The sequence below is a fragment of the Shouchella lonarensis genome (assembly GCF_900096965.1).
GTDB lineage: Bacteria > Bacillota > Bacilli > Bacillales > Bacillaceae_D > Shouchella > Shouchella lonarensis.
This window is the reverse complement of sequence record NZ_FMYM01000010.1, coordinates 1-115,343: the sequence shown is the minus strand read 5'-3', so window position 1 is coordinate 115,343 and position 115,343 is coordinate 1. Positions and strand designations below refer to the sequence as shown.

The following is a 115,343-nucleotide window of genomic DNA, read 5'->3' as shown; positions in this document are numbered from 1 at the left end:
GCTACCCAATTAAAATGGATGTTACGATGAGCAAGCCGAAAGAAGGGGACGAAGAAGGTTACACGGAGTACACGGAAGAACAAACGATTAATAGCATGGTGCCAATTTGGCGTAAAAATAAAAGTGAGTTAACGGATGATGATTATACACAATTTTATCAAGATCAGCGATATGGTTTTGATCAACCATTGACACATGTGCATGTCAGTGTGGATGGGGCGGTTCGTTATAATGCCATTTTATTCATTCCGGAAAACACGCCGTTTGATTTTTACACGAAAGAATATGAAAAAGGACTTCAGCTGTATGCAAATGGTGTCTTAATTATGGAGAAGTGCGGTGATCTCCTCCCAGACTACTTCAGCTTTGTGAAAGGCATGGTTGATTCCGAAGACTTGTCGTTAAACATTTCCCGTGAGATGTTGCAACATGATCGTCAGTTAAAGCTGATTGCGAAAAACATTAAGGCAAAAATTAAGAGCCAGTTGAAGACGATGTTGAAAAAAGATCGTGAAAAATACGAGACGTTCTATAAATCTTTTGGGCGCCAGCTAAAGTTCGGTGTGTATAGCGATTTCGGTGCGAATAAAGAGGACTTGCAAGACTTGCTCTTGTTCTACTCTTCAACGGAGAAGAAGCTCGTTTCACTTGCGGACTATGTGTCGCGTATGAAAGAAGACCAGAAGCAAATTTATTATGCGACAGGTGAATCGTACGAGCGAATTGAGAAGTTGCCACAAACAGAAATGGTCGCAGACAAAGGCTATGAAATTCTTTACTTCACCGAAGATGTAGACGAATTTGCGATTAAGACGCTACGCTCATACGAAGAAAAAGAGTTTGCCTCTGTTTCTAGTGCGGACTTAAAGATTGATGAGGATGAGAAGGAAGCGCAAACAGATAACGACGATCACAGCGAACTATTTGCGAAGATGAAAGAATTCCTTGCAGGTAAAGTGAAGGACGTACGTGCATCGAAGCGGTTAAAAACACACCCGGTTTTCTTAGCAGCAGAAGGTGAGATCACGATTGAGATGGAAAAAGTGTTGCAAGCGCAAGCGATGCCAGAAAACCAGCAAGTGAAGGCCGAAAAAGTGTTGGAATTAAACCCGAACCATGAAGTATTCGCGGCGTTACAAAAAGCGTTTGAAGAAGGTGAAGATAAGTTAGCCCTCTATACAAACTTACTGTACAGCCAAGCATTGTTGATGGAAGGTTTACCGTTAGAGGATCCAGTTGAGTTTACACGCGATATGTGTAAAGTGATGGCATAAAATACGTGACAGCGGCGTCTGCTTTCAAGCAGGCGGCGCTGCTTTTTTTTGTTAAATGGGATTAAATAAGTGAGAGGCTAAACGAGGTTGGTGGCTTGTTTACGTAAGATGAAGATCTGCTCGTCATGATCAATAATTTTTTCTCTAGCGAATTCGGCGTGTTTCTTTGTTTCCCACGCGTCAGCTTTTAAATGTTGGATATCTTGTTCAGTATGATCACAGCGGGTATTGACATGAATTTTAAATGTTTGCAGATCATTTTTGAGCGCTTTTATATCGTTCTCGACACGATCAAAGCGTTCATCTGTCCGTTTTTCCATGTGTTCGAATCGCTTGTCCGTGTGCGCTTGCATTTCTTGAAAGGCGACCATGACTTGTTTGGAATGGACATCCATTTCTTTCTTTATTTCTTGTTTGAATGAAACCATGATTTTTTTAGATTGCGTATCCATTGCCTGTTTCAATTCCTGACTCAATTCCTGTTTCAATTCTTGCTGCAATTCCTGCTTCAGCTCTTGTTTGAATTCCTGTTTAAATTCGCGTAACAGTGCGCGAAATTCATCGTGTGTCATTTAGACTCACCCCCTCTTTCAATAGCTTACGATAAACCTTGCCCCGTGTAAAGAGTATATCGTAAACAAATGCGGAACAAAAAAGGATCTCTCCTCATTTTCTCGAATATGGATGATAAGCGTTTGATAGATAATATGAAGTTGAAAAGAGGGATTTCGTGGCCAATAAGACGATGATTGAATTGTTTTCAGATCGTTTTCATCAATGTCCGTATGCCCGCTATAAAGAGGTAAGAGCAGAAACAAGTTTTGCGAAGACAAAGTTGCCTTATGGTGACGAAGTATGGATGGCGTATACGTATGAGGCAGTGGAGAAAGTATTGAAAGAAGAGCGTTTTAGCAAAAATGCGCATGCTGTTTTTGATAATGCCGATGAATACGGGACCGTATTAATGGGAAATAGTATGCTATTTGTCGATCCTCCAGATCATCGGCGCTTACGGATGCTCGTGCAAAAAGCATTCACCCCACGTGCGATTGCGAACTTACGCCCATGGATTGAAGTGATTGCCAGGGAGTTGGCTGATCAGATGGAAGGTAAGCAGGAAGTTGATTTAATTGAGGCGTATGCTTTTCCATTACCTATCATTGTGATTTGTGAATTGCTCGGTGTGCCTGCTGCTGACCGTGATCGCTTTCAAGTGTGGTCACATGCACTTGTTGATCTTGCAGAAGATACATCAGGTGAGCAAAAGATGATGGCGTTGTTGGAGGAGTTTCGTGAATATTTAGTTGCGCTTATTACACATAGACGTGACAATCCGCGCGAGGATATGGTTTCTGAACTCATTCGTGCAGAAGAAGAAGGTGATCGCTTGTCAACAGAGGAACTTATTGGTGTCATCATGTTACTCATTGTTGCTGGACATGAAACGACGGTCAATTTAATCGGTAATAGTGTACATGCATTATTAACGCACCGGAAAGAATGGGAAAGGTTACAACAAGACCCGGCGCGTGTGCCAGCCGCCTTAGAAGAGCTGTTACGCTATAATGGTCCGGTTGAATTTAGCACTGAGAGGTGGGCAAAAGAATCGTTTACATTTATCGGGCAGCAAATTGAAAAAGGGGATATGGTCATTGCCTCGCTCGCTTCGGCAGCTCATGATGAGAAGAGGATAACGACACCAGATACACTTGATTTGACGCGGGAGAAAAGTCCACACTTAGCATTTGGATCGGGTATTCATTACTGTCTTGGTGCGCCCCTTGCTCGACTCGAAGGCGAGATCGCTCTGACAATGTTATTAGAGCGGTTCCCAAATATGCAACTGGCGGTTGACCAAGAGGCATTATCATGGCGGAAAAGTTTGGTCATCCGTGGGTTACACAAGCTGCCGGTTGTACTAGCAAAATGAAACCATGCGCGTTCCCTTGTTTAGGTGACGCGCATGGTTTTTATTTTTGGTTAGCCTGCTTGCCCTTGTTGCAGTTCATACATATGGGCATACGTCCCGCCCGCACGTAGCAACGATTCATGCGTGCCGTGTTCAATGATTTGTCCTTTATCGAGGACAATAATTTGATTGGCATCTTGAATAGTAGATAGGCGATGGGCGATCACAAACGTCGTCCGGTTGTGCTTTAATGATGTAATCCCGGTTTGAATCAAACGTTCTGTTTCCGTGTCAATGCTTGATGTTGCTTCATCTAGCACTAGAATTGCTGGATCGGCAAGTAAGGCACGGGCAAAGCTAATAATTTGCCGTTGGCCGCTGGAGAGTGTACTCCCTTTTTCGGTGACAACACTATCTAGTTCGTCTTTCATATTAGGAAAAACATTCTCTCCACCAACGAGACGAAGCGCTGTTTCAATTTCTTCCCGCGTTGCGTCTGGTTTTCCATAAGCAATGTTGGAAGCAATCGTGCCAGAAAATAAATACGGCTCTTGTAAAACGATGCCCATATGGGCCCGCAGCGCTTGCGGTGAAATCGTTTTTGTATTGACGCTGTCAATGTTAATCGTTCCTGACTGGGGATCATAGAAACGGAATAATAGGTTCATAATGGAACTTTTGCCGCTACCAGTATGTCCGACAAGAGCGACTGTCTCACCAGGTTGGACAGTGAAAGTTAAGTTTTTTAACACATACTCTTCTTCGTCATAAGAGAAAGAGACATCGTCGAAAGTCACAAGTCCTTTTGGACGTGAAATGGTCTCATCATCAACGTCGGTACCTGTCTCATCCATTAATTCAAATACGCGTGTGCCTGAGGCGCGCGCTTCTTCTAATGTTGTCAGTTGCATGACCATTTGTGAGACCGGCGCAAATAAACGATTAATGTAGTCAACAAAAGCGTATAACACTCCGAGGGTAAGCAGCCCCCCGGTGCCGCCGCTTATATACCAGATCAGTGCAACGAAAACGATGTTTTTTAACAAATCCGAGAGACTGAAGGCAGTCAACGTGTTTAATGTCAGTAATTTCTTTTGCAGATGATAGTGTGCGAGATTGTCTTTTTCAAACACCGACATGCGTGCCTGCTCTTGATTAAACGCTTGAATAATATTCATGTTATGAATGGATTCATTCATATTTGCATTAATGTCGGCGTTTTTGGCCCGAATGGCGCGATTGAATTTACTCGCATATTTGCGGTACAGTTTGAACCAGATGAATAAGATTGGCAACAGCGCAAGCGTGATGAGTGCTAGACGGACATCAAGGAGAAACAGGGCGATGTAAATGCCGAAAATATAAATGGTACTGGAGAAAAAGGTTGCCAGCACGGTCGTGTACAGTTGTCTAATTGCCTCGGTATCGTTTGTAATTCGGGCAACAATCTTTCCAGCCGGTTGATGATCAAAAAACCGGACCGGTACACGTGAGAGGTGCGCAAAAACATCATTTCGCATCCGTAAAATAATTAAGTTCGCTGCCTTACGTAAATAGTAGTTTTGCCCGTATTTGAAAAAAGAAGCGACAACGATGATGCCAAGGAACCATAGAATTAAGGTCATAATTGGACCGATTTCTGGCTCATAAAAGGCGACGACATCAGTGGTTGATAATTGGATAGCAGGTGATTCATGTAGACCATCTACATTTTCAATCCGTAGCGTGCCATTTTCAAACGAGCGTTCACCTTCTGTTGGTAACGGCTGGTCTGTAAAGAAAAACCGCGTCCCAATTTGCATAATTTGGACAGGACTATTTGTATGATCTGCTGGATCGAGGTAGGCTGCCCGTGTATAGTAGGTTCCGTTGTAAGCGACAGCATGTTCCCCTTTATCTGTTTCGTACCATGGTTGTTCAATGCCGGATATATGGTCATCAATAATTTTCTTCGCTATGAATGGTCCTGTGAGCTCGGCGGCAACGGCAATGGAAAGCATCACTAGCGCAAAAATAATGGTGCCTTTACATTTTAAAGCGTAGGATAATAATCGTTTTTCTGTACTCATTTTTGGTTTCCTCCTTTCGCGGTCGATTACTCGACTGCTTGGTGGCGCGCTTGTTCAGCATACCAGCCATTTTCAGCCATAAGTGCTTCGTGTGTGCCGTGAGCGATCATTTGTCCGTTATCAAGCACAATAATGTGATCGGCATGGGTAATGGCAGAAATTCGGTGTGTCGTAATGATGGTTGTTTTTCCGGCCCGTTCTTGTTGGATACTGCGTGTAATGGCCGCTTCCGTTTTGGCGTCGACAGCGGACAACGAGTCATCGAGAATGAGAATGTCGGGGTCATTAATGAGTGCCCGAGCAATGGAAATGCGTTGCTTTTGTCCACCGGAGAGGGACACACCATTTTCACCAACCTTCGTGTCCAATCCTTTCGGTAAAAATGCCAGGTCTTGTTTGAAAGATGACGTTTCGATGGCCCGTTGTAGATCAGACTCATTGGCCTCTTTAGCCGCAAATAAGATATTTTCCCGAACTGTTTGCGAAAATAGCACGTGATCTTGTGGGACATAGCCAATAAGGGCGCGAATATCTTGCTGATGGACATCGGATAAAGGCGTACCAGCAATGGTCATTGTTCCTTCTCCATACGGATAAAATTTTAGCAATTGTTTAATGAGTGTAGATTTCCCACTCCCTGTTTTACCAACAATCCCAATCGTTTCGCCTTGGTGAATGGTGAAAGAAAGGTGTTTTAGTTGGTATTCTTTTGTTTCAGGGTAGGAGAAAGAAACATTGTCAAAAACAATCGGTGCGTGTCCGCCAAGTGATAAGGCATTTTCTGGCGTGTGAACGGCTTTTTTTGCGGCCAGCGTTTCCCGAACCCGATTGTAAGAAGCGCCACCTTGTTGCATGACGTTAATGAGCTCTCCAAGTGCGAACATTGGCCAAATTAACATCCCCAAATATAAATTAAACGTGACAATTTGACCGAGCGTGAGTTGCTGATGAAAAACGAGGTAAGCACCATATCCAAGAGAAATAACGTAACTTAAACCAACAGCAAAACTGACAACCGGTGCGAAAAAAGATTCAATGCGAGCTACTTGTAAGTAATAATTGTACACGTCGGTGCTGTCAGCTTTAAACTGGGTTTCGTCTCGTCGTTCACCCCGGAAAGCGCGAATCACTCTCATGCCAGAAACAGACTCTAGTACGCGGTTATTTAAGTCGCCAAAAGCACCTTGTGCTTTTGTGAATCGGACGTGAATGAGTTTTCCGAGGTAGGCTACCGAGATGGCCACAATTGGGAGTGGCAAAACAGCTGCTAACGTCAGTTTCCAATCAATGAGCCATGCCATCGCAATTAAAAGAGTTAGCATCCAAACAGTTGAATCGACAAGGGTAAAAATCCCAAACCCTGCTGTCATCGAGATCGCTTTCATATCATTTGTGCCACGCGCAAGCAAATCACCCGTTTTTTGTTGTTCAAAAAAGGGGATGTCTAGCCGAAATAAGTGACGCATCAGGCGGGAACGCAGTGTTCGTCCGAGTAAAAGGCTGCCCCCAAACATACGATGCGCCCAGGCGAAGTCAAGTCCATAAATAGTGAGTGAAAGTATGAGTAGGGAAACGGCAAGTAATGTTGCTCGTGTACCTGTTAATGCCCCTTGTTGGAACTGATCAATCGCATAGCCAGTCAGTTGGGGCGGGATAAGCACTATAAAGCCAGCAAAAATCAAAATCGATATCGCCAGTATATAGCGTTTCTTATGTTCTTTGAAAAACCAAGATAGTTGTTTTAATACTCTTAACAATTGTTTTCACTTCTCTCTGTAAGGGTTTTTGTTCATTTTTCTCTTTGTTTTCTTACATACAAACACAAAAAAGACGTTGCGACGGAGCCACAACGTCTGAATAAACGGTTATGTATGTGCGGCGCAAGTAACATGCGGCCTGTTGTGCAAAGTTGTTATAGAACACAAATAATTTGCAGTGAGACCGCTCGTCTATGTGATTGTGAAGTAGTTGTTTGAATGTTGTTTTTTTGCATCGGTCTCACCTCCTGTTTATAAAATGTCAAGCTTTTTTACATTGTACACGATGCTTTCAGATATAAGCAACCCTTTTTATTAAAAAAACCAAAATCTTTTTTTCCCTTGGAATTTTGTTGCGTAATTAGCTGATTCAGTAAGTAACGCTTGTTCCTCACTCCGAATGCGAATGTAAAGGATCACCCCATTTGCAAGAGAAAAGGTGATTGCGGTCATGTAAGCTTGAAATAACAACGGAATACAAGCAATTTCTAATATGACAACGACATAGTTTGGATGACGAATGAAACGATAAGGTCCTTTTGTGACCGCCTTTGCCCCGGGAAGGACAATAATTTTTGTGTTCCAAAATTTCCCGAGAGACGAAAGCGCCCAAATACGAATCACTTGTGCACCGACGAGAATGACGAGGGGGATGAACGTCCATGCCTGCCAAGATACGTCCGTAAAGCGTACTTCAGCTATTAAGCTTACAAAAAAGAGGGCGTGCAAACCAACGATGAATGGGTAGTGGCGCGCACCAATTTCAATACCGCCATGTGCTTTTAGCCATCGTTCATTTCGTTTGGCAACGAGCACTTCTACGAGGCGTTGTGCGATGAGAAGTCCAATAATCATGTAGGCAATGGTCATCATTAATCCCCCATCCATTCCAGTAATAATAATTCCGAACAAAACCCTGGCCCGAGTGCGGCGACAAGCCCTGACTCGCCAACTTGGTGCGGCATCTCTAAGCAACGTTTTAAGACGTATAACACGGTTGGTGACGACATGTTTCCATAATGCTGCAAAACGTGGCGGGCAGTGGCGGTCATCTCACTTGAAAAACCAAGTGCTTTTTCGTACGCAGTAATGACTTTCTTGCCACCAGGATGAGCGATGAAATGATCCACATCATCGACCGTCTTTTCAGAGGCAGCTAAAAAGTTTTCCACATTATCTTTGAGCCAACTCTCTACAATATGAGGAATGCTTCTAGCAAAGACAACGTGTAGTCCACTGTCTTTCACATCCCAGCCCATTACCTCTTCAGAGTCAGGCATGAGTGTTGACTGGGTTGCCTGGATGGTTGGTAAAGTGGTTTCCGTGGCCGCGTTTTTTAAGGGCGATTCCTTGCCGCAAATAAGGGCACAGGCAACGCCATCGGCAAATAAAGATGTGCCAATTAAGTTGCTTTTGGACGGGTCTTGTTTTTGAAAGGTTAATCCGCATAATTCTATACAAACAAGCAACACAGCTGACTTTGGAAACGCCGTTGTATATTCGTAGGCCCGACTTAGTCCGCTCGCCCCACCGGCACAGCCGAGTCCCCACAAAGGGATCCGTTTTGTATGTGGTGAGAAGGGTAATTGATTCATGATGCGGGCGTCGAGTGACGGCGTAGACATGCCCGTACTAGAAACACAAATCATCGCATCAATTTCACGTGGTTCAATCGTTCGGTTTAAGTGGGCAGGATGAGAAAGGCAGCGGGTCACGACTTCACGCCCATACGCCGTTGCTTGTTTAATATATAAATCGTTGCGCTCTTGCAGGGAATGATCCTCTTTAAACCATGTGAAGGGAACAGAAAAATGTCGTTGTTTAATTTCACCATTCGCAAACACATTTAAAAGGCGATCAATATCGGGAAAGTGATCAGCAAATAATTGTTTTGCTAATGCCGCTGTATCGGATTGCTCGAAAACATAAGGCGGATCGTATGTACTGACGGATAAGACATGAGACATGTGCATCACCTCGGGTTCTTTCTGTAGTCGGAAATAGCTTGTCCGTTCATCACCGGTCGTATGCGTCATCATAGAAAAGGTCAACATCTTAAAAAATAAATTTAAAAAAGTATTGACCTTGACGTTACGTCAAAGTATAGGATAACAGTAGTGGGAGGTGAAAAATGGCTTATTCAATTAAACAGCTGGCGCAATTAGCAGGGGTGAGTACGCGGACGTTGCGATATTACGATGAAATTGGGTTACTACCACCAGCTTATATCAATGACGCTGGCTATCGCTTTTATGAGCAAAAACAAGTTGATTTGCTGCAACACATTTTGTTTTATCGTGAGCTTGATGTGAGCTTAGAGACGATTCGTGCCATTTTAACCGATCCACAGTTTGATGAAGTCGCCGCACTTTGTGCGCATGAGAAAAACTTGCGGCAAGAGCGCGATCGCTTGAATCGCTTAATTGAAACGGTTGAGCAAACGATAAAAAGTAAGGAAGGAGGAGAAACAATGCAAGATGAGCAAAAATTTACAGCGTTTAAAGAAAAGCTTGTGGCTGTCAATGAAGAAACGTATGCTAAGGAAGTGCGTGATAAGTATGGTGATGACGTCGTAGATGCTGCCAATGAGAAAATGTTGCAGATGTCACGGGCGGACTATGAAGGAATGCAAGCCGAAGCGGTGCGGGTGCAGGAGTTGTTGAAAAAAGTAAGTGAGACTTCAGATGACGAGCGTGCGAAGTTGGCACTTGCCGAAGCACATCGCGCGTGGCTCATGTATACGTGGAAAGACTACACGAAAGAGGCGCATGCCGGGTTAGCTGAGATGTATGTCGCTGATGAACGGTTTGCTGCGTATTATAATGACATGGTACCAAATGGTGCGGTATTGTTACGTGATGCAATTATCGCTTATACGAAGCAATAATACTTGCGCCACTTGCCCGCTCACAATGATGTGAGCGGGTGTGTTTGTTATGACCGTAGTTGAGCGGGATTGAAGGCGGGCACAAGCCCGGCCGCAGCAGCACGTCCGAGCAATGTTTCAATTGCTTCGTATCCATCTTCGCCAAGCTGCTCGGTAAAGTGATTGACATACAACTCGATGTGCGCACTTGCCACATCACTCGTCAGTGTTTCGGCGTGTTTGAGGACATATGGCATTGTCTCTTGCGGTTGGGCCCATGCATAACGAACAGATTCAGTGATTGTACGAATGATAAGATCGCGGTCAAGGTGACGTTTCGCAATAATGGCGCCAAGCGGGATCGGTTGCCCGGTTTCTTCTTCCCACCACAAGCCAAGGTCTTGTAATAAATGTAGGCCGTACGTGTGATAAATAAAGCGCGCTTCGTGGATGACGAGCCCAGCATCCACAATGCCAGCCTCGATGGCGGGCATAATGTCTGTAAACGGCATGACGACAATACGTCCTAACTCATGGCCGAGATGTTTTTTTGCCCAAAGCCGAAACAATAAGTAGGCAGTAGAACGTTCACTTGGCACGGCAATGGTTTGCTGCTTGAGCGACGCGGCTGATTGCTTCGACTTTGTTAAGATGAGGGGGCCGCAGCCGCGTCCTAGTGCACCACCGCAAGGAATGAGTTGATAATGTTCTAACACCGATGGCAATGTGGCATAGGAAATTTTTAAGATGTCGGGACCCATTTGATTGACGGCCCAATCATTCGTCTGTTCAATGTCGGCATATGTCACTTCGGGTGGGCAAACACCAGTGATTTTTCCATGTACCCATGCATAAAAAATGAAGGTATCGTTTGGACAAGGGGAAAAAGCGATGTTCATCGTTCATACAACTCCTTTAAGGCGGTTGCTGCTTTTGTCAGTGCAGCAAATGCTTCTTTAAAACGCCATGTCGAGAGGTCACGGATGCCAACAACATTAGAGATGGCGCGTATTTCAAAGACAGGACAATGAAATAACGCTGCGGCGGTGGCCACACCGTATCCTTCCATTGCTTCTGCAACAACATGAGGAATGGCTTGTAATCGTGCTTGTGCTGTTTCTTGTGTCCCTGTTGCCGTCATGACACTAATAATTGCGCCCGTTGTCACGCTGTTCGTCTTGGAGAGCGTGGCGCTAATTCGCGTCATTTCTTCTTTAGGTGAAGAAAATATATGCGTACCAAAGCCAAGTTCGTCGATTGTGAGGAAATGATCAGGTGCTTCTGCGCCTATTTCCGGGGAAATGATCTTTGTTGCGACAACGATCGATCCAACTGGTGCTTTATTTTCAAATCCACCGGCAATGCCCATATTGATGACGCGGTCATATGTCTTTTCGCGCAGTTTCTTTGCCGTATGTGCAGCAGCTTGGGCAATACCGACACCGCCAATGATGACATCGAATGTGTCGTCTCTGCCAAGCCCGGCTAATATCGCTTCTTTTTCCGCGGCAACGGAGACGACAATTAATGTTTGAGGGTTACTTTGCATGGATATCTAACCTTTCTGTTTCGGTGGGGTGCTTGATCGCTCATTTTTTATTAGTATATCATTGGAGCAGTAAGAAATCATTCAGGAATGATATTGATTTAAGCAATCTCATCTTCACATGAATTTTACACGAAAACCCTTGACAGAAGATAATGTAAGCGCTTACTATAGAAATAGTTTGATACTTAGGAGGCTGATGATTTGAAAGGTTTAAAATTGGTGCTTCTTTTTTGTTGTGTTTGGTTGCTCTTGGTGCCTTCTGCACGTGTGGAGGCAATGCCTAGTATCCAAGGGAAGTTTTTCCCAGATCCAAGCGTGCCAGTAGGAACTTGGTTTGTTGGTGCAACGCCTTCAGGAGAGACAAAAGCGCCTGTGTTGTTTGTGCATGGTTTAGGTGGATCATCATCAACTTGGTTTCAACAAAATGACATGTATGACCAAGCCTATGCAGCTGGGCACCCTACAGCATTTATTAATTTACATCCTGATCGTTCTATGTGGACGAATGGGGAATTATTAAGCCGCAAGTTAGCAGAAATGCATCGCTATTTTGGTGAGAAAATCGTTGTTGTTGGCTATAGTAAAGGCGGCGTTGATATGCAATCAGCTTTGTTACACTATGGTGCAACACCTTATGTAGAGAAGATCATTACGCTAGGTAGCCCACATTATGGTAGTCCGTTAGCAGATCTCGCTTTCAGCAGTTGGGCAGGTTGGTTAGCGGCGATCATTGGGCAGCGCAATGAAGCAACCGCATCGCTTCGAACGGGAGATATGGCGCATTTCCGAGCCCAAACCGATCCACTTGCCCGCAATAGTGACATTCCAGTGTATACGTTGTCAGGGACATCGTGGGGTTCGTTTGGTTCAGAGTTGTTTTTTGGTGGTTTATATTTATCTTCTTTTGGTCCGAATGATGGTGCTGTAACGGTTCAAAGTTCACGTTTGCCATACTCTCAAGAAATTGCTTCTCGTGCATGGGATCATTATGGTATGAAAACAGGTTACCTCATTTTCCCATACATCCGTGAACAGTTACGTGGGCATGTTCAGTCAGGATCATTTGTTGAGGAAGAATATGAAAGCGCTAACATTATGCGTGGCGGGGAGTTTCTAGCAGAAGGGACAGCACAATTTTTTGTTGAAGATGAAGTATCAAAAATGACACTGTCTCTTTTAGCGAGTGAAGAGTTAAAGGAAGCAACGTTAATTTCTCCGTCAGGTGTCAATGTGTCGGTAAGCGATGTGTATGAAGAAACAGAAGGTAGTGTCTTTGAAGGTGCTTATACGCATGTATTTGCAGTGGATGAACCGGTAGAAGGCGAATGGTCTATTGCGATGCATAGCGAAGACGAACAAACGGATACAGGCTTTCTTGCCATCACAACAATTGAAGGAGGGATCTCTCCTAATATTGAGATTGCTGGAACAAATGGCATGGTGAGCATGTCTCAATCTAAAGATGTGGTCAACGAAGACGAAACGAGTTATACGTTATATGTGAATGATGAGCTGGTTGCAACCAATATGAAAATGGGGGGAGCGGCAGGTGATGTAGCACCATTAAAACGCAACACCTCTCAAACGTTGACGATGAATGTGAAAGGAAAGACGAAAAGTGGTAAGACGTTTGAGCGGACGGTGATTGAACATCGCTATATTGATGAACGAGGTCGCGTGTTTCATAAGTAATTGGATGAGATGAAATACGTATAGTGAAAAGGGACAGCGATGAGAGGCTGTCCCTTTTTGTGTGAACGAGTCAGTTAATTAGTAGAGGCGTGAAGTTAAAGTTTGAATGAACCAGTACGTGTATGGTGCACGGTTGTACAATGTTTGCCGTGATTGGGGGCTACGATAATAGTAAGCGAAAGTTTCCGCAAAATATTCTTCTGGGTAAGCATAGTAAGAGCTATTCGAGAATGAGAATCGTTCATAAGCATGAATTTGGCGGAAAAGTGTAGAGTAACTAATATAACCGAATACATAGATGTCAATGGCATGCGCGACTTCGTGTAATTCCAGGTTAATTGAAGTGTGCATATTGCCGTAGTCACTATAACCAATCCGCGCAACTGCTGGATTACCGCCAATGCCTGGGACATGATCCCACGTGTATCCAGTTCCCTCCCAGCCTCGTGGGACTATGCCACGTAAATGAGCGTATTCTGGTAAATGCGTAATGGGGAAATTAATGAGTTTAATACGGATATTGCGAATATAGAGTGCGTAGAGAAGTTGCTCATCAATTTGTTGAAGTCTATTGACCATATTGTTGGCTTCTTGTTGATCGTAAGCACCACTTGTTTCGATAAGGATCAATTGGTTGAGAAACTGTGGCACGTATTCATCAGCTGGCACATCTTTCTCAGTGTGATTTAGGCCATCGAGGTTACCTTCAAGATGTCCGGGATTTACATGAGGTACAGCACTTTCATGGTCATCTGTAAGGTGTTCACCAGGACCGTGAGCATAGGAAGCGGATCCAACGGTTGAAATGAGTAATAAGAGACTACAGAAGATTTTTTTCATCATCACTATTCACCTCCTATTTCTATCAATAAAATAGGATATGTGTAAACGAGTGGACAAGTGTTAGACGAATGAAGCATTTATGAAAAAATGTGTCGTTTATCCAGTAGGGCGTATCAGGAACTGAACGTGCATATATGCTAAACTAAATATAGGAGAGGGTGTGGATAATGAAATCGAGAAAGCAAACGTTTGAAGTAGAAGAACATGAAACAGTTAGTGACTGTCTTGAAAGGATGAGGCAAGCGGGCTATAAGCCAGTACGCCGGAAGGAAGAGCCTGTTTTTGTGAAAAAGAAAGGTGAGAAGGATCCAGTGTGGTTGCGGCAACGAGTTGTGTTTGAGGGGGTGAGGGAGGAAGAATAAAGGGTTGAAAACAGCCCTCGCGCAGTTTGCTTGAGGGCATGAGTGAATGGACTTTTATAAATATTTAGGACGTTTTTCTACGCTTGAAAATATCGAGTGCAATGGAGCTTTTTCCCTCTAGCACTTTCTCGAACCATGTTCTAAACAAGTAGAATAAGATTGAGGAGAAGCAAATAAAGATTAGTATCCCAATATGGACAAAGTCTGCTCCAAATGAAGAGAATAGTGTAATGAGCCCAGCGATGATCGCCACCAATGAGAGTGGTAATGGGTTTTTTCCCTGTGATTTAATTAAATTGAAGAGCGCCGTGCCAATGAACATAGAGAAACAGATACTAATTACCCATGAATCCCATAGTTGAAAGCGGGTTTTTATCAGTACAATAGCAACGGGAAGAATAAATAGGAACATGATAGGTAGTGATTTCTGAAAAGGAATTTTCGTCAAGATAAGCGCGATGATACATCCTCCTGCGACCCATATTGCAATGCCAAGCCAGCCATCTGATGTGAAAGTTAGAAGTGTCCAGAGGTTATCCATTATAGTGCTTATTTGTAATGGGAATAATATACCTATGAATAAAAAGATCATGGCGTTTCCTATAGATAATGTTTTATCTGGTAGCCACCGGAAGACCATTTCACCAATAAGTGTACCGATTACGCTTAGAAAAGGCAGGAATGCGGCCATTGTACTTAAAATGACCGAAACGAAAAAGTAATATTGAAGATTGGAGGGATCTGATAGGCTCGGTCGCATACTCCCGGAAAAGAGATCAATCATTGTAGTAATAACTGTTAATGTTAATAATGTACTAATGTAGCTTAGAAACCATTTTAGTGTATTCATTTTATCGCTCCTAACGTTGGTTATGGTGCTTTTTGTGCAGATGAAAAAGATCCCCCAACTTAGTTGGCGCTGGAAGATCTCGTTCTTTATGTGCGGTTTGTCCATTCCTCTTTCAACAATCCATACTCCACACAATCTTGAAACACATCTCCCACTCGCAGCGCCCGCCGAGTGACACCCTCTTTTGTAAAGCCAAGTCGCGCGGCAACCGCTTGGCTCGCTTTGTTTTCAACGGCAGCGCATAAGTTTATCCGCGTTAAATCGTATGTGTCAAAAGCATGATTGATGAGTGCTTTCGAGGCAAGGGTCACTAGTCCTTTGCCGGTAAACGATTCCCCGAGCCAGTAACCAATAGATGTTTTTCTGTTATGCCAATCAACGTAATGGAAGCCGATGACGCCGGCGATCTCACCGCGATACCAAATTCCAGCTTCAAAGCCGTTATGGTTTGCAAATTTTGTCATTGTTGCTTGAATAAATTTTTCAGAATCAGAGACTTCTTTTGTCGCATCGCACCATGGCATCCATGGTCGTAAATGTTCCCGGGAGTTGTCTACTAGTGAAAATAGCGCAGGTGCATCTTGTAGCGTAAGTAATTTTAGTGATGTGTCATCATTAAGTTGGTGTGTAAACATAGCGATTTCTCCTCTCATATAAATGTACCTAGTATAGCAAATGGTTCAACGAATGGGAAGACTCTTTAACTAGTACGAAATGCTGGATTGATGATGCCATAATAAATCAGGCTTTCATAGCGGTCGTCTTTTTTTACATGATCAACGAGATGCCCTTCTTGCTTCATTCCTAACTTTTGCATGACTTTTCCTGAGGTCGGATTGGAGGCAAAGTGACGCGCAAATACTTTATGGTACGCTTTTTCGTTGAAGGCAAATAGGATTATTGCTTGCGCAGCTTCTGTCGCGTAGCCATTACTCCAGTATGGCTCTCCAATCCAATAGGACAGTTCACCATGTTGGTGCTTTTTTTGGTGAGAGAGCGCGATGGCGCCATATAGTTGTCCACTTTTCTTGTCTGTGATCGCAAATTCATAGGATTTTTCTGCCTCGAAGTTGTCATGATGACGTCCAATCCATATGAGTGCATCATCAATCGTGTACGGATAAGGAAGTGTCATTGTGTTCTGATAAATATTTTCATTGTTGCAAAGTTCAGCAACCGTCTCTGCGTCAGATCGTTGAAATAACCTTAAAAAGAGTCTCTCGGTCGTGAGTGTTTGCTCGTGTGGATCATAGACCATATCGTATCCCCTCCATTGTTTTCACAATGATAGTCTCGGAATAGCTTGATGTCAAGCTATTTCATCTACTTGTTGTGTAAAAGCATCACAATCCCATTTAAAATGAGTAGGAGTGAAAACATAATGAATGTCATGGTCGTTGAAGTAATGGCTACGAACATAATGAGAAAGAGCCCTGTTTGTAAGATGGTTGTCATAACGATGGAGCGACTCACGATGGTGACAAAGGAAAGTGGTGCTGCTGTAAGCATCAAGTAGCAAGCAATGATGAGCAATGTTTCGTTACTAACTGAAAAGAAGATGAGCCAAATTGGGATGTGCCAGCAACTGCTCGCAAATCCAACAAGGAAAGAGGTACGCCAAAAATGATGAGGAGGTGCGGCACAATGTAAGAAGCCACGCCACCCTATCTCATGGCAAAGGACGATGAGGAGAACGCCAGTTAAGAAGAAAGGATTCCATACGATTGAAGGAATGGTTAATTCATATGAGGCATAAAGCACAGCAAAAAAAGAGATGGGTAGTAAAAGTATTCCGAGCCACCAATAAGTATGGGGGAAGGTGAAATGAATTCGTGCAAGAAAAGAGGAAGGATTTTGGCTCATGTAGGTAATAAGCGCCGCACATAAGGGGCTCATCCCGCAAATGAGTGCAAGGTACGGATCAATGACATTCTCAGTCGCAATAGAGACGGCGGCACTCCCCCATCCGAAAATAAAGACGATAAACAAGTAAAGTCGCTTTGTCCAATGTTGTAAAGTCATCGTTCTTCCTCCCTATGTAGGCAGATGTCTTTTTAGTATATGCATAGAAAGTCGGGAATGTGTAGAGGAGGATTGAGGCACTAAAAACGAACATTATATTGATACATGAATAAAATGTTCGTTTATGTATTGACAACTTGGATGTCGTCGCGTACACTGAAGTTGTAAAGAAAAGTATATCGTACCTCATATAATCTCGAGAATAAGGCTCGAACGTTTCTACCCGGTCACCGTAAATGATCGGACTATGAGGAGAAGAATCATCGACTACGCGGGGCGTGTCGGTGCATGAAGCGCGGCATTGCGCCTTTCTCCCCCTGTAAAGTAGAAGCGGAGAAAAGGCACATATGGCGCTTTTTGTAGTGGAAAAAAATAAAGTGGGGGATCAGCATGCAACCAGTGGTCGGGGTTATTATGGGCAGTACCTCTGATTGGAAGACAATGCAGTATACGTGCGAAGTATTAGAGGCGCTTTGTATTCCTTATGAAAAGAAGGTTGTTTCTGCACACCGTACACCAGATCAAATGTTTATGTACGCCGAGCAGGCACAGGATCGAGGCTTAAAAGTAATCATCGCGGGCGCAGGTGGCGCCGCGCATTTGCCAGGGATGGTGGCAGCGAAAACGCTTGTGCCTGTCATTGGTGTCCCGGTTGAATCGCAATCATTAAAAGGGATCGACTCCTTGCTATCCATTGTGCAAATGCCTGGCGGTGTTCCGGTGGCAACCGTTGCCATCGGTAAGGCTGGCGCGACAAATGCAGCTTTGCTGGCGGCGCAAATATTGGCTGTCCAAGATCACGACATTCGCGCGAGACTGCAAAAACGACGCGATGAGATTGCCGCAAATGTCGTATGCATGAGCGGTGATTTAGAATGAAGATAATCGATGCTGGTGCGACGATCGGTATCATCGGTGGCGGACAACTTGGTCAGATGATGGCGTTTTCGGCAAAAGAAATAGGGTATCGCATTGCATTGCTAGATCCAGATGGTGACAGCCCATGCGCACAAGTGGCAGATGAAGTAATTGTCGCACCCTACCATGACGAGCAAGCGATGCGGGCGCTTGCTGAAATAAGTGATGTCGTAACGTATGAGTTTGAAAACGTCGATGCAGCTACGTTACGCGACGTGCGTGCGCACGGATATTTTCCGCAAGGAGTGGACGTATTAGAAACAACACAACACCGATTGCAGGAGAAAGCGGCAATTACACGTCTCGGTGTGCCTGTTGCCCGTTACATGACGATTTTGTCGGTCGATGATGTGGCACTTGCTGCAACAAATATGCGATTTCCTGCGATTTTAAAAGTGTGTCTCGGTGGGTATGACGGGAAAGGACAAGTCGTAGTGCATGATGCAAGTGCGTTGCGTGAAGCCGCCGTCTCGTTGTTGCAGCATGGACCGCTTGTGTTAGAGGAGAAAGTGGACTTTTCTAAAGAAATCTCTGTCATTGTGACGCGCTCCGTTCATGGGGAAATAACCATGTTCCCGGTCGCCGAAAATGAACACCGCGACAATATTTTACATCGGACAATTGTGCCTGCTAGGATTTCGACGGCGACAGCAGCATCAGCACAAGCGCTTGCGCGTCGTTTAGCAGAAGGGCTAAATGTTGTTGGGACGCTCGCAGTAGAAATGTTTGTTAAAAAAGATGGGACACTCTACGTGAATGAGCTTGCGCCTAGACCTCATAATTCCGGGCATTATACAATAGAAGCATGTAAAACCTCACAATTTGAGCAGCACATCCGGGCAATTTGTGGGTTGCCGCTTGGTGATACGACGCTACAAACACCGGCAGTGATGGAAAACATTCTCGGCGATCGTATATATGAAGTACCAGAGCAACCTGCTCGTGCTGTCTCGACTTATTTACATTTATATGGTAAGAAACACGTCAAGTACCAACGAAAAATGGGACATGTCACCGTGCTCGGTAATGATACGGATGGGTGCTTAGAAATATTGAACGCGTTTTGGCGCAAAAAAGCGTTACATTAGAGTGGATGTAGAGATGGAGGCAGTGTGATGATTGAACGGTATACAAGAGAAGAGATGGGTGCAATTTGGAAAGATGAGAACCGCTACCAAGCGTGGCTGGAAGTCGAGATTGCGGCGTGTGAAGCGTGGGCGGAAATGGGCATTATTCCCGCGGAAGATGTAAAGAAAATTCGAGCGGACGCGCGTTTTGATGTGAACCGGATTTTAGAAATTGAAGCGGAAACACATCATGATGTCGTTGCTTTTACACGGGCGGTTTCAGAAACACTTGGCGAGGAGTGTAAGTGGGTACATTACGGATTAACATCAACAGATGTCGTTGATACCGCACTTTCTTTTCTATTGAAACAAGCAAATGAACGTCTTGCGACTGGATTAGAGCGGTTTTTGCACGTATTAGCGTCTAAAGCCCGTGAACATCAATATACCGTTATGATTGGACGAACACACGGGGTGCATGCCGAGCCAACGACGTTTGGTTTAAAGCTCGCGCTTTGGTATGAAGAGATGAAACGTAATATCGCCCGTTTTACGGCTGCCGCTGAAGGGGTACGCGTTGGTAAATTGTCAGGGGCAGTCGGAACGTACGCGAACATTGATCCACGTATTGAAGAGATTGTGTGCGAAAAGCTCGGTTTGCGGGCCGCGCCGATTTCAACACAAACGCTGCAAAGAGACCGACATGCTGATTATATGGCGACGCTTGCGTTAATTGCAACGTCAATCGAGAAAATGGCCGTTGAAATTCGCGGGCTACAAAAAAGTGAGCTACGTGAGGTCGAGGAATTTTTCGCGAAAGGACAAAAAGGTTCGTCGGCGATGCCGCATAAACGGAACCCGATTGGCTCTGAGAATATGACCGGTCTTGCTCGTCTCATGCGTGGGTATATGAATACCGCGTACGATAACGTCGTCTTATGGCATGAGCGCGACATTTCTCACTCTTCGGCAGAACGCGTCATTTTACCTGATGCAACAATTGTACTTGATTACATGCTCCATCGCTTCAGTAACATTGTGGAAAATTTGACAGTGTTCCCGGAAAATATGAAACGCAATATGGATCGGACATATGGCTTAATTTATTCTCAACGCGTGTTGTTACGCTTAATTGACGAAGGGATGGTACGTGAAGAAGCGTATGATCTTGTACAACCAAAAGCAATGGAAGCGTGGGCGCACGGGTTGTCATTCCGCGACTTGCTCGTTGCAGATGAGCGAATTACAGCTGTGTTACCAGTAGCTGAGTTAGAGAAGTGCTTTAATCCAACGCATCATATGAAGCATGTCGATACAATTTTTGAACGTCTCGGCTTATAGGGGGAGTTGTTGATGCAAAAGGGCGCACTTTGTTATGAAGGGAAAGCAAAGAAACTATATACGACCGATGATCCACAGTTGTTATGGGTTGCATACAAGGACGAGGCAACAGCTTTTAATGGCGAGAAGCATGCAATTTTGCAGGGGAAAGCGCGGTTAAATAACGAGATCTCAAGCATGATTTTTACAACATTAGCGGAAAAAGGATGCCCGTCTCATTTTGTGCGAAAGTTGTCGGCAACAGAGCAACTTGTAAAACGCGTCACGATTATTCCACTTGAAGTGATCGTTCGTAACAAAGTGGCTGGTAGTCTGGCCCATCGTCTTGGTTTGAAGGAAGGAATGCAACTCGCAGAGCCCCTCGTAGAATTTTGCTATAAAGATGATTCGCTTGGGGATCCGCTCGTAACTGAAGATCATATCGCCATTCTTGCGGCGGCTTCACAAGCGGAAGTGGCGCGGATGAAAGAACAAGCTTTGCGTGTAAACGAATTACTTTCGTCGTTATTTGCTCGCCTCGGCGTCATACTCGTTGATTTTAAGCTAGAATTCGGCAAGACAGAGACAGGTGCATTATTACTCGCAGATGAGATTTCTCCTGATACGTGCCGCTTATGGGATGAGAAAACAGGTGCCCGACTAGATAAGGATTTGTTTCGTCATGAACTAGGAAACTTGCAAGAGGGGTATGAGGAGATTTTAGCGCGGTTAAGTACTTCCAGCAGTTAGAGAAAGCAAGGGTAAAGTAGAGAAGCACTGAAATCTAGCAGTTTCATTTCGTATGATTCCAGAAATGAGAACCGAGAATCAGAGAGGAATCAGCGTCAACGGACAACAATTCCGGCTTGTGATGACTGATTTCCGAACGCTGAAACAGGAGGCCAATCAATGTATAAAGTAAAAGTGTATGTGACGTTAAGAGAAAGCGTACTTGATCCACAAGGTGGTGCAGTGAAACAAGCATTACACACGATGGCTTACAATGAGGTCGAGACGGTGCGGGTTGGAAAATATATTGAACTATCGTTAACGGATGTCGACAATGTCACCGCGCGCGTTCAAGAGATGTGTGAGAAACTACTTGCGAACACGGTCATTGAAGATTACCGCTATGAAGTGGAGGAGGTCGTGTCCACATGAAATTTGCGGTCATTGTCTTTCCAGGTTCTAACTGTGATGCGGATATGTACTATGCAATTCGTGACGGTTTAAAGGAAGAAGTAGCGTACGTTCATTATACAGAGCGCTCGCTGGCACCGTTTGATGCCGTTTTACTTCCTGGTGGTTTTTCTTACGGCGATTATTTGCGGGCCGGGGCAATTGCCGGGTTTGCACCGATTATGGCGGCCGTGAAGCAAGCAGCAGCAGAAGGAAAACCTGTCTTAGGGGTGTGTAACGGGTTTCAAATTTTACTAGAATCAGGGTTGTTACCAGGGGCGATGAAGCGAAACCGTCAGTTAAAATTTGTTTGCCGGACGACGGAACTGATTGTAGAAAATGATGCAATCGCCTTTACAGCCGGCTATACACGGGGCCAAAAACTCATGATCCCAGTTGCGCATGGTGAAGGAAACTATGAGTGTGATGACGAAACGTTTGCGCGATTAGAAGCGAACAACCAAATTGTGTTCCGCTATGCGTCTGATGTAAATGGTTCAAAGGGACGGATTGCCGGTATTACGAATGAGACCGGTAATGTCCTTGGGATGATGCCGCATCCGGAACGAGCGGTGGCATCTTTACTTGGAAGTGACGACGGCTTGTTGTTATTTCAGTCGATGCTTCGTAATTGGAGGGAGACGCATGTCACAACGGCTTGAAGTGAGTCCAGCACATATACAAGAAGAAAAGCTTTATTTGGAAATGGGCCTAACAGAAGAAGAGTATGCGCGTGCGGTTCAAAAGGTCGGACGGCCACTTAATTTTACCGAAACGGGATTGTTTGCCGTGATGTGGTCGGAGCATTGTAGTTATAAGCATTCTAAACCACTACTGAAAAAGTTCCCGACAACAGGTACGCATGTATTGCAAGGACCGGGTGAAGGTGCAGGGATTATTGACATTGGTGATGAACAAGCGGTTGTATTTAAAATCGAGAGTCATAATCATCCATCAGCAATTGAGCCATACGAAGGCGCAGCGACGGGTGTTGGTGGTATTTTACGCGATGTATTTTCGATGGGCGCGCGTCCAATTGCGCTCTTGAACTCACTTCGTTTTGGGGAATTGACATCACCGAAGACGCGCTATTTATTTGAACAAGTCGTTGCCGGAATTGCAGGATACGGAAATTGTGTTGGCGTCCCTACAGTCGGCGGAGAAGTACATTTTGACGCGTGCTATGCGGAAAACCCGCTTGTCAATGCGATGTGCGTTGGTTTAATTAATCACGCTGATATTCAGCGCGGACGCGCGACAGGGGTTGGCAACACGGTCATGTATATCGGTGCTGCCACCGGACGTGACGGGATTCACGGGGCGACATTTGCTTCAGAAGAACTAAGCGAAGCCTCTGAGCAACAACGTCCGGCAGTGCAAGTCGGTGACCCGTTTATGGAGAAGTTATTGCTTGAAGCTTGTTTAGAAATAAGTCAATGCGATGCGTTAGTCGGTATGCAAGATATGGGGGCAGCTGGATTGACATCATCGTCGGCAGAGATGGCAAGTAAAGCCGGTTCGGGAATTGAAATGAATTTAGATGCGGTACCGCAGCGGGAAGCTGGGATGTCAGCTTACGAAATGATGTTATCGGAGTCGCAAGAACGGATGTTACTCGTTGTCAAAAAAGGACGCGAGCATGAAATTGAGGAGATTTTAGCAAAGTGGCAGTTACATGCAGTTGCCGTCGGTCGTGTGACGGATGACAAGCGCTTACGATTGCTTCATCACGGAGAAGTTGTTGCTGATGTGCCGGTCGATGCTCTTGTGGAAGATGCGCCAGTATATCACTCAGAATCACGTGTTCCTTCCTATTATAAAGAGTTCCAAGCAATGGCGCAGTATGTACCGGAAGTGACGGATCATCAAGAAACGCTGCGATCATTATTGAAACAGCCGACAATTGCGAGCAAAGAATGGGTGTATGAACAATATGATCATATGGTGCAAACGAATACCGTCGTTGCCCCAGGGTCTGACGCGGCGGTGTTGCGCATTCGTGGTACGAATAAGGCACTAGCGATGACAACCGATTGTAACGCACGTTATTTATACCTCGATCCGAAAATTGGCGGACAAATTGCAGTTGCTGAGGCAGCGCGGAACATCGTTTGCTCTGGTGCGCGTCCGCTTGGTGTGACCGATTGCTTAAATTACGGGAATCCTGAACGCCCCGAAATCTTTTGGCAACTGGAACAATCAACCGATGGGTTGAGCGAAGCATGTCGCGTGCTTGAGACACCGGTGATCGGTGGCAATGTGTCGCTATACAATGAGCGGAGTGGCATGGCCGTTTATCCAACGCCGGTTGTGGGGATGGTCGGTCTCATTTCTGACCTGGCCCATATCACGACACAGCACGTGCAAACAGCGGGCGATATTGTCTATGTTATTGGCGAAACAAAGCTGGAATTCGGTGGCAGTGAGTTGCAAAAAATGCTTGAAGGGAAATCATTTGGTGCGCCGCCATCACTTGATTTAACAGTAGAAAAAGAGCGCCAAGACGCGCTCCTCGCGGCAATTGAAGCGGGTTTGGTCGCTTCCGCACACGACGTTGCTGAAGGTGGACTCGCGGTTGCTTTAGCGGAAAAAATGATCGGTCGCTCGCTTGGTTTGGCTGTCGCACTAACAGGTGACGCCACAACTGTCTTGTTTTCAGAAAGCCAGTCTCGTTTCCTTGTTACAGTACATCCAGATAAACAGCACCAATTTGAAGATATAGTGCCGGCGGCGGTCCGTATTGGTGTGGTGACAGAGGCGCCGACGCTCTCGCTCGAAATCAATGGGACATCATTTGTTGAAATGACGGAACAGGAACTTGCCACAGCATGGAAGGGGTCGGTCCCGTGTTTGCTGAAATCAAAGGACTGAACGAGGAATGCGGTGTATTTGCAATTTGGGATCATCCTGAAGCCGCGCAAATGACATATTATGGGCTCCATAGCTTACAACATCGTGGGCAAGAAGGGGCGGGTATTGTTGTTTCTAATCAAGAAACGTTACGTGCTCATAAAGGTGTCGGATTAGTCAATGACGTCTTTACGCCTGCTAGCTTAAAGACATTATCGGGGCGTGCGGCGATTGGTCATGTTCGCTATGCGACCGCTGGTGGTGGTGGTTATGCCAATGTCCAGCCACTGTTGTTTAACGCCGAAGCAGGTGGACTTTCCCTTGCGCATAATGGTAATTTAACAAACGCGAAAGAGTGGCGTCAGAAACTTGAGGCAGAAGGCGCGATCTTTCAATCAAGCTCAGACACAGAAGTGATTGCGCATTTGATGAAGCGCAGTGGAAAAGAAAATGTGGCCGACCAGCTTAAGTCGGCACTCGCGCGTCTAACAGGCGCATTTGCAGTTGTTGTCATGACCGAATCAGCGCTCATCATTGCCAGAGATGGACATGGATTGCGCCCATTAGCGCTGGGACGTCTCGGCGACGCGTACGTTGTCGCTTCAGAAACATGTGCATTAGACATTGTTGGGGCGACGTTTGTGCGCGATGTTGCACCAGGTGAGCTCATTGTTGTTCGTGATGAAGGCATGCAAAGTGAGTCGGTGTTAGTAGATGAAGATCCAGCCATGTGCAGTATGGAATATGTTTACTTCGCCCGTCCCGACAGTAATATTGACACAATTAATGTGCATACAGCGCGAAAAAACCTCGGGAAGCAATTGGCGCTGGAGGCGCCTGTTGAGGCAGATATCGTGACTGGTGTGCCCGATTCTAGCATTTCAGCAGCGATTGGTTATGCTGAGCAAACAGGAATTCCGTATGAGCTCGGGTTAATTAAAAACCGTTACGTTGGTCGGACGTTCATTCAACCGTCGCAAGCGTTACGCGAACAAGGGGTGAAAATGAAGTTATCTCCTGTCCGTGGTGTGGTGGAAGGGAAGCGTGTTGTCATGATTGATGATTCGATCGTACGTGGCACAACAAGTTGTCGCATTGTCCGGATGCTTCGCGAAGCAGGTGCGAAAGAAGTGCATGTTCGGATTGCGGCGCCCCCGATTAAACATCCATGTTTTTATGGAATTGACATTTCAACATCGACCGAGTTAATTGCCGCCCAGTATACGATTCCGGAAATGTGCGCGTGGATGGAAGCAGATTCACTTGCTTTCTTGTCGGTGGAAGGATTAAAGTCAGGCATTGGTCGTTCGCAAGAAATGCCAGATTGCGGACAATGTCTTGCGTGTTTCACTGGAGAATATCCGACGAATATTAACAAGCGTCAAGTATCACAAATGAGTGTGTAAACATCTATCGGAGGGGAAGCGCTTTGGTAAACGCATACAAGCAAGCCGGTGTGAACATTGAAGCTGGCTATGAAGCGGTGGAACGAATGAAAAGTCATGTTGCTCGAACGAAGCGCCGGGGCATGCTTGGTGGTCTTGGTGGGTTCGGCGGCATGTTTGACTTATCGGCGCTCGACTTAAAACAACCCGTACTCGTTTCAGCAACGGACGGTGTCGGGACAAAACTGATGCTTGCGTTCATGCTTGATCAACATGATACGATCGGGCAAGATGTTGTGGCGATGTGCGTCAATGACATTATTGTACAAGGCGCAGCCCCGTTATATTTTTTAGACTACATTGCGTGCGGAAAGTTAGCACCGACTAAAATAGAGGCGATTGTTAAAGGGGTTGCAGATGGTTGTGTTCAAGCTCAGTGCGCACTGATTGGTGGGGAAACGGCTGAGATGCCGGGTATGTATGCGGCAGAAGAATATGATATCGCTGGCTTTGCGGTGGGCGCAGCTGAAAAAAGTGATATTTTAACAGGTGAGGAGATGGAAGCCGGCGATGTTCTCATTGGTTTGACATCTAGTGGCTTGCATAGCAACGGTTTCTCGCTCGTTCGGAAAGTATTTTTAGAAGATGGTGGCTGGCCGTTAGCTAAAACGATTGACTCGCTTGGACAGACGCTTGGAGAAGTGCTGCTCACACCGACAAAAATTTATGTAAAGCCAATGCTTGCATGCATACAAAAAAAATTGATTGTCCGAGCGGCACATATTACTGGTGGGGGATTTTATGAAAATATCCCGCGCGCATTGACGAATGGACTAGGTGTTGAGATTGACTACGGCTCTTGGCCGGTGCCGCCTATTTTCTCCCTCCTGCAACAAGTGGGGCACCTTTCTGCCGTAGACATGTTCCATACGTTTAATATGGGCATTGGCATGGTGCTCATTGTGAAGGAAGGCAGACACCAAGAAGTATTACAAACCCTTTCTGAACATGGCGAATCTGCGTATATGATCGGTCGTGTGACGCATGGTGGAGAGATGACCATAGGAGGGATTGACACGTGAAGCTTGCGATTTTCGCCTCTGGAACGGGATCGAATGCTAGAGCGCTCATTCAAGCTGCGAAACGGGGCGTGCTTGGTGGAGAAGTGGTTGCGGTTGTGAGCGACCGCCCGAAAGCAGATGTATTGCAAATGGCCGCATCTTACGATATTCCTGCATATGGGTTTTCCCCGCGCACATTTCAGTCCAAAACGGCGTATGAACAAGCAGTGCTGGAACGCTTGCAAGCAGTGGCGGTCGACTTTATTCTTTTAGCAGGATACATGCGTCTCGTCGGTCCAACACTTCTGGCGCACTACGAAGGGCGGATCGTAAACATCCATCCATCACTCTTGCCGAACTTCCCCGGACTAGATGCAGTTGGTCAAGCTTTGCGAGCCGGTGTGCAAGAAACCGGCGTGACGATTCATTATGTCGATGCAGGGATGGATACTGGCCCTGTCATTATGCAACAAACTGTGCCGATTGACCGAGAAGATACACATGAGACATTAACAAAGAAAATCAAAGCAGTGGAGCATGCGTTATACCCTACATGTATACAACAACTATTGATGACGGAGGCGGAGGTCAAACGATGAAGAGACGAGCACTTGTCAGTGTATCAAACAAAGAGGGGCTGGTCCCATTTGTGCAAGCACTGGCCACAAAAGGAGTCGAGATTGTGTCGACAGGGGGTACAGCTCGAGTGTTACAAGCGGCGGGCATTCCTGTAATGAGTGTGGCTGAAGTGACTGGTTTTCCAGAAATGCTGGCGGGACGGGTGAAGACGCTCCATCCACATATTCACGGTGGACTTCTTGCCGAACGAACGGTGCCGACTCATATGGCGCAACTGCAACAACATGATATTGAACCGATTGACTATGTCATTGTCAATTTATACCCGTTTGCAGAAACGATTGCAAAAGAAGGGACGACGCTTGAGGAAGCCATCGAACAAATTGATATCGGTGGGCCGAGCATGATCCGCGCGGCAGCAAAAAATCATGCGGCCGTGACGGTTGTCGTTGATCCTGCTGATTACGCGACTGTATTGAAAGCACTCGATGCGGATGGCGTGTCGCCTCTTTCGTTAAGAAAAAAATTAGCGGCAAAAGCATTCCGGCATACAGCCGCCTACGATGCGCGTGTTGCTACCTATTTGACAGACGCTGTTGGCGAAACTGAACCAGAATCGTTGACGTTGACATATACGCATAACCAGTCGTTACGCTATGGAGAAAACCCTCATCAGCAAGCATCGTTTTATGCGTCGGCTGATGCACCAGTCAGTTCACTTGTACAAGCAAACCAATTACATGGCAAAGCGTTATCTTATAACAACATTCAAGATGCGAATAGCGCAGTAGCACTTGTGAAGGAATTTACGTTACCAACTGTTGTTGCAGTGAAACATATGAATCCATGCGGTGTTGGAACAGGGGAAACGATTTTGGCGGCGTTCATGAGGGCGTACGAGGCTGATGAGACGTCCATTTTTGGCGGTATCGTTGCGTTAAATCGTGAGGTCGATATAGATACGGCCCAAAAAATGGCGGACTTATTTTTAGAAGTCATCATTGCACCAAGTTTCTCAGAAGAAGCGCAACAACTTTTAATGAAGAAAAAAAATCTCCGTCTATTAGTGGTGCCATTGCAAACAGGGTTCGTCGCCAAGAGTGTGACATCGGTAGGGGGCGGTATTTTGATCCAAGAAGAAGATCATTTATCGTTTGCCGATGCGGTTTGCACCATTCCGACAAAACGAGAACCAACACAAGCGGAATGGGCTGCATTGCAATTTGGCTGGCATGTCGTCAAACATGTGAAGTCGAATGCGATTGTGCTTTCGGATGATAAACAAACGCTTGGTATTGGTGCTGGACAAATGAACAGAGTTGGTGCTGCGAATGTCGCCATTCACCAGGCAGGACCACGTGCTGCTGGGGCCGTCCTCGCTTCAGACGCGTTTTTGCCGATGGCAGACACAATTGAGCTCGCAGCGACAGCAGGTATTACAGCAATTATTCAACCTGGTGGTTCGGTACGTGACCAAGACTCAATTGACGCAGCTAACAAACATGGGATGGCCATGGTCTTTACCGGCATTCGTCATTTTAAACATTGAGGGAGGTTATTGATATGAATGTACTTGTTGTTGGTCAAGGTGGGCGTGAGCATGCATTGGCGTGGAAATTGGGTCAAAGTGCAAGGGTTGACACCGTTTATGTTGCACCAGGAAATGACGGGATAAAATTAGTTGCTGAGTGTGTCGCAATTGAGGAAAATGACGTTGATCAATTGCTTTCCTTTGCCAAGGTGCATCAAGTTGGATTGACTGTGATTGGACCAGAAGTGCCGCTACTTGCCGGTATTGTTGATGCGTTTAAAGAAGCTGGGTTAGCTGTGTTTGGTCCGAGCAAAGAGGCGGCTATGCTTGAAGGGTCGAAATCGTATGCAAAAGAGATTATGCACCGTTACAATATCCCAACAGCGAAGTCGATGACATTTTCTCATTATGATGAGGCTGTTCGTTATGTCCAGCAACAAGGGGCACCAATTGTCATTAAAGCAGATGGACTTGCGGCGGGAAAAGGGGTTACGGTCGCAACAACCGAAGAAGAGGCATTGCGAGCGCTAGAGACGATGATGAGTACGCGCGCCTTTGGAGAAGCAGGCGAAACGGTTGTCATCGAGGAATGCTTGCAAGGTGAGGAAGTCTCTCTTATGGCGTTTGTCCACGGAGAAACAGTCATACCAATGGTGCCCGCTCAAGACTATAAGCGTGCGTTCAATGGCGACAAAGGACCTAACACGGGCGGGATGGGTGCTTATTCGCCCGTGCCACATTGCCCGCCTGACCTTGTCACACAAATTACAGAAACGATTTTAAATCCAACTGCAACAGCGATGGTACGAGAAGGCCGCCCGTTCACAGGAATCTTATATGCAGGCCTCATGTTAACGGAAGCTGGACCGAAAGTGATTGAGTTTAATGTTCGTTTCGGGGATCCAGAAACACAAGTTGTGTTACCGCGACTCGAATCTGATCTTGTAGAAGTGATGCTTACTTTACTTTCTGGGGAAAAACCGGCCCTATCGTGGTCAGATGAAGCCGTTGTTGGTGTTGTGTTAGCGAGCACCGGCTATCCTGGCGCATATGAAAAGGGCGCGCCGATACAAGGGATCGAGGCAGCAGCAGAAAAAGGACTCGTTTTCCATGCAGGTACAACTTATAGAGAAAATGTGTGGCGCACGAACGGTGGACGTGTGCTGTTAGGGGCAGGAAGAGGCCGTACATTTACAGAGGCGCGAGAGAAAGCCTATCATATTGTGAATACGATTGATTGTGAAGGGTTGTTTTGTCGGGAGGATATTGCGAGCAAGACGTTGCGATGTGTAGGGGAAGTGTAAGAGATTGCGACATAACTAGACCCACCGTAGAGTTGAGCGCTCAACTCTACGGTGGGTCAGTATCATCCACTGCAGGGCGACCTTTTTATGAGTCGCTTCCTACGATGACCATGGGTGTGTACGCCCGTGGTCATTATGATTGTACGTATTGTTTGATATTAGTATACATGTAGGGAATTCCTAGTGTCAAGGAGGTTCTTACGGTCTTTCCTCCCACGGTTCCAATGTTCCAACGACAGTCACTTCATTATTCTGTATCGTCTCAATCACAATGTCTTCGAGCTGTTCGTAGCCTGTTTTCACACCTTACATACTAGCTTAACGCATTACTTTACTGCTTCCAACGCACCTTCAATATCCTTCTTTGTTGGGGAATGCTGTGCCGGTGTCATATAACCATACATTAATTTCTCTGAATTATGTTTTTCATAGAGATCGTGTAATCCAATGGTATGGCCAAACTCATGTGCTGCGACCGCAGCATTCTCTTCAAAGGAGCGATGTGTCGTTTGGGCAAGGTTAAACTTCATTTCCCAACTTTTAATATGGTTTGTACGGTAATTACCGTAACGATTGAAATGATCCTCATAATTGATTTGAACCCAAACAGCAGCGATGACAGAGGTCTCTTCATCATTATATACGTCCATTGTTCCAGTACTTTTTTGCCCCACAGCGGCTTCGCGGAAGTCTACAATTCCTGTATCATTCCAGCGCTTCGCACCTTCAACGACGATTGATTGGTACTCTGCTGGTAGTTTAGACATGTCATATGCCATCCGTCGTTCATGTGGACCAATATGACCATATCCACCACCACAGCCAATTTTCCAGCCTATTTCCTCGCCACCAGCCCGACATGTCTCTTCTGGATGGGCCTCGATTCCTTTCGGTGGCAATACAAACAATAACACAACAAGCAGTAGGAACGCGCGTTTCATTTTCTTCATCATTTGTTGCCTCCTTTTTCAGTGATCAGTTCATAAAAGCGGTTTTTATCCAAAACTTGTTGTACGTCACTTTCCGATCCACTTTTAAGCGTCTGTACTTCTAAAGGTGCAAGCGCTTCGTATGGCAATGCTTGTTTGACGAGTGTGTCACCAGAGACTTTATACATGCCCGTTTCTTCACCTTGAATCCAATAATCGGCTTCAGAAGAAGAGGAAGTCTCATTTAAGAATAAAACATATGTATCTCCTTCGCTAAATAGCTCGTTGTCATTGAATCCAATTTCCTTCGTTCCATTTTGAAAGAGTTTAATTGTTTTTTGCTCTTCCTTTCCCTTGAGGACATTTGTCACTTCGGCCGAGAAAATGGTCTTCGGTAACGTCTCTTCGACTTCCCCAACGATTTCTTGAATCTTTACTTCAGCGACGAGATCAGCATCAGTAAGTGCTTCTTCTAAAGATAAAGGTGCTGCAATGGCTGCTTCAATCTTTACAACAGTATCACTTGTTGACGCGCTCTCTGGTTGTGCTTTTTCTTCGTCTTGTTTGTCTGTCGTATTGCAGCCAGATAATAAAATAAATAGTCCAGTAGCCGCAATTGTCACTACTTTTTTCATATGTCTGTTCCCTCCATAGGTGATGATTAAGGCTGTTTAAATAGACGCGAAATAAGGTTACAAAGGCATGAATGATTTAAAATGAATCACGGCTCAGTATAACATGTTGGTAGAGCAATGACAATAAAGAGAGAAGCATTTTTTAATAGATAAGTTATTTAAGTTATATAGTAATTAAAGTGAAAATAGCGAATGATAGAATCTTTGTTAGGTCAAAAGTCCTTCGTTCTGAATTCATTGTTAGGTCTTTCGAACTAAAATTATGTCGTTTCATAGAATCATATTGTGTGGTATCGTTAGGTTGATTAATATAGGCTGAGAAAATGAATTTTTGGGGGAAACAATGTGAAGCGAAATTATAATTACAAAGCGAAGATGAATCGCAACCGGTCAAGGCGTGCACAGTTTGTAAAACACGTAAGTGCTGTGACAATGGCGACCACTGTGGCTGTCTCAGCAACAAGTCTAGACGCCCATGCAGCAGAAGAACGAAATGAAGACATGGAAATCGTTGCGATTGCAGAAGTAGAGGAACAATCTTTGGAAGAAAATGTTGATGTGAATGAAGAATTGCTGCTTAGTGAAAATGAAGAATCGCCAGAAGTTGAGTTTAACGAAGAAAAGACAGAACAGGAAAGTTTCAATGAGGTTGAAGAAGAGCAGGAAGCCGAGGACGTAGTAAGTGAAGAAGATGAAGAGGCAATAGAAGAAGTTGAAGTAACCGAAATGGAAGAAGCTAAATATGACGAAGAACAAGCGCAACACGTAAAGCAGGACCACGATGTCGATAAAAATGAGCGCGCTTTACATGCACAAGAGGGAGTGAGAGACGACGTTGAAGCCATAGCGGAAGTAAAAACGGAGGAGCAATATCAAAGTGAACCATTATTTCAACGTGAAGCGCGCGAAAACCTTATTGATCTTGATTTGAGCCGGTACTTGCTAGAGCAAGATGAAGCGCAAGGTTATTCCCATCTAAACTTTATTAATACGCGTAGAGATACCTATCTAGATATGAATCAAATTGGACGATTGACTTATAATGTACAATTCTCGCAGCCGTTGTTTGACGCATTGGAAAAGGCTTGGAAAAAAGACGGCGACAAATTTACTTTAGTGATGGGTTTGCCTGTGAAGAATGCAGAAGGGAACCAGATGATTGGCGCCAATCATTTACCTGGGAGCGAGGCAGCACGTGTGACTGACGCTGTGTATAACCACCTTGTGTTGGATCGTGAGACAAAAAGCCTATACTTAGATGTGCAAGGTATACTCGAAGAATTAAATTATGAAGTGTTCTTAATCGATGAAGAAAATAGGTTTTACAGCGATAACATTCAGTTCTCATTTGATTATAATTTGGCAGTAGATGGTGATCATGTAATCAAATTTGCTTATACAGATGGACGTGCAGATTGGACACAATTAGGGAATAAAGCTAGTCATGTGCGGGTAAACTTTGATCGCAGTTTGGCTGATAGGGAATGGGAGTCTGGACTGTTTGATTCAATTGACGATCCGGTAGATCCAGTAGAGCCAGTGGATCCGGTAGATCCGGTGGATCCAGTAGACCCGGTGGATCCAGTGGACCCAGTAGACCCAGTGGATCCGGTGGACCCAGTAGACCCGGTGGACCCAGTAGACCCAGTAGACCCAGTGGACCCAGTAGACCCAGTAGACCCAGTGGATCCAGTAGACCCAGTGGATCCAGTAGACCCAGTGGACCCAGTAGACCCAGTAGACCCAGTGGATCCAGTAGACCCAGTGGATCCAGTAGACCCAGTGGACCCGGTAGACCCAGTAGATCCAGTGGATCCAGTAGATCCGATTGATCCGGTAGATCCGGTGGACCCAGTAGACCCGGTGGATCCAGTAGATCCGGTGGACCCAGTAGACCCAGTGGACCCAGTAGACCCAGTGGATCCAGTAGACCCGGTGGATCCAGTAGATCCGGTGGACCCAGTAGACCCAGTGGATCCAGTAGATCCGGTGGATCCAGAAGACCCGATTGATCCAGAAGATCCGGTGGACCCAGTAGACCCAGTGGATCCAGTAGACCCGGTGGATCCAGTAGACCCAGTGGATCCAGAAGATCCGGTGGACCCAGTAGATCCGGTGGATCCAGTAGACCCTGTAGATCCTATTGATCCAGTGGATCCAGTAGACCCAGTGGACCCGGTAGATCCAGTGGACCCAGTAGACCCAGTAGATCCAGTGGATCCGATAGACCCAGTAGACCCGGTAGATCCAGTGGATCCAGTAGATCCGATTGACCCAGTAGAGCCGGTGGATCCAGTAGACCCTGTAGATCCTATTGATCCAGTAGATCCGGTGGATCCAGTAGACCCAGTGGACCCAGTAGACCCAGTAGATCCGGTAGACCCAGTAGACCCAGTGGACCCAGTAGACCCAGTGGATCCAGTAGACCCAGTAGATCCGGTAGACCCAGTGGACCCAATAGACCCAGTGGACCCAGTAGATCCGGTAGATCCAGTAGACCCAGTGGACCCAATAGACCCAGTGGACCCAGTAGATCCGGTAGATCCAGTAGACCCGGTAGACCCGGTAGATCCGGTAGATCCAGTGGACCCAGTGGATCCAGAAGACCCGGTAGATCCAGAAGACCCAGAGGATCCGATGGACCCAATAGACCCAGAGGATCCGGTAGATCCGGTAGACCCAGTGGATCCAGTAGATCCGGTGGATCCGCTAGATCCTGTTGATTCGGAAGACCCGGTAGATCCAGCAGATCCAGTGGATCCGGAAGACCCGATTGACCGAGAAGACACAGTGGGTCCGGTAAGTCCAGGAGCTGTAGGAAAGGACCATCAGAAAGACTCAGGTAATGTATTAGAAACCTTGGAAAAGTCGCCTGTGAAAGTTGAACGAGCAGACATAGACGAACGAGCGAAAGAAGCAAAAGAGGGCAAGGAGTTGCCGAATACCGCGACAAATGCGTGGGTGTATGGGCTGGCTGGTGTCACAGTTGTCCTACTCGGTGCGTCTTTGAGACTCATCTCACGAAGACGCCGTATGCGTCAAGAGGTAGAATAGAATTGCACAACCTTGGGGCACTTAGCCCCAAGGTTGTGCATATTTGGCGCTATATTGAGTAAAAAATTTGCTAGACGCTATTGCTTTTCTCGTACAAAAAGCTTAGCATAAAAACAATAGGAATCTTGTCATGTCTTGTCAAGAGCGTTAATAAAGCGGATAACGAGGAGATGTGACCCTGATAATAGGTCAAATATTTCCTCTTATTTAAACTCTTGATGGAGACGACAAAGATTTTCTCTGGATACTATATAGAGAGAAGTGAGATATCTTATGTACAATTTTTATAGTAAACTATCGACAGAAGTATATGATTTAGACAAACCAATTGGTCGTTCTTTCGGTGATGTAGAATACTATAGAGAACGCTTAAAAAATGTAAGCGGAAAAATATTAGAGCCTGCTGTCGGGATAGGGCGCATTTTAATTCCACTACTTGAGGAAGGCTTTGATGTAGATGGTATTGACTATTCACCTGACATGTTAGAATTGTGCCGGAAGTATTGTGCAGAGCGGGAGTTAACCCCTTCTTTAACGGAAGGAGACATGTCTTGCTTTACTTCGTCGGATAAATATGAAGCAATTATTGTGCCGACAGGATCTTTTTTATTACTTACTGACCGTGAGAAGTCAATACAGGCGCTACAATGTTTTTACAACCACTTACAACCGGGTGGGCGATTGATCGTTGATGTATTTATTCCAACCGATTTTGAGACAGGGAAAACCTCTGTCCGGACATGGGAAAATACAGCTGGCGATCTAATTACACTAGAATCAAACCTAGTTAAAGTTGATTTCATGAACCAAACGACGACCACGCACCATAAGTATGAAAAATGGCGCGATAAAAAGTTGATTGAAACAGAGTTGGAGCAATTCCCATTGCGGTGGTACGGCATTGAAGAATTTAGACTTGTGCTAGAAAAAATCGGCTTTAAGGATATTACAGTGTCTGCTGATTATCAACATGAGAAAGCGCCAACAGAAGGCAGTGAAATCATGACGTTTGAGGCGCGCGTGAAATAGCCAAGTGGGCCAGCATACGCAAAGATTTGTAGGAGACGAAGTCTAGCTTAGGAGGAATGAACATGTCATTTAAAACAACAGACGTATGTGACGATTACGTAAGTGAATTACAAATTTTACAGCCAGGAATCGTAAAATCTTTTGGAAGCGTGCACAAATTTTCTGGACCGATTACAACAGTGGATGTGTTTGAAGACAATGTGCTTGTGAAAGAGACATTGGCGAAAGCAAGTCCCGGTAATGTCATTGTCGTAGATGGTAAGGGCGAAGAAAGTCGTTGTGCGCTCTTAGGTGATAAAGTGGCACAAATTGCGATGGATGCAGGTGTTGTTGGAATCATTATTAACGGATACGTCAGAGACACCGCAGAGTTAGCGGCAATGAATATCGGCATCTATGCACGAGGCCCGCTGCCGAATAAAAGTAAGAAGGAAGGTAAGGGCCAGGTCGGGGCCGGCGTTGACTTTGGTGGTGTAAGTTGGAGAGACGGCTATTATGTGTATGTGGATGAGGACGGGATTGTGTTAGCGGGAAGAGAATTATGATTGATAAAGTGAGAGGGGCGCCCCTCTCATTAAGTATGAGAAAGGATATAAAATGAATATGAAACAAGAACATGGACTCGCGATATTAAAACCAGATGGTGTGAGAAAGGGCATTGATGAAGAATTTATCACAGAGCTTGACCGTCACGACCTAAAAATTGTTCATGTATCGAAAAGACATTTAAGCAAACAACAAGTCCTTGAGAGCTTTACGTCTGACTTTAACATGGACATTTATGCGGATTATCTGTCAAGCGGTGAAGTGATGGGTTATTTAGTCAAAGGGCATTATGCGGGACAAAAGTTGCGCGAGATTAAGCAGACGATAAGGAGTCGTTACGGCTATGCAAGTTGTAACATGGAAAACTTAATCCATACCGCCGATAACGGGAACGAATACTGTTTGCAGTTCAAACTATTATTTCCTGACCGAGATATCGTTCAATACGCTAAGTTTGCTGATATGAACGTAAGGATCGATGGTGATGAACAAGCGATGATACAGGCGTTGCGCACATTAAATGATGAGAGCAATTTATCCTGGATTGGCGTTGTCACAAGTCTTGATACATTGCAGCATACAAAAAATGCAATCAAACAATTTAAAGACGCCTCACTGCAATGTTTGCTCGGCGTTTCTGGAAGATATCTTATCAATGGTGAGGAATTAGAGATGATTGGCTATTTACCGTCTCATCTGATTCATACAGACGATGAATATTTCTCACTGAAGAAAGTGTCATCTTTTGCGGATTTTTCAGCTTGGATTCAACGTTTACAAGGGCTCATGGTGTTAGGATATACACCAACGTCCAAGATCACGTTGCCATTATTAAAGGAGTTAAAGAAACACGGAGTGGCGGGTGTAACCATTTACGATGCACGACGGGATATGAGGCAAGTAGAGGACTTGGAGGATTTGGTGGAAGACGAAGCGCGGATGATGTTTTCTGGAGGAGGCGCTGGTATTGTTCGAGCTGGCGAGATTGCACTGGACCGAGCGGAGTTTGAAGTTTTGACGAAAGCTTTAATGAAATAGATATGATAATGGAGGCTCAAAATGGAAAAAACACTCACCGCAGCAAAATCCCTAGCAACCAAAGTCATTGTAGAAGCAGGGAACATGGCAAAGGATCGTTTTGACAAACTCATAAGCCTAGAAGAAAAAGACGATCATGGTGACGTGATCACGGAAGTAGACTATTTAGCGGAGGAGATCATTTTAAAAGAAATTACTCGTGCTTTCCCAGAACATCAAGTGCATAGCGAAGAAGCGGGTGACAACGGCAAAAAAAGTGATTGGTTATGGCAAATTGATCCGTTAGACGGTACAAATAATTATGCGATTGGTTTTCCGGTATTCTCTTCTTCAATTACCCTTATGTATAAGCATGAGCCCGTTTTAGGTGTCATCCATGAGCCGATTGTCAATCGGTTGTTTGTGTCAAGCTTGCATGGAGGTACTTATTGTAATGACCAAGTATTAAACGTGAAAAAGAGGGACAACCCGAAAAAATTTAATGTCGCTTGGATCCAAGGTCATCGTGTCCAACATGAAGAGACAGCGGTAAACTTAAGACAATACATTGATTTAAATTGTAAACGGATGATGAGAACGTGGGCACCGACGTTGCAATGGTGTATGCTCGCTAAAGGGGATATTGACGGTATTATCCTTTATAACTCGGAAGGCGACGACTTGTACTCTGGCATTTTAATGGTGAAAGAAGCTGGGGGCGTCGTTGTTGATTTTCAAGGGAATGATTTTACAGGTATGAGTGACGAGCCGTATTTCATTGCCTGCCATCCTGATCATAAGGATTATTTTTTGGACATGGTTCGTACAGGAATGGGCAGTGGTGTTTCTCATATGAGATAAGAATATATTGATGGAATCTCGCGCTGTAGTGGAGATTCCTTTTTCCCAGGAGTGAACGTTGATGCTTAAAGATTTACATATCGAAACGTATTTCTTAAAAAAGGTTGTCGATGATGAAGATGATTTGGAACGAGACCCACTTTCCTATTATGTGTCGATGGAGGAAGACCCGGAAGATGTAAAGCGAGGGGTGCTGCTTTGCCAGCTCAAGCAAATAGGGGTTTTCTTGAAAAGAGATGGCACCTTAAAGTAGCAAAAAGAGACCTACCGTAGCATGCTTATGCATTAGGTAGGTCTTTTTGTGTTATCACGTGGAGAGAGAAATAACACCGGCTGTTTTTGCTGCTTGTGTACCATTTTTGTGCACGGTGAGTAACTCACTTTCATCGAGATTCGTAAAAATTACTGGTGTAATCGTGGAAACAGCTTTTTCTTCAATCATTTGAAGGTCGAAGCTAAGCAGGCGTTGCCCTGCGGAAATATGATCTTCAGCAGCTACGTAAGCAGTGAACCCTTCTCCTTTCATATTAACCGTGTCAATCCCAACATGAATCAATACTTCTCGTCCATTTTCATCCGTTAGACCAATTGCATGTTTTGTTGGGAAAAGGGTCGTGACTTTCCCATTGAACGGCGCGTAAACCGTGTTGTCGATCGGTTTAATGGCAAAACCATCGCCCATCATCTTTTTCGCAAATACATCATCAGGTACTTCTGAGAGCGGGAGGACTTCCCCAGCGATAGGAAGGATGAATGACATCTTACCATGTACATGCGTGTTTGTTGTCTCTACTGGAGCAAAGTCAATCGGTGTTTTCCCATCGAGAATGTCCTGAATTTGCGTTTTAATTTGGTCTGATCGTGGACCAAAGATGGCTTGAATATTCGGCCCCACTTCCATTACGCCCGATGCGCCTAAAGCTTTGAGTTTTTCTTTGTCAACATGTTGTTTATCTTTGACACTGACGCGCAGACGGGTGATACACGCATCCAGACTCGTCAAGTTTTCTTTTCCGCCAAGTGCTTGGAGTACGTTATATGGCAAGCTATTTTTATCAACACTTCCGATTGTAGCTGTGGCATCTTTTTTCTCACGACCAGGTGTCATTAAGTTGAATTTCTTAATGGCGAAACGGAAACCAAAGTAATAAATGACTGAGAACACGAGACCGATTGGAATGACAAGCCACCAGTCAGTTCGGCCTGGGAGCACACCATACAATAGGAAATCAATGACACCACCAGAGAATGTCATCCCAATTTTGATGTCCAAAATCTGCATGAGCATAAAAGATAACCCTGCAAAAATCGTATGTACCGCAAACAATAACGGCGCGACGAATAAAAAGCTAAACTCAAGCGGTTCTGTAATTCCGGTTAAAAAAGAAGTTAAGGCAGCAGAGGCCATGATACCTGCGACAACCTTCTTATTTTCGGGACGGGCACAGTGATAAATGGCTAGTGCCGCAGCAGGAAGTCCAAACATCATAAAAGGAAATTTCCCCGCCATAAATGTTCCGGCAGTCAGTTCTGCTCCATCGCGAATTTGCGCAAAGAAAATCGTTTGGTCACCACGGACAATGTCACCCGCTGCATTTGTATAGGAGCCAAATTCAAACCAAAAAGGCGAGTAGAAAATGTGGTGCAGCCCAAATGGGATCAGTGCCCGCTCAATTACACCAAAAATAAATGCCGCGAGTGTCCGGTTTGCATCAATGACAGAGTGAGAAAAAGTATTTAACATCTCTTGTATTGGCGGCCACACAAAGTGAAGCACAATCCCGAGAAACAGCGCGAAAAAAGCAGTCGCAATGGGGACGAAACGTTTCCCGGCAAAGAATCCTAAATACGGTGGCAACTCAATATTAAAGAATTTTTTATACATAAATGCCCCGAGTAACCCAGCGATAATCCCACCGAATACGCCAGTTTCCAACGTTGGGATGCCGAGTATCATCGCATGGGCAGGTTCGGCTCCAACGGTTTCGGCATTGATACCGCCTATGACCCCTAACGTAACATTAATGATAAAATACCCGATTAAAGCAGCAAGACCAGCAACGCCATCCCCGTTTGATAAGCCAATTGCTACACCGAGCGCGAATAAGACGGGCAAGTTGGTAAAGACAATCGAGCCCGCATTTTGCATGAGCTCGGCAATCATTACGACCCAGTCGGTAGTTAGAAACGAAAATTTTGACGTTAAATCATTGTTTTGCATCGCATCACCAAGCGCGAGTAGAATCCCTGCTGCAGGTAATAAGGCAACAGGTAGCATTAATGCTTTTCCGACGCGTTGGAGTGTGCCAAAAGATTGTTGAAACATGAAAAGTCCTCCTAATTTGTGAATGTCAGAAAGAAAAGATTTGGGTTAGTGTATGCTTTTTCTTCTCGTTCATTCTGTTTAAATAGGTAAAACAGGGTATATATGAAGAAAAAATATATTTTCTTGATAATAATACCATATATTGTTGCCGTATTTAATTGTCAATATCAAGGCTTTTTATCGGGTGTTATCAATAAAGGTACCATCATGGCGCATTTGCGAGCAATAAAAAGGAAAGTAGTCATTTCTTCTGTACAATAAGAACTGTACGTATCATATGGACTGAAAGAAAGCGATATCAACATTGCTCTTTCTAGGGGAAAAGCGGTATATTAGCAAGGTCGAAGGGTGTGTGATTTTAGCAAAGAGGTGGATGGTTTGTCGAAAATAAAAGTAGAATCTTTAACAAAGGTGTTTGGGAAAAAACCACGTCGTGCGATGGAGATGTTGTCTAAAGGAAAGACGAAACAAGAGATCTTATTGCAAACAGGTTTGACCATCGGTGTTGATCGGGCCAATTTTGAAGTTGAGAATGGTGAGATTTTTGTCATTATGGGCTTATCTGGTAGTGGGAAGTCCACGCTCGTCCGTTTATTAAACAGGTTAATTGAGCCGACAAAAGGAAGCGTTTGGCTTGATGGTGAAGATTTGGCTGAGATGGACGCAGCCCGGTTACGAAAGGTACGGCGAGAGAAGATGAGCATGGTCTTTCAAAAGTTTGGCTTATTTCCAACGAGAACAGTCATTTCAAATGTTGAATATGGTCTTGAAGTGCAAGGAATGGATAAAAAAACACGGTGTGAAAAAGCTCAGATATCGCTTGAACTTGTCGGCTTAAAAGGTTATGAACACCGTTATCCTGATCAATTATCAGGAGGAATGCAACAGCGAGTCGGTTTGGCACGTGCGCTTGCAAATGATCCAGATGTACTATTAATGGATGAGGCATTCTCAGCGTTGGACCCGCTTATTCGTAAAGATATGCAAGATGAGTTACTTGATTTACAAGAGAAAATGCAAAAAACGATCATTTTCATCACACATGATTTAGATGAGGCACTTAGAATTGGTGATCGAATTATGATCATGAAAGATGGGGCGATCATGCAAATTGGTACCCCGGAAGATATTTTAACCCATCCGAAAAATGACTACGTGGCGCGTTTTGTTGAAGACGTTGACCGTTCAAAAGTATTTACAGCTGGGAGTGTCATGATTCGTCCCGAGACAGTACGTATGGAAAAAGATGGACCACGCGTCGCTCTGCAGCGAATGCGTGACGCTGGGATTTCAAGTATTTATGTCACGAAGCGAAACAAAGAAATTGTTGGTTTTGTTCATGCGAATGAAGTGTCCGAATTAATTAGACTCGGGAATAATCGTCTGGACGAAGTCATTCACACCGATGTACCTCATGTGAGTGAAGATACACCAATTAATGAATTAATGGACCAATTATCCGTAAGCGCTGTTCCGCTTGTGGTAGTGAAAGATAACAAATTGCAAGGTATTATTGTGCGCAGCGCTGTACTTGGTGCGCTATCTGGAAGCGAGGTGGATTTTAATGGATTCTCTACCCCGTCTGGAGCTAGGGAAATGGATGGAGTCCTTTATTGATTGGTTACGTCATGCAGATTGGTTGTTTGATGGCGTAGATGAAGCAATTGGATTGCTTATTACGTCCATTCACACCGTAATTAGCTTACCCCCAAGCTGGTTGATGATTTTGTTGTTGGCTGTACTCACATTTATCATCAGTAGAAGAAAATGGGGATTGGTTGTATTTGTCGTATTAGGGTTGATGCTCATTGAAAATCTTGGTCTGTGGGAAGGTATGCTGAACACACTGTCGGTTGTTTTATCTGCTGGACTCATATCCGTCGTGTTCGGTGTACCACTAGGTATTTGGATGGCGAAAAGCGATCGAGTAGAGGCTGTTGTTAAACCGCTTCTTGATCTCATGCAGACGATGCCCGCATTTGTTTATTTAATTCCAGCCGTTGCGTTTTTTGGGATAGGCATGGTACCTGGTGTAGTCGCTTCAGTGATTTTTGCGATGCCACCCACTGTACGGATGACAAACTTAGGGATTCGCCAAGTTTCAACGGAATTAATTGAAGCAGCAGACGCATTTGGTTCTACAAGTACGCAAAAGTTATTTAAAGTGCAATTACCCATGGCGCGAGGAACGATTATGGCAGGTATTAATCAAAGTATTATGCTCGCATTATCAATGGTCGTCATTGCGGCGATGATTGGGGCAGAGGGGATCGGACAAAGTGTGTACCGCGCCGTTGGTAGAAATGACATTGGTGGCGGGTTTGAAGCTGGGCTCGCAATTGTGATTTTGGCGATCATTTTGGATCGTTTAACACAAAGCTTGAATGCAAAAAGAACACATCAAACACACGACTGAGAAAGATTACAGAGAAGTGTAAAAAAGAGGAGGAAATGAACATGAAATGGAAAGCAGTTGTAGGCGTCGTAGCAAGTATGGCACTGGCTAGCACATTAGCAGCATGCGGCAGTGAGAAAGCGTCTAATGAGGAAGGGAATAAGAAAGGGAGCACAGAAGAACTTAAAACCCTTTCAAAGGAAGAGATTGCAAAAGATTTAACTGTGATTACTGGAATAGACCCTGGTTCTGGTGTTGTGACAAATGCTGAAAAGGCAGTAGACGAGTATGGTTTAGATTTAACCGTTCAAGCATCACAAAGTGCGGCAATGACACAAGCGCTTGAAGATGCGATTAGTAAAAATGAACCGATTGTAGTAACGGGATGGAACCCGCACTGGAAATTTACGCGCTATGAACTAAAGTATTTAGAAGATCCTAAAGGGGTTTTTGGTGAAGCGGAAGGCATTCATACAATTGCCCGATCAGGACTAAAAGATGATAAGCCAGAAGCTTACGAGGTGCTTGACAATTTCTTATGGTCGGAAGAAGACATGGGTGAAGTGATGGTGGCAATTGAAGAAGGCACAGCTGATGTTGATGCAGCAAAAGATTGGGTTGAGAAAAACGAAGAAAAAGTATCTGAGTGGACAAATGGCATTGAAAAAGTAGACAGCGAGGAATTAATGCTTGTATATGTCAATTGGGATTCAGAAGTGGCGTCAACGAATGTCATCAAGCTTGTATTAGAAGAGATTGGTTATAATGTACAGTTAAGCGAAGTTGAGAGTGCATTTATGTGGCAAGCACTTGCAAATGGAGAAGCCGATGCAAGTGTCGCGGCATGGCTTCCGGATACACATGCAAGTTATTATGCAGATTATAAAGATGATATAGAGGATCTCGGAAAAAATTTAGATGGTGAACCGAAGACAGGTCTCGTTGTACCAAAATACATGGATATTGACTCTATTGAAGATTTGAAGGCAGAAAAAGAATAAGACAGGAAAACCGCGGAGTGAGGACCGCGGTTTTTTTGAGGATCATTAAGTGTTATCAAACAGCACCGTTTTTGCGCCAACAAGTGTAGCGCCACTGTTGACAAAATAATAGTTAGAAGAAGTGTCAATGACAAGTGGTCCAGTCCATGTAATATTGCTAAATTGTGAGCTAAAGACACCGATAGGGGGTACATCCATAGAGGCTGTATTTACTGTAAAGTCGCCGTTGATCCATGTGTTGACAATATTTGAATAAGCCGAGATCGTGAAGGTACCATCAATCCGAGAATCAACTAGACGTTGCAGTCGTAAAGCATTATGCGTAACGTCACCGCTAATACGGCTGTTATATATATACGTGTTGAGGTTCCCTTGATGCTCATCTTGGATGACCCCACCAACGACAGCACCATTCAAAAGCTGAAATTCAATCGTTGTGAATCCATGAACCGGATCAATATCTTGGAAAATGATATCACCGCTAATGATGGCGCCGTCTGTGTAATTTGTATGCGTGCTAACAGATGTGCCGTTATCAAAAGTGCCAACAACAGTGACAGGACGAGCGGTAAATGCGGGTCCTTGATTAAGATAGAAGTCTTCTTGGACTTGACTCGTTTGCATTGTCAAGTTTCGTGGGACAGTGGAAGAGAAGTTGGCCCCTTGCCCATCACCGAGAACCCATGGTCCTAATCCAAGAATTTGTACGTGCCGTGCAGGAGGAATGATGACATCTTCATCAAAAGCAGAGTTTGCGGCAACGAGGATCATAAGGCGAGCCCGCATACCAATAGCAACTGCAAGTGGACTACTTGTTGCAGCTGTGACAGCATCCTGTAGTGAAGAAAAAGGATTAGAAGGCGTGCCGTCTCCAGGTCCAGGCGCAGTTGAGTCTGCCCAAAAAACGCTTGTTGCTCCCCACAAGAATACGCCTGGTCCAGTCGGTCCCGTGATTCCAGTGGCTCCGGTGGCGCCAGTAGCACCAGTAACCCCGGTAGCACCAGTGACCCCGGTAGCACCAGTAACCCCGGTAGTACCAGTGACCCCGGTAGCACCAGTGACGCCAGTAGCACCAGTGACCCCGGTAGCACCGGTAGCGCCAGTAGCACCAGTGACCCCGGTAGCGCCAGTGACCCCGGTAGCGCCAGTGACCCCGGTAGCACCAGTGACGCCAGTAGCACCAGTGACCCCAGTAGCGCCAGTGACCCCGGTAGCACCAGTGACGCCAGTAGCGCCAGTCGGTCCAGTAATACCCGCTCCAGTGGGGCCGGTAGGTCCTTGCACACCTAAGGTGGTCCAGTCTGTCCATGTACCTCCATTATCGGGAGAACTACGAATAAAGATTGTCGGATTGGAGAAATACAATTGTTGAATGTATGGATCACCAATAGGTGGTGTGATAACAGTGACATAAAGCGACCATACGCCGGTAGCCCCAGGAGGAGGTGTGGTCGGCGGTCCAGCGTTATTGTCAGAGCTGTACACACCTGGTGTGAGAAAAATTCCTCCGTCAATATTCGAGTCCGAAGAAATGGGTGTCGTTAATGGAAATGCATTAACGTTTTCTGCTGTTAGCTGCACGTTGCCATTGACTGCTGGAATCCCATTGACAGTAACAACGTCCCCAGACACCCCTTGCGGTCCCGTAGCACCAGTAGGCCCACGCAAAGTTGGGATATTGCTGGCGTTTTTCATCTTGGACTCTAATATGATTTCCTTTTTAAATATGGTTTCTAACATTGTTTGTGTGCTCTCATTGACATTTAAGATATCTTGTATCGTGGCAGGAGGCCCGGTGATGCCAGGCAAAGTCCCTAATACATATTGGATCTTCTCGCCCTCGGCGTTTATAATATGGGCTAATCCCATCTCCTCCATTGCAATAGATGATAGTAGTAAATTAACAACATCGTCGCGTGAGACTGAAATATTTGGGGTAATATTCGGCATGTTTGGTTGTGACATGTTTCCCCTCCTTCCAATGGGTAAGTGTTCTCTAAGTTGAGCGACGTTGCTGTTGTAAAGCTTTTAATGCATGTTGAATCTTTTCTCCTTCTGCGTTGAGGATATGAGCTAACCCCATTTCCTCCATTGCAATGGAGGCTAGGAGTAAGTTGACGGCGTCATCACGATCGATGTTCACATTCGGTGTGAAGTTAGGAATGTTTGATTGGGACAAAATCGATTCCTCCTTTTTAGTATTGGTGTGGATAGTATATGCGTGCTTTAGGACAAAGGAGCGTGTTTCTAAATAATTTGGGTTGTTGTTGATATTCAATTGACGGTGCATATGCAGTGTCAGATTGTAAATATTTTACCCGATATAGAGGATGTCCCGAGGAATTGCTATCTCTAAACACGAATATACGACTGCTAAAAATAAAAAACGTGAGCGCTTACAAAAAAATATACATATAAGGATAAAATTGTGCTATTATGTTCATGTGATATTCGCATAAATTTTAGATATAGAGGGTGAGGAGTGGACACATGGATATAATAGAGATGCTAAAAGAATTAAATGCTAATATTTTATGGGGTGTACCAACGCTTGTGCTGTTATTTGGAACGGGATTAATTTTAACTTTTATATTAAAAGGGCTGCAGTTTCGTAAGTTAATATACGCTTTTAAATTAGGGTTTGGAAAAGAAGATGCAAATGATGCCAATGCTGCTGGAGATGTGAGCCATTTTAAAGCATTAATGACGTCTTTATCTGCGACCGTTGGAAATGGAAATATTGCTGGAGTAGCGACAGCGGTGACACTTGGTGGACCAGGGGCAATTTTTTGGATGTGGGTTGTTGGGTTGCTTGGAATGGCGACCAAGTATGCAGAGGCACTTTTAGCCGTAAAATACCGCGTTAAGAATGCTAATGGTGAATATTCGAGTGGACCGATGTATTATATTGAGCGAGGGCTCGGTCGGAAATTTAAATGGTTAGCTGTGGCATTTGCTGCGTTTGGTGCGTTTGCTGCACTTGGGATTGGAAACAGTGTCCAATCAAATACGGTTGCTGGTGTAGCTGAAACTAGTTTTTCTGTGCCGCATTGGGTGACAGGGGTCGTGCTTGTATTGTTTGTTGGATTTATTATCTTTGGTGGTTTGCAGCGGATCGCAACGGTATCAAGTATTGCGGTCCCGTTTATGGCACTTTTATATATGTTAGGTGCAAGTATTATTTTAATCATTAACTATGACTTAATTATCCCAGCGTTTCAAACGATTTTTTACTACGCGTTTAATCCAGTAGCGGCGACAGCGGGCTTTGTTGGTATTGTCGTTTCTGAAGCGGTGCGGAATGGTGTGGCGCGCGGTATTTTTTCAAATGAAGCCGGGCTTGGGACAGCGGCGTTAATTGCCGGAAATGCCCGCTCTGATCATCCAGTAAAACAAGCGCTTGTGGCAATGACAGGTACGTTTATTGTGACGATTGTTGTGTGTACGGTGACAGGTTTGACATTGATGATTACTGGATTTTGGGATGCTTCTGGAGGATTAATTTCAGGTGTTGCCCACGACTCTAAATTAGAAGGTGGTCCACTCACGGTGGCAGCATTTGCCTCTGTTTTAGGGAAAGTCGGTGAATACATTGTTGCGTTATCTGTCATTTTGTTTGGTGCCACAACGATTGTCGGTTGGTACGTATATGGTGAAAAATGTACAGAATATTTGATTGGTACAAAGGCAACGTATGGCTATCGTTTTCTCTATTTATTTGCTTGTGGACTTGGTGCGGTTGCTAGTTTAGATGCCGTATGGGCGTTTGCGGATACGGCCAATGCATTAATGATGATTCCAAACTTAGTGGCGTTGCTTTTACTAGCGAAAGTGGTGAAAGCGGAGACGAGTGACTTCTTCACAAACCATTATCGGGCGTCGGGGAAGTAGTTGATGAGTAAGAAGACACCTCTTTATCTCAGGTTTGAGGTACTGATTCCAGTAGCTCAAACCAGAAATATATGGGGTGTTTTTTTAATAGATAAAGTCAGGAAATATGCTATAAAGATTGCATGAAGTAAATGACCGGTGTAAGATACAAGTAGGGTCGTTCAATTGCTTAGGAGTGCTAGCGCGGCATCTTGTACATACACTTGTGAAGAGGTGTTTTTTTTACAGAAACATACGTGTGATCACTTCGTTGCGGTTGATATTCACGACTGTAGAATGAATGAAAAAGGGGAGAAAAAAATGAAGAAAAGCAAGTTTCTCATCGTTACTGCATGTGTTAGTGCGCTCACTTTAGCAGCATGTGGGGGAAGTAAAGAAAAGGACATTTTAGAAGAATCACAAGAGAAGATGAAAGCGCTGAAGAGTGTGCAGGTGGAGGAGGAAACTTCCAACACTAGTTCATGGGGAAGTTCTAAGAGCGCTAGTGTAAGCAAATTTGTGCTTGATCCATTTGCTAGCCACACAGTGATGAAGACGGAAGAGAGTTATGAAGGAATGGAAGATGACGAGGATGCAGATGCAGGTCCACAGGAGTCCGAACAATATGTGACAGCTGACGGGAAGATGTATGACCGCGGTATGCTTGGAGAAGAAGATGGCTGGGAAATGATGGACTTTAGTGAAGAATTAGAGGGAAATGACAAAGATGATAGGGACATGTATGCTTCGTCCTATGTCAATAAACTTGCAGCATTTATCAAGTTTATTGATGATGTCCAGTATGAGGAAGAAGATGGTTTTCATGTATTCACCTTAGATTCAGGTGATGAAGCGTTGCTCGAATTTGCCAAAGCTGTCCCAGAGACTGGTTTAAACTTTGATGAAGACGCTGTGGGTGATATGGATAAAGAACATGTGGAAGCAATGAAAAAAATGATTGAGAATACGAAGCTGTCAGAGTCGAATGCGACATTGTATATTAATAAAGAGACAAAAATGCTCGAAAAAGTAAACTTTACGTTGCGTATGGAGCGATCAATGGATGGCATGACGGACAAATCTGCTTTGAAAAAGAAAATAAAGCTGTCTCAGTTCGATGAGATCGATTCTATCGAGGTACCGAAAGAAGTGGTAGATGGTGCGAAAGAATATGATCCTAATGCATGGGTTGAGGATGAATTGAAAGAGGCTGAGGAAATTCTGCAATCAGACGATCTTGAAGATGAAGAACGCCGGATGTGGGAGCGACAAAAAGAAACGTATGAAGCGATGCTTACATTTGACGGGGAATGGGGAACTGAGCAAGATATAGAGATGGTTGAGAAGTTCCTTAAAGATGAAAATCTTACAGAAGAAGAACGTAAGTATTTAGAAGAAGAGAAGAAGATGTACGAGGAAATGTTGAAAGAAGAATCAGAGGATGAGAAGGATACCAAAGACGAATAAACAGCAGAAAGCCGCGCGACCTATTGGCGCGGCTTTTCGTTTGAATTAAGCCCCATCTCTTTCCAAAAGTAACGAACGAACAGACTTGGAGTGTCCCTCTGCACCTCCGAGTCTGTTTTCGCAATAGTGGTGTGAATGATAGTAAAAATAAGATAAGCACATACATATAACTTTCTTTTCTATGAACGTCTATTAAACAGCCAAATGAGCACTGCATATAAAATATAAAGTCCTGTTACCATAAGCCAGACAGCTTCTTTGTATTGTTCAAAAGTCATTTCATAAAAATGGTCATTGGTAATCTCTAATAAAAACCAGCTTAATGGCAGAAGTGTTAGCGGGATTGAACCAGCCCGATTCAAAATTGCTTGTCCGCGCTCATCTTTCCCTTGTTGTCCCCAGGAGAAATAACAGGTGTAAATAACTGCCCAAAAGAAAATGCATACATATACAAGTGCAAATAAACCGTGCAATAATGCCATTACTCATCCCTCCCCTCTCGTTCATATTGAAAAACGTCATTTATATTAACTTGAAATAAATTAGCAATCTCAAAAGCGAGTTTGAGAGAGGGACTATAGCGATTTTTTTCTAAAGAAATGATGGTTTGGCGGCTAATATTTAAGTGAGAAGCGACTTCTTTTTGTGACCAACCGTGTTCAGCTCGTAGGACAGTAAGACGATTGTTAATATTCCCCATTGTGGCCTTCCCCCCTTCTTTTGTAATGTAACATATTTTTTACTTAAAGTAAAAAATTTTTTACACAGCACCTGTTTAAACATTAAAAAGCCGCCTCTTCACATCGTGAGGCGGCAATGGCTCGCGATTTTAATCTCGTTCATAACACCGCTTCCGCAATGCAACAAGCGGACAAAATCGTAGTGTTCCTTCTGCTGTTTTTTGTGCACCGAATAGGGCCATGATAAATGAAAAAGGACAGTATGGGCGTCGTGTGAAACGAGCCGCAGCCCATGCGAGTAGCGTTAGTCCCATCATCATACGGCATAACGCTTGAATCCGACTAATATTTGGCATAACATGACCTCCTTGAAATGAAAATGTCACAATTAGGCGAGAATGTAGATAGAAAATGTGTTACGATAAAGAGAGGGATGCTGAGTGGTTCTTCCCTTTGAAATGACTGTCGAAATGAAATGAGTGATAAAGATGACAACAGAACGGATTTATCGTTGGACGAAGACACGGTTGCGAACCCATCTCGATGTAGTGAAAGGTGAACGCGCACCAACCATCGTCTTAAAAAACGCAACATATTTAAATTACGCACGCCGAAAATGGGTGCGAGCAAATATATGGGTGGCAGATGACCGCATTGTGTATGTTGGAGAAGAAACGCCTGCGACTTCACCAGAGACAGAAATTGTTGATTGTACTGGAAAATATGTTGTACCTGGTTATATTGAGCACCATGCGCATCCGTTTCAATTATATAATCCCCATAGCTTGGCGGAGTATGCGTCGCTGCGCGGGACAACGACATTGATTAACGACAACCTGGTATTTTTTTTAAATTTAGGCAAAAGGAAAGCGCTTTCTTTGATTGAGAAATTGGATACGCTACCAACATCGATGTATTGGTGGGCGCGATATGATCCGCAAATGGAAATTGTCGGTGACGAAATGTTTTCCAACTCCAAAATGCGCGCGTGGCTTGAGCATCATTTAGTTGTCCAAGGAGGAGAATTAACTTCGTGGCCAAAAGTGTTGCAAGGCGATGATGTGTTGCTGCACTGGATGCAAGAGACAACACGGCTGCGAAAGCCAATTGAAGGACATCTTCCCGGGGCGTCTGAATCAACGTTGGCGCAAATGGCTTTGCTTGGTGTGACATGTGACCATGAGTCGATTACAGGAGAAGAAGTGGTGCGTCGTTTAGATGCTGGTTATACAGTGTCACTACGTCATTCCTCAATCCGCCCTGATTTGGCACAATTGCTCTCTGATATGCAAGCGCTTGGTGTTGATTATTTCGGACGCTGTTTGATGACAACCGATGGCTCATCGCCCTCTTTTTATGAAAAAGGTGTGATGGATCAGTGTATTTCGCTCGCATTGGAAGCTGGGCTCGATCCAATTGACGCCTACGGGATGGCATCTTATTATGTGGCGCGTTACTACCGGATGGACCATAAGCTCGGCATGATTGCGCCTGGTCGCATTGCACATTTGAATATTTTAACAGACGTGCATCACCCAATCCCAGCAAGTGTATTGGCAAAAGGACAATGGGTGAAAAAAGACGGCAAGAAAGCAAAAAAAGATGTCATCATTCCGTGGGCTGATTACGGTATTCGCCCCATTGCGCTGGATTTCGAATTAAAGGAAGAGGACTTAAACTTTTCCATGCCAATGGGAATTGAAATGGTGAATGCGGTTATTTTAAAGCCATATCAAACGGAAATCGAAACAGCCAGTGGCGAGTTAAGTCTTGAGCATGATGAGTCATATTTTGCGATGGTTGATAAAGATGGTAAATGGCTTGTCACAACAACATTGAAAGGGTTTTCTTCATCGGTCATGGGCTTAGCAAGTACGTATTGTTACACAGGTGATGTGATTTTAATTGGGAAGTCGATTGCGGAAATGATTCATGCATTTTCGGTATTAAAGGCACAAGGAGGCGGGCTTGTTATTGTCGAGAACGGTGAGGTCATTGGAAAGATGGTACTGCCGTTACTCGGGATGATGTCTGACAAACCGCTTGAAGAAGTAATGACCGAAGAGAAGGAGATTGTTTCGTTGTTACGGGCGCGTGGTTATAGGCATTCCGATCCAATTTATAGTTTACAGTTTTTCTCTTCTACCCATTTGCCATATATCCGAGCGACATCTCGTGGGATATATGATGTTCGTAAGCGAAAAGTATTGTTTCCTGCGGTGATGCGTGGATAAGTGGAACATGCTAAAATGAAGGAAAGGTGTATGGACGATGGAAAGAGGTGTGATGGGTGTGCAAATTGACCGAGTGCGTGGAAAAGAAATGGATCAGTTTCTCAAAGCAGTGTTGGCATTAAAAAATATGGATGAGGCCTATGCTTTTTTCGACGACTTATGCACAATAAATGAGGTACAGGCATTCGCACAACGTTTAGAAGTAGGTCGCATGCTCGCGGCAAAGTGTACGTACCAAAAAATTGAACTGGAAACAGGTGCAAGCACGGCCACCATTTCACGTGTGAAGCGCGCAATGCAACATGGGAATGGGATGTATCAATTGACACTGGACCGTGTTCTAGATCCAAAGCGGAAATAAAACGGATGAGGCTCGAACGAGGTATGTAATCTACTTCGATTGAGCCTGTTTTGATGAGGAAGAATTTTAAAACATTACTAAAACAATAGCGTATATTGATGAAATCAGATACAATAAATATTAAAAAAGTAAAAGGAGCCCTGAAATGACAGAAAAGGGGAATGATCTGACAGCAAGATTGGCAGTAGCTAGTAAACAAATGAAAGCAGATACATTAATTATTAATGGTAAGTTAATTGATGTTTTTACATTAACCATTAGGGAAGATGCGATAGCGATTGTTGATGGTGTCATTGTTGGGATCGGTGATTATACAGATGCAGTGGAAATCATTGATGCGAAAGGACGCTATATTTGCCCAGCACTCATTGATGGACATGTTCATATTGAATCAGCGATGGTCACACCAGAGGCACTAGCAGAAATCCTCGTCCCACGTGGGGTGACAACAATTATGGCTGATCCACATGAGCTTGCCAATGTCGGTGGGGTCCCTGCGGTTGAATACATGGTCCAAGCAGCACGGGATTTGCCGCTTGATGTAAAAATGATGATGCCCTCAAGTGTTCCGGCAGCTTCGTTCGAAGAGAATGGTGCAACCGTGACAGCAAAAGACGTGGCAGCATTATTTGCAACAGATGGTGTATATGGTCTTGGAGAGGTGATGGATTATCCAGCTGTATTAAATGGAGATCCGGAAATGCTAGCGAAGTTGCAGGCGGCAAAAGATCATGGTGCGCCCATTGATGGACATGCGGCTGGACTGGCAGAGGAGGCGTTAAATGCATATGTCACAGCAGGCATTTACCGTGATCATGAAGCAGTGACGAAGGAAGAAGCAGAAGCGCGGATCAGTCTCGGCATGTATGTTCTTATGCGTGAAGGAACGGCAGCTCGAGATGTGGAGGCGTTACTTCCAGCCGTTACGCCTGCGAATGCGCGGCGGTTTGCTTTTGCGACAGATGACAAACATTTAGACGATCTCATTGAAGAAGGTAGCATTGATTTTAACGTTAAAAAGGCCATTTCTCTCGGGATGGAGCCACTCCAAGCGATTCAAATTGCTACATTGAATACCGCAGAATGTTTTAACCTACAGGGAAAAGGAGCGATCGCGCCAGGAAAAGAAGCGAGTTTTCTATTCCTATCTGATTTGGACTCATTTAGCGTAGAAGAAGTTTATGTGCGAGGGCAGCGTGTTGCCGAACAAGGAAGGCTGGTTCAGCCAATTCGGGACCGGCAACCAGTCCCATCCCCTCTCTTAAATAGTGTTCATGTCGCACCGTTTTCACTAGCAGACCTTGCGCTGCCATTACAGGGAACGGGACAAGCTCATGTCATTTGCGCATATCCAGGCTCGATTGTGACAGAAAAAAGAGTTGCGACTGTACCGATGACACTAGATGGACAATTTTGTCCGGATGGCACGTATGTGAAGCTCGTTGTCGTCGAACGTCATCGCGCGACTGGAAATATTGGTGTCGGCATTTTACAAGGAATCACATTTACTTCAGGTGCGCTTGTTTCCACCGTTGCCCATGATTCACACAATATTATTGCGTGCGGAACGGATGATGAAAGTATTTACCATGCGATGCAACATGTGATGGAAATTGGTGGTGGAATGGCAGTTGTGCAAGGGGACAAAATACTGGCATCGCTACCGTTGAAATTAGGTGGGTTGATGTCTACGGAGTCAGTTGGCGTTGTAAAAGAACAACTCAATACACTCCAAGCTGCCCTAAAACAAATTGGTTATGAAGCGGAAAAGGACCCATTTTTGACATTGGCATTTTTAGCGTTACCGGTTATTCCGTCATTGAAATTAACTTCGCGTGGATTATTCGATGTAGAAAAGTTTTCGTTTATTGATGTGGCGGTTAGTGAGTAATCGTACGACCGAAAACGACAAATAGCCGCACCTTGAGGGAGATGCTATTTGTCGTTTTCACTTGCGAAATGTTGTACACTGTGTGTTATACTAAAATGAGTTGAATAGACCATAATGAGGGCTGGCGTCATCTCCTGCGAAAGGAGGTGAGGCGTATGCTGACGGTATTTGAAACGTTATCGCTTATGATTTTGTTCGCGATGTACACGGTTCACGTCCTGTCACATGCAAAAGACAAAGAAAAATAAGCCCTCGTAACGAGTGCCTAGCTCTGGAGAGGGCTTACTGTTCACTTTATTGACGCTAGCGCCAAATGGTGATTCAACGCGCCAGTCGATGTATGACATCGGCTGGTCTTTTTTATTATATGCATTATATGATCATTATACACTTGCTATGACTAGATTTTCAAGTGTTTGCAACGAATGATATACATTTTCACGCCTCTGTTTGCGTACAGCTATTTTTTGGCACGTGCATCACCATACCAGGTAGTTTCTTTCCCATCCAAGTTTCCACTTGCTTTGCAATAGGGATGAGAGATTGTAAATCTATGCCGGTGTTGATGTTGCTTTGCTCGAATAAATGAACGAGGTCTTCTGTACACACATTACCGACAGCATTCGGCGCGTACGGGCAGCCCCCAAGTCCACCAATGGAAGCATCAAAATACCTCACCCCGGCTTCGTAGCCAGCAAGGGCATTGGCAAGACCTAAACCGCGCGTGTTGTGAAAATGAAGGCCGAGGGTAACGTCTTGTCCAAAAGTGCGATCAAAGGCGTGGATCATTTCTTTTACTTGATAAGGGTGTGCCATCCCTGTTGTATCACCGAGTACGATGTGAGAGACGCCGGCGGTTAAAAATGATTCAGTCATGTGAAGGACATCTTTTTGACTTACTGCTCCGCTAAATGGACAACCAAAAGACGTGGCGAGAATGGCGGTTACTGGGAGGTGTGCGCTTGCTTCTTTTGTTGCGGGCAGTAGTTGGGAAAGTCCTTCTTTTACGGAACGTTTCGCATTTTTTTGATTGAATGCGTCGCTGACAGCAATAGAAACGTGTAAATGGTCAATCGATGTTTTGAGCGCTCGTAAAATGCCGGTTGGATTTAATGCAAGTCCAGCGACAATGACGTGTGCAGGTGTGTTCCAATTGGCGAGCACTTCTTCTGCATCTTTCATTGCAGGAACTAGTTTAGGATGCACAAATGAAACCGCTTCCAGTTTTTTTATGCCTGTTGCAGCCAGTTGATCAAGCAGTGTAACTTTTTGTTCAGTTGTCAGTAAGACGGGTTCGTTTTGAAGCCCGTCCCGAACCCCAACTTCACAGATGACCATCATCATTCCTTCTTTCTCAATGGACTTGTAAGCTTAAATATCTAAAGAAAGTTACAGCAGACATCAGCAGTAGACCAATTAAATAAATGATCAAGGTTTTACGGGTTTGCGTATCATCATTTTTTAATATGTGCAAAATGAATAACGCAATCAATATAATATTAAGAAGCGAGACGAGGAAAAATCCAATCAAGGTCGTATATAATTGGGTAGAAGTGATGCCGATAAGGTTGATGACGAAACCGGCTAAAAACAAAAACAAGTAAGTGATCTTTAATGGCGACTTCATAAACTGCTCCTTAGTAAAAATGAATTACATTTATTTTAACATGGGGGAGATACAAATCGTCAATACTGTTTTGTCTTTTGCAAGAGATTTTTGATGACGCACGAAGAAAACTTTACGTGTTTTTCATATTGTCTCTACTTTTTGGGCATATACTGAAAGTGAAGGCTGAACGGAGGGGGCGCGTGCATGAAAGAAGAGGCTCGTTGCGATGGTGTATCGGAGCATATTTTCGTTGGTGCAGGTTGGGCGCTTTTGCTGAGTATACCGATGTGGGGTGGGATCATTTTTTTAGGCATGTTATTATGGCATGTATGCATGTGACGTTAAAAAATTGTTGACACTGATAATGATATTCGTTATCATTTAGAGGTGCAGAGGTTGGTGCAATAACAGTTCTGAAGCAAGGGCTGTTCATCGCTGTCTCTGACTTCTAAGATAAGATCCCCTTTTCACCTTTGCCTGCATATGGTAAAGGTCTTTTTTAGTTTTCTGTAAAAGAATTTTCTAAAGGATATGAGACGACATTCCCCGCGAAGTTTGGTATAATGACAGGCAAGAACGAACATGCGTACCGTCATGTTTGAAGGTGCAGTGAAAAGAGGATTTTGTACATGAAATATTATGATGAATGGCGTCATGTTTTTAAATTAGATCCAAACAAAGAAATAGATGATGACGCGCTTGCATTGGTATGTGAGTCAGGGACAGATGCGGTGATTGTTGGTGGCACGGACGGTGTGACGCTTGATCGTACGCTATCGTTGCTCGCGCGAGTGCGCCGTTTTCCAGTTACGTGTGCGCTGGAAGTATCGACGCTCTCAGCAGTGACCCCCGGGTTTGATCATTATTTAATCCCCGCTGTCATGAACAGCACCGATGTGAAGTGGTTTGTTGGAAAGCATCATGAAGCGGTGAAAGTGTATGGTGAGTTGATAGATTGGGAAGAAGTGCTTGTGGAAGGGTATTGTGTGTTAAATGATAAGGCAAAAGTAGCGCAAAAAACAACAGCTAATACGGCGCTTACGACAGAAGATGTGCTCGCCTATGCCCGTCTTGCTGATAAAATGTATCGCTTTCCGTTTTTCTACTTAGAGTATAGTGGTGTGCTTGGATCGAAGGCACTCGTGGAGCAAGTACGTGAAGTGTTGACAGAGACAAAGCTTATTTATGGTGGTGGGATTAAAACGGCAGCGGAGGCAGCGGCGTTTGCGGCTTATGCCGATGTTGTTGTTGTCGGTAACGCCATTTATGAACAATTGGAAGAAGCGCTAAAAACGGTCGAGGCTGTGCGCGCGCAAAAGGCATGATAAGGTGGTGGTCATATGCAGGAAACAACGATTGAACAAATGATTGCAAAGTTAAATGAGCGTCAACAGCAAGCAGTCCGACATACGGAGGGACCACTTTTACTTATGGCTGGCGCTGGGAGTGGGAAAACACGTGTACTAACGCACCGTATTAGTTATTTGTTGCAACATGTTGGCGTGAAGCCGTGGTCTGTCCTTGCGATCACATTTACGAATAAAGCCGCAAATGAGATGAAAGAACGGGTGGCATCGCTCGTTGGTCCACCAGCAGAAGACATTTGGATTTCAACGTTTCATTCGATGTGTGTACGGATCTTACGACGTGATATTGACCGGATTGGCTACGAGCGGAATTTTACGATCTTAGATACGTCTGACCAAATATCGGTCATCAAGCAAATTTTAAAAAAGCAAAATGTTGACCCTAAAAAATTTGCACCTAAAGCGTTGTTAGGTACGATTTCCAGCGCAAAAAATGATTTGAAAACGCCAAAGCAATTTTTAAAAGAGGCGACTGACTTATATGCACAAGTAGCAGCCGATGTATATATTGACTATACAGAGCGCCTGCAGCAAAATAACGCACTAGATTTTGATGACTTGATTATGAAGACGATTCAATTGTTTCACGATGTACCAGAAGTGCTCGAATTTTACCAGCGTAAATTTCGTTACATTCATGTTGATGAGTACCAAGACACGAACAAAGCGCAGTATCAGCTCGTGCAAATGTTAGGTGCATTATCACGGAATGTGTGCGTTGTTGGTGACGCCGATCAGTCGATCTATCGTTGGCGCGGGGCAGACATGACGAATATTTTATCATTTGAAGAAGATTATCCAGATGCAACGGTCATTTTATTAGAACAAAATTACCGCTCAACAAAAACGATTTTACAAGCTGCAAATGAAGTCATTGCGAACAATATGACGCGGAAGCCGAAAAATTTATGGACGGAAAATGATGCTGGTGCGAAAATTCGGGTGTATGAGGCAGAAACAGAACAGGACGAGGCCATTTTTGTGACGGGAGAAATTGTGGACGCTGTCCGTCAACGGGGTTATGAATATCGGCATATTGCCGTATTATATCGCACGAATGCGCAATCTCGTATGATTGAGGAGCAATTTGTCCAGTCTAATATTACTTATCAAATGGTTGGTGGGACAAAGTTTTACGAGCGAAAAGAAATTAAAGATATGCTTGCTTACTTGCGGATTGTATCAAACCCAAATGATGACATGAGTTTTCAGCGGGTTGTCAATGTGCCAAAGCGTGGGATCGGTCTGGCGACGGTTGAAAAAGTTGCTACGTATGCTGAAATGAATGACATGTCAATGTTTGCCGCATTAGATGAGTTAGAACATATTGGTATCACAGCGCGTGCGCGAACGAAGTTACTGGAATTTCGCGACTTGGTAAGGCAGTGGATGCGGCAACAGGAGGAAATTTCTGTCACCGAATTAACTGAAGGATTGCTAGATACAACCGGTTACCGACAAATGTTACAAAGTGAACAAACAATTGAAGCGAATTCGCGGTTGGAGAATATTGATGAGCTTTTAACAGTGACACAAGCATTTGAAGGGCGGAGCGAAGATCGGAGCTTAGTCGCATTTTTGACGGATTTGGCACTTGTGGCAGATATTGATCAGCTTGATGAAGATGAAAAAGAGAACCAATCAGCAGTAACATTAATGACGTTGCACGCAGCAAAAGGGTTGGAATTTCCGCTCGTCTTTTTAATTGGGATGGAAGAAGGTGTCTTCCCACATAACCGATCTTTGTTTGACACGGAGGAAATGGAAGAAGAGCGCCGTCTTGCCTATGTCGGGATGACGCGAGCAGAGAAGGAATTGTATTTAACGAGTGCGAAAATGCGGACGTTGTATGGGCGAACGCAAGTGAACCCTCGTTCTCGTTTTATTAGTGAAGTACCCACCACATTGCTTGATACGCAGGCAAAAGATGAACCTTTTTTACAGTCTGTTTCTGCGTCTCCTTTTATACGGACGCGTCCAGTGACGACAGGTGGAGAAAGATTCGCATGGCAGACCGGTGACAAAGCGCGCCATAAAAAATGGGGTGTTGGTACGGTCGTTAGTATTAAAGGAGACGGCGATGATGTCACATTAGATATCGCCTTTCCATCGCCAACGGGAATGAAGCGGTTGTTTGCAAAATTTGCTCCGATCACGAAAGAATGAGGAAGGTAGGGAAAAAGGTGGACAAGCGTGAAGCAGAAGTGAGATTGCAGCAACTTAAGAAACAGTTAAATAAATATAATGAGCAATACCATGTACATGATGCGCCGGAAGTGTCTGATGTCGTGTATGATCAATTGTTTCACGAGCTGCTTGCATTGGAAGAAGCATTCCCGTCGCTTGTAACTGATGATTCCCCGAGCACTCGGATCGGGGGAAAACCGCTTAAAGCTTTTACAAAAGTGCACCATCGTGTACCGATGTTAAGCTTAGGGAACGCGTTTTCTTCACAAACACTACGTGAATTTGATGAGCGCATTCGTCACGCATTAGAGGAAGATGTTGCTTATGCATGTGAGTTGAAGTTTGACGGTTTAGCTGTGTCTCTCACATACGAAGAAGGTAGACTGATCCGTGGAGCCACGCGGGGAGACGGGACAACAGGTGAAGACATTACGCGTAATTTAAAGACGATTACAGACATCCCGCTCGTCCTTAGGCAGCCTGTCTCTATCGAAGTGCGTGGTGAAGCGTATATGCCAAAAAAAGCTTTTGTGGCGCTGAATGAAGCACGTCTCTTAGCTGAAGAGGCGCCATTTATGAACCCTCGGAATGCCGCGGCAGGATCACTGCGGCAACTTGATCCGAAGGCAGTGGCAAAACGAAAGCTTGCATTTTTTGCTTACGGGCTTGTTGGGGAAGGACTAGGTGCCCCAATATCTCAATATGAGCGACTACGTTATTTACACCAACTAGGCTTTAGGGTGAATAAGGAGGCTGCGCGTTGTGAAACAATTGACGACGTGATTTCTTACGTTGAAAAGCAACAAGTCGCGCGACACGAGTTGCCGTATGAAATAGATGGGGTTGTTGTGAAAGTTGACGCGCTCCCACAACAAGAACGGTTAGGTTTTACCGCGAGAAGCCCACGCTGGGCGATCGCATTCAAATTTCCAGCAGAAGAAGTGACGACAACATTGCAGGCGATTGAATTAAATGTCGGTCGAACAGGCGTAGTGACACCGACAGCCCAACTGGCGCCAGTACTCGTTGCAGGGACGACAGTCCAGCGGGCATCACTTCACAATGAAGACTTCATTCGGCAAAAAGATGTACGCATTGGTGATACGGTCATGATTAGAAAAGCGGGCGATATCATTCCAGAAGTTGTTGCTGTTGTAGAGGCGCAGCGAACCGGAAAAGAAAAAGTGTTTGAAATGCCACGTGTATGTCCGGAATGTGAGAGTGAGCTTGTCCGTCTAGACGAAGAAGTCGCTTTACGGTGCATCAACCCAATGTGTCCAGCACAAATTCGTGAAGGCATGATTCATTTTGTCTCGCGTCAAGCGATGAATATTGATGGTGTGGGCGAGAAAGTGATTAGCCAACTGTTTGCCCATAACTTGATTCAGGATGTATCTGACTTATATTGTTTAGATAAACAAGCGTTGCTAGCGCTCCCGCGTATGGGTGAAAAATCGGTCACACAGATGCTTCATGCAATTGAAGCATCGAAGAAAAACTCGCTTGAGCGCTTAATTTTTGCACTAGGTATTCGTTTCATTGGCTTCAAAGCATCCCAGACGTTGGCACGTACATTTAAGACGATGGATGAGCTTAGAACCGCCTCGGAAGAATCGTTAATTGCAGTTGAGGAAATCGGCGCAAAAATGGCTGCATCGCTCGTGGCGTATTTTTCAAATGAAAAAGCGCAAGCACTGTTAGAAAAGCTGCGCGCGTACGGTGTAAATATGACCTATTTAGGTGCCACAAGTGAATCCGTATCCTCCGATACCATTTTTGCAGGAAAAACGGTTGTATTAACGGGGAAATTAACAGCATGGACACGAGATGAAGCAAAAGAGGCAATCGAAAGGCTTGGTGGCAAAGTGACAGGCAGTGTGAGTAAAAATACAGACCTCGTCATTGCCGGTGAGGATGCAGGGTCAAAGAAAGCGAAAGCAGAGAGTTTAGGAGTAGACATCTGGACAGAGACTGATTTCAGTGAGGCGATAGCAACATTGACGGAAAAGGAGACGGAATCGAAATGAAACGCTTGAGTATCATGGGGCTTGTAAGTATGCTCATTTTATCTGGTTGCGGTTGGTTCGAGTCAAAAGATAAACAAGAGAAACAAAAAGAAGTGATGCCTACAGAGGACCTTGATGTGACTTCAACTGTTGAGGCAGCAGAGAGTTATTATCGGAGCATTCGTAAAGACGGGCAATATGTTCATGGAGACACGAGGGGGGTAGGTGCTTCTTCTGTCGCGACGCAAACTGATTTAAATTGGTTAGAGATGGGATTGCAACAAATTGCCCAAGAACACTTCGATATTGAACATTATTATTTTCAAGAAGGTGCCTACATTCAGCGCGAGGAAGTAGAGGCGTGGTTGAAACGAGACGGGGAAGGGGAAGAAGAAGCAGCTTCTCTTGGATTAAATCCCCCTCTAGGTGAAGGTGATAGTCGGAAAAAGCAAGAGGAGAATAGCCCATTAATTGTGTCTCGGCTGCTAGAGCATAATTATGTAACGAAAGATAAAGACGATGTGTACGAGATGGGTGGGATTGTCATTGGAATTGCACTGAATCAAGTGTATCAATACCGCTTTAGGGACGACAATAATAACGTTGTTACAGGCAAAACAGAAGTTGAGAAAGCAGAGCGAGAGAAAAAAGGCATGGAAGCCGCTGAAAAGATTGTTCAACGTATGCGTGAAAAACCACTCAATCCAGAGGCGTCTGAAGGAGAAGAGGGTCCGACGTTGGCAGATGTGCCAATTGTGATTGCATTATTTGAGGAATCTGAAGGACAGTCTGTAACGACCGGTCATTTCTTCAAAGTAGCTGTAGACACGCCAGGAAAAGGGCTTGAGTGGTCTGACATCAAGCAAAGAAATCTTTACTTCCCTTCAGCAGCAGCAACGGAAGAAAAACGTGACGATGCTGAGCACTTCGATCGTTTTCAAGAAGATATTCAAGCATTCTCTGAAAATCAAGTTGGTGTCGTTGGGCGTGCGCGCTATGAAAACAACCACCTTGCAAAATTGGTTATCGACTTAAACATCCAATACCATGGTAAGACTGAAGTGGTTGCGTTGACGCAATATGTGGCTGAACTAGTGAAGAAGTATTATAAAAACGCCCTTGTGGATGTCAATGTGTCGGCAATGACAGGGGAGCTAGAAAGCGTCATTTCGCATGAACCGAAGAAAGAGCCGTTCATGTATATTGTCAATTAAGTATGTGGAAGTAATTATTTGCGGCATTTTGTTGCCTTTTTGCACCTGCATTGGTATCATGAGTCATATTGTCAACAGTTTTGAAGTAAGGAGTGGGACGATTGTCAACAATTTCTAAAGAACAAGTGAAGCATGTGGCACACTTGGCTCGTTTAGCCATGAGCGAAGAGGAAGTTACACGTTTCCAAGGGCAGCTTGAGAAAATCATTACATTTGCAGAACAATTAAATGAAGTCAACACGGACGGTGTAAAACCAATGACACATGCGTTTGAATCACGTAATGTGCTACGCGAGGATACACCTGAAAAAGGATTACCGGTTGAAGACGTATTAAAGAATGCACCTGACCATGAGGCGGGACAAATTCGGGTGCCTTCTGTATTTTCATAAACAGGAGAGAGGGGGGTTTAGCATGTCATTATTTGATCATTCATTGAGAGAATTGCAACAAAAATTAACTGCGAAAGAGATTTCCGTTACAGACTTAGTCGATACGTCTTACCGGCGTATTGCAGAAGTTGATGATAAAGTGTCAGCGTTTTTAATACTGGACGAAGCGCGCGCGCGTGCAGCGGCAAAACAGTTGGATGATGCGATTGCCACTGATAAAAGCATGCTTTTCGGTTTGCCGATTGGTATTAAAGATAATATTGTAACGAAAGATTTAAAAACAACATGTGCAAGTAAAATTCTTGATGGTTTTGAGCCGATTTATGATGCGACGGTGATGCATAAACTTGACGATGCGCAAGCGATCACGATTGGAAAGTTAAATATGGATGAATTTGCGATGGGTTCGTCCAATGAAACGTCGGCATTTGGCGTGACGAAAAACCCGTGGAACACAGCGTATGTTCCAGGTGGTTCAAGTGGTGGTTCAGCGGCAGCGGTTGCGGCTGGAGAAGTGCTATGTAGTTTAGGATCTGATACAGGGGGGTCAATTCGCCAACCTGCATCGTATTGTGGGGTTGTTGGTTTAAAGCCTACATATGGACGGGTATCACGGTTTGGGTTGATCGCATTTGCATCATCACTAGACCAAATTGGCCCATTAACGAGAACCGTTGCTGATAATGCCCATGTACTAGAGGTGATTTCCGGTCATTGTACAGCTGACGCTACCTCGGCGAATGTGCCAGTTCCGGCTTTTAGTGAAGCATTAACTGGAGACGTTCGCGGCTTACGAATTGCGGTACCAGCAGAATATATGGGTGAAGGCGTCGACGATGCCGTCAAGCAGTCGGTACGCGATGCTCTACATGTATTAGAAGGACTTGGAGCGATTGTAGAAGAAGTATCACTTCCGCACTCAAAGTATGCATTAGCGACGTATTATTTAATTGCTTCTTCAGAGGCGTCTTCAAACTTGGCTCGTTTCGATGGTGTACGCTACGGTTACCGCACTGAAAATGCGGAGGATTTACTTGACATGTATTTGAAAACACGGGCAGAAGGTTTCGGCGAAGAAGTGAAGCGGCGCTTAATGCTCGGGACATTTGCACTTAGTACCGGTTTTTACGATGCCTATTATAAAAAGGCCCAACAAGTGAGAGCACTTATTAAGCAAGATTTCGATGAAGTTTTCTCTCGTTTTGATGTTATCATTGGCCCAACAACGCCGACGCCGGCATTCCGTATTGGCGAGAAAATAGATGATCCTCTTACGATGTATGCCAATGACTTACTGACGATTCCGGTGAACTTAGCGGGTGTACCGGCGATTTCTGTACCATGTGGTTTTCAAGCGGGGTTACCACTTGGATTACAAATCATCGGGAAACATTTTGACGAAGAAACGATTTATCGCGTCGCTGATGCGTATGAACAAGCGACAGGGTTTACGAAAGAAAAGCCGGCGCTATAAAACAGATGAAACGGTAAGGAGGGAATCGGCATGAAGTTTGAAACTGTGATCGGCTTAGAAGTGCATGTGGAGTTAAAAACAGAATCAAAAATATTTTCGGCAAGCCCAAACCATTTTGGGGCTGCACCGAACACGAATACAAGTGTAATTGATTTAGGCTATCCAGGGGTATTACCAGTATTAAACAAAAAAGCGGTTGACTATGCGATGAAAGCAGCAATGGCACTCAATTGCCAAATTGCGACGGACACAAAATTTGACCGTAAAAACTACTTCTATCCAGATAATCCAAAGGCATATCAAATTTCTCAATTTGACAAACCGATTGGTGAACATGGGTGGATTGAAATTGAAGTTGAAGGTGTTAAAAAACGTATTGGCGTGACCCGGGTGCATTTAGAAGAGGATGCGGGGAAGATGACACACGGCGCCGACGGTTATTCGCTCGTTGATTACAATCGCCAAGGAACACCACTTATCGAAATTGTGTCAGAACCAGATATTCGTACTCCTGCTGAGGCGTATGCCTATTTAGAGAAGCTAAAGGCGATTATCCAATATACAAGTGTATCTGATTGTAAAATGGAAGAAGGTTCACTTCGTTGCGACGCAAACTTGTCTCTCCGTCCAGTTGGACAAGAAGCGTTTGGGACAAAAACAGAACTAAAGAACTTGAACTCTTTTAACTTTGTACGTAAAGGGTTAGAATATGAGGAGAGACGCCAAGCGGAAGTGCTTCGGGCAGGCGGTGTCATTCATCAAGAAACACGGCGTTATGATGAAGCGAAGCAACAAACCATTTTAATGCGTGTCAAAGAAGGATCGGATGACTATCGTTATTTTCCAGAGCCAGATTTGGTACCACTTCACATCGACGATGCATGGAAAGAGCGTGTCCGCGCCGAGATCCCAGAACTTCCGGATGAAAGAAAGGCACGTTATATCTCAGAACTAGGACTATCTCAGTACGATGCGCACGTACTAACACTAACAAAAGAGATGTCGGACTTCTTTGAGGGATCAGTTGCCAATGGTGCAGATGCGAAGCTTGTAGCGAATTGGCTTATGAGTGATATTCTTGCTTATATGAACGCTAAGCAAATTGAGCTTGATGACACTGCGTTAACACCAGTGGGGCTGTCAAGGATGATTAAGCTCATTTCTGCAGGAACAATCTCATCAAAAATTGCCAAGGAAGTCATGAAAGAACTCCTCGAACATGGCGGCCATCCTGAACAAATCGTCAAAGAGAAAGGCCTTGTGCAAATCTCTGATGAAGGCGAGTTACGACAAATTATTGGAAAGATTTTAGATGAGAATGAGCAATCGATCATTGATTACCGTGGTGGGAAAGACCGCGCCCTGAAATACCTTGTCGGTCAAACGATGAAAGCAACGAAAGGGAAAGCCAACCCACCAATGGTCAATAAGTTGTTGCTTGAAGAAATAGCGAAGCGATAAAAATGTTTTAAAGGAGCGGGCAACGGTTGAAACAGAGGAAAAGATGTTTCAACCTCCTGCACCTTTAATAAAGTAGGGATGAACAATGAAACGAGCAAGAGTCATCTATAACCCAACTGCGGGGCGTGAGCAGCTACGCAAAAACCTTGCCTATATTTTAGAACGACTTGAACGAGCAGGATATGAAGCTTCTGCGCACGCAACCACACCAAAAGAAGGCTGTGCCAAGGAAGCAGCACGTCTAGCTGGAGAACGTGGATTTGACGTTGTCATTGCGGCAGGTGGAGATGGGACGATTTTTGAGGTCGTGAATGGACTAGCAACGTTACCCGAACGCCCGATGCTCGGGATTATTCCCGCCGGTACGACAAATGACTTTGCACGCGCATTGACAATTGCTAAGGACATTGAAAAAGCATGCGATGTGCTATGTGAAGGGTATTATGAACCCATTGATATTGGCGCGATTAATGATAAATTTTTTATTAACATTGCCGCAGCAGGTTCATTAACTGAGCTGACCTATGAAGTACCAAGTAAAATGAAGACGATGGTCGGGCAACTTGCTTATTACTTGAAAGGGATTGAGAAGCTCCCGCAAATTAAGCCAACGTCTGTGCGTATTACGTATGATAACCATGTATTTGAAGGTGAGATTATGACATTGCTCATTGCAAATACAAATTCTATTGGTGGGTTTGAAAAGCTATGTCCAGGAGCATCTTTGCAAGATGGTTTGTTTGACCTGCTCATTGTGCAGAAAACGACATTTCCAGAATTTTTGCATGTAGCATCACTCGCGATGCGCGGGGATCATCTTTCGCACCCTAAATTGTTACATATACAGGCAAAGCAAGTGACGGTTGAAGTGTTGCAAGGTGCCGAAATGCAACTCAACTTAGATGGTGAACGCGGTGGTGTGTTGCCTGCTAAATTTACAAATTTGCATCATCATTTTCAAATGTTGATGCCTAGAGTAAGAACGCGGAAATAAATAGACACTGGTGTGAAAAAGCCAGTGTTTTTGTATGACTCGAAGATGAGGCGGGATGAATGATGAAAAAAGCCAAGCCCCCGGTCCAGAAGAATGAAACATTGACGGTGACAATTGAAGATTTGACCCATGATGGTGCAGGGGTTGCAAAAGTGGATGGTTATGCGCTCTTTGTTCCAAACGCACTACCAGGGGAGTCAGTGGATATTAAAGTGGTGAAGGCAAACAAAGGCTATGGATTTGCACGTTTACTGGAGATAAATGTGGAAAGTTCAGCGCGTGTAAAGCCGCCATGCCCGATTTTTGACCGCTGTGGGGGTTGCCAAATTCAGCATCTGGCTCAACATGCACAGCGTTCTTACAAACAAAAACAAGTCAAAGATGTACTTGCACGTATTGCAAACCAGCCAGATGTACCCGTGGAGACGACAATTGGGATGGATGAACCGTGGAACTATCGCAATAAAGCACAAGTTCCTGTTGCCAGTCAACATGGAAAGTTTGTTGCTGGTTTTTATGCGAAGAGAAGTCATACCATTGTTGATATGGATACGTGCCCGATCCAAGAAGAAGCAAATGACCACGCGGTGCAAGTGGTAAAAAGGCTCGCCAAACAGTACGGGATCACACCATACAATGAGGACAAGCACAGTGGTTGTTTACGACATATTGTGACCCGTGTTGGGAAGGTTACCGGACAAGTCATGGTTGTCCTCGTAACAAAAGATAAAAAGCTCCCTCATCAAGCGGCGCTCATCCGTGAAATCCGCGAGCATGTTCCTGAAGTTGTTTCGATTGTACATAATATGAATGCTGCCCGCACGAATGTGATTTTTGGAGAAGAGACGCACATTTTGTGGGGAGAAAGTCACGTGTATGATGAGCTACTTGGCATTCGCTTTGCCATTTCAGCGCGCTCCTTTTACCAAGTGAATCACGCGCAAACAGAGCGACTTTACCGGCAGGCGCTCGCGTATGCCGAATTAACTGGGACAGAGACAGTCATTGATGCGTATTGCGGAATTGGCACATTGACGCTATGCTTAGCGAAACAAGCCAAGCATGTGTACGGCGTGGAAATCGTTCCTGAAGCGATCACCGATGCGAAGTATAATGCGAAAATGAATCATATTGAGAACGTCGACTTTGTTGTCGGCGAAGCAGAGAAAGTGATGCCGTGGTGGTATGCACAAGGCATTCGTCCAGACGTCATCGTGGTCGATCCACCACGAAAAGGGTGTGATGAGGCGTTGTTGCAAGCAATGGTGGCGATGAAACCGAAGCGGATCGTCTATGTATCGTGTAATCCGGGCACGCTTGCGCGGGATATAAAATTGTTGTCAGAAGAAGGTGGGTACAAGGTAGATGTCGTGCAACCTGTTGATATGTTCCCGCAGACGACGCATGTGGAGTGTGTGGCGAAGTTGACGCTTATGTAGACGGGGAATTTAGGAGGCTAAATATAAACATTGGAATTGAGTCAGGCTGTAAACTAGGGGGATAAAGATGATTGTTGTAGAGTTTTTGTTAAGTTTATCGATCACTTTTTTTATTGTGGTGTTATGCAAAGGTATCTTGGATGAGATACTCGGATCGGTAAAACAGTTAAAAGCCTCATCATGGGAGCAATAACAATCGCTCTCATCATCAATTTCCCGTTATTTTTAGCAAGATTTTTAGCAGAAACGTTTTTGTGATAAGTTCTTTGACCTCGTTCCACCACATACGGGGTCTTTTTTATATTCTAAAAGTCTGCCAGAATCCACAACGCAAAAACGCCAAGCAGAATGCTTGACGCAATAAAAAAGGATGGGTAGGTCTCAGACTAAACATAACATTAATATGTGTTATGTACGTTCAAAATATTTTTACCGGTTCATTAAACGTGTTACAATTAACTCGTAATAGCATAGGTGACGCAAATGTGGGCAGCACTCCCTTGAGAGGGGGTGATTGGATGACCGTCTTTCAAACGCTGATGCTAGTAGCCATGTCTTGTGGTGTATTAGTCTCGTTAATGTTGTTAGTCGTGTCAATCGTTACTCTTAGTAAAAAAGAGTAAACCCGCTGAGCGTGCCAGCTTAGACACGGGTTTACTCCCTGACAGGCTGTCCCTTTTGTTGGGAACCTTGCTATTGCAGACCGTGGGTGTTACGAGCACTCGCGGTCTTCTTCATTCTATGCTTTGTTAAGGTTCATTATACATGTGGGGTGAACAAGGTGTCAAATGAAGGGACCATGACGTAAACTGACATTCTGGTATCCCTCTTACAACCTGAAGTGAAATTGCATTTACATGGTATGCGTTCCCCCACAATAAACAGGATAGCTGTGTTATAATTTGTGCATATAGCGTGTAATGGGGGTGACGTCAAATGTCTCGTAAGGTCATTTTGTATATTGCGACAAGTGTAGATGGATTTATTGCGGATAAAGAAGGGGAGATTGATTGGCTTACGCAATATGGCGATCAAGAAGCTGTAAGCGCTGACGACTCTTATGTCAATCTTTATCATCGCATTGATACGGTACTGATGGGGCGTAAAACGTATGATCAGGTGGTCGACGAATTAATGCCTGAGCTGGGTGCTGATTATTTTTATGCCGACAAGACGAACTATGTCATGACCAGTCGGACTGCAGAGCCACGAGAGAATGTACGCTTCGTCAAAGAAGACGTGGTGCGTTTTGTGGAAGGTTTGAAGTCTGAAGTAGGGAAGGATATTTGGCTAATTGGTGGAAGTTCTTTAGTCAATCCTTTAAATGAAGCCGGATTAATTGATGAGTACCAAATAACGTTGATCCCAGTATTGTTAGGAGAAGGCATGCCCCTTTTTACAAATGGTACTGCTCAAACTAATTTGAAGTCTGAAAAGGTGTATGAGCGTGGTGGATTGGTTTACTTAACCTACACAAGAGTATAGATAAACGAGAGGAGAAATGAACTTGATAGGAAAGACGCGTTATTTCATGGATATAGAAAAAGAAGAAGCATGGTTAAATAAGATGCGTGAAGCAGGATATCAATTTGTGGATAGAGGTTGGTTTACCTATTATTTTAAAAAAGTTGAAACCATAGATTCGAAAACAATAAAAATTGACTATAAAAAATGTCGTGATGAACAAGCATTGTCTACATACCTTCAACCTTTTCAAGAGGAAGGATGGAAGCGTGTTTGTGGCAAAAGTGACATCCATTATTTTGAAAAAGACGATCCTGCAGCTTCTGAAGCCATTTTTTTAAATAACGAGCGGATTGTGAGAGGTTATAAAAAGTTAATGAATCAATGGCGTGTTTGCGCTACCGTATTTCTTAGTTGGATTGTGATCTTATTATTAACAGGGATGGTGCCGGATGTCTCCAATCCAAAATCATTTTTCTATACGCCTGGCTTATGGGAAAAAGAAGGTGCTGCGTTTTTACGTGCGTTCCTGTTTGAGCTCCCGTTTGCTCTTAGCAGGATGTTGCCGCCGTATATCATTATTTTTGTAGGGATGCTTTATGCTTTCTTGACTGTAAAAACATACAGGATATATAAGAGAATGTTGGCAGCGTCCGAGTACAGTAGATGAAGGTATTCGGAGAACAGCGTCCAGACCTAAATTACCGAAAAAGGCAAGGTGTCTATGCTGTTGTAATTGATGCAGAGACAAAGAAATGTATGACCGTGCAAACAGAGCGTGGCCACTTTTTACCCGGGGGCGGCATTGAAGCGGGAGAGTCACTACAAGACTGCTTAAAAAGGGAAATGCTTGAAGAAACAGGTTATGAAGTTGAAGCAGGTACTTTTATTGGAAAAGCACAGCAGTATTTTCTATCACCGCAAAATGAGCCTTTGTTAAGTGAAGCTTCTTTTTACGCAGTAAAGTTGCTAGATAAGGTGCAGGAACCGACTGAAGTCGACCATACTGTGACGTGGATTGACTTGGATTATTTAGAGGGATATTTGTATCACGCGCACCATGAGTGGGCGGTGAGAAAGGCGGTGTGATAGCCGTCTTTCTTTGCCTGCAACTGGGAACACTCACTCGTAATATGTAAGTACTTGCAGACCGTGGTTTTGGGTTGGAGTAATTGTCGTTTTTCCTTTATAAACTTGACCACAAGTACACTGTTATAAGGTAGGTGAATGAATAGATGAAAATTGAAATGGGCGAGTCATTGGTTTACTCATGGCTTCGTCATGTTAAAGAATGCCAAGTGGTTCAAATGAATTGGAAGTCTTCTTCCACTTGGAAGTTGCAGGATGAAGATAATTTAAAGCAGTTGATGGAAATGGCGAGTGAACACTTCCAAAATGAATATTGTTACAGCTTATACAAGAACAAGAATAAGAACAAGAACAACTCGTTCGCTCAGTTTCTCAAGCAAGCTGAGATGGATGCGGTTGGTATCTGCATAACGGAAAATGGCATGGAAGTACACACAGTCGATGTTGCTTTTCATAAAGACGGTTTGCATTATGATGGCGGTCGCCAAGAAACAATTATAAAGGTGATAAAAAAATTAATTCGCTCTGCCATGTGCATGATCAGTTATTTTAGGGCTACAACCGGCGAAGTCATCTTTGCTTCTCCTAAAATCCATAACGCTGTAATGAAAGATTTAGAGCCGTGTATGATAGACTTGAACAACCTTTTCCTCGAAAATGGTTATGGTCTCACAGCACGGGTCATTGCCAATGATGAATTTAACGAACTCATGCTAAAGCCGGTATTGATTGCCAGTAATAACATTTCTGATACATCGGAGCTATTTGTGCGCAGCTACCAGCTTGTAAGTATGTTTGGGGACGAGAGATCGACATGGCAAAGAGATACTAAACCAACAGATGCCAGTGTTGTTTCAAACGACACCCTCTCTGAATTTAAAGTAGGTAAAATCGCGCAGATATTTCTACGCGAAGCATTGGAAAGCGGAAAAGCCGATGATGAAGAAGTATCGCTCATGCTGACTAAGGATTATTCAAAGAGTACGTTTGGTATCAACTTCCCGCTCCTTGTTCCAGTGGAAGAGGAATGTGACTTGTCACGGTATTACACAAAAAAGCCGCTCGTTATAAGAAACAAGAAATATTGGCTTTGCTCACAGTGGTTTGAATCACCCGCCAATAATGATAGACCGTCTTTACTGGCATGGCTGGACAAACGCGGTGCGGTCATTTAATTAACTAAAGCTAGCAGGAGATGGAAAGAGTGTTTGTTTACGAGATTCAAAAGAAAAAACCAAACATATGCAAGATTTATCAAAAATATGTTATCAGAACGTATGTTGTGCTATAATAAAAAATACGATAGGGTACAGGACGTTCATTGAGTGATAGCACTTTCGTTAGAGAGGGGGTGGTATTGCGGTATGACCGTCTTTCAAACACTTGTCGTTCTGATCTCGTTTGCTAGTTTGATTGTGTCTGTTGTTACTTTGGCACAAAACAAAGAGTAACCCATTTGTAAGCTGTGGCGGCTTTGTCAATGGGTTACGCTTGTTCTTTAGGCTGTCCTCTTTGTAACAGTCCTGCTATCGTAGACCGTTGGTGCTGCACACACCAGTGGTCTTTTTGTATACACCTAGTTTCTTTATTATACGCTTTATATAAAACGCGAATCAAGGGGATCGTATGTTCTTTGTTCTGCTTACTTTATCACGACAAATGGACGCATCATTTCATAGTCTTCGTGTTCTAGCATATGACAATGCCAGACGTAAAGACCAATATACGGGATAAAATGCATGATGACACGCGTTACTTCCCCGGGGTCGGTGCGTACAGTGTCTTTCCAGCCGCATTCTTCTCGTTCTGGTGGTCGGGGAGGACCTGTATAGTGGAGTGTGCCGTCTTTTTCATAGGCAGTGATGTCGAATGGACGGCGATCGAGAATGAGAAAGTCAATTAAATGTACATGCATCGCATGACTGTTATCTGTGAGATTAATAAATGACCATATTTCCGTTGTACCAAGTTGTGGAGTTTCAGTGATCGCATCATCCCAGTGCGATTTGTTGAGTAACATAATTGGCCGTCCATATTCATCAGTCAAATGATCAAGTGTCAAGTAGCGTTCTTTGGCAGCTGTTGTTGGATTCAATGGTTTGATTGGCCGTAATTTCTGTGGGATCATGCTCGTGTCTGGAGCGGAAAGTGGTTGTGTGACATGAAAGGCCATGACGATGCCGGTGGTATTGGGATCCGGTGTTGGACCACCTGGATAAGGGGCCGGAGCCTCGTTTTTTAAGATGATGTGTGCTTGTTCCATGCCGGTGAAATCGATGATGACCTCTACGCGTTCGGCTGGAGATAAAGTGATTTTCTGTAGGCAGACGGGTGCTGGTGTCAATGCGCCGTCGGTGGCAATGAGATAAAATGGTTGCCCTAAATCGAGCGAGAGTGTATAAAAGCGGGAGTTGGCAGCGTTTAAAAGGCGGAAGCGATATTTTCGTGGTTCCACCTGCATGTAAGGCCACACTTTCCCGTTAACAACATTCGTATCACCGAAAAACTCTCCAACAATCGATGTTGTCAGCTCTGGAACGGGCTTTTCTCGTTGATGTGGGTAATAGAGGGAACCATCCGTGTTAAAAGATTTATCTTGAATGACAAGTGGGATATCAAAAGGTCCTGATGGGAGCGGGAGTTTGTGTTCCAACTGATCGTGAATGAGATAAAATCCAGCAAGCCCTGCATATACATTTAACCGCGTAATGCCAATCGCATGATCATGATACCAGAGCGTACAAGCGGGCATGTCGTTTTCGTAGTGATATACTTTTCGTTCGAACAATGGACCAACTTCCATAAAACCACTTGTAAACCATGCGTCTGGATACCCATCGCTATGTGGCTTCACGCGCGCGCCGTGCAGGTGGGTGACCGTTCGTACTTCTGGTACATCTTTGTGTGCACCATGAACGGTGAAGTCAACCGGGAGGAAGTGTTTTTTTGGTAAATGATTGGCCCACTTCACATACACTGGCTCACCACGTTCAACTTCAATCGTCGGTCCTAAGTACATGCCGTGATAGCCCCACACAGTTGCTGGTGGTAAGTTACGGTGAAAGGTATGTTTACACTCAATCATCGGCATATCATAGTAGGTGCCGTGTTTACTTTTTCTAATCGGCTGTATACACGGGAGAGTAGGGCATTCATCGGTAAATGGGGTAAGGGGCATGGCGATTTCACCTCTTTTTCAACAGATGTTCTTAAAAGAAACATATGAATAATTGGCGAGGTGTATACGGAGAGGGGGGAATTCCTTTGTGACGATCATTATGAAACTTTTTGCATTCATATTGCGTAGAAAAGAAGAAAGAGTTGTGGAGATTGTTAAAGAATAATAAAGAAAGAGTGATCATATGTTATTTGCTTGGATTGCGCTCATGGCGCTATCGTGTTTAAGTTTAAACCCACAGTCGTGGGTGCGAGGGTTAAGGCGGAGACCAAAACCGTGGCTTCTTCTACAATCTGGACGTTACGTCATTGGTTTTGTCATCGGCATCGTCGTTATTTATTTTGGTTTAATTGATTTATCGTTCACCGGATTACTGAGCACGTTTGGTGTTGTTGTGGCAATCAATCTCATTGTAACGGGATTGTTGGAATCAGTTCAAACTATTGGTACGGGAAAAAGAGTACGATACACGTTTAAACTTGCCAAAGTTCAAATGGCGACAGGGGCATTATTGTTGCTTGTTTTGTTAGGGCTGAAATTGATTTATCCGCTCATGGTCACAAAAGAGTTGGCAACGGTTGGACAGATTGAGCGTAGCGATGAAAAAATCGCGTCCGTCGCAGAGGAAGCGGTGCGGGTAGTGCCTCATAAGTCTGCCCGCTACAAGTCGGAGATTGCTTTTGGTAATATCGAAAACTATTCTTTCTATGAACTCGGCGAGTCAAATATCCAAAAAATTGACGACGAATTATATTGGGTTTCGCCGATTGAGTATGCGAATGTATGGCGTTGGTTTCGCGCCGATCATGCGCCGGGTTATATTATGGTAAGCGCCGAAGACCCGAATGCAGAAGCGCGTCTTGTCGATGGGTATGAGATGAAATATGTACCAAGTGCATTTTTCCATGAAAACTTAGAGCGCCACGTACGTCAGGCATATGGCGATGTCGTTTTAATTGGATATTCATTTGAACCAGATGACGAGGGGCGTCCGTACTATGCGTATTCGTATGCACGCTATGAACACTATCGCGCTGTCCCAAAAGCAGAAGGAGTCATTTTGGTCGATGCAGAGACTGGGGAGATGGAACAATATGCACTTGGCGAGCAACCTGATTTTGTTGATCGCGCGATTGCGCCAACGTTAGCGCTTGATTACGCGTATTGGTACGGGATGTATAGTAATGGACTGTTTAATGCATGGTTCGCCAAGGAAGGGGTGCATGAGCCGACAAGCAAAGACGATATGCTTGGTGTGCTCGGTCCTGAACAAGAGATGTACTGGATGATTGACCATATGCGGCCAAATCAAGAGTCGAACACGATGGTCGGTTTTACGATGGTGAATGCCCGTACAGGTGAAGCGACGTATTACACGGGCATGTCTGGCATGTTAAACGGACGCGGTGCGCGGGAAGTCGTTGATAAGTCTTTCCAAAAAGAGCAATGGTCCGGCACGCAGCCAGTCCTGTATTCGGTGTACGGTCATTACACGTGGGTCGTTCCTGTTGTCGATAAAAATGGGCTGTTGCGGGAAATAGCGATGGTGCATGCGGAAACGGGCAATATTTCTTCAGCGCCGTCACGTAAAGAAGTATTCTTAAACTACGGGCAAATGCTTGCCAATGATTTAGGCGTCGATGACTATTTGCCTACAGATGTACTTGAAACAAAGACGGTCTCGGGGAAGGTTTATCGTACGAGTATCGGCGCGAATGAAAAATATGTCCGTGTGCTCATTGAAGGAGAGAGTACCGTGCTTGAATTTGATATCGCGAAACACAGTGATGCGGTGTTTATTCAGCTAAATGACGAGCTAGAAGCAGAAGTGAGCGACACCGAAGAAAACATTTTACGTGTCGAGTCGTTTACAAATAAGACGATGGCGAAAGAATTTGGTGCAGTTGAAGATTTTGAGTTGAACGATGTGAGTGAGGAAGAGGAGAGCGAGACAGAAGAGTAAGCGTGATACGTGCGAAGTCAGCAGTTCAATGGCTGCCGGCTTCGTGCCAGATAGGAGAGAAAAAGATGAACATTCGTGCGTATGAACCGGCGGACGAAAGAGGTTGGGTCCGCTGCCGTGTGCTTTCATTTTTAGACACAGCTTATTATGACAATGTGTTGCGTGAAAAAGAAGCGTACAAAAATCCAGCAATTGAACTTGTGGCTGAAATAGATGGACAAATTGTTGGTTTGATTGATCTCGAGCTGGATACACCAGCAGAGAAAGTATGTTCAAAAGCAGGACAAGTTGGTGGGATGATTTGGCATATTGCCGTTCACCCCGACTTTCAACGTCAAGCCATTGGTACAAAGCTATTGCGAGCAGCCGAGTCTGAGGCAAAGGCACGCGGTGTAGCGTATCTTCAAGCGTGGACGCGAGATGATGGTTGGGTGCGTACGTGGTATGAAAAACATGCATTTACAAAGGTAGATTCATATTTACATGTATATATGGATGGGAAAAAAGAGTTTGATCAAGCGCAATTTGAAAGTAACGATAAAGAAATATTGCCGATGACAGCATTTGCTCATTACATTGGTTCAGAGAAAGAACAGATGAAAGAAAAATTTGCACGTGTGCATGAATGTATTTGTTTTCAGAAGCCGTTGTAAGGCTTATAATTGTTCCAAAGAATGAGAGAGGTATAATACCTGAGGGGGATACAAATGACAAGCATTTTGAAGAAAACGGAACAAGACTTTTTAGCATTTGTGAAGAAAATCGAGGATTACGAACAAGCTGTGAGTTTGTTGGCTTGGGACGCACGGACAGGAACGCCGAAAAAAGGTGTTTCGCAGCGGGCAGAAGTGTACGGAACATTGTCGACAGCAGTCTTCGAAATGGCGACGTCGAAAGAGATGGGTACGTATTTGGAAGCTTTAACGGAGAAAAACGTGCAAGCAGAGTTGTCACCACTGACACCAAAAGTCGTCCAAAAATGCCAGGAAAAATATGATCGCTACATCAATATCCCGCAAGATGAGTATCAAGCGTATATGACGCTACAAGGTCAATCGGAGGCGGTGTGGCAAGAAGCAAAGCAAAAAGCAGACTTTGAGCTGTTTCGTCCAAACGTTGAGAAGATGATTGATTTCCAGAAGCGTTTTGCAAATTACTACGACCCGAAAGCACATGTGTATCATACACTGCTTGATGTGTACGAGCCAGGCGTCTTCACTGATACATTAGATAAAGTATTTGCCGAATTACGTGAAGCACTTGTGCCACTCGTGCAAGCGGTCACAACGTCAGCTGTACAACCAAATATTGATCGTTTATTGCAACCATTTCCGAAAGAAAAACAGCGCGCCTTAAGCGAAGCGATGTTACGCGAGATCGGTTATGATTTTGATGCTGGACGATTGGATGAAGCAGCGCATCCATTTGCCATTGGTTTAAACCCGAATGATGTACGAGTGACAACGAGATATAACGAACAAGATTTTCGTACGGCTTTGTTTGGGACGATTCATGAAGGTGGTCATGCGTTGTATGAACAAAATGTTTCAAAAGACCTCCTTGGCACGCCACTCTGCCAAGGTACATCAATGGGGATTCATGAGTCACAGTCATTGTTATGGGAGAAATTTATTGGAAAAAGTAAGCCTTTTTGGGAGCGAAATTATGAGTTATTAAAGAAACATGCGGCCGGAAAATTTGATCAAATGTCTTTAGACGAATTTTACTTTGCTGTAAACAAAGCCGAACCCTCTCTTATCCGAGTAGAAGCGGATGAATTAACGTATCCATTGCATGTCATTTTGCGCTATGAACTTGAAAAAGGGCTCTTTGCAGGTGAAATAGCAGTGAAAGATTTGCCTGGCTTATGGAATGAGAAAATGGCCGAGTATTTAGGGATACGTCCAGCCCATGATGGTGAAGGCGTATTACAAGATACGCACTGGGCTTTTGGCTTATTTGGCTATTTCCCGTCTTACGCTTTAGGCTACATTTACGCAGCGCAACTAAAAGAAGCGCTTGTAAAAGACGTACCAAACTTAGACGAGACGATTGCAGCCGGGAACTATGCGCCGATCCATGAATGGTTACGAACGAATGTCCATCAATACGGTGCAGCGAAAAAGCCGGTTGATATCATTCGCGATGTGACTGGAGGCGGGATTGACCCAACGCCATTAATTCGGTATTTGGATGAAAAGTATCGGCGGTTGTATCAAGTGTAAGCTATTTTGCTTTTTTGTGAGGAAATTTTAAAATACCCCTTGCGCCCTCCGTTACGTCATCAGCTATGATAAGATTAACGTTGAACGAAAGGGGGTGGAAAAATGCAGGAAATGACTTATACGATCAGTGAATTTGCTCGGCAAACAGGTATTACAGTGAGGACACTGCGCTTTTATGAAGAAGTAGAGTTATTAGTACCAAAAACCTTTAACGATGCTGGCCACCGGTTATATGGCATCGAGGAGTTGAAAAAGCTCCAGCAAATCCAGTCGCTTAAATTTGTTGGCTATACGTTACAAGACATTCAAAAGCTTTTGCGAGAGTCGATGCTTTCTCATGAGTCATTTGAAGAATCACTTTCTATGCAGCATAAGTTATTGGCAGAAAAACGAGATGAAATAGATCGAGCAATTGATGCGATTGAGACGATCCAGACGCTTTTACAACAAGAACAGGAGTTAGATTGGACGCTTATTATCTCATTCCTTCACGGTGTGCAAAGGGAAGAAGAGAGTAAGGAATGGATGAAAGAACATTTTTCAGAAGACATGGTCAATCGAATGTATCGTCTTTCTAAAGAAGAAAGACGTGCCTTGAATATTGGATATGGACGATCAATTATAAAAATTAGAGCATTTGTGAAAAACAATGTCTCACCGCAGTCTGAAGAAGCCAAAACTGTGGCCCGTGAAATGATGTCCCTCACACGCGAGGTTTTAGATGATGTGGACGAATTTTTCGAAGTGATGCGAGAAAATGGGGACGAAATTACGAAGAGTATGGACCAGTTTCGCTTCCCAGAAATCTTCACCGAAGAAGAAGATCGTTTTTTAGATAAGGTCTTTGAGGTGTTGGGAGAAGAGATGGATGACAGTGAATCTGAAGATAAGGCGCCGTAGGTGGGATTTGGCGTAAGCGTGAGTTTGTCATGTAGGGTCTCTATTTATGTCGGAAATCCCTTACCGTTCCGGTACGGTGTAAAATAGAATGGAAATAAAAATAAGCGAGATAGTATCTCAGGGGGATAAACAAATGAAGAAAAAATTACTAGCAAGCGCAGTTCTTGTGTGTGCGCTTACCTTAGGTGCTTGTTCATCAGACACAGCAAAAGAAGATAAGAAAGACACAGCGCCTGAGGAGAAAACAGAAGCAAAATCGAAAGATAAGAAAGAAGCAGCATCAACAGATAAAGAAGCATCGTCAAAAGGTATCCTCTACAAAGTGGAAAAAGGTGGTAACACGGTTCATTTGTTTGGTTCGATTCATGTAGGGAACGAAGATATTTACCCGCTCCATGAAAATGTTGAACGTGCTTTTGATGAAGCGGATCATTTAGTGGTGGAAATTGATCTTACGGAGCTAGATCCAATGGAAGTGATGACTGTGATGACTGAATCTGGAACGTATCAAGATGGTCGCTCATTAAGTGACGCATTAGGAGAAGAGTCTTTTCAAGATACGATGGATATTTTAGAAGCGTATGGGATGGACCAATCTGATGTTGAGACGTTCAAACCTTGGTATGTTTCCCAGATGGTTAGCGAATTGATGGTCAAGAAAGCAGGATATTCTTCTGACGAGGGCGTAGACCTTTATTTCCTTAACCGGGCAGGGGAAGACAATCTCAATATTATTAGTTTAGAGACATTTGAAGACCAAATGAGTGTGCTTAGTGGCTTTTTGACTGAAGATAGTCAAGCGGCATTACTAGAAGATATGGTGAATGAATATCATAATAATGGAGAAAAACTCCGTAATTTAATGGATATTTGGCAAGCTGGGGATGTCGAAGCATTTTCTAAACTACGGTCCGAGTCAATGAATCAGATGGATAGTGAAGATTATCAGGCGTATGCAAAAGCACTTACTGATGATCGTGATGAGGAGATGGTGAACAAAATAGAAGAATTTCTTTCTGCAGACGAGGATGAAACGTATTTTGTTGCTGTGGGTTCGATGCACCTTGCTGGAGAAAATAGCATTGTTGATTTGTTAAAAGATCGTGGATACGACGTGCAAGAAGGTATTTAATAAGGAAATATTTTAATCGTGCTGTACAAAAGCACCTCATGAAAACATATCAATGTTTCAGTGGGGTGCTTGTATTTTAGTCTCATAAGAGAAAGGACACAAAAAAATGAATTCATTAACATTTACTCATTTAAAAAAGGAAGACATAGTGGAATTAATTTACTTTTATACAGAAAACGCATGGCCATTTCACGGAGGTGCACCGCTACTTCCTGAAGAAATCCGGACAAGATTAGATACAGGGTGGTACGAGGACGACCGGGAAACATTTTGGATAGAGGAGAATGGCAAAAAAATTGGCTTAGTGATCATTGCGGATGTGTCTGATACGATGCCGCTTTTGTATGATGTTCGTTTAGTGGACGACGTACGTGGTAAAGGGTACGGGAAAAAGTGTGTGGCGTGGGTGACGAATTATGTGTTTTCCCAGTCAAAAAAGAGAGTGAGAATGGAAGCGTACACGGAAGTAAGAAATTATGCGATGCGAAAGTCTCTGCACGATTGTCTGTTTGAAAAAGAAGGCTATTTGCGACAATCATGGGAGAAGGAGAATGACCGATTAGTAGACGCGACTCTTTATGCGATTATTAGAACAGATTGGGAACGCGGGGAGAGAACATCGGTTAAAAAAGAGGAAATCCCATTTTAACAGAGCAGTTGCAATAACAAATAATTCTCCCTTCATAAAAACATCCTCTGCTAGCCTTTCCGCCTTTTTTCTGATACAATTTCTGTCATCAGGGGAATAATACACGGTATATCATGATACGTACCGTTTAGGAGATGAAAGAATGACGAAGGCGGAAGAGCGAAATCCGTTGGATCACGAGTCTGTTGGGAAAATTTTTGTCCGCTATTTAGTGCCTTCCTTAGTGGGAATGCTCTTGATAGCGGTCAATTTGGTTGTAGATGGCATTATGGTAGGTAATAAGCTCGGCCCGGTGGCGCTAGCTGGGGTTAACATTGCTGGGCCGGTATACACCGTTTTTGTTGCAATGTCGCTTTGGCTTGGTATTGGTGGTGCGACGTTATATTCGCAACGCATGGGACAGAAGAAGAAAGAAGAAGCACGGTTTATTTTTACCCATTCACTGACATTAATTGTTCTCTGCACGGTCGCAGTTGGTTTGACCGCACTACTCTTGCATGAGCCGCTTGTTTATGCACTTGGCGCAAATGCTGATACGGCACCGTTTGCGTCTGCATATATGAAGGTGTTTCTTATGTTTGGCTTTGTCTTTACGTTAGAAAATGCGTTTAGTATTTTTGTACGGAATGATGGTAACCCGAATTTAGCGATGGCGGCACTTGTGACAACGGCCTTGTCTAATGTCGCGATTAATTATGTATTACTGTATGTGTTTGAATTTGGTGTGCGCGAGGCTGCGCTTGGGACAATTGTTGCGGCAACGTTAGGCTTATGTGTGTTGTCGGGACACTTTTTTACGAAGCGAAGCAATTTAAAATGGGTGAAATTCCGTGTCGACCGCGCACTGATTAAAAAGACGTTGACATTCGGTTTCCCGAGCTTTTTAGCGGAGGTGGGCATTTCTGCGTTTACGATTGCCCACAACATCATGTTTGCAAGACTAGCGGGTACAGTTGGCGTTGCGGCATTTTCTGTTGTCAATTATGTTCATGCGGTGATGCTTCTCATGTTCCTTGGCATGGGTTCTGCGGTCCAGCCAATTATTAGTTATTTTCATGGGGCAAAAGAAGAAGGCAAAAAACAAGCAATGGTGCGGATTGCCGTCCGTACAGCATTTTTTGCAGGAGTCGTTTGCTTTTTAATTGGTCAATTTGCGGCGAAACCGATCGTAGGGTTATTCGGTGATTTCCCAGGGGAAGTAAAAGAGTTGGCTGTTGTCGGCATTCGTTTGTTCTTCACTGCTTACATCGTGATGGGGGTCAATTTTGTCATGATGACGTATTTCCAGTCAATTGGTCAAGTGGGCATGGCAACGTGGATTACTGCAGCGCGAGAATTTATTTTCATGCTCGCTTTCTTACTGACAGTACCATTTTTCTTAGGTGTGCATACAATTTGGTTATCAATTCCATTTGCAGAGATCACCGTCGTTGTGGCACTCATTGTTTACTTGAAACGTCATGGGTTATATTTTGGAAAAAACGGGCGCCTCATTTGAGGATGCCCGTTTAATTTTTTCGTGCTTTTGCATGTGCGTTTACTGCTTCAATCGCTTTTGTTAACATGTCTCCAAACTGGTGATCGGCAAGTGATTGTAACCCTGCTGCTGTCGCACCACCTGGTGTTGTGACGGCATCTCGCAATGCGACGGGGTCATTTGTTTTGGCAAGCAAGCTTGCTGAGCCATGGAGCATCGCGACAACGAGTTTGCGTGCTTGCGTAGGAGAAATGCCATAAGAAGTGGCGGCATTTTCAAGTTGGAGCACAAACTCATACACAAATGCTGGCGCGCTACCAGTGAGGGCAGTCAAATTGTGGATCGCTTCCTCCGGTAGTTCTTCGTATGTTCCGATGGCAGCAAGAATATTTTCGGTTAGCGTTTTTTGTGACGCGTTTACGTGCTTGCCAAAAGTATACAAGCTCATAGAAGCACCAATTTCAGCTGCTGTGTTAGGCATGATCCATGCGGTAGCGGTTCCCTCGGGGAGGTGGTTTTCAAGGATACTCGGTCCAATGCCGGCAGCGATAGTGATAATGATTTGATTTCGAATGAGCGGCGATAGCGTTCGTAGTTGCTCAGGTTGGGTGGAAGGTGGGGTTGCTAAGATAATCGCATCCACATCGTCTACGACATCTGTCCAATTAGTTACAGGCTGAACGTCATACCGTTCTGCTAAATGAGCGAGGTGTGTTTTGCTTGTGTTGTTGCTAATATAAATCGTTTTAAAAAGGCGCTTTGGTTGCGCGAGTAGACGAGAAAACATCGCTTCTGCCATCCGGCCAGCACCGATGAAAAGGATATTAGACATGCTCACCTGTCTCCTTCTTAAGTAAATGATTACAATGAGCATATCATAGGTGCGGCAGATTGAAAAGGATCGGTTTTCTCCTAAGAGAACCGATCCACATTTGGTGATTATACGACGCGTTTGCGGAGTGCGCTTGAGGCGAGATCAATGAGTAAAACGAAAATGACCAAGCCAATTAAAATGACGCCAACACGATCCCAAGTGCGTCCTTGAATGGCAAACAACAATGGCGCACCGATCCCGCCTGCACCAATGAGTCCAAGTGTGGCAGCAGAACGCATGTTAATTTCAAATCGATATAATGTCGCGGAAATAAATCCTGGTAACACTTCAGGGACGACCGCAAACCATAACACTTGTAATTTGTTTGCACCAGAGGAAATAAGTGCTTCGCTCGGTCCTTTATCAATCGCTTCTATTTCTTCCGCATAAAGTTTTCCAAGCATCCCGACGGCACTCACACCAAGTGCGAGCATACCCGCATAGGCATTAGGACCGACAACGGTGATGAATAACAATGCCATGATAATATCTGGAAATGTTCGTAAGAAGCTTAAAACCGATTTTCCGGAACCAGAGATGATCCGGAAGACACTGACATTACGAGCGGCCCAAAAACCGATCGGGAATGCGATAATGACAGACACACAAATACCGACAACAGCGATGGCAGCGGTTTCTAATAAGGCGCCAATTAAGTCTTCTTCTCCAGGCTTATAGACATAGCTCCAATCAGGGTTAAGGAAGCCGTGCCCGATTGCTTTCATGACAGTTGGTGCGTTAGAAGATAACCCTTGGAAGTTAATGCCGGAAAACCCCCATATGTAGAGGAGGAGGAGTGCTAGGATGACCATGGCTGTTTTCAAGCGCTGTTTCTTTGGTTTATGAATTTTACTTCTTAAATCACTCATAATAGACGCTCCCTAATTTTTAAGCTGATGTAATCAATGATCATGACGACCACGAACGTATATAAAATAAGCGCTAACACTTGATCATAACGGAAGAATTGTAGTGATTGCGTGTAGAGAAGCCCAATTCCCCCCGCGCCGACAATCCCTAAAATCGCAGCAGCACGAACGTTGATTTCAAATGTATATAATACATAGGAAGCAAAATATGGCAATATTTGTGGTGCGACACCGAAAACAATCCATTGTATTTTGTTCGCACCCGCGGCGGTCATTGCTTGAAGTGGACCTGGATCAATATTTTCTACAGCTTCAAAAGACAGTTTGGCAATGATGCCGATGGAAAAGATGCTTAATGCGACAATCCCAGCCATTGTATTGAATCCTAAAATAGCAGCGAAAATAGCGGCTAGTAGTAAATCAGGCACGGTACGCAATGTGTTTAGTATGATGCGTGCTGGTTGATAAACCCACGGTGAGGTAGCCACGTTGCGGGCACAAAGTAATAAGATAGGAACTGATAAAATTGCTCCAAAGGTTGTCCCGATTAACGCCATTCGAATGGTATCAAGCATCGGTCCAGTTGCACGGGAGAAAAATTCCCAGTCGGGTGGCAGCATTTGTGACAAAATCATTGACATTTGGCTACCGTTTTGAAATAGCAGGAGTGGATTCGCCTCGATAGAATAGGCACTGAGCGCAACAATCGCAGCGAGGAGTGCGACTGTTGTATAAAACTTTGTTCGTGGTGGTTTATTGATCTGTAGATTGGCTAATTGCTTCATCGAGATCCTCCCCTAAAAGCTCATCCTTCTGAATTGGACGACCGTAAATTTCCGCAAACTTTTCATCTGTTGCTTCGGATACAGGCCCGTCAAAAACGACTTCGCCAGCACGTAAGCCGATAATACGTGTTGCATACTCACGGGCAAGATCAATAAAATGCAAGTTCACAATCGTCGTGATTTTATCTTCTTCATTAATGCGCTTCAAATCATCCATTACTTGTTTCGTTGTTAATGGATCAAGAGAGGCAGTCGGTTCGTCTGCCAAAATAACACTTGGTTCTTGCGCAAGCGCGCGGGCGATCGCAACCCGCTGTTGTTGTCCACCGGAAAGCTCACTTGCACGGGTGTATGCTTTTTCAAGAATATTGACGCGTTCTAAGGCACGTAACGCGAGTTCGACGTCTTCTTTCGGAAACAAGTTTAAGATTGTTCGCAATGTACCGTGATAGCCGACGCGACCAGATAGTACATTACGTAAAACAGAGGAGCGTTTGACGAGATTGAAGCTTTGAAAAATCATTGCCACACGTTGCCGGATTTTACGAAGTTTCTTGCCTTTTGCATCAGTAATAGATTCACCATCAATTGAAATTGTGCCAGAAGAGATTTCGTTCAGACGGTTGATCGAGCGGAGTAATGTAGATTTTCCTGCACCTGATAAGCCGACGATGACGACAAATTCGCCTTGTTCAATCGTTAAGTCAATGTCTTGTAACCCTTTTGTTCCATTCGGGTATGTTTTTGATACATTTTTAATTTCTATCATATGTGTCCCAACTTTCTTTAAGTGAAATAGGCGTGTTATCTAGTTATGTAGAAAAAGCATGTACCCATAGTGAGCGAGCCCGAAAGGTTATCGCGGGCTCGCATGTATATGAGACTCACACTGGATATTAATTTTGTTGAATACGGTCGGCATATTCACGGACGATGTCGAAATTGCTATCTTTAGAAGGTGTATAGCCTCGGTGTGTATAGATCTCGTAAATGATTTTGCTGCCTTCTTCATCTTCTCCAAGCGCAATAAACGCATCAGAAATCTTTTTCTTCCATTCGTCAGACATGTCTGCGCGAACAGATACGGTGTCATTTGGAATATCTTCTGTTGTTGTTAAAATGCGAAGGTCATCAAATACATTTGGAAACTCTTTTTTTAGAAGGTTTCGCGCATCATGGAAAGTCGTTGCAGCTTCCACTTCACCATTTAGGAGAGCGAGGAGTGCGGCATCATGCCCTTGAAGCACGACAGGATTGACATCTGTTTGCGGGTCGACACCTGCATCAAGCATTGTCGCTGCAGGCCATACGTAACCACCGGCAGAAGTGGCATTTTGGAAAGCAATCGTTTTGCCTTTTAAATCTTCAACCGATTTAATGTCAGAATCAGCACGAACAACGATTTGCGCTTTATATGAGTCAACAAGTTCATCTGTTTCTGAGCCGTCTTCTGGGTTGACACCAAAACGTTGAGATTGTAGCAATACTTCAGCATAGCCTTGCTTTTTCGCTTCAACATAGGCATTTGGAGGCAAATAACCGACGTCAATTTGTTTTGCGCCGAGAGCGGTCGTCACGGCGCTGTAGTCAGTGGAGACACTTACTTTAACAGGAATGCCAAGTTCTTTTGATAGCAAGTTTTCAAGCGGTTTGGCAGTTGCCTCAAGTGTTTCCGCATTTTGTGAAGGGATAAACTGTACACGGAGCTCTTCAGGCTCGTAAGTAGCTGCTGCGGCATTATTGTTTTCTTTCCCTCCTGTACCTTTATTGTCATTGGCGTTATCAGTTCCTCCGCAAGCTGCAAGCATCAATGCTGTAAAAGCTGCGAAAGAGGCACCTAATAGTTTTTTCTTCAACGTCAAATCCCCCTATGATTATGTAGTAGGAGAGGTGTCTCCCTCGATTATTGTAGAATTGTGTGTAAACGCTGTCAAGTATTGTTTTGGAGGGATTTGTTGCCACTTCGCCACATTAAAGTAGTATGCGCTTTCATAACAGGCTTTTTTCTTGTTTTCCGATAAAATGTAAATTTCATGTAAAGCAATATGGACACAGAGAAGGTGTCGGAACATAGACTGGCCGACACCATGTGTATACCTACATTTGCGAAAGAACATTTGTCAGAGGTGGAACGACTTGTTTTTTACGAGAGACAACACCCTGAAGTCGCGCGGTATGATTCGTCAACTTTTCTTCAAACGCTTGTTCAAACGCAGCAGTTTGTTTACCGAGGACAAGCGCAACCGAGTCATTTTCTAAAATGTCGGTAATGACGAAGACAAATAAATCGAGGTGCTTTGCCGTAATAAGTTTGTTTATCTCGTCTTCAAGTTCCATTTGGCGTGAGAGCACATCGTTTGGATCAACGGTGTTGACTTGCGCAATTTCTGTTTTGAAGTCACCCATTGTAAAGATTTTTGCGTCCAAAGTAAGTAACTGTTGAACAGACTTCGTTGAGACATCTGCACCAGCTTTCAACATATCTAAACCGTAGCTATCAGCGTCGACACCCGCAATCGTCGCTAATTCTCGTGCCGCTTGCACGTCTTGTTCAGTGCACGTTGGTGACTTGAACAAAAGGGAGTCGGAAATGATCGCGGATAACATGAGCCCGGCGATCTCTTTTGGAATCGTTAACTGATTTTCCTCATAAATCTTTTTAATGATAGTGGCGGTGCAGCCAACCGGTTCAATTCGGCAGTAGATGGGTCCCGCTGTTTCGAAGTTAGCGATGCGGTGGTGGTCAATTACTTCTGTCACAACGACATCAGAAATATCATCAGCACTCTGTTGTTGTTCATTATGGTCGACTAAAATGACCTCATTTGTATGCGAGGCTACTTTGTCAATGGGGCGCGGTGCCTCTACTTGAAAATAATTGAGGGCAAACGTTGTTTCACCATTCATTTCGCCAAGGCGAACTGCTTCGACATGTGCCCCTAGTTGTGTTTTAAGGTCAGCATAAGCAATTGCTGAGCAGATTGTATCAGTGTCTGGATTTTTATGACCAAAAATAAGTGTCTTAGACATTTGGTAATGCTCCTTTTCAAATGCTTTTTAGATTAAGTAGTACTGTCGCTTCCTATCGTACCATGTTTTCACCTACTTTTTGAAGGGGGAAGTGCGTTTTTTCCATATTGATCGGTAATTGTTGTGTTACAGTGCGTGAGAATAAGGAGCGTTTAGAAACGATGCTCGAGCCTAAAATGGACGAAGATGAATAGGAAAAAGCTGTATGCACGTTCCCGTGCATACAGCTTTTTAAAGGGCATTACATGCTGCCCGACGCTGCCACTTGCCGTGGCTCGCGCACGACTTTCACATCGTAAAAAGAGATGCTATTGTCTAGCACATAGTCAGGTGTTTCGCGTTTAGAATGGGCTTCGCGAAAGGCGGTGCTTTTCGTCCAATTTTTGAAGTCATCTTTTGTACGCCAGCGTGTAAAGATGGTTACTTCATCATAGTCTTTCGTGTTTTGCGTATGCAATACTTCTAACCCGAGAAAGCCATCCATATATTCAACTTTACCGACTTTGTTAAAACGTTCAATCAGCTTTTCTCCGCTCCCTTTTTTTAACGTTGCTTTGTTTGTGACAATGATCATGTTGGTCACGCTCCTCTAGTTTAAATGGTTTTTACGGCTTCTAAATGACAATAAGACTGTGTCAATGGAATAATGAGAGGGTAACCTTCAGAAAAAACGACTTTTGCGTCAATGTGATAAACCTCCTTTAAAAAACGAGCCGTTAATACTTGTTGTGGTTGTCCTGTCGCGGCAATATGACCTTCTTTTAAAGCGACTAAATGGTCACAGTAAGCGGCAGCTTGTTGTAGCTCATGTAAAACCATGACGATCGTTAAACCAAAACGTTTGTTCATGCTTTTTAACATATCCATCATTTCGAGTTGATGGGCAATATCTAAATAAGTTGTTGGCTCATCAAGGAGTAAAATTGGTGACTGTTGAGCGAGTGCGAGTGCAATTCTCACTTTTTGTTGTTCGCCACCCGATAGTGTATCGAACATGCGATTAGCATGTTTTTTCGTGTTGGTCACTTGTAATGCCCAGTCAACAATATCGCGATCACCGTTGGAAGCGCCTGTTTGATACCATTTCTGGTAAGGGGCACGTCCGAAAGAAACGAGTTCCTTTACGGTCATGCTCGGTAAAGATTGTTTACATTGCGGCATCATCGCGAGGCGTTTTGCTAAACTCTTTGTCGCCAATTTAGCGGTCGACATGTTTTCTACGCGGACGTCGCCGCTTGTTTGTTTCAACAATTTTGTTATGAGGTGTAACAGTGTAGATTTGCCAGAACCGTTTGGGCCAACAATCGCAGTTACCTTTCCTTTAGGAATGGTTAAGTTCAAGTCACGAAGCGTAAAGTAGCCGTTCCGGAAAGTAAGATGTTCCGTTTCGATTGCAGTAGTCATGCCATCATCCCTCGCTTCTTTAGTAAAAATAAAAAGAATGGTGCCCCGAGCAGTGCTAATAAAATGCCAACTGGTAATTCAATTGGGTCAAACGCAGATCGGGCAATGGTATCAGCGAAGACGACAAGGATGGCGCCACCGCAGGCAGACATTGGTAGCAAGTAGCGATAGTCGCCGCCGAGTAAAAGACGGATGGTGTGCGGGACGACGAGCCCAACAAAACCAACCAATCCAGCAACACTCACCGCAACGCCTGCTAAAAAGGCAGCGAGGGTAATGAGTAAAAATCGTTGTCGTTCTACTTTTTGTCCGAGTATCTTTGCTGACTCGTCGCCAAGTTGCAGCAAATTTGCTGGTTTAATCGCAAATATGGAAAGGAGTAAACCGACCAAAGCATAAGGTGCCATAAATTCAAAGTGGTGCCAACTACGTCCATTTAACCCACCAGAGAGCCACGGTAACACGGCTTGGACGCGATCGCTATAAAGGACCATGAGACCACTTTGAAACGCACCTAATAAAGCGTTGATGGCAACCCCAGCCAAAATAAGTTTTAATGGTGATGCACCGCGGTCCCAAGCGAGTAAATAAATGACAAGTGCCGAAATAAATGCACCAATGAAGGCAGTTACCGGTAGGAGATGACTCATTTGTGGGATGATGAGCATCGTAATGCTTGCGAGCAATCCTCCTCCCGCAGTGACGCCAATGATGCCTGGGTCTGCCAGGGGATTTTTGATCACCCCTTGTAGTAATGCGCCAGCGACGGCGAGACAGGCACCTACTAGTAAGCCGATGAGCAGTCGTGGAAGCCGCAAATCAACTATAATGGTTTGGTAGACGGACGGTTCTGCTCGTGTAAGGCCGTGCCACACTTCAGCAATGGGAATTGAAACGGCTCCGTAACAAAGGCTAAATAAAGAGGCACTTATGAGTAGTGGTGCAGCAATGATCAGACTCCACTTTCTTCTTTTGGAACGCTTGATGACATTCATGGCTGCTTTTCAAAGGGTTCAAACAATTTCACGAGAAAGTCGAGTGCTTCCGTAACACGTGTACCTGGATTTGTCCCGAATAAGTCTGTTGGTAGCACGAAGACACGCTCTTCCTGCACCGCATCTAGTGCATTCCATGCTTGGTTTTGCGACATTTCTTTCATAAATCCCTCTTTTACTTCTTCGGGATTGCCATGACTCATGAGTAGCACATATTGTGGGTCTGCTTCAATGACGCGTTCGACGTTTAAATGTGCATACTGTGGGTAGTCATCTAGACGAGGGAAGTCACTTGCAATATTTTGTCCACCAGCAAGTTCAAGAAGGTTACCGGAAAGAGAATTCGGAAGGGCGGCCATATATGTACCTGGTGCGCCGTAAACGAGCAGGGTACGAATTTGTTCTTCCCCAATACTTTCTTTAAGGTTGCTGATGTGTTTGTTCATCGTTTCATTTAACTCTTGAGCTTGCTGTTCTTTTTGTAGAAGTTCCCCGAACAAAGTGATCTGTGACTGAATATCTGTAACAGATTGGGCTTCAGTAAGCACCATTTTTGCCCCGATTTTTTCAACGGAAGGAATGTCTTTTTGATTCATTTGTGCATTGCCGAGCACGATATCAGGTTCGACGGATGCAAGCTTTTCAAGATTGATTTCGTGTGTTGAACCAACTTCTGCAGCTTCTTCTGCCTCAGGAATGGTCACAGGTCCATGGGCTGTTGGTCGTCCCACAACGTGTCCCCCGAGTGCGTAAATGATATCCATGTCGCCATTACTAAGGGCAGCGACACGCTTGGGTGCTTCCTTTAAAGCAATGTCTTTTCCTGTAAAATCGGTGATCGCATATGTTTCTTCTGTTGGTGAGGTACTTGGATTGTTCGTTTGATGATTAGCAGTAGATGGTTGGTTACAAGCGGCAAGCAAAAAGCATGCAGCAACACTCATCAGTATAAAGTTCTTCTTCATATTGTGCCCTCCTCGTTTAAATGATTATCGTTCTCAATTAGAATGATAATGAGAATCATTATCAATGTCAAGTGTTCTTTTCTTGAATAGAATAAGTGATGACTTGCAGAAATCGGTAAAAAGCGTATAATAAAAATGATGTGTAGAAAAGTGATATGAGAAGAAGTTGTCATGAATTGGTCACAAATTCGTGACAGGAAGTCGAAAGATTCGCTTGGCATACGTAGTCATAGAGACGATGTATGATACACTAGGGAAAAACGGTAGAAACAGACAGGAGGAAGAGAGGCATCATGAGGACAATAAAAATAGAGAAGCAAGTTCACAGCACCTCTCTTGTTGCGCCAAAGCAGGCTTTCTCTCGCGTCTTGTCAGAGACAATTAAGACAGGAATTATTAAATCAAATGTCATTGCAATGTTTGCGGGGGTGAGCCTCGCCTTATACATTCAAGGATTTGGATTGATGGAGAAATTTGTTGAAGTCATACTTGCGGTGGTTGGTTCCGCGCTTGTGATCGGTGCTGCCGGCGCATTTAATAATATATATGACCGTGATATTGATGCCATTATGGATCGAACGAAAAACCGACCGACTGTGACGGGGAGAATGCAACCTCGAAATGCCCTCATTCTTGGGACCGGAATGTCGCTGATTGGGCTCATCGTGTTAGCGTTCGCAACACCTCTTGCGGCGTTGTTTGGCTTGCTTGGCTTATTTTTATACGTAGTTCCGTATACGATGTGGTCAAAAAGACGCACCATTTACAATACAGAAATTGGAAGTTTGTCAGGGGCTGTGCCTCCTTTGATCGGTTGGAGTGCCATTTCAGCAGACTTGCTCCATCCAGCTGCGCTAGGCTTATTTGTGATCATGCTTATTTGGCAAATGCCACATTTTTATGCGATTGCAATTCGCCGGCATGATGAATATAAAGCGGCGCGTGTGCCGATGTTACCCGTTGTCAAAGGGTATAAACGTACGTATATACAAACAAATATTTATTTGGTTGCGTTAATGGCAGCAAGCTTTTTATTTATGTCGATTAGTTTTGTGCTTGTATATACGGCACTATTTTTAAGTGCTGCGTGGCTCGTCCTAAGCGTTTTTGGATACCGAAAGATGGCACCTGAAAAATGGGCGACTGCGATGTTTGTTTTCTCATTAAATCACATGATGATTTTATTTACAGTCATTATCGGTTACGCACTTATTGCACCGTTATTTTAATGGGGTTTTATTTGAAAAGTGGTGTCTTGCAGAGCAAGGCGCCACTTTTACTAAAAAGCGCATATGGAGGGTGAATGGATGGAAACAAACGGTTGGCTTATTGTTGTGCCCATCATCATTGCGGTGTTTATGGGTAGTGTGGCGTTATTTATTAGAATGAAAGCTGCCAAAAGACCCACATCTGCAAAAAAAATTATGATCCCACCGCTCGCCATGTCAACAGGATTCCTCATGTTTTTATATGAACCAACGAGGCCATCTTTGTTTTATGTCATTGAAGCTCTTGGGGTTGGGATGCTTTTTTCACTCGTGCTCATTTATACATCCAAATTCGAGCGGAAAGGGCGCGACATTTATTTAAAACGTTCGAAGGCATTTGTGTTTATCCTCGTTGGTTTGCTTGCCCTTCGTATTGTGTTACGTCTTGTTTTAGGGCAAGAATTGAATCCAGAAGAGCTTTCAGGGATGTTCTTCTTACTTGCATATGGTATGCTTGTCCCGTGGCGTGTGGCGATGTTGCTCTCTTATTTACGTTTTCGACGAGAAGACGGTAAAAATCTTAGTTTTAAATAGCGTTTTCACTATCCAGTCTGTATAATGAAAAATAGAAAGGGGCGATTTTTGTGGATATGAAACGTTTGGCAGAGATCTTTTCTGCTTCTCATGAAGGCGCATGGTTTATTTTTGCGGTGTTATTTTTTGCCGCGTACTTATTTGCGTTGTTTCGTAAGTATAAAGTATCAAAAGTATTTCATATGATTTTGCGGTTGTTTTACGTGATTATGCTTGTTTCGGGCATCGGTATGATTATTCATCTTGGCTTCCCGTATTTTTTCGTCATCAAGGGAATTTTGGCGGTGACCATGATTGGTTTCATGGAGGTCGCGATTGGAAAGCAGCAGCGTGGTGAACGAACAATTATTCCTCTTTTTGTGGCAACCATTCTTGTCATTGTCGTCATGTTCATGGGAACGGGACAAATAAGATTTTAGTTGAATTGACACGACTAGCCGTTGGGACGCGCCTCTGTTAAGAGGTTCGTCTTTCTATGGGCGGTGTGTTGATTGATTATTAGGAAAATTTTTTAAGGAGGGATCTGATGGAAGATATGTCTTTATGGACGGCGATTGTGATATTATTTGCAAGCAGCTTGCCTTTAGTTGAATATATTATCACGATTCCCGCGGGCATTGTTTTTTTAAACTTACCACCAGTTGCCACAGTGGTGCTGTCAATGATTGGAAATAGTATAGGTGTGGTCATATTTATTTTACTAAGTGAAAAGATCCAAACTTGGTTAGAGGGTCGTCGTGAAAGAAAAGGACTACCTAAAAAAGTGAGCAAACGAACAGAGCGAACACAGCGTTATTTGGACCGCTATGGTATGGCTGGTGTCGGTTTTCTAGCGCCAATTTTATTAAGCAGTCACCTTGGTGCAATCACTGCGGTTGCGTTACGGGTGACAAAGGGATACGCAATCTTTTGGACAGTTATCGGTGTCACCTTCTGGTCGATTGTCATTGGTTTCGTCTGTGTATATGCAGGTGAGTGGATTCGATCATTTTACGGACCTTTATTCGGGTAGGGAGGAACAGCTCTTTTAAGGGAGCTGTTTTTTGTATACATGAGAGGAGAAGAAATCTTTCTATTCAACTAGAGAGAAAAATATTAAAATAACACTTGCCAATAAAGTAGAATTAAATTACAATGTGATTAACGGATGAGCGTTATGTTAAGACATTTTCTTAATAGTTTATCCGAAAAAAATTTTTGGAGGGGTTATCATGGAAAAGACATTTGATGTGAAAGTTATGACGCCGGAGGATCTTTTGAAAGTTGGTTTCGTAGAAGAAGAGAATGTGACTCATGATGTCAGCCTTTGTACGGTTTGCTCATGGACGAGTGGTGGCCCTGTGATCGAGCGCTAATTTTTTGTAAAACAGAGGGGAGTCATCCCCTCTCTATTTTTCTGAAAGATCGAAAAGTGGGAAGGGAGATGAAGCATGGCGACGTCACAATTACATTATACGTATTTACTTCATTCTCTTAGTGAGAAAGTTGTTGATCCGATGAAAATAGTTCGAGATAAAAAATGGCTTTATTTTAGCAATCATACATATGAGTTACCGCAACAAGGCTGGAAAATACATTTGTCGATCATTCTGCCGCAAGTGCAATCTTTTTTACAAGAAGTAGCGCCCTTCTTACTAAATGAGAGGGTAGATTGGAAGATTCCGTCTAACGAACAAGGTGTCGTAAAGCTTCTGCTAGGAGAGGGAGATCGTGTCCAAGTAGGGAAGTTTTTAACGATTTATCCAAGATCAGAAGCTGTATTTGAGCAATTACTAGAAAAGTTATATGAGCGGACAAGTCATTTTTTTGGTCCTGAGATTGTGACGGACATGCGGTATAAAGATAGTCAGTGTCTTTTCTATCGGTATGGCGCTTTTGCGCACATGAGATTTTACGACCGTTATAGCCAATTAAGAAAAGCGGGATTGCGTGATGAGCATGGAGAAATGAAAGAAGACCGGAGAGTACCATTTGTGACGATACCAGATTGGGTTGAACTTCCACCTGCATTACAGTTACACGAGAAAGAAAGAGAGTCGTCTTTATCTCAGCAAAGCAATCCTTTTGCCAAGAGAGGTTTGGTTGTTCGCGCAGTACTGAAAAAGGGCGCAAAAGGGAGTGTCTTTGTTGTCGATACGTCTTCTCACAAAGAGGTGGTGTTAAAAGAAGCACGTGCGCATATGATGACTGGGTTGGATGGTCGAGATGCACGCGCACGTTTAAAGCATGAATATGACCTTTTAGTTCAATGTCGAGGGCTGGATGTGACACCACAAGTGTATGAGTATTTCCAGTATGGTGATCATGCATATATGGTGATGGAGAAGTTACCGGGCGTGACGTTGCGCAAATTTACGGAGGACTTGTTTCAAAAACCACTGAAAGAAACGTCCATTCAAATGATGCAACAGGTTCGAGATCATTTGCACCAATCTGTTGCAACGTTGCATAAACATAAAGTGATTTTAAGGGATTTAACACCAAATAATGTAATGGTTTTGCCAGACTTCACAGTGCGGTTTATTGATTTAGAGCTTGCGTGTAATCAGTCGTCTGCTGAGCCTCTTTTTGATGGGTTGACCCCAGGTTATGCGCTTCCGGATGAACAAGTGTTGAGCCATATCAATATGACAGCACGGGATCGTTATGCGCTAGGTGCCATTGACGTTTACTTGGCTCTTGGAACAGACCCGTTTTTCGGCGTCATCCCTTTTACAGAAACGATAAAAAAGGTCCGTTCACTTGCTCGTTGTATTGAAGAAAAAACGTTCAAGCACTTATGTGAGTCGGGTTTGTCAGTGATGGAAGAAGTGGTTGCCGAACAAAAAGAGAGAGAGAAGTTATCGAATTATGTAAGGATGGAAGGTGCAAGCTTTTGCACATCTATCTATGAAAAAATGGATTTTAAACGTATTGATCAGCTGTTGCCTGACAATTCTCTGTCAGATCAGTGGCATGTGGCTACTTTTAATCATGGGTTAGCCGGTGTGATGCACTTCTTTCATGAAATGGGACAAGTTACAGAAGATGAGATGTTGTTTCAATATAGTTTGCATGTCTATACGTGGTTAGAACGGCATCATCCGTTTGTAAAAGGTGTGTCACCAGTTGGTTTATACTTCGGTTACGGCGCTGTGCCATGGGTATTGGCAGATGCGAGTCACTATGCCAATAACGCGGAATTACAGACAAAAGCAGTTGAATTGGCACTAACAATTGCGGATGAGCCTTGTTACACTGCGAACGTGAGTCACGGATTAGCAGGGCTCGGACTCATGTTGCTACATGTGTACCATATAACAAAAGATGAGCGCCTATTGCAACGTGCACGTGCACGAGCAGATCAAATTTTGTCATCGGCAGAGGAAATGAACGGCGGTATCGCTTGGCCGACGCCAATTTCAGCGGAAAAAAGGCAATATTTTTTAGGCTATTCTCATGGGATTGCTGGCATTGGTACTTTTCTTGTGGCTCTTTTCAAGGAAACGAATGAAAAGAAATATAAGGAATGTGTCGAACGGATCGTTGATACGTTGGATCGGACTGCGATCAAGACAGAAACGAGTGCGGTTGTTTGGCCCAAAACATTTTCCCTTCGTGATACGTCGCTACAAACGTCATGGTGTAATGGGGCGGCGGGCATTGGGCAATTTTTGTTATCGGTGTTGTCAATCGATGACCAAGAAGAAACGAGGGCGCTAGCTGTCGGTGCAGTCAATGCTGTGTTACAGTCAAATGTTGTTCAAGTGAACAATCAATGTCACGGCATGGCTGGCGAGGGTGACTTTTTGATTGCGGCAAAACGGGCAGTGGTTGGTGACCAAGTGGCAATTGACCGGAAGTTGCGTTTAATCGAAAAACGATTACTTGCGGTGGCTGATATTGTGGATGGACAATATTGCTGGACTGGAGAAGACAAAATGAGTCATGTAATTGACTATATGACGGGTTATTTAGGGATTTATTCATTTTTAGCGCGATTACAAATGGGTTTGACGTTACCGTTAAGTAATGACAGTACGGAAGGGGGCTTGTTGTTTTATGATGAAGGAGAACGAACAAAGACAGTGGCAACAAATTCACGATGAGGTGGATATGCTTCGTCACCATCAAAAAGGGACGATTGTCTATGATTATTGGCAATCATCGTTCACGACTGAAAAACATCATATCGTTCTTGCGCATTTGCAGGAAATGACACAGAAAAAGCGAGAGGAGACATCTATATATATATTTCCAAGTCAATATACGGACGATTGGCCTGCGCAAACAGATGAAGTGGAGTGGGGTGTCGATCGCGTAAAATACCGCTTGTCCCTCGCGAGTGTAAAAAAAGATGCACCATCCTATCCACCCGCGTACATTGTACGAGAAGAATCTTTGTTATCTGCCGAATTTGCCGCACTTTTATGGAGAAGTGACCCTTCTTGTCCTTCACTGGATGCAGCAACGAAGTTACTCATAGATATGGAAAGTGGGTCATACGGAGAGGTTGTCGTCTGTCAAACACTATCGCATAAAACGACGCGGATTGGTTTTGTCGTATTAACGAATATGAGTGGTGTGATTTTGCTTGCACATATCGTGATGGCACCAGAATACGGTGGCAAAGGGCTTGCAAAGCGTTTGTTACTTCATGCAACAAAGAAAGCACAGGCGCTTGGTTACAGGCAGGTCATTGCCTCAACAGATGAGACAAACGAGCGATCAAAGGCAGTGATGCGTGCTGTTGGCTTTCAAGAAGTGTCACGTGACCGAATTGCTGTATTACGGGCACGGTGAGGAGGGAAAACATGGAGCGGTTATTCTCATATGAAGGACGAGAAGGCGGCGTTTTTTGCGTAGAGGATCCTTCTCAATTAGAGGGACGAGAGCTCCACATCGGTCGTGGGTTATCGTTTGCAACGCTTGATGCACAATTGAGCCAAGCGAATAAAGAGAATATATTTGATGTATTAAGTTCACCGCTGACTTTTTATCAAGTATGTGATCGGCAGACACCAATCATCGTAAATATCCATACTGAATTGACTGCACATGATTGGACGATGTTGTGGCGGTTATTGTTTCGCATGAGTGCCCCTCCCACAGTGTATTTAGTCAAAGGTGAATCTCAACTTGAGGATGAGATTCAACTATGCGCGGCTATACACAAGCTAGATAAAATGGATGCCTTCACTTATTTACAAGAGAAATATGAGCAACGAAAGACGGATGCGGATTTACTGAATTATTGGGGCTTTAAAACGCATGTACAGAGAAAAGAATTAACAAATGAATACATGCACCAACTTCCATCGTTTCATTTTGATGGTGCTTATCAACTTTGGTTCGAATTTGCGCAAATGGCTACAAAAGATACAAACGATTTTTCACTAGCGCTACGTGCTTATGATCAGATTGAAGACATCATTATAAAAGAGACAATGATGCTTCAATGGTGTTGTGTGATGAATGGTAGAGCATTTATCGAAGCGTTACAAGGGAATGTAAAAAAGGCAATAAAAATGGAGGAAGAGATTTTAAGCAGTTGTGAGCAACAATCGTTAGACCCATTGCTGTACGTACAGACGTTGATCAACTTGTATCAGTTGTACCGTAAGAACAAATATGAACAGCAAGCGGCAAAATTGATGCAAAAGATGGCGTCTTTTCAACACGAAACAAATACTTTTTATGCACCGGTGTATGCGTGTATGATTCGTAGCGAGTTAGAGATAGGAAGTGTAGAGACGGCACAACAGTATGGGATGGAGGCACTCGGGCGCCAATGTTTCTCAGATGAATTAGGCATGCTGCTCATGCAAGTGTACGAGTGCACATCTGATCAAAAATTGCACAACGCGATGATGCAACATCTCCCAGTGGAACAGCTTGCGCGGCATCATTTGTTAGATGACAAAAAGCTACAATATAGATGGCATAAAGTCGTGAATTGGTTCGCTCGAAACGAGGAGGAGAAAGATGGACAACTTGTTCATAGCGGCAAAATCCAATAATGAAGGGAAAAAAATCGTTGCCTTGTACGAGCGTCATTTACAAATTGGTGATATAGATGAAGATGATACGATTTCTTACAAACATGTTGTTACGCAGTCTGGTGGGGACATCGTGTATTCAAAATGGGTGAAAGACGATGTGTTTGTCTACCTGACAAAGCGTGCACATAGACAAGTTGTACACGTGCTGACAATATTTGAAACCAAAGTAGACAACGTATCACAAGAGGTACCTGCTATTTTACGTGTTCATGATTTGTCTATGTGGGAAGAGGCGTTATGGTTGCTTTGTTCCACATATCATCAAGCGAGCCAAAAGACGATGACGATGTTGTATCATCTTGATAAAAATGAAATGACTGTCTTACATGAAGCAACGTCAAATGTACGGAAAGCTTTTTTTGATTGGGGACAACGACGGTTATTATTGTATATGGGACAGCAACAAAATAGGGAACTTTTATTTAGTGACCAATGGCAGATCGTCAAAGAGAAAGAATTTTTATTTCCAACGATGACATGTTTACAACAACAGTTATTTGGAGTGGAGGAGATAGATGAGGACGAGACGATCCAGCCAGTCGTATATGATCTTAACGATGGAAGGCAATACAAGCTTGAGGTGAATTATCAAGAAGTCAGTCAGTTTGTAGTAGATGATGAAGGGCATATTCTCGTGAGTGGATTTCAACGAGGAAGACAGTGCATCGCCGTTTTTTCTTCTACCGGTCAGTTGCAAATAAAAAGTGGGCAGAGGCGCGGGGTTTTTGAAGTCGTTCATTTTTGTTTCCATACAAAAATGATGCTTGGTGTGGGTCAGTCGACAATGACGTGCCCGTCCTTGCTGTACACGTCATTCTCAGATGATGTACCATCACATGTAAATGACGATGTTTTGCATCGTACGTTTCTGTATCAACAGTTGGAAGTACCTTATTTTGTCGTGGGACCGAAAGATCAAAAGAAAGCAATGATTTATTTACATGGAGGACCGCACAATCATGTGATCGAATCTTATTCCCCATTCATAACGATGTGCGAGCAACTTGGGTATACCATCTTTATCGTCAATTATCCAGGTAGTACAGGTTTTGGAAAGCACTATGAGACAGTGTTGCAGCATGATTGGGGAGGTGTGGATGCATCATCTATGGTTGTGTTTACTGACACGGTGTTAACTGAGTACGATGAAGTGAGCTTATACGGTGTGAGTTATGGGGGCTACTTGGCACTATTGTTAGCTGGAAAATACCCTAGCATGTGGACGAATGTCTTGGCAGCTGCAAGCTTCAATGACTTACGTGCACTTTATGATGGCGCAATGCCATACATGAAAGATTACTTCTTAGAAGTGATGGGGGACATGCTGATGGACGAGGAAAAATTGTCTGACCGCAGTCCAATATCGCATGTACAGGCGCTTGCACATGTCAATTTGTTACTGATTCATGGGGAGGAAGATACACGCTGTCCATATGAACAGACCGCCGGTTTTTATCATCAATTGCGGCAATGTAACGTAGAAGGCGGACAACAGCAGCTTTATTCAATTCCAGGATTACAGCATGAGCGGTTTTCAGAAAGGCACTGGATTAGTGCGTGTAAAGCGTTTCTCCAATCGAAATCATTTCAGTTGTAAGGAAGGAAGTGGGTCATATGCCAGCGACGGGCGCAGCAGCTGAAACGAAAACACATCAAGAAGAAGCGGTTAGTCCGCAATGGAAACGGAATACATCGGTTTTATTAGGGAATCAATTTCTAACGGTTGTCGCAGAAAGTGTATTTGCATTGACGGTCATTTGGTATATTTATGCACAAACATCCTCCGCAGTGGCAGCATCATTATTTACAGCTGTGTCTGTGTTGTCATCAACCTTCATCGGTCCATTTATTGGTGCATTCTCTGACCGCCACCCTGCCAAATTATTGCTTCATATTGGTTATGTGCTTGTGGCATTGGGCGGGGTAGTGCTTGCGTGTGCTTTTTATTTTGAAGTAAACTTTTTAATCGTTGGTTTATATGTCTTTATGTTTTTACATAAGTCGTTTGCGATTTTAAATGGATCAGCCAAGAATCGTTTATTGGCACCAGCAGTGGGGTTAAAAAAGGTTCCTACAATTAATGGTTATATGACTTCAGTAAATGGGACGGCCGATTTATTAGGGAATGCACTCGCTGGCTTTTTACTTGCGGCCATCGGTTATGTGGGAATTATTCTTGCCCATTCAAGTGTGTACTTGCTTGCAAGTGGCATGCTCTGTCTTCTTGTAGTGCAGACAGCGATAAAGAAGACGGATGCTACGGGAATGACGCCGAAAAAGGCATCATTAATGAAAGAAATGGTCGCTGGTTTAAACGTCCTACAGAAAAATCGGTCATTGTTTAAACTTGTTGTCATTAGCTCTTTAATCAATGTGTTTGCGATTGGCGGTGCCTTACTTGTTGTACTTGTGACAGACCAGTTTGGCGGCAGTGCACGTGATTATGGCATGTTTATGGCAGCAGCAACGTTGGCGGGGATAGGGGTCGGACTCTTCGCCGGAAAAGTCGTCAAGCGTGTAAAGCGTCCAGGTATTTTCTTTTCGGTCTGTATGATGCTTGTGTCAGTTTGCATGTTTGCGACAGCTTGGACGACAAATTATTGGCTCGGGGTCGGCTTGATGATGTTGATGGTCATAGGAGAAGCATTATTTATGATTACATTGCAGACGCTGTTAATTACAACGATCGCACCTGAATATCGCGGGCGGGTGATGGCAACGGCTGCATCGATTGCAGGATTATTAATGCCAATTGGTTTATTGTTTAACGGTTTTATTGCCGATATGTGGCATATCAAATATTCATATCTATTTGTTAGTGGGTGGATTATGTTATGGGCGTTACTTGCCCTTTGCGATCGGGATGTACGGAAGATGGTGGATGGGGTTTAGAGACGTAGTAAAAAGACGTATGCACGCGCATACGTCTTTTCACCCTTGCTCCACCTGCGTATCAAGCTTCATCTCCGGATTATTATATGTGTCGTTATCTAATTCCCCAGTTACTTTTGCGGTAAAGAGCCCAGAAACCATGCTCCCGGATACATTGACGGCGGTCCGCCCCATATCAATGAGCGGTTCGATTGAGATAAGTAAGCCGGCTAATGCGATTGGTAAGTCTAATGCCGATAAAACAAGAATTGCGGCAAATGTTGCTCCGCCGCCGACACCAGCGACACCGAAAGAGCTAATGGCAATGACAGCGAGCAGCATGAAAATAAAGCTAGGTTCAAGAGGATTTTGACCAACCGTTGGTGCGATCATGACCGCTAACATCGCTGGATAAATGCCGGCGCAACCGTTCTGCCCAATGGATAACCCGAAAGAACCAGCGAAATTGGCGATACCGCTTGGGACACCAAGCTTTTTTTGTGTTTCAATGTTCATTGGCAATGCCCCTGCACTTGTACGTGAGGTGAAAGCAAATGCCAACACAGGGAATGCTTTTTTCATATATGTCCAAGCATTCATCTTTAGGAAAGTGAGGATGAGTAAATGGACAAGGAACATCGCAATGAGTGCAACATAAGAAGCGCCAACAAACTTTCCAAGTGATGCGACAGCACCAAAATCGCTCGTGGCAATTGTACGAATCATGATTGCGAGCACACCGTAAGGCGTCAATCTCAGCACGAGTGTCACGATTCGCATGATAATGGCGTGGAGGGCATCGATCAGGTTTTTGAATGTATCAGCTGATGCTGGTTGCTTTCGCCGTACACCTAAGTAGGCAACACCAATGAAAAGCGCAAAAATGACAACACCAATAGTAGAGGTCGGTCTACCACCAGTTAAATCGAGAAAAGGATTTGCGGGAATGAGTTGGACAATTTGTTCAGGAAGTGTCAATGCGTCCATCTCTTCGTAGCGTTCTTCAATTGCTTGTCCTTGTGTGATTTCACTTTCACCTTTAGGAATTTCAATCGCTTCAAGGTTAAAAAGAGACGCAGACGCGATACCAAGTCCAGCTGCGATGGATGTTGTGGCAATGAGGGCAGCAAGGATGAGTGCACTCATCTTTCCGAGATTTTTTGTTAATGTGAGGCGCGTAAAGGCGGCTAAAATGGAAATGAAGATCAGTGGCATGACAATCATTTGTAATAGACGGACGTAACCTGTGCCAAGTAGATTTATCCAGTCAAGTGCTTGTGTTAAAGCAATGGATTCAGCATCAAACAGAACATGGAGCAGTAAACCATAAATGACACCTAACCCAAGAGAAGTAAAGACACGAGTCGAAAAAGACATATGTCTTTTTTGCATGTAAAAAAGTATTCCTACTAGCATGAGGGCAAAGACAATGATTGCAAATGTTTGCAATGTATTCATATATAGCGATTCCTTTCTTTATAGGGAGTTTACGAAACAATTATTTCACATCATGATCGATGCTTCCTATCATATTATCTATATTCCTATCAGTCAAGTAGGAATTGAAAAGCAGACCTTCTTTTTAATGTATCCATTTCTTATAAAAGCAATCATAAAAAAAGATGAGAAACTTTCTCACTTAGGGGTTGACGTCCGCTGAATTTATGGTAAACTCAAAAATGTAATTGAAAATGAATATCATTGTCGGGAAGGGGAGATTGCCCATTACAATGATGATGTGGTTTTTAAGAGGAGACAAAGCTGTTCCATGATGGTCAATTTAATGAAATATAAGTGCCTTATCCCGCTATTACTTGTTTTGTCTGTCATATCGGTATTTATAGGCGTGCAAGATATTTCGCTGTTTGATATGCCGAATTGGTCAGAAGATCAACTAAGAACAGTGCTTATTAGTCGGATCCCGCGTTTAATGAGTATTGTCATTGTTGGGATTAGCTTGAGTGTATGCGGATTAATTATGCAGCAACTTACACAAAACAAATTTGTCTCACCAACAACAGCAGGGACGATGGATTGGGCACGTTTAGGGATGCTGGTTGGGCTCGTCATGTTTGCAAGTGCTAGCACAATGGAACGAATGTTGATCGCCTTCTTGTTTGCGCTAGGCGGCACGCTTTTGTTCGTTAAAATCCTGGAGAAAATCCGCTTTCAAAATGTGATTTTTGTGCCACTAGTTGGTTTAATGCTCGGTAGTGTTGTGAACGCAGTGACCACATTTTTTGCTTATCAGTATAACCTGGTACAAAGTTTGTCCGCTTGGATGCAAGGGAGTTTTTCGCTTGTGCTGCGTGGCAGGTATGAAGTTCTTTATATTGGGATTCCTCTCATTGTGCTTGCGTTTTTGTTTGCGAATCGTTTTACAATCGCCGGACTGGGGCAAGATTTTTCTACGAATGTCGGTTTAAACTACCGGCGCGTGATGAATATTGGCATGACGATTGTCGCGCTCATTACAGCAACGATTGTCGTGACAATTGGCTCGATTCCTTTTTTAGGACTGATTGTGCCGAACATCGTTTCGATGATGCAAGGCGATCATTTGAAAAAAAGTCTACCGAAAACAGCATTGTTCGGTGCGATCTTTCTACTTGTTTGTGATATATTAGGTCGGATCATCATATTCCCATATGAAATTCCAATTGGTTTAATGGTTGGTGTCATCGGCAGTGCACTCTTTTTATTTTTGTTGTTTAGGAGGCGTGCCTATGCGTCCTAAAACAATATTAATAATTTTCGTGGCCATTGCACTTGCATTCATTGGCGCTTACTTGTTTGTTGGATTAACGCCCACTTTATGGGATTATGCGCTACCAAGAAGAGCGACGAGTATTTTAGCTATTATTACGGTGGGGGCAGCGATTGCATTTTCTACGTTTGTATTCCAAACGATTACGCATAACCGAATTTTAACCCCTAGCATTATTGGGCTTGACTCATTGTACATATTAATCCAAACGATCCTAATCTTTGCTTTCGGCACAGCAGGGTTGGCCTTGGTAAGTACGTATGTACAGTTTGGGATGACGCTTGTATTGATGGTATTGTTTTCGTTACTGCTGTATGTGCTCCTTTTTAGAAGGGAGCAGAAAAATCTTTACTTTTTATTACTCGTCGGGATAGTGTGCGGCACACTGTTTTCTAGTTTGTCGACGTTTATGCAAGTGTTAATTGACCCAAATGAATTTTTAACTGTACAAAGCCGGATGTTTGCAAGTTTTAATAATGTGCAGGTGGATTTGTTATGGATTGCACTCGTCATTTTGGCGGCAACGACAGTGTACATTTATCCACAGTTAAAGTATTTAGATGTGATCGCTTTGGGGCGAGATCAAGCAATTAATTTAGGCGTCCCATATGATCAAGCGATCCGCAAATTTTTAATTGTGATCGCAATATTTGTTTCTGTATCAACAGCGTTAGTTGGACCGGTATTGTTTTTAGGGTTACTCGTCACAAATGTTGCACGTGAACTTTTAAAAACGTCACGGCATGCATATTCTATCGCATTATCTATGCTCATTAGTGTTGTTGCGCTTGTAGCAGGTACGTTTATGTTAGAACGGGTATTGTCGTATGCAGCGCCACTAAGTGTTGTCATCAACTTTGTTGGTGGGACGTACTTCATTTATTTGCTTTTGAAAGGAGCGAAATAAACATGACGACAGCATTAATGGAACGCAAACAGCAAGTGATACGCCCGCAAATACAAGTCGGTTTAGAAGTAAAAGGCGTCTACAAATCTTATGGTGAGAATGATGTTGTTCGTGATGTGTCGATTGCGGTGAAAAAAGGAACCCTAACGTCATTTATCGGACCGAATGGTGCGGGGAAAAGTACCCTCATTGCGATGATGAGCCGATTGGTCAAACAAGACCGTGGGCAAGTATTGATTGAAGGTCAGGCGCTTGAATCATTTAAAAGTAAAGAACTAGCAAAGAAAATCTCAATCTTAAAGCAAAGCAATCATATCCACATGCGCCTAACGATTCGAGAATTAGTTAGCTTTGGTCGTTTTCCGCACTCACAAAACCGATTGACAAAAGTTGATTGGAAACACATTGATGAAGCAATTGATTACATGTCATTACGTGAGATTGAACATCAATATATAGACGAGTTAAGTGGGGGACAACGTCAGCGCGCTTACATTGCGATGGTGCTCGCACAAAATACCGATTATGTCATTTTGGATGAGCCGCTAAACAATTTGGATATGAAGCATGCTGTATCAATTATGAAAACGCTGCGTAGGCTCGTTTATGACTTGGGGAAAACGATTATGATTGTTGTCCATGATATTAACTTTGCTTCGTGTTATTCAGACGATATTGTTGCAATGAAGAACGGGCAGATTGTTAGTCACGGACGCTGCAAAGATATCATTACGCGTGCCTCATTGCGGGATATTTATGATATGGATATTGCGATTGAAGAAGTCAATTGTAATAAAATTTGTGTGTATTTTACGTAGGTCTAGGAAAGAGCTTTTCTAAAATCAATAAGACATTTGGAGGAATATATCAATGAAGAAATATGGTTTAGCTATTGGCGCAGTAATGACAGCAATTGGTTTGACTGCTTGTGGGGGAGAGAAAACAGAAAAGAATGCTTCTGAGGAGCCAAAAAAAGAGGAGCAAGCATATGTTGAAGTGACGCATGAGCTTGATAAAGAGCCGGTCAAAGTTCCGGTCGATCCTAAGGTCGTCGTTTCTTTTGATAATGGAATTACGGATTCAATTCGTGCGCTAGGTCATGATGTTGACGGTGTCCCGAAAGAAAACAATATCCCAAGCTATTTGTCTGAACTTGAAGAAGACAAATATGAAGATGTCGGCTCATTATTTGAAGCAGATTTCGAAAAAATTGTTGAGATGAAGCCGGATGTCATTTTTATTTCTGGACGAGCAATGGAAAATTATGACGAGCTTAGTAAAATTGCACCGACTGTGTATATGATGGTCGACCAAGAGAATTACATGACATCATTTGAAGAAAACATGCAAACGTTAGGTGAAATCTTTGACGCTGAAGACGAAGTAGACAAGCAGTTGGGAGAGATTCAAGCAACGATTGATGATGTCAAAACACGTGCAGAAGCAACAGACAAAAATGGCTTGATCTTATCTGTGTCAGAAGGTGCTGCGAGTGCTTTTGGTGCAGGATCGCGCTTCGGTTTAATTCATGACGTGCTTGGTGTGAAGCCGGCAGATGACATTCCTGCAGAGAATCACGGTGAAGATGTTTCATTTGAATATATTGCAGAAAAAGATCCTGATTATATCTTTTTGCTTGACCGTGGCGCAACTGTTGGGGAAGCATCAACTGCGGAGCAAGTTCTGGATAATGAACTCGTTGGTGGGACAAAAGCTGCAAAGAACGATAAAATCATTAGCTTAGATGGTGGCGTTTGGTATTTGAGCGGAGGCGGGCTTGAATCTGTGAAGAGAATGGTTGATGAGATCGACGCGTCATTTGAGAAGTAAGAAAGATTTTTAAGATAACCGGTTAAGTTGTTGCGTGAACAACTTAACCGGTTTTAATTTGTTATTTTTTAGCTATAAAACTGGTATCGCGATCATCCTTTTCGTATAATGAAAGGAACATATCTCTCTAGAGGTAACATAAAAAAAGAGAGGGATTGACATACTGTGGATATTTTAAATATAGGACTAACGTTGTTCATTGTGTTTGCGCTTTTATTTTCTATCTTTTTCATCTGGCGCACGTTACAGCAAAGGCGTAGGGTGAACGTAGCAAAGATTACAATGAGAGACATTGAGCGCATGGCTGGTCTTGAGTTTGAAGATTACTTAGCAGCCGTCTTTGCGGCCATTGGCTATGAAACCTATCGAACAACAAAAAGTGGTGACTTTGGTGCAGATTTGCTTGTCATTGATAAGGAAGGGAAGCGTATTGTCATTCAAGCGAAGAGGTATGACACAAAGTTAGGATTAAGCTGTGTGCAAGAGGTGTATACAGCCAAAGCATATTATGATGCAGATGAAACGATGGTGGTCACCTCAGCGAATGAAGTGACAGCAGCATGCTGGCAATTAGCCGCAAAAACGGGGACAAGTTTTTTATTGAAAGAAGATTTGGAGGAACTTTCATATTTACTGCGCAAAGGGCAACTGGGGGAAGCAAGAGAGCTTGTATGTACACCGCAATACGCTGAAAAAAAGCCGGGAAGCCCACGGTTAGAAGCCGTTTCTGGTGAGAGAAGAAGGATCGAGGTAGGTGCGTATCACTACACGCGTAAGTAAATAGATGAAAAAATACGATGTAGGGAGTTGAACTTGTGAAAACGTATAAACTGCATGCTTTGCAAGTGATTGAGGAACAAGATGGACATGTTAAGCAACGTCCGATCCCGCTTGAAGATGGCTTAATTATTAATATGGAAAATAAAGAGCGGGTCTGGTTTGTAGATGCTGTCGTTTCAGCGTCAGACGTGACCTCGTTTGAGCAAATATATGAGAAAGGTCAGCATATGTTAATTAGCGTGGTGATTACAAGCAAAAATAATCATCCTGCTGTTATGTTCACATCTATTGAATCCATCACTGATTTAAATGAAGGAAAAGGAATTGTATTTAAAGGAAAAATTATCTTTGGACGTGATGATGTACTAAAGGATGTCTTTAAAGATTTACTAAAAAATGATTACAATAAGGATGAGATGCTTGGTGAGTTTAAGCGACGTGTGGAACAGGTAGAAGGGTATTCAGAACAAACGATTCAGCAATTGTATCACATGTATCAAAATTTAGAGTCATGAGGAAACTGTCGCTGTTCAACATGTAACGAGGTTTACCCCTATGTCGATGTGAATAGGAAAAGTAATCTTCCTTATACTAACTACATCAGGCTGAAAAAGGGGTATTTTTGTGAGTGATGAAAAGCAAACTGGGGGCTTATTTGCACTAGCTTCTGTACCACTTGTCATGACACTGGGCAATTCTATGTTAATCCCTGTGTTACCTACGATGGGACGAGAATTAGATGTGAGCGCATTTATGATAAGCTTGTTAATTACGGTTTACTCGGTCGTGGCGATTTTATGTATCCCTTTAGCGGGGTATTTATCAGATCATATCGGTCGTAAGCATGTCATCATTCCAAGCTTATTTATTGCTGGTCTCGGTGGATTGATTGCTGGTTTTGCAGGATGGAAGATGGAAGAGCCATACTGGGTCATTTTAATTGGGAGATTTCTCCAAGGGATAGGCGCGGCAGGAGCGGCGCCAATTGTGATGCCGTTTGTTGGTGATTTATTTACAGATAAACGACAAGTAAGTGAAGGGTTAGGGATGATTGAAACGTTGAATACATTTGGTAAGGTGCTAAGTCCAATATTTGGGGCACTACTAGCATCTATTGTATGGTTCATGCCTTTTTTTGCATTCCCTTTGTTTTGTATACTGTCTATTTTATTATTATTGTTGCTTGTAAAGAGCCCACCACTCTCCCAGAAGTCGGTACCGTTTGGCAAATTTATTGAGACGGTGAAGACAATTTTTAAACGCGAAGGGCGCTGGCTCTATATTGTCTTTATTGTTGGATGTCTTGTGATGTATATATTGTTTGGGGTACTTTTTTACTTGTCGACGCATCTAGAAGAGACGCACCAAGTTCATGATATTCCTAAAGGTGTCATTCTTGCGTTTCCATTAATGGCATTATGTATTACTTCATATGTGTCAGGGCGTGCAATTGGTCAAGATCAAATGAAGATGAAATGGATGACAGTTGTGGGGTTATTTTTACTATTTGTTTCGATACTTGTTGTCGCCCTGAAGCAAGATATTTATATTATGTTGACGGCCTTGTTTGTCGCTGGTATGGGCATTGGGGCAGTATTACCTAGTCTTGATGCATTTGTTACAGAAGGAATTCCAATAGAACAGCGTGGCTCTATTACATCTTTGTATAACAGCATGCGTTTTGTTGGTGTAGCTACCGGACCACCGTTATTTTCGTTGTTTATGAAAGGAAGTCATTTTTGGATGTTCGCTATGAATGCATGTATCGTTTTTGCGGCAGTCATCGTCGTGTATTTTGGTATTAGACCAAAGAAAACTTCTGTTAGAACATGGCGATAGAGTAAAGAACAAAGGGGCGTGTGTATGCAAACATTTCATGATGTACATGGGAATGTGATTCAACTTGTCTTAGGGAAAGACTGTCTTCTTGATGATAATCCAAAACATGTGTTTGTGCTTGCCCGCTATGGTGGGCAATGGTTATTAACAAAGCATTTGGAAAGGGGTTATGAATTTCCAGGGGGCAAAGTGGAACCTGGAGAAACAGCTGAAGATGCAGCAAGGCGTGAAGTGGCAGAAGAAACAGGCGGACAAGTGGACGTATTAACACATATTGGACAGTACTGTGTAAAAGAAAAGACGGGAAAGGCGTTTTATAAAAATATTTATGTCGCAACGATTAGTGAAGTAAGGTCATTAAAAGATTATTGCGAGACAGAAGGACCTATTTTACTACGAGAATTACCGACTTCAATAAAGACAGATGAAAGGTTTAGTTTTATGATGCGGGACGATGTTGTAAGGGAATCTATTGAATATGCTTTAAAAAAGGTGTTGTGATGACATGGAAAGACAGCACGTGTAAACTTGACGTGCTGTTACGTGTGAAAACGGGTGACGTGTTTCTCGAGGTATTCAATCAAAAGGTACATCACAGTGGCTAAAACTGCAATGACTAGTAAGCTCATGAAGACGAGGTTAAAGTTAAATACTTGGAAACCGTAAATGATTAAATAACCTAATCCTTGTTTTGAAACGAGAAACTCTCCAACGATCACACCAACCCATGCGAGCCCGACGTTCATTTTCAAGGTTGAAATCATGACAGGTATTGTCGCAGGATAAACGACATGCTGGAACATTTGCTTTCTGGAGGCGGAGAATGTTTTCATAACGGTCAAATAATTAGGGTCAACCTCTTTAAAAGCAGTGTAAATAATCATTGTTGTTAAAATAACGGATATGAGCATGCCCATCGCGATAATGGAAGCGATGTTTGGTCCAAGTCCAACGATTAGAATGGGTCCAATTGCAATTTTTGGCATGGCGTTGAAAACGACTAAAAAAGGTTCTAAAACTTTGGCCGCAAATGGAAACCACCAAAGCGAAGAGGCAAGTAGTATACCGGTTATTGTACCTAGTAAAAAACCGAGAATCGTCTCAAACAACGTTACAGATGCATGTAGCCATAATGCGCCGGTCACCATTTGTTCGTAAAGTAAAGATAAGATACGAGAAGGCGCACTAAAAAGCAAGGGGTCAATCCATTGTAGCCGGGAACTCACTTCCCATACGCTAATAAAGGTCACAAAGATGAGTATTTGCATGACACGTACTTTTTGGTTTTTTTGTTTATGTTGACGAAGGTATTGGGTGTGTAAATCATCATGATTGATCAAGACGCTCCAGCTCCTTCCAAATGAGTTGGAATTGTTGCTGAAACTTAGGGTCTTGTCTTGTGTCAAAAGGTGTTTGCTGTTTCAGTGATGATGGAATCTCAAAAATTTGTTCCACTTTTCCAGGTCTTGGTGTTAATAGTACAATGCGATCGCTCATTGCAATGGCTTCACCAATGTCATGTGTCACAAGTATTGTTGTTTTATTTTCTTTTTTCAGCGTTTTAGAAACGAGGTTTTCTAATTTTAATTTTGTTTGCTGATCGAGTGCGGAAAATGGTTCGTCTAAGAGAACGACGGCTGGATTCGTGGCAAGCATGCGAATGAGAGCAATTCGTTGCCGCATTCCCCCGGACAATGCGCGAGGGAATTCTTTTTTTTTGTCAGTAAGCTGGAAAGCATCTAACCACTTCAGTGCATTTTGTTTTGATTCAAAGTCGTATATACCACGAATTCTTTGACCAAGTGTGATGTTTTCTTCAATAGAAAGCCATGGGAATAAGTAATCATGTTGTAGCATGTAACCAATATCTGTTGTTGCTTCTTTGGGGTGGATAATGGTTCTTGTTCCTTCTGTTGGTTCAAGTAATCCAGCAATAATTGAGAGTAATGTTGTCTTCCCACATCCACTTGGACCGAGCAATGAGACAAATTCTCCTTCTTTGACGTGAAGAGAAACATGTTGAAGGGCAGGAAATGTTCCTTCTTTATTTACATAAGTTAAAGAAATATCTTCCAATTTTAAGATAGCCATGTTCATCCTCCTAGTTTAGGCTCTCTTTAGCAATGGCTTCTTCAACAAGTTGCATGAAGGGGGCATCCTCGGGTAGTTCACCTGCTTTATCCATAATGTTTAATAAACGTTGCCAAGCATCCTCTGTGATGACAGGTGTTTCTGCATAAGAATCTTGTTGTTTGTAGCGGGTGATCGCACGAGCTAATACATCTGTAGGTGTGTCATCAAAAAAAGGCGCAATAAGTTGTGCAATTGTAGTTGCTTCTTCTTGTTGAACAAATTTCTGTCCTTGATATAAAGCCCGTGTGAACCGAACATATAGGTCATGATGTTTATTTAATCGACTTTGTTTTGCAATAAAGGATGTGTATGGAACAAAACCCGATTCTTCTCCAAAAGAAGCAACAATTGTCCCGAGTCCTTCTTGTTCAAAAAGGGTTGCTTGTGGTTCGAATAGTTGAACATAGTCACCCGTGCCTGATGCATAAGCACTTGCAATGTTACTAAAATCAATATGTTGTAGTAGAGTGAGATCGGTATAAGGATCAATGTCATGTTGTTTGAGTACATACTCACCAACCATTTGAGGCATACCCCCTTTTCTTTGTCCTAAAAAAGTGCTGTTTTTTAAATGGTCCCAACTAAAAGGTTTTTGTGCATGGCGAGCGACTAAAAAGGTTCCATCTGTTTGTGTCAGCGCAGCAAAGTTTATGGCAGGATCAATTGGAGATTGATTTTTGACGTAGATGGTTGTTTCTGAACCAACCAGGGCAACGTCTGCACCATTTGAAAGAAGTGTTGTCATTGTTTTATCACCACCCCAAGTCGTAGTGAGTGAGATATCAATATTTTCTTCAGCAAAGAAATTAGCGGCAATGGCAGTATAAAAAGGGGCATAAAAAACAGAACGGGTAACTTCCGCGACACGTATCACATCTTGGTCTGATGTTTTTTGACAAGAAGTCATAAAAAAAGTTGACGTAACGAGGAAGAAAATGGTTAAAATTCGTTTCAATAAATCCACTCCTTTCATGCAGTGAGGTTATATTCATCCTATGCATGTATGTATAGAGATGTGAAATGATAGGAGCTTTCAATTAAATTATTTTCAATTAGTAACTAATTCTTTGTGATGCCATAAAATAATTATGTATTAGAAATGTAAAGAGGAGAAGGGAGATTGTCACGTGACGAAGAGGAGATGTGATTGCTGTTCATGTCATTGTCAGAGCTCTTATGTGCGATCATGTTCATGTAATATACAATGTTTTAAACGTGTGTCACAAAATAAGATCACATGTTGTTGTCCAGGTCCAACGGGCACAACGGGTCCAACCGGTCCACCAGGCGTAACTGGTCCACCGGGAGTGACGGGCTCTCCTGGAGCCGGAGCAACGGGAGCAACGGGTCCGACCGGTCCACCAGGCGTAACTGGTCCACCGGGAGTGACGGGCTCTCCTGGAGCCGGAGCAACGGGAGCAACGGGAGTGACGGGTCCAACGGGAGCAACGGGACCGATCGGCCTACGAGGAATAACCGGGGCAGGAGTGACAGGAGCGACGGGAGTCATCGGTCCAACGGGAGCAACGGGTCCGACCGGTCCGCCAGGAATAACTGGAGCAGGAGTGACAGGAGCGACGGGAGTCACCGGCCCAACGGGAGCAACGGGACCGACCGGCCTACGAGGAATAACCGGGGCAGGAGTGACAGGAGTGACAGGAGCGACAGGAGTCACCGGTCCAACGGGAGCAACGGGTCCGACCGGTCTACGAGGAATAACCGGGGCAGGAGTGACAGGAGCGACAGGAGTCACCGGTCCAACGGGAGCAACGGGACCGACCGGCCTACGAGGAATAACTGGGGCAGGAGTGACAGGAGCGACGGGAGCGACAGGAGTCACCGGTCCAACGGGAGCAACGGGACCGATCGGCCTACGAGGAATAACCGGGGCAGGAGTGACAGGAGCGACAGGAGTCACCGGTCCAACGGGAGCAACGGGACCGATCGGCCTACGAGGAATAACTGGGGCAGGAGTGACAGGAGCGACAGGAGTGACGGGTCCAACGGGAGCAACGGGACCGACCGGCCTACGAGGAATAACTGGGGCAGGAGTGACAGGAGCGACGGGAGTCACCGGTCCAACGGGAGCGACGGGACCGACCGGCCTACGAGGAATAACTGGGGCAGGAGTGACAGGAGCGACGGGAGTCACCGGCCCAACGGGAGCAACGGGACCGACCGGCCTACGAGGAATAACCGGGGCAGGAGTGACAGGAGCGACGGGACCGACAGGAGTAACAGGAGTGACGGGTCCGACAGGAGTAACAGGCCCGACCGGTCCGACCGGGGTAACAGGGGTGACAGGAGCGACAGGAGTGACGGGTCCAACGGGAGCAACGGGACCGACCGGTCTACGAGGAATAACTGGGGCAGGAGTGACAGGAGCGACAGGAGTGACGGGTCCAACGGGAGCAACGGGACCGACCGGTCTACGAGGAATAACCGGGGCAGGAGTGACAGGAGCGACAGGAGTGACGGGTCCAACGGGAGCAACGGGACCGACCGGTCTACGAGGAATAACCGGGGCAGGGGTGACAGGAGCGACAGG

109 protein-coding genes, 2 pseudogenes and 1 riboswitch (1 of these 112 running past the window's edge) are annotated in these 115,343 nt (G+C 44.0%); of the genes and pseudogenes, 74 read left to right on the top strand and 37 right to left on the bottom strand.

The window, feature by feature from the left end:
- Positions 1 to 1,274: the 3' portion of a molecular chaperone HtpG gene (gene htpG / locus BLT29_RS11135; RefSeq protein WP_090776399.1), read on the top strand. Its footprint begins 607 nt before the window's first position; 1,274 of the gene's 1,881 nt are visible here — the last part of the coding sequence; the start codon falls outside the window, past its left edge; its stop codon occupies positions 1,272 to 1,274.
- Positions 1,275 to 1,351: 77 nt separating this feature from the next.
- Here the strand turns inward: htpG and BLT29_RS11130 are convergent, their stop codons facing one another.
- Positions 1,352 to 1,846: a twin-arginine translocase TatA/TatE family subunit gene (locus tag BLT29_RS11130; RefSeq protein WP_090776398.1), complete on the bottom strand. Its 495-nt coding sequence runs from the start codon at positions 1,844 to 1,846 to the stop codon at positions 1,352 to 1,354.
- A 158-nt stretch (positions 1,847 to 2,004) separates the two neighbouring features.
- On the opposite strand from BLT29_RS11130, the gene BLT29_RS11125 reads away from it, so the two are divergent.
- The gene (locus BLT29_RS11125; RefSeq protein ID WP_245701243.1) at positions 2,005 to 3,204 is read left to right on the top strand and encodes a cytochrome P450 family protein; all 1,200 of its coding nucleotides are present in this window, start codon (positions 2,005 to 2,007) and stop codon (positions 3,202 to 3,204) included.
- A 50-nt stretch (positions 3,205 to 3,254) separates the two neighbouring features.
- Here BLT29_RS11125 and BLT29_RS11120 read toward each other — a convergent pair whose 3' ends face one another.
- The 4 genes from BLT29_RS11120 to BLT29_RS11105 all read right to left on the bottom strand — a co-directional run bounded on the left by BLT29_RS11120 (position 3,255) and on the right by BLT29_RS11105 (position 8,976).
- Positions 3,255 to 5,252, bottom strand: a complete 1,998-nt coding sequence (locus tag BLT29_RS11120; RefSeq protein WP_090776397.1) for an ABC transporter ATP-binding protein — start codon at positions 5,250 to 5,252, stop codon at positions 3,255 to 3,257.
- A 26-nt stretch (positions 5,253 to 5,278) separates the two neighbouring features.
- A complete protein-coding gene (locus BLT29_RS11115) occupies positions 5,279 to 7,009 on the bottom strand; it encodes an ABC transporter ATP-binding protein (RefSeq protein ID WP_090776396.1) in 1,731 nt (576 codons plus the stop codon).
- Between the two features lie 315 nt (positions 7,010 to 7,324).
- On the bottom strand, positions 7,325 to 7,879 hold the full coding sequence (locus tag BLT29_RS11110; RefSeq protein WP_090776395.1) for an isoprenylcysteine carboxyl methyltransferase family protein: 555 nt from the start codon (positions 7,877 to 7,879) through the stop codon (positions 7,325 to 7,327).
- A 2-nt stretch (positions 7,880 to 7,881) separates the two neighbouring features.
- Positions 7,882 to 8,976, bottom strand: coding sequence for a type III polyketide synthase (locus tag BLT29_RS11105; RefSeq protein WP_090776413.1), 1,095 nt, complete (start codon positions 8,974 to 8,976; stop codon positions 7,882 to 7,884).
- Positions 8,977 to 9,140: 164 nt separating this feature from the next.
- On the opposite strand from BLT29_RS11105, the gene BLT29_RS11100 reads away from it, so the two are divergent.
- Entirely contained in the window at positions 9,141 to 9,896 is a 756-nt protein-coding gene (locus BLT29_RS11100) for a MerR family transcriptional regulator (protein WP_090776394.1), read from the top strand.
- 47 nt (positions 9,897 to 9,943) lie between these two features.
- Here BLT29_RS11100 and BLT29_RS11095 read toward each other — a convergent pair whose 3' ends face one another.
- Together BLT29_RS11095 and BLT29_RS11090 are read right to left on the bottom strand one after the other, a co-directional pair.
- A complete protein-coding gene (locus BLT29_RS11095) occupies positions 9,944 to 10,774 on the bottom strand; it encodes a menaquinone biosynthesis family protein (protein WP_090776393.1) in 831 nt (276 codons plus the stop codon).
- Positions 10,771 to 11,424, bottom strand: a complete 654-nt coding sequence (locus BLT29_RS11090) for a futalosine hydrolase (RefSeq protein ID WP_090776392.1) — start codon at positions 11,422 to 11,424, stop codon at positions 10,771 to 10,773. Before BLT29_RS11090 ends, BLT29_RS11095 begins: the two co-directional genes overlap by 4 nt.
- A 201-nt stretch (positions 11,425 to 11,625) precedes the next feature.
- Here BLT29_RS11090 and BLT29_RS11085 point away from each other — a divergent pair, with 201 nt between their 5' ends.
- Positions 11,626 to 13,116: an esterase/lipase family protein gene (locus BLT29_RS11085; protein ID WP_090776391.1), complete on the top strand. Its 1,491-nt coding sequence runs from the start codon at positions 11,626 to 11,628 to the stop codon at positions 13,114 to 13,116.
- A gap of 78 nt (positions 13,117 to 13,194) precedes the next feature.
- Here the strand turns inward: BLT29_RS11085 and BLT29_RS11080 are convergent, their stop codons facing one another.
- Positions 13,195 to 13,959, bottom strand: a complete 765-nt coding sequence (locus BLT29_RS11080) for an anthrax toxin lethal factor-related metalloendopeptidase (protein ID WP_245701241.1) — start codon at positions 13,957 to 13,959, stop codon at positions 13,195 to 13,197.
- Positions 13,960 to 14,126: 167 nt separating this feature from the next.
- Between BLT29_RS11080 and BLT29_RS11075 the strand changes: the two genes are divergently transcribed.
- Positions 14,127 to 14,321, top strand: a complete 195-nt coding sequence (locus BLT29_RS11075; protein WP_090776390.1) for an NETI motif-containing protein — start codon at positions 14,127 to 14,129, stop codon at positions 14,319 to 14,321.
- Between the two features lie 64 nt (positions 14,322 to 14,385).
- On the opposite strand, the gene BLT29_RS11070 is transcribed toward BLT29_RS11075, so the two are convergent.
- From BLT29_RS11070 to BLT29_RS11055, 4 genes are all read right to left on the bottom strand, one after another.
- On the bottom strand, positions 14,386 to 15,171 hold the full coding sequence (locus tag BLT29_RS11070) for a hypothetical protein (RefSeq protein WP_090776389.1): 786 nt from the start codon (positions 15,169 to 15,171) through the stop codon (positions 14,386 to 14,388).
- Between the two features lie 86 nt (positions 15,172 to 15,257).
- The gene (locus tag BLT29_RS11065) at positions 15,258 to 15,806 is read right to left on the bottom strand and encodes a GNAT family N-acetyltransferase (protein WP_090776388.1); all 549 of its coding nucleotides are present in this window, start codon (positions 15,804 to 15,806) and stop codon (positions 15,258 to 15,260) included.
- A 65-nt stretch (positions 15,807 to 15,871) separates the two neighbouring features.
- Positions 15,872 to 16,429 carry a GNAT family N-acetyltransferase gene (locus BLT29_RS11060; RefSeq protein WP_090776387.1) on the bottom strand — a complete coding sequence of 186 codons (558 nt, stop codon included), beginning with the start codon at positions 16,427 to 16,429 and terminating at the stop codon, positions 15,872 to 15,874.
- A 65-nt stretch (positions 16,430 to 16,494) separates the two neighbouring features.
- Positions 16,495 to 17,193 (bottom strand): hypothetical protein, encoded by a 699-nt coding sequence (locus tag BLT29_RS11055; RefSeq protein ID WP_090776386.1) that lies wholly within the window; start codon positions 17,191 to 17,193, stop codon positions 16,495 to 16,497.
- Positions 17,194 to 17,359: 166 nt separating this feature from the next.
- Positions 17,360 to 17,461, top strand: a riboswitch (purine riboswitch).
- 122 nt (positions 17,462 to 17,583) lie between these two features.
- Here BLT29_RS11055 and purE point away from each other — a divergent pair.
- The 12 genes from purE (at position 17,584) to purD (ending at position 30,387) form a co-directional block, all read left to right on the top strand.
- Complete coding sequence (gene purE, locus BLT29_RS11050; RefSeq protein WP_090776385.1) at positions 17,584 to 18,072, top strand: 5-(carboxyamino)imidazole ribonucleotide mutase; 489 nt, start codon at positions 17,584 to 17,586, stop codon at positions 18,070 to 18,072.
- A complete protein-coding gene (purK, locus tag BLT29_RS11045) occupies positions 18,069 to 19,199 on the top strand; it encodes a 5-(carboxyamino)imidazole ribonucleotide synthase (RefSeq protein WP_090776384.1) in 1,131 nt (376 codons plus the stop codon). Before purE ends, purK begins: the two co-directional genes overlap by 4 nt.
- 27 nt (positions 19,200 to 19,226) lie before the next feature.
- Positions 19,227 to 20,519, top strand: a complete 1,293-nt coding sequence (gene purB / locus BLT29_RS11040) for an adenylosuccinate lyase (RefSeq protein ID WP_090776383.1) — start codon at positions 19,227 to 19,229, stop codon at positions 20,517 to 20,519.
- 12 nt (positions 20,520 to 20,531) lie between these two features.
- Positions 20,532 to 21,248 carry a phosphoribosylaminoimidazolesuccinocarboxamide synthase gene (gene purC / locus BLT29_RS11035; RefSeq protein ID WP_141769890.1) on the top strand — a complete coding sequence of 239 codons (717 nt, stop codon included), beginning with the start codon at positions 20,532 to 20,534 and terminating at the stop codon, positions 21,246 to 21,248.
- A gap of 159 nt (positions 21,249 to 21,407) precedes the next feature.
- Positions 21,408 to 21,659 carry a phosphoribosylformylglycinamidine synthase subunit PurS gene (purS, locus tag BLT29_RS11030; RefSeq protein WP_090776381.1) on the top strand — a complete coding sequence of 84 codons (252 nt, stop codon included), beginning with the start codon at positions 21,408 to 21,410 and terminating at the stop codon, positions 21,657 to 21,659.
- A complete protein-coding gene (gene purQ / locus BLT29_RS11025) occupies positions 21,656 to 22,339 on the top strand; it encodes a phosphoribosylformylglycinamidine synthase subunit PurQ (RefSeq protein WP_090776380.1) in 684 nt (227 codons plus the stop codon). The genes purS and purQ overlap by 4 nt, the downstream gene beginning before the upstream one ends.
- The gene (purL, locus tag BLT29_RS11020; RefSeq protein ID WP_090776379.1) at positions 22,323 to 24,548 is read left to right on the top strand and encodes a phosphoribosylformylglycinamidine synthase subunit PurL; all 2,226 of its coding nucleotides are present in this window, start codon (positions 22,323 to 22,325) and stop codon (positions 24,546 to 24,548) included. Before purQ ends, purL begins: the two co-directional genes overlap by 17 nt.
- On the top strand, positions 24,524 to 25,933 hold the full coding sequence (gene purF, locus BLT29_RS11015; RefSeq protein WP_090776378.1) for an amidophosphoribosyltransferase: 1,410 nt from the start codon (positions 24,524 to 24,526) through the stop codon (positions 25,931 to 25,933). The genes purL and purF overlap by 25 nt, the downstream gene beginning before the upstream one ends.
- Before the next feature lie 23 nt (positions 25,934 to 25,956).
- Positions 25,957 to 26,994 carry a phosphoribosylformylglycinamidine cyclo-ligase gene (gene purM, locus BLT29_RS11010; protein WP_090776377.1) on the top strand — a complete coding sequence of 346 codons (1,038 nt, stop codon included), beginning with the start codon at positions 25,957 to 25,959 and terminating at the stop codon, positions 26,992 to 26,994.
- Positions 26,991 to 27,572, top strand: a complete 582-nt coding sequence (gene purN, locus BLT29_RS11005; RefSeq protein ID WP_090776376.1) for a phosphoribosylglycinamide formyltransferase — start codon at positions 26,991 to 26,993, stop codon at positions 27,570 to 27,572. Before purM ends, purN begins: the two co-directional genes overlap by 4 nt.
- On the top strand, positions 27,569 to 29,101 hold the full coding sequence (gene purH / locus BLT29_RS11000; RefSeq protein ID WP_090776375.1) for a bifunctional phosphoribosylaminoimidazolecarboxamide formyltransferase/IMP cyclohydrolase: 1,533 nt from the start codon (positions 27,569 to 27,571) through the stop codon (positions 29,099 to 29,101). Before purN ends, purH begins: the two co-directional genes overlap by 4 nt.
- A 14-nt stretch (positions 29,102 to 29,115) precedes the next feature.
- On the top strand, positions 29,116 to 30,387 hold the full coding sequence (gene purD, locus BLT29_RS10995; protein WP_090776374.1) for a phosphoribosylamine--glycine ligase: 1,272 nt from the start codon (positions 29,116 to 29,118) through the stop codon (positions 30,385 to 30,387).
- Between the two features lie 326 nt (positions 30,388 to 30,713).
- Here the strand turns inward: purD and BLT29_RS10990 are convergent, their stop codons facing one another.
- The gene (locus BLT29_RS10990; protein WP_141769889.1) at positions 30,714 to 31,337 is read right to left on the bottom strand and encodes a zinc metalloprotease; all 624 of its coding nucleotides are present in this window, start codon (positions 31,335 to 31,337) and stop codon (positions 30,714 to 30,716) included.
- Positions 31,337 to 31,951 carry a hypothetical protein gene (locus BLT29_RS10985; RefSeq protein WP_090776372.1) on the bottom strand — a complete coding sequence of 205 codons (615 nt, stop codon included), beginning with the start codon at positions 31,949 to 31,951 and terminating at the stop codon, positions 31,337 to 31,339. The genes BLT29_RS10990 and BLT29_RS10985 overlap by 1 nt, the downstream gene beginning before the upstream one ends.
- A 345-nt stretch (positions 31,952 to 32,296) precedes the next feature.
- Between BLT29_RS10985 and BLT29_RS13150 the strand changes: the two genes are divergently transcribed.
- From BLT29_RS13150 to BLT29_RS10955, 6 genes are all read left to right on the top strand, one after another.
- Positions 32,297 to 35,005: an LPXTG cell wall anchor domain-containing protein gene (locus BLT29_RS13150; protein WP_141769888.1), complete on the top strand. Its 2,709-nt coding sequence runs from the start codon at positions 32,297 to 32,299 to the stop codon at positions 35,003 to 35,005.
- Positions 35,006 to 35,278: 273 nt separating this feature from the next.
- Positions 35,279 to 36,034 carry a class I SAM-dependent methyltransferase gene (locus BLT29_RS10975; protein WP_090776371.1) on the top strand — a complete coding sequence of 252 codons (756 nt, stop codon included), beginning with the start codon at positions 35,279 to 35,281 and terminating at the stop codon, positions 36,032 to 36,034.
- 62 nt (positions 36,035 to 36,096) lie between these two features.
- A complete protein-coding gene (gene rraA / locus BLT29_RS10970; RefSeq protein ID WP_090776370.1) occupies positions 36,097 to 36,579 on the top strand; it encodes a ribonuclease E activity regulator RraA in 483 nt (160 codons plus the stop codon).
- 58 nt (positions 36,580 to 36,637) lie between these two features.
- Complete coding sequence (locus BLT29_RS10965) at positions 36,638 to 37,618, top strand: nucleoside-diphosphate kinase (RefSeq protein ID WP_176763899.1); 981 nt, start codon at positions 36,638 to 36,640, stop codon at positions 37,616 to 37,618.
- Between the two features lie 21 nt (positions 37,619 to 37,639).
- A complete protein-coding gene (locus tag BLT29_RS10960) occupies positions 37,640 to 38,458 on the top strand; it encodes an inositol monophosphatase family protein (RefSeq protein WP_090776368.1) in 819 nt (272 codons plus the stop codon).
- A 61-nt stretch (positions 38,459 to 38,519) separates the two neighbouring features.
- Entirely contained in the window at positions 38,520 to 38,711 is a 192-nt protein-coding gene (locus BLT29_RS10955) for a hypothetical protein (RefSeq protein WP_090776367.1), read from the top strand.
- A gap of 54 nt (positions 38,712 to 38,765) precedes the next feature.
- Here BLT29_RS10955 and ptsG read toward each other — a convergent pair whose 3' ends face one another.
- Positions 38,766 to 40,784 (bottom strand): glucose-specific PTS transporter subunit IIBC, encoded by a 2,019-nt coding sequence (gene ptsG, locus BLT29_RS10950; protein ID WP_090776366.1) that lies wholly within the window; start codon positions 40,782 to 40,784, stop codon positions 38,766 to 38,768.
- 378 nt (positions 40,785 to 41,162) lie between these two features.
- On the opposite strand from ptsG, the gene BLT29_RS10945 reads away from it, so the two are divergent.
- The 3 genes from BLT29_RS10945 to BLT29_RS10935 are packed head-to-tail and all read left to right on the top strand — an operon-like array spanning position 41,163 to position 44,180.
- The gene (locus BLT29_RS10945; protein WP_090776365.1) at positions 41,163 to 42,401 is read left to right on the top strand and encodes a quaternary amine ABC transporter ATP-binding protein; all 1,239 of its coding nucleotides are present in this window, start codon (positions 41,163 to 41,165) and stop codon (positions 42,399 to 42,401) included.
- Entirely contained in the window at positions 42,349 to 43,200 is an 852-nt protein-coding gene (locus tag BLT29_RS10940; RefSeq protein ID WP_090776364.1) for an ABC transporter permease, read from the top strand. Before BLT29_RS10945 ends, BLT29_RS10940 begins: the two co-directional genes overlap by 53 nt.
- A 41-nt stretch (positions 43,201 to 43,241) precedes the next feature.
- Positions 43,242 to 44,180, top strand: a complete 939-nt coding sequence (locus BLT29_RS10935) for a glycine betaine ABC transporter substrate-binding protein (protein ID WP_090776363.1) — start codon at positions 43,242 to 43,244, stop codon at positions 44,178 to 44,180.
- Positions 44,181 to 44,225: 45 nt separating this feature from the next.
- Here BLT29_RS10935 and BLT29_RS13930 read toward each other — a convergent pair whose 3' ends face one another.
- Complete coding sequence (locus tag BLT29_RS13930; protein WP_281241419.1) at positions 44,226 to 46,145, bottom strand: pyocin knob domain-containing protein; 1,920 nt, start codon at positions 46,143 to 46,145, stop codon at positions 44,226 to 44,228.
- A gap of 55 nt (positions 46,146 to 46,200) precedes the next feature.
- Positions 46,201 to 46,359, bottom strand: a pseudogene (locus BLT29_RS10920) (alpha-helical endospore appendage domain-containing protein); the annotation flags it as partial.
- 311 nt (positions 46,360 to 46,670) lie between these two features.
- Here BLT29_RS10920 and BLT29_RS10915 point away from each other — a divergent pair.
- Complete coding sequence (locus BLT29_RS10915; RefSeq protein WP_090776361.1) at positions 46,671 to 48,071, top strand: alanine/glycine:cation symporter family protein; 1,401 nt, start codon at positions 46,671 to 46,673, stop codon at positions 48,069 to 48,071.
- Between the two features lie 300 nt (positions 48,072 to 48,371).
- Positions 48,372 to 49,517: a DUF6612 family protein gene (locus BLT29_RS10910; protein ID WP_090776360.1), complete on the top strand. Its 1,146-nt coding sequence runs from the start codon at positions 48,372 to 48,374 to the stop codon at positions 49,515 to 49,517.
- Between the two features lie 179 nt (positions 49,518 to 49,696).
- Here the strand turns inward: BLT29_RS10910 and BLT29_RS10905 are convergent, their stop codons facing one another.
- The 3 genes from BLT29_RS10905 to BLT29_RS10895 form a co-directional block, all read right to left on the bottom strand.
- Positions 49,697 to 49,999 carry a hypothetical protein gene (locus BLT29_RS10905; RefSeq protein ID WP_090776359.1) on the bottom strand — a complete coding sequence of 101 codons (303 nt, stop codon included), beginning with the start codon at positions 49,997 to 49,999 and terminating at the stop codon, positions 49,697 to 49,699.
- Positions 49,999 to 50,217 (bottom strand): helix-turn-helix transcriptional regulator, encoded by a 219-nt coding sequence (locus tag BLT29_RS10900; RefSeq protein WP_090776358.1) that lies wholly within the window; start codon positions 50,215 to 50,217, stop codon positions 49,999 to 50,001. The genes BLT29_RS10905 and BLT29_RS10900 overlap by 1 nt, the downstream gene beginning before the upstream one ends.
- A 129-nt stretch (positions 50,218 to 50,346) precedes the next feature.
- Positions 50,347 to 50,553: a YgaP family membrane protein gene (locus BLT29_RS10895; RefSeq protein ID WP_090776357.1), complete on the bottom strand. Its 207-nt coding sequence runs from the start codon at positions 50,551 to 50,553 to the stop codon at positions 50,347 to 50,349.
- Positions 50,554 to 50,685: 132 nt separating this feature from the next.
- Here BLT29_RS10895 and BLT29_RS10890 point away from each other — a divergent pair, with 132 nt between their 5' ends.
- The 4 genes from BLT29_RS10890 (at position 50,686) to BLT29_RS13720 (ending at position 54,931) form a co-directional block, all read left to right on the top strand.
- Positions 50,686 to 52,431, top strand: a complete 1,746-nt coding sequence (locus BLT29_RS10890; RefSeq protein ID WP_090776356.1) for an adenine deaminase C-terminal domain-containing protein — start codon at positions 50,686 to 50,688, stop codon at positions 52,429 to 52,431.
- Positions 52,432 to 52,489: 58 nt separating this feature from the next.
- The gene (locus BLT29_RS10885) at positions 52,490 to 52,792 is read left to right on the top strand and encodes a YerC/YecD family TrpR-related protein (protein ID WP_090776411.1); all 303 of its coding nucleotides are present in this window, start codon (positions 52,490 to 52,492) and stop codon (positions 52,790 to 52,792) included.
- A 145-nt stretch (positions 52,793 to 52,937) separates the two neighbouring features.
- Complete coding sequence (ade, locus tag BLT29_RS10880) at positions 52,938 to 54,683, top strand: adenine deaminase (RefSeq protein WP_090776355.1); 1,746 nt, start codon at positions 52,938 to 52,940, stop codon at positions 54,681 to 54,683.
- 155 nt (positions 54,684 to 54,838) lie between these two features.
- Positions 54,839 to 54,931, top strand: a complete 93-nt coding sequence (locus BLT29_RS13720; RefSeq protein WP_245701239.1) for a putative holin-like toxin — start codon at positions 54,839 to 54,841, stop codon at positions 54,929 to 54,931.
- A 190-nt stretch (positions 54,932 to 55,121) separates the two neighbouring features.
- On the opposite strand, the gene BLT29_RS10875 is transcribed toward BLT29_RS13720, so the two are convergent.
- On the bottom strand, positions 55,122 to 56,021 hold the full coding sequence (locus tag BLT29_RS10875; protein ID WP_245701237.1) for a hydroxymethylglutaryl-CoA lyase: 900 nt from the start codon (positions 56,019 to 56,021) through the stop codon (positions 55,122 to 55,124).
- A gap of 16 nt (positions 56,022 to 56,037) precedes the next feature.
- Positions 56,038 to 56,310: a hypothetical protein gene (locus BLT29_RS10870; RefSeq protein ID WP_090776353.1), complete on the bottom strand. Its 273-nt coding sequence runs from the start codon at positions 56,308 to 56,310 to the stop codon at positions 56,038 to 56,040.
- A 186-nt stretch (positions 56,311 to 56,496) separates the two neighbouring features.
- Here BLT29_RS10870 and BLT29_RS13925 point away from each other — a divergent pair, with 186 nt between their 5' ends.
- The 16 genes from BLT29_RS13925 (at position 56,497) to BLT29_RS13715 (ending at position 72,830) form a co-directional block, all read left to right on the top strand.
- Positions 56,497 to 56,631 carry a hypothetical protein gene (locus BLT29_RS13925; protein ID WP_281241418.1) on the top strand — a complete coding sequence of 45 codons (135 nt, stop codon included), beginning with the start codon at positions 56,497 to 56,499 and terminating at the stop codon, positions 56,629 to 56,631.
- A gap of 290 nt (positions 56,632 to 56,921) precedes the next feature.
- On the top strand, positions 56,922 to 57,617 hold the full coding sequence (gene pcrB, locus BLT29_RS10865) for a heptaprenylglyceryl phosphate synthase (protein ID WP_090776352.1): 696 nt from the start codon (positions 56,922 to 56,924) through the stop codon (positions 57,615 to 57,617).
- A gap of 15 nt (positions 57,618 to 57,632) precedes the next feature.
- Positions 57,633 to 59,825, top strand: a complete 2,193-nt coding sequence (gene pcrA, locus BLT29_RS10860; protein ID WP_090776351.1) for a DNA helicase PcrA — start codon at positions 57,633 to 57,635, stop codon at positions 59,823 to 59,825.
- Positions 59,822 to 61,873, top strand: coding sequence for an NAD-dependent DNA ligase LigA (ligA, locus tag BLT29_RS10855; protein WP_176763898.1), 2,052 nt, complete (start codon positions 59,822 to 59,824; stop codon positions 61,871 to 61,873). Before pcrA ends, ligA begins: the two co-directional genes overlap by 4 nt.
- Complete coding sequence (locus BLT29_RS10850) at positions 61,870 to 63,066, top strand: CamS family sex pheromone protein (protein WP_090776349.1); 1,197 nt, start codon at positions 61,870 to 61,872, stop codon at positions 63,064 to 63,066. Before ligA ends, BLT29_RS10850 begins: the two co-directional genes overlap by 4 nt.
- Positions 63,067 to 63,167: 101 nt before the next feature.
- The gene (gatC, locus tag BLT29_RS10845) at positions 63,168 to 63,458 is read left to right on the top strand and encodes an Asp-tRNA(Asn)/Glu-tRNA(Gln) amidotransferase subunit GatC (RefSeq protein ID WP_090776348.1); all 291 of its coding nucleotides are present in this window, start codon (positions 63,168 to 63,170) and stop codon (positions 63,456 to 63,458) included.
- A gap of 22 nt (positions 63,459 to 63,480) precedes the next feature.
- Complete coding sequence (gene gatA / locus BLT29_RS10840; protein ID WP_090776347.1) at positions 63,481 to 64,932, top strand: Asp-tRNA(Asn)/Glu-tRNA(Gln) amidotransferase subunit GatA; 1,452 nt, start codon at positions 63,481 to 63,483, stop codon at positions 64,930 to 64,932.
- A gap of 30 nt (positions 64,933 to 64,962) precedes the next feature.
- Positions 64,963 to 66,393 (top strand): Asp-tRNA(Asn)/Glu-tRNA(Gln) amidotransferase subunit GatB, encoded by a 1,431-nt coding sequence (gene gatB / locus BLT29_RS10835; protein ID WP_090776346.1) that lies wholly within the window; start codon positions 64,963 to 64,965, stop codon positions 66,391 to 66,393.
- 85 nt (positions 66,394 to 66,478) lie between these two features.
- Positions 66,479 to 67,387, top strand: coding sequence for a diacylglycerol kinase (locus tag BLT29_RS10830; protein ID WP_090776345.1), 909 nt, complete (start codon positions 66,479 to 66,481; stop codon positions 67,385 to 67,387).
- 62 nt (positions 67,388 to 67,449) lie between these two features.
- Positions 67,450 to 68,826 carry a 23S rRNA (uracil(1939)-C(5))-methyltransferase RlmD gene (rlmD, locus tag BLT29_RS10825; protein ID WP_090776344.1) on the top strand — a complete coding sequence of 459 codons (1,377 nt, stop codon included), beginning with the start codon at positions 67,450 to 67,452 and terminating at the stop codon, positions 68,824 to 68,826.
- Positions 68,827 to 68,893: 67 nt separating this feature from the next.
- A complete protein-coding gene (locus BLT29_RS13920; protein WP_281241417.1) occupies positions 68,894 to 69,019 on the top strand; it encodes a hypothetical protein in 126 nt (41 codons plus the stop codon).
- 743 nt (positions 69,020 to 69,762) lie between these two features.
- Positions 69,763 to 70,311 carry a dihydrofolate reductase family protein gene (locus BLT29_RS10820; RefSeq protein WP_090776343.1) on the top strand — a complete coding sequence of 183 codons (549 nt, stop codon included), beginning with the start codon at positions 69,763 to 69,765 and terminating at the stop codon, positions 70,309 to 70,311.
- Between the two features lie 22 nt (positions 70,312 to 70,333).
- Complete coding sequence (locus BLT29_RS10815; protein WP_176763897.1) at positions 70,334 to 70,960, top strand: DUF2812 domain-containing protein; 627 nt, start codon at positions 70,334 to 70,336, stop codon at positions 70,958 to 70,960.
- Complete coding sequence (locus BLT29_RS10810; RefSeq protein WP_090776341.1) at positions 70,957 to 71,379, top strand: NUDIX hydrolase; 423 nt, start codon at positions 70,957 to 70,959, stop codon at positions 71,377 to 71,379. Before BLT29_RS10815 ends, BLT29_RS10810 begins: the two co-directional genes overlap by 4 nt.
- A 146-nt stretch (positions 71,380 to 71,525) precedes the next feature.
- Entirely contained in the window at positions 71,526 to 72,554 is a 1,029-nt protein-coding gene (locus tag BLT29_RS13405; RefSeq protein WP_090776340.1) for a hypothetical protein, read from the top strand.
- A 150-nt stretch (positions 72,555 to 72,704) separates the two neighbouring features.
- Positions 72,705 to 72,830 (top strand): putative holin-like toxin, encoded by a 126-nt coding sequence (locus BLT29_RS13715; protein WP_245701235.1) that lies wholly within the window; start codon positions 72,705 to 72,707, stop codon positions 72,828 to 72,830.
- Positions 72,831 to 73,021: 191 nt separating this feature from the next.
- On the opposite strand, the gene BLT29_RS10800 is transcribed toward BLT29_RS13715, so the two are convergent.
- Positions 73,022 to 74,557 (bottom strand): multicopper oxidase family protein, encoded by a 1,536-nt coding sequence (locus BLT29_RS10800; RefSeq protein ID WP_090776339.1) that lies wholly within the window; start codon positions 74,555 to 74,557, stop codon positions 73,022 to 73,024.
- Between the two features lie 184 nt (positions 74,558 to 74,741).
- On the opposite strand from BLT29_RS10800, the gene BLT29_RS10795 reads away from it, so the two are divergent.
- The 7 genes from BLT29_RS10795 to BLT29_RS10765 all read left to right on the top strand — a co-directional run bounded on the left by BLT29_RS10795 (position 74,742) and on the right by BLT29_RS10765 (position 82,924).
- Positions 74,742 to 76,520: a hypothetical protein gene (locus BLT29_RS10795; protein WP_090776338.1), complete on the top strand. Its 1,779-nt coding sequence runs from the start codon at positions 74,742 to 74,744 to the stop codon at positions 76,518 to 76,520.
- A 65-nt stretch (positions 76,521 to 76,585) separates the two neighbouring features.
- The gene (locus BLT29_RS10790) at positions 76,586 to 77,173 is read left to right on the top strand and encodes a GNAT family N-acetyltransferase (RefSeq protein WP_090776337.1); all 588 of its coding nucleotides are present in this window, start codon (positions 76,586 to 76,588) and stop codon (positions 77,171 to 77,173) included.
- 54 nt (positions 77,174 to 77,227) lie between these two features.
- Entirely contained in the window at positions 77,228 to 78,745 is a 1,518-nt protein-coding gene (locus BLT29_RS10785) for a carboxypeptidase M32 (protein ID WP_141769887.1), read from the top strand.
- Between the two features lie 102 nt (positions 78,746 to 78,847).
- Positions 78,848 to 79,645 (top strand): MerR family transcriptional regulator, encoded by a 798-nt coding sequence (locus BLT29_RS10780; protein ID WP_090776336.1) that lies wholly within the window; start codon positions 78,848 to 78,850, stop codon positions 79,643 to 79,645.
- Between the two features lie 133 nt (positions 79,646 to 79,778).
- On the top strand, positions 79,779 to 80,777 hold the full coding sequence (locus BLT29_RS10775; RefSeq protein WP_176763896.1) for a TraB/GumN family protein: 999 nt from the start codon (positions 79,779 to 79,781) through the stop codon (positions 80,775 to 80,777).
- A gap of 106 nt (positions 80,778 to 80,883) precedes the next feature.
- Positions 80,884 to 81,426 carry a GNAT family N-acetyltransferase gene (locus BLT29_RS10770; protein WP_090776334.1) on the top strand — a complete coding sequence of 181 codons (543 nt, stop codon included), beginning with the start codon at positions 80,884 to 80,886 and terminating at the stop codon, positions 81,424 to 81,426.
- A gap of 142 nt (positions 81,427 to 81,568) precedes the next feature.
- Positions 81,569 to 82,924, top strand: coding sequence for an MATE family efflux transporter (locus BLT29_RS10765; protein ID WP_090776333.1), 1,356 nt, complete (start codon positions 81,569 to 81,571; stop codon positions 82,922 to 82,924).
- Positions 82,925 to 82,934: 10 nt separating this feature from the next.
- Here the strand turns inward: BLT29_RS10765 and proC are convergent, their stop codons facing one another.
- From proC to BLT29_RS10715, 10 genes are all read right to left on the bottom strand, one after another.
- Positions 82,935 to 83,735 (bottom strand): pyrroline-5-carboxylate reductase, encoded by an 801-nt coding sequence (gene proC / locus BLT29_RS10760; protein ID WP_090776332.1) that lies wholly within the window; start codon positions 83,733 to 83,735, stop codon positions 82,935 to 82,937.
- A 107-nt stretch (positions 83,736 to 83,842) separates the two neighbouring features.
- Positions 83,843 to 84,646 (bottom strand): phosphonate ABC transporter, permease protein PhnE, encoded by an 804-nt coding sequence (gene phnE, locus BLT29_RS10755; protein WP_090776331.1) that lies wholly within the window; start codon positions 84,644 to 84,646, stop codon positions 83,843 to 83,845.
- Entirely contained in the window at positions 84,643 to 85,431 is a 789-nt protein-coding gene (gene phnE / locus BLT29_RS10750) for a phosphonate ABC transporter, permease protein PhnE (protein WP_090776330.1), read from the bottom strand. The genes phnE (BLT29_RS10755) and phnE (BLT29_RS10750) overlap by 4 nt, the downstream gene beginning before the upstream one ends.
- Positions 85,400 to 86,200 carry a phosphonate ABC transporter ATP-binding protein gene (phnC, locus tag BLT29_RS10745; RefSeq protein WP_090776329.1) on the bottom strand — a complete coding sequence of 267 codons (801 nt, stop codon included), beginning with the start codon at positions 86,198 to 86,200 and terminating at the stop codon, positions 85,400 to 85,402. Before phnC ends, phnE (BLT29_RS10750) begins: the two co-directional genes overlap by 32 nt.
- A 127-nt stretch (positions 86,201 to 86,327) precedes the next feature.
- Positions 86,328 to 87,287, bottom strand: coding sequence for a phosphate/phosphite/phosphonate ABC transporter substrate-binding protein (locus tag BLT29_RS10740; RefSeq protein WP_090776328.1), 960 nt, complete (start codon positions 87,285 to 87,287; stop codon positions 86,328 to 86,330).
- Between the two features lie 241 nt (positions 87,288 to 87,528).
- The gene (locus tag BLT29_RS10735; protein WP_090776327.1) at positions 87,529 to 88,461 is read right to left on the bottom strand and encodes a manganese-dependent inorganic pyrophosphatase; all 933 of its coding nucleotides are present in this window, start codon (positions 88,459 to 88,461) and stop codon (positions 87,529 to 87,531) included.
- Positions 88,462 to 88,702: 241 nt separating this feature from the next.
- Positions 88,703 to 89,035, bottom strand: a complete 333-nt coding sequence (gene isdG / locus BLT29_RS10730; RefSeq protein ID WP_090776326.1) for a heme oxygenase — start codon at positions 89,033 to 89,035, stop codon at positions 88,703 to 88,705.
- Between the two features lie 20 nt (positions 89,036 to 89,055).
- A complete protein-coding gene (locus BLT29_RS10725; protein WP_090776325.1) occupies positions 89,056 to 89,865 on the bottom strand; it encodes an ABC transporter ATP-binding protein in 810 nt (269 codons plus the stop codon).
- Positions 89,862 to 90,860: a FecCD family ABC transporter permease gene (locus BLT29_RS10720; protein ID WP_090776324.1), complete on the bottom strand. Its 999-nt coding sequence runs from the start codon at positions 90,858 to 90,860 to the stop codon at positions 89,862 to 89,864. Before BLT29_RS10720 ends, BLT29_RS10725 begins: the two co-directional genes overlap by 4 nt.
- On the bottom strand, positions 90,857 to 91,825 hold the full coding sequence (locus tag BLT29_RS10715; RefSeq protein ID WP_090776323.1) for an ABC transporter substrate-binding protein: 969 nt from the start codon (positions 91,823 to 91,825) through the stop codon (positions 90,857 to 90,859). Before BLT29_RS10715 ends, BLT29_RS10720 begins: the two co-directional genes overlap by 4 nt.
- Before the next feature lie 293 nt (positions 91,826 to 92,118).
- On the opposite strand from BLT29_RS10715, the gene cyoE reads away from it, so the two are divergent.
- From cyoE to BLT29_RS10670, 10 genes are all read left to right on the top strand, one after another.
- The gene (gene cyoE, locus BLT29_RS10710) at positions 92,119 to 93,054 is read left to right on the top strand and encodes a heme o synthase (RefSeq protein ID WP_090776322.1); all 936 of its coding nucleotides are present in this window, start codon (positions 92,119 to 92,121) and stop codon (positions 93,052 to 93,054) included.
- A gap of 78 nt (positions 93,055 to 93,132) precedes the next feature.
- Entirely contained in the window at positions 93,133 to 93,627 is a 495-nt protein-coding gene (locus BLT29_RS10705; protein ID WP_090776321.1) for a CcdC family protein, read from the top strand.
- 56 nt (positions 93,628 to 93,683) lie between these two features.
- A complete protein-coding gene (locus BLT29_RS10700) occupies positions 93,684 to 94,046 on the top strand; it encodes a YisL family protein (RefSeq protein ID WP_090776409.1) in 363 nt (120 codons plus the stop codon).
- Positions 94,047 to 94,153: 107 nt separating this feature from the next.
- The gene (locus BLT29_RS10695) at positions 94,154 to 94,639 is read left to right on the top strand and encodes a small multi-drug export protein (protein WP_090776320.1); all 486 of its coding nucleotides are present in this window, start codon (positions 94,154 to 94,156) and stop codon (positions 94,637 to 94,639) included.
- A 199-nt stretch (positions 94,640 to 94,838) separates the two neighbouring features.
- Positions 94,839 to 94,982 (top strand): hypothetical protein, encoded by a 144-nt coding sequence (locus BLT29_RS13400; protein WP_176763895.1) that lies wholly within the window; start codon positions 94,839 to 94,841, stop codon positions 94,980 to 94,982.
- Between the two features lie 75 nt (positions 94,983 to 95,057).
- Positions 95,058 to 97,715 (top strand): class III lanthionine synthetase LanKC N-terminal domain-containing protein, encoded by a 2,658-nt coding sequence (locus BLT29_RS10690; protein WP_090776319.1) that lies wholly within the window; start codon positions 95,058 to 95,060, stop codon positions 97,713 to 97,715.
- The gene (locus BLT29_RS10685) at positions 97,669 to 98,409 is read left to right on the top strand and encodes a GNAT family N-acetyltransferase (protein ID WP_176763894.1); all 741 of its coding nucleotides are present in this window, start codon (positions 97,669 to 97,671) and stop codon (positions 98,407 to 98,409) included. Before BLT29_RS10690 ends, BLT29_RS10685 begins: the two co-directional genes overlap by 47 nt.
- 11 nt (positions 98,410 to 98,420) lie before the next feature.
- Complete coding sequence (locus BLT29_RS10680) at positions 98,421 to 99,626, top strand: hypothetical protein (RefSeq protein ID WP_090776317.1); 1,206 nt, start codon at positions 98,421 to 98,423, stop codon at positions 99,624 to 99,626.
- On the top strand, positions 99,592 to 101,265 hold the full coding sequence (locus tag BLT29_RS10675; RefSeq protein ID WP_090776316.1) for an alpha/beta hydrolase family protein: 1,674 nt from the start codon (positions 99,592 to 99,594) through the stop codon (positions 101,263 to 101,265). The genes BLT29_RS10680 and BLT29_RS10675 overlap by 35 nt, the downstream gene beginning before the upstream one ends.
- A 17-nt stretch (positions 101,266 to 101,282) precedes the next feature.
- Positions 101,283 to 102,560, top strand: a complete 1,278-nt coding sequence (locus BLT29_RS10670) for an MFS transporter (RefSeq protein ID WP_090776315.1) — start codon at positions 101,283 to 101,285, stop codon at positions 102,558 to 102,560.
- Between the two features lie 39 nt (positions 102,561 to 102,599).
- On the opposite strand, the gene BLT29_RS10665 is transcribed toward BLT29_RS10670, so the two are convergent.
- A complete protein-coding gene (locus BLT29_RS10665; RefSeq protein ID WP_090776314.1) occupies positions 102,600 to 103,997 on the bottom strand; it encodes an L-cystine transporter in 1,398 nt (465 codons plus the stop codon).
- 325 nt (positions 103,998 to 104,322) lie between these two features.
- Here BLT29_RS10665 and BLT29_RS10660 point away from each other — a divergent pair, with 325 nt between their 5' ends.
- The 8 genes from BLT29_RS10660 (at position 104,323) to ytkD (ending at position 111,163) form a co-directional block, all read left to right on the top strand.
- Positions 104,323 to 105,276, top strand: a complete 954-nt coding sequence (locus tag BLT29_RS10660; protein WP_090776408.1) for an ABC transporter permease — start codon at positions 104,323 to 104,325, stop codon at positions 105,274 to 105,276.
- Entirely contained in the window at positions 105,266 to 106,213 is a 948-nt protein-coding gene (locus BLT29_RS10655; protein WP_090776313.1) for an iron chelate uptake ABC transporter family permease subunit, read from the top strand. The genes BLT29_RS10660 and BLT29_RS10655 overlap by 11 nt, the downstream gene beginning before the upstream one ends.
- A 2-nt stretch (positions 106,214 to 106,215) precedes the next feature.
- Positions 106,216 to 107,031 carry an iron ABC transporter ATP-binding protein gene (locus tag BLT29_RS10650; RefSeq protein ID WP_090776312.1) on the top strand — a complete coding sequence of 272 codons (816 nt, stop codon included), beginning with the start codon at positions 106,216 to 106,218 and terminating at the stop codon, positions 107,029 to 107,031.
- Between the two features lie 52 nt (positions 107,032 to 107,083).
- Complete coding sequence (locus BLT29_RS10645) at positions 107,084 to 108,043, top strand: siderophore ABC transporter substrate-binding protein (protein ID WP_090776311.1); 960 nt, start codon at positions 107,084 to 107,086, stop codon at positions 108,041 to 108,043.
- A 165-nt stretch (positions 108,044 to 108,208) separates the two neighbouring features.
- Complete coding sequence (locus tag BLT29_RS10640; protein ID WP_090776310.1) at positions 108,209 to 108,823, top strand: restriction endonuclease; 615 nt, start codon at positions 108,209 to 108,211, stop codon at positions 108,821 to 108,823.
- A 35-nt stretch (positions 108,824 to 108,858) separates the two neighbouring features.
- On the top strand, positions 108,859 to 109,338 hold the full coding sequence (locus BLT29_RS10635) for a YwpF family protein (RefSeq protein WP_090776309.1): 480 nt from the start codon (positions 108,859 to 108,861) through the stop codon (positions 109,336 to 109,338).
- Between the two features lie 109 nt (positions 109,339 to 109,447).
- Positions 109,448 to 110,662 carry an MFS transporter gene (locus BLT29_RS10630; protein WP_245701233.1) on the top strand — a complete coding sequence of 405 codons (1,215 nt, stop codon included), beginning with the start codon at positions 109,448 to 109,450 and terminating at the stop codon, positions 110,660 to 110,662.
- 24 nt (positions 110,663 to 110,686) lie between these two features.
- Entirely contained in the window at positions 110,687 to 111,163 is a 477-nt protein-coding gene (gene ytkD / locus BLT29_RS10625; protein WP_090776308.1) for an RNA deprotection pyrophosphohydrolase, read from the top strand.
- Positions 111,164 to 111,201: 38 nt separating this feature from the next.
- Here ytkD and BLT29_RS10620 read toward each other — a convergent pair whose 3' ends face one another.
- The 3 genes from BLT29_RS10620 to BLT29_RS10610 are packed head-to-tail and all read right to left on the bottom strand — an operon-like array spanning position 111,202 to position 113,768.
- On the bottom strand, positions 111,202 to 111,999 hold the full coding sequence (locus tag BLT29_RS10620; RefSeq protein ID WP_245701245.1) for an ABC transporter permease: 798 nt from the start codon (positions 111,997 to 111,999) through the stop codon (positions 111,202 to 111,204).
- A complete protein-coding gene (locus BLT29_RS10615) occupies positions 111,989 to 112,753 on the bottom strand; it encodes an ABC transporter ATP-binding protein (RefSeq protein WP_090776307.1) in 765 nt (254 codons plus the stop codon). The genes BLT29_RS10620 and BLT29_RS10615 overlap by 11 nt, the downstream gene beginning before the upstream one ends.
- Before the next feature lie 10 nt (positions 112,754 to 112,763).
- Positions 112,764 to 113,768 (bottom strand): ABC transporter substrate-binding protein, encoded by a 1,005-nt coding sequence (locus BLT29_RS10610; RefSeq protein WP_176763893.1) that lies wholly within the window; start codon positions 113,766 to 113,768, stop codon positions 112,764 to 112,766.
- A 412-nt stretch (positions 113,769 to 114,180) separates the two neighbouring features.
- Here BLT29_RS10610 and BLT29_RS13710 point away from each other — a divergent pair.
- Positions 114,181 to 115,343, top strand: a pseudogene (locus tag BLT29_RS13710) (hypothetical protein); the annotation flags it as partial.

What these genes read in the sequence shown, in the direction of transcription:
- BLT29_RS11130 (WP_090776398.1), bottom strand. Translation starts at nt 1,846, where the DNA reads ATGACACACGATGAATTTCGCGCACTGTTACGCGAATTTAAACAGGAA.
- BLT29_RS11120 (WP_090776397.1), bottom strand. Translation starts at nt 5,252, where the DNA reads ATGAGTACAGAAAAACGATTATTATCCTACGCTTTAAAATGTAAAGGC.
- BLT29_RS11110 (WP_090776395.1), bottom strand. Translation starts at nt 7,879, where the DNA reads ATGACCATTGCCTACATGATTATTGGACTTCTCATCGCACAACGCCTC.
- BLT29_RS11105 (WP_090776413.1), bottom strand. Translation starts at nt 8,976, where the DNA reads ATGTCTCATGTCTTATCCGTCAGTACATACGATCCGCCTTATGTTTTC.
- BLT29_RS11100 (WP_090776394.1), top strand. Translation starts at nt 9,141, where the DNA reads ATGGCTTATTCAATTAAACAGCTGGCGCAATTAGCAGGGGTGAGTACG.
- BLT29_RS11095 (WP_090776393.1), bottom strand. Translation starts at nt 10,774, where the DNA reads ATGAACATCGCTTTTTCCCCTTGTCCAAACGATACCTTCATTTTTTAT.
- BLT29_RS11090 (WP_090776392.1), bottom strand. Translation starts at nt 11,424, where the DNA reads ATGCAAAGTAACCCTCAAACATTAATTGTCGTCTCCGTTGCCGCGGAA.
- BLT29_RS11080 (WP_245701241.1), bottom strand. Translation starts at nt 13,959, where the DNA reads ATGATGAAAAAAATCTTCTGTAGTCTCTTATTACTCATTTCAACCGTT.
- BLT29_RS11075 (WP_090776390.1), top strand. Translation starts at nt 14,127, where the DNA reads ATGAAATCGAGAAAGCAAACGTTTGAAGTAGAAGAACATGAAACAGTT.
- BLT29_RS11070 (WP_090776389.1), bottom strand. Translation starts at nt 15,171, where the DNA reads ATGAATACACTAAAATGGTTTCTAAGCTACATTAGTACATTATTAACA.
- BLT29_RS11065 (WP_090776388.1), bottom strand. Translation starts at nt 15,806, where the DNA reads ATGTTTACACACCAACTTAATGATGACACATCACTAAAATTACTTACG.
- BLT29_RS11060 (WP_090776387.1), bottom strand. Translation starts at nt 16,429, where the DNA reads ATGGTCTATGATCCACACGAGCAAACACTCACGACCGAGAGACTCTTT.
- BLT29_RS11055 (WP_090776386.1), bottom strand. Translation starts at nt 17,193, where the DNA reads ATGACTTTACAACATTGGACAAAGCGACTTTACTTGTTTATCGTCTTT.
- purE (WP_090776385.1), top strand. Translation starts at nt 17,584, where the DNA reads ATGCAACCAGTGGTCGGGGTTATTATGGGCAGTACCTCTGATTGGAAG.
- purK (WP_090776384.1), top strand. Translation starts at nt 18,069, where the DNA reads ATGAAGATAATCGATGCTGGTGCGACGATCGGTATCATCGGTGGCGGA.
- purB (WP_090776383.1), top strand. Translation starts at nt 19,227, where the DNA reads ATGATTGAACGGTATACAAGAGAAGAGATGGGTGCAATTTGGAAAGAT.
- purC (WP_141769890.1), top strand. Translation starts at nt 20,532, where the DNA reads ATGCAAAAGGGCGCACTTTGTTATGAAGGGAAAGCAAAGAAACTATAT.
- purS (WP_090776381.1), top strand. Translation starts at nt 21,408, where the DNA reads ATGTATAAAGTAAAAGTGTATGTGACGTTAAGAGAAAGCGTACTTGAT.
- purQ (WP_090776380.1), top strand. Translation starts at nt 21,656, where the DNA reads ATGAAATTTGCGGTCATTGTCTTTCCAGGTTCTAACTGTGATGCGGAT.
- purL (WP_090776379.1), top strand. Translation starts at nt 22,323, where the DNA reads ATGTCACAACGGCTTGAAGTGAGTCCAGCACATATACAAGAAGAAAAG.
- purH (WP_090776375.1), top strand. Translation starts at nt 27,569, where the DNA reads ATGAAGAGACGAGCACTTGTCAGTGTATCAAACAAAGAGGGGCTGGTC.
- purD (WP_090776374.1), top strand. Translation starts at nt 29,116, where the DNA reads ATGAATGTACTTGTTGTTGGTCAAGGTGGGCGTGAGCATGCATTGGCG.
- BLT29_RS10990 (WP_141769889.1), bottom strand. Translation starts at nt 31,337, where the DNA reads ATGAAGAAAATGAAACGCGCGTTCCTACTGCTTGTTGTGTTATTGTTT.
- BLT29_RS10985 (WP_090776372.1), bottom strand. Translation starts at nt 31,951, where the DNA reads ATGAAAAAAGTAGTGACAATTGCGGCTACTGGACTATTTATTTTATTA.
- BLT29_RS10975 (WP_090776371.1), top strand. Translation starts at nt 35,279, where the DNA reads ATGTACAATTTTTATAGTAAACTATCGACAGAAGTATATGATTTAGAC.
- rraA (WP_090776370.1), top strand. Translation starts at nt 36,097, where the DNA reads ATGTCATTTAAAACAACAGACGTATGTGACGATTACGTAAGTGAATTA.
- BLT29_RS10965 (WP_176763899.1), top strand. Translation starts at nt 36,638, where the DNA reads ATGAAACAAGAACATGGACTCGCGATATTAAAACCAGATGGTGTGAGA.
- BLT29_RS10960 (WP_090776368.1), top strand. Translation starts at nt 37,640, where the DNA reads ATGGAAAAAACACTCACCGCAGCAAAATCCCTAGCAACCAAAGTCATT.
- BLT29_RS10955 (WP_090776367.1), top strand. Translation starts at nt 38,520, where the DNA reads ATGCTTAAAGATTTACATATCGAAACGTATTTCTTAAAAAAGGTTGTC.
- ptsG (WP_090776366.1), bottom strand. Translation starts at nt 40,784, where the DNA reads ATGTTTCAACAATCTTTTGGCACACTCCAACGCGTCGGAAAAGCATTA.
- BLT29_RS10940 (WP_090776364.1), top strand. Translation starts at nt 42,349, where the DNA reads ATGGATTCTCTACCCCGTCTGGAGCTAGGGAAATGGATGGAGTCCTTT.
- BLT29_RS10935 (WP_090776363.1), top strand. Translation starts at nt 43,242, where the DNA reads ATGAAATGGAAAGCAGTTGTAGGCGTCGTAGCAAGTATGGCACTGGCT.
- BLT29_RS13930 (WP_281241419.1), bottom strand. Translation starts at nt 46,145, where the DNA reads ATGTCACAACCAAACATGCCGAATATTACCCCAAATATTTCAGTCTCA.
- BLT29_RS10915 (WP_090776361.1), top strand. Translation starts at nt 46,671, where the DNA reads ATGGATATAATAGAGATGCTAAAAGAATTAAATGCTAATATTTTATGG.
- BLT29_RS10910 (WP_090776360.1), top strand. Translation starts at nt 48,372, where the DNA reads ATGAAGAAAAGCAAGTTTCTCATCGTTACTGCATGTGTTAGTGCGCTC.
- BLT29_RS10905 (WP_090776359.1), bottom strand. Translation starts at nt 49,999, where the DNA reads ATGGCATTATTGCACGGTTTATTTGCACTTGTATATGTATGCATTTTC.
- BLT29_RS10900 (WP_090776358.1), bottom strand. Translation starts at nt 50,217, where the DNA reads ATGGGGAATATTAACAATCGTCTTACTGTCCTACGAGCTGAACACGGT.
- BLT29_RS10895 (WP_090776357.1), bottom strand. Translation starts at nt 50,553, where the DNA reads ATGCCAAATATTAGTCGGATTCAAGCGTTATGCCGTATGATGATGGGA.
- BLT29_RS10890 (WP_090776356.1), top strand. Translation starts at nt 50,686, where the DNA reads ATGACAACAGAACGGATTTATCGTTGGACGAAGACACGGTTGCGAACC.
- ade (WP_090776355.1), top strand. Translation starts at nt 52,938, where the DNA reads ATGACAGAAAAGGGGAATGATCTGACAGCAAGATTGGCAGTAGCTAGT.
- BLT29_RS13720 (WP_245701239.1), top strand. Translation starts at nt 54,839, where the DNA reads ATGCTGACGGTATTTGAAACGTTATCGCTTATGATTTTGTTCGCGATG.
- BLT29_RS10875 (WP_245701237.1), bottom strand. Translation starts at nt 56,021, where the DNA reads ATGGTCATCTGTGAAGTTGGGGTTCGGGACGGGCTTCAAAACGAACCC.
- BLT29_RS10870 (WP_090776353.1), bottom strand. Translation starts at nt 56,310, where the DNA reads ATGAAGTCGCCATTAAAGATCACTTACTTGTTTTTGTTTTTAGCCGGT.
- BLT29_RS13925 (WP_281241418.1), top strand. Translation starts at nt 56,497, where the DNA reads ATGAAAGAAGAGGCTCGTTGCGATGGTGTATCGGAGCATATTTTCGTT.
- pcrB (WP_090776352.1), top strand. Translation starts at nt 56,922, where the DNA reads ATGAAATATTATGATGAATGGCGTCATGTTTTTAAATTAGATCCAAAC.
- pcrA (WP_090776351.1), top strand. Translation starts at nt 57,633, where the DNA reads ATGCAGGAAACAACGATTGAACAAATGATTGCAAAGTTAAATGAGCGT.
- ligA (WP_176763898.1), top strand. Translation starts at nt 59,822, where the DNA reads ATGAGGAAGGTAGGGAAAAAGGTGGACAAGCGTGAAGCAGAAGTGAGA.
- BLT29_RS10850 (WP_090776349.1), top strand. Translation starts at nt 61,870, where the DNA reads ATGAAACGCTTGAGTATCATGGGGCTTGTAAGTATGCTCATTTTATCT.
- gatA (WP_090776347.1), top strand. Translation starts at nt 63,481, where the DNA reads ATGTCATTATTTGATCATTCATTGAGAGAATTGCAACAAAAATTAACT.
- gatB (WP_090776346.1), top strand. Translation starts at nt 64,963, where the DNA reads ATGAAGTTTGAAACTGTGATCGGCTTAGAAGTGCATGTGGAGTTAAAA.
- BLT29_RS10830 (WP_090776345.1), top strand. Translation starts at nt 66,479, where the DNA reads ATGAAACGAGCAAGAGTCATCTATAACCCAACTGCGGGGCGTGAGCAG.
- rlmD (WP_090776344.1), top strand. Translation starts at nt 67,450, where the DNA reads ATGAAAAAAGCCAAGCCCCCGGTCCAGAAGAATGAAACATTGACGGTG.
- BLT29_RS13920 (WP_281241417.1), top strand. Translation starts at nt 68,894, where the DNA reads ATGATTGTTGTAGAGTTTTTGTTAAGTTTATCGATCACTTTTTTTATT.
- BLT29_RS10820 (WP_090776343.1), top strand. Translation starts at nt 69,763, where the DNA reads ATGTCTCGTAAGGTCATTTTGTATATTGCGACAAGTGTAGATGGATTT.
- BLT29_RS10810 (WP_090776341.1), top strand. Translation starts at nt 70,957, where the DNA reads ATGAAGGTATTCGGAGAACAGCGTCCAGACCTAAATTACCGAAAAAGG.
- BLT29_RS13405 (WP_090776340.1), top strand. Translation starts at nt 71,526, where the DNA reads ATGAAAATTGAAATGGGCGAGTCATTGGTTTACTCATGGCTTCGTCAT.
- BLT29_RS10800 (WP_090776339.1), bottom strand. Translation starts at nt 74,557, where the DNA reads ATGCCCCTTACCCCATTTACCGATGAATGCCCTACTCTCCCGTGTATA.
- BLT29_RS10795 (WP_090776338.1), top strand. Translation starts at nt 74,742, where the DNA reads ATGTTATTTGCTTGGATTGCGCTCATGGCGCTATCGTGTTTAAGTTTA.
- BLT29_RS10790 (WP_090776337.1), top strand. Translation starts at nt 76,586, where the DNA reads ATGAACATTCGTGCGTATGAACCGGCGGACGAAAGAGGTTGGGTCCGC.
- BLT29_RS10785 (WP_141769887.1), top strand. Translation starts at nt 77,228, where the DNA reads ATGACAAGCATTTTGAAGAAAACGGAACAAGACTTTTTAGCATTTGTG.
- BLT29_RS10780 (WP_090776336.1), top strand. Translation starts at nt 78,848, where the DNA reads ATGCAGGAAATGACTTATACGATCAGTGAATTTGCTCGGCAAACAGGT.
- BLT29_RS10775 (WP_176763896.1), top strand. Translation starts at nt 79,779, where the DNA reads ATGAAGAAAAAATTACTAGCAAGCGCAGTTCTTGTGTGTGCGCTTACC.
- BLT29_RS10770 (WP_090776334.1), top strand. Translation starts at nt 80,884, where the DNA reads ATGAATTCATTAACATTTACTCATTTAAAAAAGGAAGACATAGTGGAA.
- BLT29_RS10765 (WP_090776333.1), top strand. Translation starts at nt 81,569, where the DNA reads ATGACGAAGGCGGAAGAGCGAAATCCGTTGGATCACGAGTCTGTTGGG.
- proC (WP_090776332.1), bottom strand. Translation starts at nt 83,735, where the DNA reads ATGTCTAATATCCTTTTCATCGGTGCTGGCCGGATGGCAGAAGCGATG.
- phnE (WP_090776331.1), bottom strand. Translation starts at nt 84,646, where the DNA reads ATGAGTGATTTAAGAAGTAAAATTCATAAACCAAAGAAACAGCGCTTG.
- phnE (WP_090776330.1), bottom strand. Translation starts at nt 85,431, where the DNA reads ATGAAGCAATTAGCCAATCTACAGATCAATAAACCACCACGAACAAAG.
- phnC (WP_090776329.1), bottom strand. Translation starts at nt 86,200, where the DNA reads ATGATAGAAATTAAAAATGTATCAAAAACATACCCGAATGGAACAAAA.
- BLT29_RS10735 (WP_090776327.1), bottom strand. Translation starts at nt 88,461, where the DNA reads ATGTCTAAGACACTTATTTTTGGTCATAAAAATCCAGACACTGATACA.
- isdG (WP_090776326.1), bottom strand. Translation starts at nt 89,035, where the DNA reads ATGATCATTGTCACAAACAAAGCAACGTTAAAAAAAGGGAGCGGAGAA.
- BLT29_RS10725 (WP_090776325.1), bottom strand. Translation starts at nt 89,865, where the DNA reads ATGACTACTGCAATCGAAACGGAACATCTTACTTTCCGGAACGGCTAC.
- BLT29_RS10720 (WP_090776324.1), bottom strand. Translation starts at nt 90,860, where the DNA reads ATGAATGTCATCAAGCGTTCCAAAAGAAGAAAGTGGAGTCTGATCATT.
- BLT29_RS10715 (WP_090776323.1), bottom strand. Translation starts at nt 91,825, where the DNA reads ATGAAGAAGAACTTTATACTGATGAGTGTTGCTGCATGCTTTTTGCTT.
- cyoE (WP_090776322.1), top strand. Translation starts at nt 92,119, where the DNA reads ATGAGGACAATAAAAATAGAGAAGCAAGTTCACAGCACCTCTCTTGTT.
- BLT29_RS10705 (WP_090776321.1), top strand. Translation starts at nt 93,133, where the DNA reads ATGGAAACAAACGGTTGGCTTATTGTTGTGCCCATCATCATTGCGGTG.
- BLT29_RS10700 (WP_090776409.1), top strand. Translation starts at nt 93,684, where the DNA reads ATGAAACGTTTGGCAGAGATCTTTTCTGCTTCTCATGAAGGCGCATGG.
- BLT29_RS10695 (WP_090776320.1), top strand. Translation starts at nt 94,154, where the DNA reads ATGGAAGATATGTCTTTATGGACGGCGATTGTGATATTATTTGCAAGC.
- BLT29_RS13400 (WP_176763895.1), top strand. Translation starts at nt 94,839, where the DNA reads ATGGAAAAGACATTTGATGTGAAAGTTATGACGCCGGAGGATCTTTTG.
- BLT29_RS10690 (WP_090776319.1), top strand. Translation starts at nt 95,058, where the DNA reads ATGGCGACGTCACAATTACATTATACGTATTTACTTCATTCTCTTAGT.
- BLT29_RS10685 (WP_176763894.1), top strand. Translation starts at nt 97,669, where the DNA reads ATGATGAAGGAGAACGAACAAAGACAGTGGCAACAAATTCACGATGAG.
- BLT29_RS10680 (WP_090776317.1), top strand. Translation starts at nt 98,421, where the DNA reads ATGGAGCGGTTATTCTCATATGAAGGACGAGAAGGCGGCGTTTTTTGC.
- BLT29_RS10675 (WP_090776316.1), top strand. Translation starts at nt 99,592, where the DNA reads ATGGACAACTTGTTCATAGCGGCAAAATCCAATAATGAAGGGAAAAAA.
- BLT29_RS10670 (WP_090776315.1), top strand. Translation starts at nt 101,283, where the DNA reads ATGCCAGCGACGGGCGCAGCAGCTGAAACGAAAACACATCAAGAAGAA.
- BLT29_RS10665 (WP_090776314.1), bottom strand. Translation starts at nt 103,997, where the DNA reads ATGAATACATTGCAAACATTTGCAATCATTGTCTTTGCCCTCATGCTA.
- BLT29_RS10660 (WP_090776408.1), top strand. Translation starts at nt 104,323, where the DNA reads ATGAAATATAAGTGCCTTATCCCGCTATTACTTGTTTTGTCTGTCATA.
- BLT29_RS10655 (WP_090776313.1), top strand. Translation starts at nt 105,266, where the DNA reads ATGCGTCCTAAAACAATATTAATAATTTTCGTGGCCATTGCACTTGCA.
- BLT29_RS10650 (WP_090776312.1), top strand. Translation starts at nt 106,216, where the DNA reads ATGACGACAGCATTAATGGAACGCAAACAGCAAGTGATACGCCCGCAA.
- BLT29_RS10645 (WP_090776311.1), top strand. Translation starts at nt 107,084, where the DNA reads ATGAAGAAATATGGTTTAGCTATTGGCGCAGTAATGACAGCAATTGGT.
- ytkD (WP_090776308.1), top strand. Translation starts at nt 110,687, where the DNA reads ATGCAAACATTTCATGATGTACATGGGAATGTGATTCAACTTGTCTTA.
- BLT29_RS10615 (WP_090776307.1), bottom strand. Translation starts at nt 112,753, where the DNA reads ATGGCTATCTTAAAATTGGAAGATATTTCTTTAACTTATGTAAATAAA.
- BLT29_RS10610 (WP_176763893.1), bottom strand. Translation starts at nt 113,768, where the DNA reads ATGAAAGGAGTGGATTTATTGAAACGAATTTTAACCATTTTCTTCCTC.